The sequence below is a fragment of the Streptomyces sp. NPDC015345 genome (genome assembly GCF_043078805.1).
Taxonomy (GTDB): Bacteria; Actinomycetota; Actinomycetes; order Streptomycetales; family Streptomycetaceae; genus Streptomyces.
Genome location: NZ_JBIBTX010000001.1, coordinates 929,444 through 1,016,334, shown reverse-complemented (window position 1 = coordinate 1,016,334; position 86,891 = coordinate 929,444). Strand labels below are relative to the sequence as shown.

At 71.1% G+C, this 86,891-nt stretch carries 72 protein-coding genes and 4 tRNA genes (1 of these 76 cut by a window edge); 56 read left to right on the top strand and 20 right to left on the bottom strand.

Translation table 11 applies throughout. From position 1 onward, the window contains the following. Positions 1 to 203: 203 nt before the first annotated feature. A complete protein-coding gene (locus tag ACF062_RS04615; RefSeq protein WP_392135575.1) occupies positions 204 to 1,037 on the top strand; it encodes an Fpg/Nei family DNA glycosylase in 834 nt (277 codons plus the stop codon). Between the two features lie 67 nt (positions 1,038 to 1,104). Continuing rightward, a complete protein-coding gene (locus tag ACF062_RS04610) occupies positions 1,105 to 1,353 on the top strand; it encodes a superinfection immunity protein (RefSeq protein WP_392135572.1) in 249 nt (82 codons plus the stop codon). Between the two features lie 197 nt (positions 1,354 to 1,550). Here ACF062_RS04610 and ACF062_RS04605 read toward each other — a convergent pair whose 3' ends face one another. Next, a complete protein-coding gene (locus ACF062_RS04605; RefSeq protein ID WP_392135569.1) occupies positions 1,551 to 2,780 on the bottom strand; it encodes a GNAT family N-acetyltransferase in 1,230 nt (409 codons plus the stop codon). Positions 2,781 to 2,931: 151 nt separating this feature from the next. Here ACF062_RS04605 and ACF062_RS04600 point away from each other — a divergent pair, with 151 nt between their 5' ends. Further along, positions 2,932 to 4,116, top strand: a complete 1,185-nt coding sequence (locus ACF062_RS04600) for a PP2C family protein-serine/threonine phosphatase (protein ID WP_392135566.1) — start codon at positions 2,932 to 2,934, stop codon at positions 4,114 to 4,116. Here the strand turns inward: ACF062_RS04600 and ACF062_RS04595 are convergent. Continuing rightward, entirely contained in the window at positions 4,097 to 5,287 is a 1,191-nt protein-coding gene (locus ACF062_RS04595; protein WP_392135563.1) for a cation:proton antiporter, read from the bottom strand. The two genes, ACF062_RS04600 and ACF062_RS04595, sit on opposite strands and share 20 nt — an antisense overlap. Positions 5,288 to 5,536: 249 nt before the next feature. Between ACF062_RS04595 and ACF062_RS04590 the strand changes: the two genes are divergently transcribed. Genes ACF062_RS04590 through ACF062_RS04580 form a run of 3 tightly spaced genes read left to right on the top strand, consistent with a single transcriptional unit; the run spans position 5,537 to position 9,266 of the window. Next, a complete protein-coding gene (locus ACF062_RS04590) occupies positions 5,537 to 6,352 on the top strand; it encodes an ABC transporter ATP-binding protein (protein ID WP_392135560.1) in 816 nt (271 codons plus the stop codon). Beyond that, the gene (locus tag ACF062_RS04585) at positions 6,352 to 8,808 is read left to right on the top strand and encodes an ABC transporter permease (RefSeq protein ID WP_392135557.1); all 2,457 of its coding nucleotides are present in this window, start codon (positions 6,352 to 6,354) and stop codon (positions 8,806 to 8,808) included. Before ACF062_RS04590 ends, ACF062_RS04585 begins: the two co-directional genes overlap by 1 nt. Then, complete coding sequence (locus tag ACF062_RS04580) at positions 8,805 to 9,266, top strand: HD domain-containing protein (RefSeq protein WP_392135554.1); 462 nt, start codon at positions 8,805 to 8,807, stop codon at positions 9,264 to 9,266. The genes ACF062_RS04585 and ACF062_RS04580 overlap by 4 nt, the downstream gene beginning before the upstream one ends. A 5-nt stretch (positions 9,267 to 9,271) precedes the next feature. On the opposite strand, the gene ACF062_RS04575 is transcribed toward ACF062_RS04580, so the two are convergent. Further along, complete coding sequence (locus ACF062_RS04575) at positions 9,272 to 10,477, bottom strand: acyltransferase family protein (protein WP_392135551.1); 1,206 nt, start codon at positions 10,475 to 10,477, stop codon at positions 9,272 to 9,274. A 631-nt stretch (positions 10,478 to 11,108) separates the two neighbouring features. Between ACF062_RS04575 and ACF062_RS04570 the strand changes: the two genes are divergently transcribed. Then, on the top strand, positions 11,109 to 11,303 hold the full coding sequence (locus tag ACF062_RS04570) for a hypothetical protein (RefSeq protein ID WP_125512773.1): 195 nt from the start codon (positions 11,109 to 11,111) through the stop codon (positions 11,301 to 11,303). 111 nt (positions 11,304 to 11,414) lie between these two features. Here ACF062_RS04570 and ACF062_RS04565 read toward each other — a convergent pair. Then, positions 11,415 to 11,485, bottom strand: a tRNA-Gly gene (locus ACF062_RS04565). 140 nt (positions 11,486 to 11,625) lie between these two features. On the opposite strand from ACF062_RS04565, the gene ACF062_RS04560 reads away from it, so the two are divergent. The 5 genes from ACF062_RS04560 to clpX all read left to right on the top strand — a co-directional run bounded on the left by ACF062_RS04560 (position 11,626) and on the right by clpX (position 16,491). Further along, a tRNA-Pro gene (locus tag ACF062_RS04560) sits at positions 11,626 to 11,702 on the top strand. Between the two features lie 157 nt (positions 11,703 to 11,859). Then, a complete protein-coding gene (tig, locus tag ACF062_RS04555) occupies positions 11,860 to 13,248 on the top strand; it encodes a trigger factor (protein ID WP_392135548.1) in 1,389 nt (462 codons plus the stop codon). Positions 13,249 to 13,663: 415 nt separating this feature from the next. Further along, entirely contained in the window at positions 13,664 to 14,269 is a 606-nt protein-coding gene (locus ACF062_RS04550; RefSeq protein ID WP_062774006.1) for an ATP-dependent Clp protease proteolytic subunit, read from the top strand. Between the two features lie 63 nt (positions 14,270 to 14,332). Then, a complete protein-coding gene (locus ACF062_RS04545) occupies positions 14,333 to 15,037 on the top strand; it encodes an ATP-dependent Clp protease proteolytic subunit (protein ID WP_392135545.1) in 705 nt (234 codons plus the stop codon). Between the two features lie 167 nt (positions 15,038 to 15,204). Continuing rightward, complete coding sequence (gene clpX / locus ACF062_RS04540; protein WP_392135542.1) at positions 15,205 to 16,491, top strand: ATP-dependent Clp protease ATP-binding subunit ClpX; 1,287 nt, start codon at positions 15,205 to 15,207, stop codon at positions 16,489 to 16,491. Positions 16,492 to 16,556: 65 nt separating this feature from the next. On the opposite strand, the gene ACF062_RS04535 is transcribed toward clpX, so the two are convergent. The 5 genes from ACF062_RS04535 to ACF062_RS04515 all read right to left on the bottom strand — a co-directional run bounded on the left by ACF062_RS04535 (position 16,557) and on the right by ACF062_RS04515 (position 21,441). Beyond that, the gene (locus tag ACF062_RS04535; protein ID WP_392135539.1) at positions 16,557 to 17,414 is read right to left on the bottom strand and encodes a hypothetical protein; all 858 of its coding nucleotides are present in this window, start codon (positions 17,412 to 17,414) and stop codon (positions 16,557 to 16,559) included. 54 nt (positions 17,415 to 17,468) lie between these two features. Beyond that, positions 17,469 to 18,440 (bottom strand): hypothetical protein, encoded by a 972-nt coding sequence (locus ACF062_RS04530; protein WP_392135536.1) that lies wholly within the window; start codon positions 18,438 to 18,440, stop codon positions 17,469 to 17,471. A 116-nt stretch (positions 18,441 to 18,556) separates the two neighbouring features. After that, positions 18,557 to 19,567: a hypothetical protein gene (locus tag ACF062_RS04525; RefSeq protein ID WP_392135534.1), complete on the bottom strand. Its 1,011-nt coding sequence runs from the start codon at positions 19,565 to 19,567 to the stop codon at positions 18,557 to 18,559. Between the two features lie 155 nt (positions 19,568 to 19,722). Then, positions 19,723 to 20,346, bottom strand: coding sequence for a Uma2 family endonuclease (locus ACF062_RS04520; protein WP_392135531.1), 624 nt, complete (start codon positions 20,344 to 20,346; stop codon positions 19,723 to 19,725). 111 nt (positions 20,347 to 20,457) lie between these two features. Beyond that, the gene (locus tag ACF062_RS04515; RefSeq protein WP_392135528.1) at positions 20,458 to 21,441 is read right to left on the bottom strand and encodes a hypothetical protein; all 984 of its coding nucleotides are present in this window, start codon (positions 21,439 to 21,441) and stop codon (positions 20,458 to 20,460) included. Between the two features lie 136 nt (positions 21,442 to 21,577). On the opposite strand from ACF062_RS04515, the gene ACF062_RS04510 reads away from it, so the two are divergent. Continuing rightward, complete coding sequence (locus tag ACF062_RS04510) at positions 21,578 to 24,202, top strand: valine--tRNA ligase (RefSeq protein ID WP_392135526.1); 2,625 nt, start codon at positions 21,578 to 21,580, stop codon at positions 24,200 to 24,202. A 63-nt stretch (positions 24,203 to 24,265) separates the two neighbouring features. On the opposite strand, the gene ACF062_RS04505 is transcribed toward ACF062_RS04510, so the two are convergent. After that, positions 24,266 to 24,955 (bottom strand): hypothetical protein, encoded by a 690-nt coding sequence (locus tag ACF062_RS04505; protein ID WP_392135523.1) that lies wholly within the window; start codon positions 24,953 to 24,955, stop codon positions 24,266 to 24,268. Between the two features lie 125 nt (positions 24,956 to 25,080). On the opposite strand from ACF062_RS04505, the gene ACF062_RS04500 reads away from it, so the two are divergent. Continuing rightward, positions 25,081 to 26,241, top strand: a complete 1,161-nt coding sequence (locus ACF062_RS04500; protein ID WP_392135520.1) for a sensor histidine kinase — start codon at positions 25,081 to 25,083, stop codon at positions 26,239 to 26,241. Positions 26,242 to 26,267: 26 nt separating this feature from the next. Here the strand turns inward: ACF062_RS04500 and ACF062_RS04495 are convergent, their stop codons facing one another. Then, the gene (locus tag ACF062_RS04495) at positions 26,268 to 27,284 is read right to left on the bottom strand and encodes a rod shape-determining protein (RefSeq protein WP_392135518.1); all 1,017 of its coding nucleotides are present in this window, start codon (positions 27,282 to 27,284) and stop codon (positions 26,268 to 26,270) included. Positions 27,285 to 27,427: 143 nt separating this feature from the next. Between ACF062_RS04495 and ACF062_RS04490 the strand changes: the two genes are divergently transcribed. The 18 genes from ACF062_RS04490 to obgE all read left to right on the top strand — a co-directional run bounded on the left by ACF062_RS04490 (position 27,428) and on the right by obgE (position 51,293). Then, positions 27,428 to 28,960: a folylpolyglutamate synthase/dihydrofolate synthase family protein gene (locus ACF062_RS04490; RefSeq protein WP_223774638.1), complete on the top strand. Its 1,533-nt coding sequence runs from the start codon at positions 27,428 to 27,430 to the stop codon at positions 28,958 to 28,960. A gap of 5 nt (positions 28,961 to 28,965) precedes the next feature. Beyond that, entirely contained in the window at positions 28,966 to 29,334 is a 369-nt protein-coding gene (locus ACF062_RS04485) for a DUF4233 domain-containing protein (RefSeq protein ID WP_392135515.1), read from the top strand. A gap of 98 nt (positions 29,335 to 29,432) precedes the next feature. Then, positions 29,433 to 29,846, top strand: coding sequence for a nucleoside-diphosphate kinase (gene ndk / locus ACF062_RS04480; protein WP_127911807.1), 414 nt, complete (start codon positions 29,433 to 29,435; stop codon positions 29,844 to 29,846). A 303-nt stretch (positions 29,847 to 30,149) separates the two neighbouring features. Next, a complete protein-coding gene (locus ACF062_RS04475; protein WP_030362602.1) occupies positions 30,150 to 31,169 on the top strand; it encodes a rod shape-determining protein in 1,020 nt (339 codons plus the stop codon). 162 nt (positions 31,170 to 31,331) lie between these two features. Beyond that, positions 31,332 to 32,330 (top strand): rod shape-determining protein MreC, encoded by a 999-nt coding sequence (gene mreC / locus ACF062_RS04470; RefSeq protein ID WP_392135511.1) that lies wholly within the window; start codon positions 31,332 to 31,334, stop codon positions 32,328 to 32,330. A gap of 12 nt (positions 32,331 to 32,342) precedes the next feature. Continuing rightward, entirely contained in the window at positions 32,343 to 33,014 is a 672-nt protein-coding gene (mreD, locus tag ACF062_RS04465; RefSeq protein ID WP_392135508.1) for a rod shape-determining protein MreD, read from the top strand. A 52-nt stretch (positions 33,015 to 33,066) separates the two neighbouring features. Continuing rightward, positions 33,067 to 35,244, top strand: a complete 2,178-nt coding sequence (gene mrdA / locus ACF062_RS04460) for a penicillin-binding protein 2 (RefSeq protein WP_392135505.1) — start codon at positions 33,067 to 33,069, stop codon at positions 35,242 to 35,244. Continuing rightward, positions 35,244 to 36,440: a rod shape-determining protein RodA gene (gene rodA / locus ACF062_RS04455; RefSeq protein WP_223774633.1), complete on the top strand. Its 1,197-nt coding sequence runs from the start codon at positions 35,244 to 35,246 to the stop codon at positions 36,438 to 36,440. The genes mrdA and rodA overlap by 1 nt, the downstream gene beginning before the upstream one ends. Positions 36,441 to 36,488: 48 nt before the next feature. Then, positions 36,489 to 38,102 (top strand): CHAD domain-containing protein, encoded by a 1,614-nt coding sequence (locus ACF062_RS04450; protein WP_392135502.1) that lies wholly within the window; start codon positions 36,489 to 36,491, stop codon positions 38,100 to 38,102. Positions 38,103 to 38,152: 50 nt separating this feature from the next. Continuing rightward, the gene (locus ACF062_RS04445) at positions 38,153 to 40,078 is read left to right on the top strand and encodes a TIGR03960 family B12-binding radical SAM protein (RefSeq protein ID WP_392135500.1); all 1,926 of its coding nucleotides are present in this window, start codon (positions 38,153 to 38,155) and stop codon (positions 40,076 to 40,078) included. Between the two features lie 11 nt (positions 40,079 to 40,089). Then, positions 40,090 to 40,638: a GNAT family N-acetyltransferase gene (locus ACF062_RS04440; protein ID WP_392135497.1), complete on the top strand. Its 549-nt coding sequence runs from the start codon at positions 40,090 to 40,092 to the stop codon at positions 40,636 to 40,638. A 6-nt stretch (positions 40,639 to 40,644) separates the two neighbouring features. After that, positions 40,645 to 42,018, top strand: coding sequence for a hypothetical protein (locus ACF062_RS04435; protein ID WP_392135494.1), 1,374 nt, complete (start codon positions 40,645 to 40,647; stop codon positions 42,016 to 42,018). Positions 42,019 to 42,066: 48 nt separating this feature from the next. Then, complete coding sequence (locus tag ACF062_RS04430; protein ID WP_392135491.1) at positions 42,067 to 42,867, top strand: TIGR03936 family radical SAM-associated protein; 801 nt, start codon at positions 42,067 to 42,069, stop codon at positions 42,865 to 42,867. 235 nt (positions 42,868 to 43,102) lie between these two features. Beyond that, the gene (locus ACF062_RS04425) at positions 43,103 to 47,374 is read left to right on the top strand and encodes a ribonuclease E/G (RefSeq protein WP_392135488.1); all 4,272 of its coding nucleotides are present in this window, start codon (positions 43,103 to 43,105) and stop codon (positions 47,372 to 47,374) included. Between the two features lie 223 nt (positions 47,375 to 47,597). Continuing rightward, entirely contained in the window at positions 47,598 to 48,956 is a 1,359-nt protein-coding gene (locus ACF062_RS04420; RefSeq protein ID WP_392135485.1) for a phospholipase D-like domain-containing protein, read from the top strand. A 198-nt stretch (positions 48,957 to 49,154) separates the two neighbouring features. Continuing rightward, a complete protein-coding gene (gene rplU / locus ACF062_RS04415) occupies positions 49,155 to 49,475 on the top strand; it encodes a 50S ribosomal protein L21 (protein ID WP_223774625.1) in 321 nt (106 codons plus the stop codon). A 14-nt stretch (positions 49,476 to 49,489) separates the two neighbouring features. Beyond that, positions 49,490 to 49,744 carry a 50S ribosomal protein L27 gene (gene rpmA, locus ACF062_RS04410; protein WP_010986870.1) on the top strand — a complete coding sequence of 85 codons (255 nt, stop codon included), beginning with the start codon at positions 49,490 to 49,492 and terminating at the stop codon, positions 49,742 to 49,744. 109 nt (positions 49,745 to 49,853) lie between these two features. Continuing rightward, the gene (obgE, locus tag ACF062_RS04405; protein WP_392135482.1) at positions 49,854 to 51,293 is read left to right on the top strand and encodes a GTPase ObgE; all 1,440 of its coding nucleotides are present in this window, start codon (positions 49,854 to 49,856) and stop codon (positions 51,291 to 51,293) included. 98 nt (positions 51,294 to 51,391) lie between these two features. On the opposite strand, the gene ACF062_RS04400 is transcribed toward obgE, so the two are convergent. Continuing rightward, on the bottom strand, positions 51,392 to 53,482 hold the full coding sequence (locus ACF062_RS04400; RefSeq protein ID WP_392135480.1) for a hypothetical protein: 2,091 nt from the start codon (positions 53,480 to 53,482) through the stop codon (positions 51,392 to 51,394). A 297-nt stretch (positions 53,483 to 53,779) separates the two neighbouring features. Between ACF062_RS04400 and proB the strand changes: the two genes are divergently transcribed. The 5 genes from proB (at position 53,780) to ACF062_RS04375 (ending at position 58,812) form a co-directional block, all read left to right on the top strand. Beyond that, positions 53,780 to 54,907, top strand: coding sequence for a glutamate 5-kinase (gene proB, locus ACF062_RS04395; RefSeq protein ID WP_223774622.1), 1,128 nt, complete (start codon positions 53,780 to 53,782; stop codon positions 54,905 to 54,907). Between the two features lie 191 nt (positions 54,908 to 55,098). Beyond that, complete coding sequence (locus ACF062_RS04390; protein WP_392136523.1) at positions 55,099 to 55,578, top strand: hypothetical protein; 480 nt, start codon at positions 55,099 to 55,101, stop codon at positions 55,576 to 55,578. A gap of 102 nt (positions 55,579 to 55,680) precedes the next feature. Further along, positions 55,681 to 56,973 carry a glutamate-5-semialdehyde dehydrogenase gene (locus tag ACF062_RS04385; protein ID WP_392135478.1) on the top strand — a complete coding sequence of 431 codons (1,293 nt, stop codon included), beginning with the start codon at positions 55,681 to 55,683 and terminating at the stop codon, positions 56,971 to 56,973. 93 nt (positions 56,974 to 57,066) lie between these two features. After that, positions 57,067 to 57,675, top strand: coding sequence for a hypothetical protein (locus ACF062_RS04380; RefSeq protein ID WP_392135475.1), 609 nt, complete (start codon positions 57,067 to 57,069; stop codon positions 57,673 to 57,675). Between the two features lie 66 nt (positions 57,676 to 57,741). Beyond that, on the top strand, positions 57,742 to 58,812 hold the full coding sequence (locus ACF062_RS04375) for a hypothetical protein (protein WP_392135472.1): 1,071 nt from the start codon (positions 57,742 to 57,744) through the stop codon (positions 58,810 to 58,812). A gap of 22 nt (positions 58,813 to 58,834) precedes the next feature. Here the strand turns inward: ACF062_RS04375 and ACF062_RS04370 are convergent, their stop codons facing one another. After that, entirely contained in the window at positions 58,835 to 59,917 is a 1,083-nt protein-coding gene (locus ACF062_RS04370; protein ID WP_392135469.1) for a M48 family metallopeptidase, read from the bottom strand. Positions 59,918 to 60,016: 99 nt separating this feature from the next. On the opposite strand from ACF062_RS04370, the gene ACF062_RS04365 reads away from it, so the two are divergent. From ACF062_RS04365 to ACF062_RS04325, 9 genes are all read left to right on the top strand, one after another. Then, a complete protein-coding gene (locus ACF062_RS04365) occupies positions 60,017 to 60,241 on the top strand; it encodes a hypothetical protein (protein ID WP_223779376.1) in 225 nt (74 codons plus the stop codon). An 86-nt stretch (positions 60,242 to 60,327) separates the two neighbouring features. Then, entirely contained in the window at positions 60,328 to 60,492 is a 165-nt protein-coding gene (locus ACF062_RS04360) for a hypothetical protein (RefSeq protein ID WP_392135466.1), read from the top strand. A 54-nt stretch (positions 60,493 to 60,546) separates the two neighbouring features. Then, on the top strand, positions 60,547 to 61,197 hold the full coding sequence (gene nadD, locus ACF062_RS04355) for a nicotinate-nucleotide adenylyltransferase (RefSeq protein ID WP_223774615.1): 651 nt from the start codon (positions 60,547 to 60,549) through the stop codon (positions 61,195 to 61,197). 16 nt (positions 61,198 to 61,213) lie between these two features. Continuing rightward, positions 61,214 to 62,851 (top strand): LCP family protein, encoded by a 1,638-nt coding sequence (locus tag ACF062_RS04350; protein WP_392135463.1) that lies wholly within the window; start codon positions 61,214 to 61,216, stop codon positions 62,849 to 62,851. Positions 62,852 to 62,950: 99 nt separating this feature from the next. Next, positions 62,951 to 63,394: a ribosome silencing factor gene (rsfS, locus tag ACF062_RS04345; protein WP_223774614.1), complete on the top strand. Its 444-nt coding sequence runs from the start codon at positions 62,951 to 62,953 to the stop codon at positions 63,392 to 63,394. Continuing rightward, positions 63,391 to 64,032, top strand: coding sequence for a histidine phosphatase family protein (locus ACF062_RS04340; RefSeq protein ID WP_356573305.1), 642 nt, complete (start codon positions 63,391 to 63,393; stop codon positions 64,030 to 64,032). Before rsfS ends, ACF062_RS04340 begins: the two co-directional genes overlap by 4 nt. A gap of 104 nt (positions 64,033 to 64,136) precedes the next feature. After that, positions 64,137 to 64,209 (top strand) — tRNA-Ala (locus ACF062_RS04335). Positions 64,210 to 64,399: 190 nt separating this feature from the next. Beyond that, positions 64,400 to 64,582: a hypothetical protein gene (locus tag ACF062_RS04330; RefSeq protein WP_392135459.1), complete on the top strand. Its 183-nt coding sequence runs from the start codon at positions 64,400 to 64,402 to the stop codon at positions 64,580 to 64,582. A gap of 3 nt (positions 64,583 to 64,585) precedes the next feature. Continuing rightward, positions 64,586 to 64,819, top strand: a complete 234-nt coding sequence (locus ACF062_RS04325) for a hypothetical protein (RefSeq protein ID WP_223774611.1) — start codon at positions 64,586 to 64,588, stop codon at positions 64,817 to 64,819. Here the strand turns inward: ACF062_RS04325 and ACF062_RS04320 are convergent. Then, positions 64,788 to 66,002 carry a glycosyltransferase 87 family protein gene (locus ACF062_RS04320; protein WP_392135456.1) on the bottom strand — a complete coding sequence of 405 codons (1,215 nt, stop codon included), beginning with the start codon at positions 66,000 to 66,002 and terminating at the stop codon, positions 64,788 to 64,790. The genes ACF062_RS04325 and ACF062_RS04320 overlap by 32 nt on opposite strands. A gap of 123 nt (positions 66,003 to 66,125) precedes the next feature. Between ACF062_RS04320 and ACF062_RS04315 the strand changes: the two genes are divergently transcribed. Next, positions 66,126 to 66,198, top strand: a tRNA-Ala gene (locus tag ACF062_RS04315). Between the two features lie 60 nt (positions 66,199 to 66,258). Here ACF062_RS04315 and ACF062_RS04310 read toward each other — a convergent pair. After that, the gene (locus ACF062_RS04310) at positions 66,259 to 67,851 is read right to left on the bottom strand and encodes an NADH-ubiquinone oxidoreductase-F iron-sulfur binding region domain-containing protein (RefSeq protein WP_392135453.1); all 1,593 of its coding nucleotides are present in this window, start codon (positions 67,849 to 67,851) and stop codon (positions 66,259 to 66,261) included. Then, positions 67,848 to 68,993, bottom strand: coding sequence for a cytochrome b/b6 domain-containing protein (locus ACF062_RS04305; RefSeq protein ID WP_392135450.1), 1,146 nt, complete (start codon positions 68,991 to 68,993; stop codon positions 67,848 to 67,850). Before ACF062_RS04305 ends, ACF062_RS04310 begins: the two co-directional genes overlap by 4 nt. Positions 68,994 to 69,411: 418 nt before the next feature. Between ACF062_RS04305 and leuS the strand changes: the two genes are divergently transcribed. From leuS to ACF062_RS04275, 6 genes are all read left to right on the top strand, one after another. Further along, positions 69,412 to 72,312, top strand: coding sequence for a leucine--tRNA ligase (gene leuS / locus ACF062_RS04300; RefSeq protein WP_392135448.1), 2,901 nt, complete (start codon positions 69,412 to 69,414; stop codon positions 72,310 to 72,312). Between the two features lie 198 nt (positions 72,313 to 72,510). Beyond that, entirely contained in the window at positions 72,511 to 73,245 is a 735-nt protein-coding gene (locus ACF062_RS04295) for an SPOR domain-containing protein (protein ID WP_392135446.1), read from the top strand. Between the two features lie 126 nt (positions 73,246 to 73,371). Next, on the top strand, positions 73,372 to 74,217 hold the full coding sequence (locus tag ACF062_RS04290) for a DegV family protein (protein WP_392135444.1): 846 nt from the start codon (positions 73,372 to 73,374) through the stop codon (positions 74,215 to 74,217). A gap of 395 nt (positions 74,218 to 74,612) precedes the next feature. Then, complete coding sequence (locus ACF062_RS04285; RefSeq protein WP_392135442.1) at positions 74,613 to 75,698, top strand: helix-hairpin-helix domain-containing protein; 1,086 nt, start codon at positions 74,613 to 74,615, stop codon at positions 75,696 to 75,698. Then, positions 75,695 to 78,352, top strand: coding sequence for a ComEC/Rec2 family competence protein (locus ACF062_RS04280; RefSeq protein ID WP_392135439.1), 2,658 nt, complete (start codon positions 75,695 to 75,697; stop codon positions 78,350 to 78,352). The genes ACF062_RS04285 and ACF062_RS04280 overlap by 4 nt, the downstream gene beginning before the upstream one ends. Positions 78,353 to 78,534: 182 nt before the next feature. Continuing rightward, complete coding sequence (locus tag ACF062_RS04275; RefSeq protein WP_392135436.1) at positions 78,535 to 79,416, top strand: YceI family protein; 882 nt, start codon at positions 78,535 to 78,537, stop codon at positions 79,414 to 79,416. Between the two features lie 400 nt (positions 79,417 to 79,816). Here the strand turns inward: ACF062_RS04275 and ACF062_RS04270 are convergent, their stop codons facing one another. Next, positions 79,817 to 80,062, bottom strand: a complete 246-nt coding sequence (locus tag ACF062_RS04270) for a hypothetical protein (RefSeq protein WP_223774602.1) — start codon at positions 80,060 to 80,062, stop codon at positions 79,817 to 79,819. A gap of 97 nt (positions 80,063 to 80,159) precedes the next feature. Between ACF062_RS04270 and holA the strand changes: the two genes are divergently transcribed. Next, positions 80,160 to 81,155, top strand: coding sequence for a DNA polymerase III subunit delta (gene holA, locus ACF062_RS04265; protein ID WP_392135433.1), 996 nt, complete (start codon positions 80,160 to 80,162; stop codon positions 81,153 to 81,155). A gap of 309 nt (positions 81,156 to 81,464) precedes the next feature. On the opposite strand, the gene rpsT is transcribed toward holA, so the two are convergent. Continuing rightward, entirely contained in the window at positions 81,465 to 81,731 is a 267-nt protein-coding gene (rpsT, locus tag ACF062_RS04260; protein ID WP_055564969.1) for a 30S ribosomal protein S20, read from the bottom strand. A gap of 217 nt (positions 81,732 to 81,948) precedes the next feature. On the opposite strand from rpsT, the gene lepA reads away from it, so the two are divergent. Next, positions 81,949 to 83,820 (top strand): translation elongation factor 4, encoded by a 1,872-nt coding sequence (lepA, locus tag ACF062_RS04255; protein WP_223774600.1) that lies wholly within the window; start codon positions 81,949 to 81,951, stop codon positions 83,818 to 83,820. Positions 83,821 to 84,140: 320 nt separating this feature from the next. Continuing rightward, entirely contained in the window at positions 84,141 to 86,030 is a 1,890-nt protein-coding gene (locus ACF062_RS04250) for an AMP-dependent synthetase/ligase (RefSeq protein WP_392136520.1), read from the top strand. A 15-nt stretch (positions 86,031 to 86,045) separates the two neighbouring features. On the opposite strand, the gene ACF062_RS04245 is transcribed toward ACF062_RS04250, so the two are convergent. Further along, positions 86,046 to 86,630: a two-component system response regulator gene (locus ACF062_RS04245; protein WP_392135429.1), complete on the bottom strand. Its 585-nt coding sequence runs from the start codon at positions 86,628 to 86,630 to the stop codon at positions 86,046 to 86,048. Continuing rightward, positions 86,627 to 86,891, bottom strand: partial view of a HAMP domain-containing protein gene (locus tag ACF062_RS04240; protein WP_392136517.1) — the 3' portion only. 3,827 nt of this gene lie beyond the right edge of the window; 265 of the gene's 4,092 nt are visible here — the last part of the coding sequence; the start codon falls outside the window, past its right edge; the stop codon is at positions 86,627 to 86,629. Before ACF062_RS04240 ends, ACF062_RS04245 begins: the two co-directional genes overlap by 4 nt.

Here is an 86,891-nt window from a genome sequence, read left to right as displayed (position 1 = left end):
TCTTCGACCGGCCCGGAACTCCTCGCCCCGGCCCGCGCCGGAGTCTTCAGCCCGTCCGGCGTTTGAGGACGAGCCGTCAAGGCGATTCTTCGACCGGCCCGGAACTCCTCGCCCCGGCCCGCGCCGGAGTCTTCAGCCCGTCCGGCGTTTGAGGACGAGCCGTCAAGGCGATTCTTCGACCCGCACAACCCCCGGAGGGACCCGTGCCGGAGGGGCACACCATTCACCGCCTCGCGGCCGATCACCGGGAACGGTTCCAAGGCCGCCCCGTCCGGGCGACCAGCCCGCAGGGCAAGTTCGGCGACAGTGCCGAGCTGATCACCGGCCGGGTGCTGGAGACCGCCGAAGCCCACGGCAAACATCTCTTCCTCGGCTTCGGCGAAGGCGACTGGGTCCACATCCACCTCGGCCTCTTCGGCAAGTACACCCTCGGCGGGACGCCCGCCCCGCCCCCGACGGACACCGTCCGCCTCCGCCTGGCGAACGACACGCACTTCTCCGACCTGCGCGGCCCGACCGCCTGCGCGCTCATCACGGACGGCGAGAAGCAGGCGATACACGACCGCCTCGGCCCCGACCCGCTGCGCGACGGCGACGACCCGGCCAAGGCGTACCGCAGGATCTCGCGCAGCCGCACGACCGTCGCCGCGCTCCTCATGGACCAGAAGGTCGTCTCGGGCGTCGGCAACGTCTACCGTGCCGAGGTCCTCTTCCGGCACGGCATCGACCCTTACACCCCGGGCAAGGACCTCACCGAGGAGCTGTGGGACGCGATCTGGGCGGACCTCGTGGAGCTGATGCGCGAGGGTGTACGCCTCAACCGCATCGACACCGTCCGGCCCGAGCACACCCCCGAAGCCATGGGCCGCCCGCCGCGCGTCGACGACCACGGCGGTGAGGTGTACGTCTACCGCAGGGCGAACCAGCCGTGCCACATCTGCGGCGGCGAGATCCGCACCGCCGACCTCGCCGCCCGCAACCTCTTCTGGTGCCCGGCCTGCCAGCGGCCCGGCCGGGACGGGGAGCGGCACGGTTAGGATTGGATCTCCAGTTCCAATCGCCTGACCAGCGATTGTTCGACCAGCTCAACGGGGGGTTCTCTTCATGTTCGGCTTCGACATGCCCGGCTTCGACTTCGGCTTCGAACTCGGTTCCATCGGCGGCCTCACTCTCGCGCTGCTCACCGTCGTCCTCTACGTGCTGCCGTCCCTGATCGCCTTCAACCGAGGGATCGAACTGCGCTGGGTGGTCCTCGTCCTCAACGTCGCCGTCGGCGCCTCGCTGATCGGCTGGCTGGTCGCCCTCTACCTCGCCACGCGCAAGCCGCAGATACCGCTGGCCCCCTCCGCCTGACCCCTCGGCCCGAAGCCCCCGGCTAGGGCCTGTCTGACAATTCCCGCCTGCCTCGCGACGCCATGCACGCACTCTCGCCGCACCGGGCGCAGAGCCAAGTACATCCAGTACGAGGCCCTACGCCCGGCACGCCTAGAGCACGCACCTGACGCCGCGAGGCCGCCCTCCGGGCGACGACGCGAATTGTCAGACAGGCCCTAGAACCCGTGCGGCAGCCACGGCGCCACGTCCGACCCGAAGGCCACCGACGCCTCGGCCAGCGCCCCCTGCCGCAGCTCCCGCACCCGCCCCGCGCCCGCCAGTGACGCGAGGGACACGCCCCCGAGATACGCGGCACCCAACTCCCGCACCGACAGGGCGAGGTCGGCCGCGTCCTCCGTACGCGCGCACGACGCGCCCTTGGTGTCGCCGGTGAGCCGCCAACGCCCCGCGTTCCAGGGGCAGAAGGCGTCCGCCACCTCGAACACCACGTCCACGGGCGCCTGGTACGTACGCGCCTCCAGTGCCGCGCCCACCTCGACGAGCCGCACATGCAGCGAGTCGCGCACCGTGATGTCGCACCGCCGGATGTCCGAGACGAGCTGGAGCAGCGGGTCGTCCACCGGTCGGCTGCGCGCGACGAGCGACGACGTCAGGTCGATGTCGAAGAGGAACCGCCACAGCGCCGCGTACGCCGCCGGGTCCGGCGCCTCGATGTCGCGCACGTGCACCGCGCCCTTGGGGCCCTGCCAGTTCCAGTCCGGCTTGACGGCGAACCGCACATATCCGACGAGTTCCCCCGCGCGCTCCGCGACGACGCACTGCAACGGTGACGCCCCGGCGCGGTCGCTCTCCGGGTCGAGCAGTCCGTGCCGCTCCCAGCCCGGCCGCCGGGCGAGCATCCCGGGCCGCCCGGCGACCCTGCGGGCGTACAACTCCTCGCACGCGGCGTGGACATCGGCGGGCGCGGCGTAGCGCAGACGTACGTCATCCGTACCGGCCGGGACGGACAGCCGCACCCGGGTCGTGTCGATGTCGGCCTTCATCTGCAAGGTGGCCGCGCCGTACCCGAACCGGCCGTAGATGACCGGCTCGGAGGCGGTCAGCACGGCCAGCGGTTCACCGAGGGCGCGCACGTCGTCGAGCTGGCGCCGCATCATCGACGTCAGGACCCCGCGCCGCCGGTGCGTGGCCGCGACGCTCACCATCGTCACGCCCGCCGCGTCCACCAGCGCGCCGCCCGGCACCGAGAGCCGGAAGGAGAACGCTGACGTCGTCCCTATGCACGCGTCCCCGTCCCACACCCCCAACGACCGGTCGAGCTCGACGAGGTCGCGCCACAGCTCCTGCTCCTGCGGCGCCTCCGGCACACCCCCGAACGCCAGGTCCAACGCCCCGTACCAGCACGCCCATTCGCTCTCCGCGAGCACCCGCAAGTCAGTCGTCATATGCCATGCCTACCAGGGTGATACGCCCGGAGCGACTGGATTTAGGCGGCCGGAACCGGCTGTCGCGAGCCGTCGCGGAGCTGCCTCTGACGGGGGACAACCGGGACCTCCCGTGCGAAGTACGCGGCCCGCTGGATAGGGTCCACGAGCAATGGTGGTACGACGAGAAGGGCGCGCGCGGCGCGAGCGTGGCGAGCGGCGGGCGGAAGCCGAGACGTTCACGGCCCGGATGAAGAAGCGGCTGCACCGGGCCCGCATCGTGCTGCGCAAATCCGGGGTCGACTACTTCCGCGGCGACGGCTCCGACTGGGTCGCCCTGACCGGGCTGCTCCTCACCGTCCCGCTGATCACCGCCGCCACCATCCTCAACAGCGTGTGGTGCGCGCCCGCCGCCCTCGTCCTGCCCATCGTCGCGGGCGGCCTGCTCCTGCGCCCCGCCAGCCTCCTCGCGCTGTACGCGGCGTCCGCCGTCGCCCTGATCGTGGAGTCCATCCAGCTCGGCCCGTACACCGACGGGCCCTCGCGGGTCACGCCGGGCGTGGTCCTCGTGGTGGCCGCCTGCGGTTTCTTCGGGCTGGTCATCGCCCAGTTCCGCAGCCGGGTCGGCGTGCCCTGGCGCGGCGGCAGCACGATGCTGTTCGACCTGCGCGAGCGCATCCGCGTCCAGAGCAAGCTGCCGAAACTGCCGCGCGGCTGGCACCGCGAGATGGCGCTGCGCCCGGCCGGCGGGCAGTCCTTCTCCGGCGACTTCGTCGTCGCGGCCCGCACCAACGGCGGCCGCACCCTGGAGGTCGTCCTGACCGACGTCTCCGGCAAGGGCATGGACGCCGGGTCGCGCGCCCTGCTCCTTTCGGGGGCGTTCGGCGGGCTGCTCGGTTCGTTGCCCCCGCACTCCTTCCTGCCGGCCGCCAACGGCTATCTGCTGCGCCAGGACTGGGACGAGGGCTTCGCGACCTCCATCCACCTGGTCCTCGACCTGGAGACCGGCGACTACGAACTCTTCTCCGCGGGCCATCCGCCGGGCCTTCAGCTCAGCGCGGGCAGCGGCCGCTGGGAGGAGAAGACCGGCCACGGCCCGCTCCTCGGCGTCTACGACGGGGCGCAGTTCGACCCGGTCAAGGGCATGCTGCGCCCCGGCGACGTGCTGATGCTCTTCACCGACGGCCTCGTGGAGACCTCGGAGCGGGACATCGCCGAGGGCATCGACCGCCTCACGGGCGAGGCCGACCGGTATGTGGCCGGGGGCTTCCACGGTGCGGCCTGGCACCTCATCGAGGCGGTCGCGAAGGACGTCAACGACGACCGGGCACTGCTGCTCATCTGCCGGGAGGCGTAAGCGCCTTGGGCTCCGGTGCCGCCACCGCGTGGTCACGTCCGCCGGGCAGCACCCGCGCCAGCCACTGCGAGCGCCCCGCTGCCAACGGGCCGAGGACGGCGAGCAGCAGGACGTACCCCGCGATGAAGGGGGAGAGCCGTTCGTCGAGGCCCGCGCCCGCCGCCATCGTGGCGAGGATCAGCGCGAACTCGCCGCGGGCCAGCAGCGTCGTGGAGATGTTCGCCGCGGGGCCCGGCCCGAACCCGTACACGCGTGCCGCGCCGAGTCCCGCGAGGACGTTCATCAACAGCGTCACGGCGACCGCCGCGAGCACCGGCCAGAGGACGACCGGCAGGTCACCGGGGTCGATGGAGAGCCCGAACGCGAAGAAGAAGATCGCGCCGAACGCGTCCCGCAGCGGATGCACCAGCGTGCGGATGCGTTCGCCCGAGGCGGTGCTGCCCAGCATCAGGCCGACCATGAACGCGCCGATCGCGTCGGCGACGCCGAACCACTCCGAGACGCCCGCGACGAAGACGGCCGCGCCGAGGAAGGAGATGACGAGCAGCTCGTCGTCCCTGGTGGCGAAGAGGCGGCTGACGACGCGGGTGCCGAAGCGGGCCGCGAGCGCGAGCAGGAGCAGGAAGCCGAAGGCCTTGCCGCCGTCGAGCACGGCCGCGGCGAGGCTGTCCGCGCCGGACAGGACCGGCTGGAGCGCCGCGAGGTAGAGGGCCAGGAAGATGTCCTCGACGACGATGATGCCGAGGATCGGCTTCGTCTCCGCGTTGCCGAGGCGGCCGGTGTCGACGAGGACCTTCGTGACGATCGCCGAGGACGAGATGCCGAGCACCCCGGCGAGGACCAGCGCCTCGGAGGTGCCCCAGCCGAGCGCGAACCCGAAGCCGAGGCCCGCGCCGACGTTCAGCGCCAGATACGTCCCTCCGGCGAGGGCCATCTTGCGGCCGCCCGTCTTGAGGTCGTCCAGGTGGAATTCCAGGCCCAGATAGAACAGCAGCAGCACCAGGCCGAGCGCCGAGAGCATCTCCAGGTCGTGGGGGTCGGAGACCAGCACCACGCCGGGGGTGTGGGGGCCGAGGAGGATCCCGGCCAGGATGAAGAGGGGAATGGTGGGCAGTCCGATGCGGCCGCCGAGGCGGGCGAGCACGGCGGCGGCGAGAAAGGCACCGCCCATGGCTATCAGGGTGTCCGCGTGTCCGATGGGCCCGCTCCTTCGAGAGTTTCGAGAGATTCGAGTGGCAAGGTCAAGGGGTAGTAAAGAAAGCGTCAATAGTTAGCTTACCAAAAGGGTTTGTGGGGCCGGCCCGAGCCGGGAGGTGGGGTTTGCCCTACCCGGCATCGGCCGGGAGCCGTCATGGTCCCCAACACCCCCCGCTCCGTAGGTTCGAGACGTCGAATTCGGTACGGAGAGGTGGACGGGAACATGGGGCTGCGGCGGAAGAAGAACCGGGTCGTCGAGGAGGACGTACGCGTCCTCGGAGCGACGCACGGCGACTGGGCCGTCGAACTGCGTGGTGTCCGCCGTCAGTACGGCCGCGGGGCCGGCGCAGTGCACGCCCTCGCCGGCATCGACCTCGCCCTGCCGCGCGGCAGCTTCACCGCCGTCATGGGGCCCTCCGGATCCGGCAAGTCCACCTTCCTCCAGTGCGCGGCGGGCCTGGACCGGCCGAGCGCGGGCACCGTCCGCCTCGGCGGCACCGAGATCACCGGCATGAGCGAGAACAGGCTCACCGCGCTGCGCCGCACCCGCCTCGGCTTCGTCTTCCAGGCGTTCAACCTGCTGCCCTCGCTGACCGTCGAGCAGAACGTCGTCCTGCCGATGCGCCTCGCGGGGCACCGCCCGGACCGGCGCAAGGCCGCCGAGATGCTCGCCCGCGTCGGCCTCGGCGGCAAGGGAGGCCGCCGCCCCGGCCAGCTCTCCGGCGGCCAGCAGCAGCGCGTCGCCATCGCCCGCGCCCTGGTCACCGAGCCGGACGTGATCTTCGCCGACGAGCCGACCGGCGCCCTCGACACCACCACCGCCACCGAGATCCTCGGCCTGCTGCGCTCCGCGGTCGACGGCATGAACGCCACCGTCGTCATGGTCACCCACGACCCCGCCGCCGCGGCCTGGGCGGACCGCGTCCTCTTCCTCGCCGACGGCTCCGTCGTCGACCGCCTGGAGCGCGCCTCCGCGCAGCAGATCGCCGCCCGCATGACCGCGCTGACGGCTCCCGCCCGCACGGGGGTGGCCGCGTAATGGCGTACGTGCCCAACGGCCTGGCCCGCGCGGCCGTCCGCTTCAAACCCGCCGCCTTCGCCGGCACCTTCGTGGCGCTGATGATGGCCTCGCTGATCGTGACCGCCTGCGGCATCCTCCTGGAGACGGGCCTGCGCGCCTCCGTGCCGCCCGTCCGCTACGCGAACGCCCCCGTGGTGGCAGCCGCCGACCAGGAGGCGCACTTCGTCACCGGAAGCGGCGAGGACCGCACCGAGGAGAGCATCCCGCTGCCCGACCGCGCCCGGCTCGACGACGCCCTGGTCACAAAGGCCGCCGCCGTCCCCGGCGCGCGCACCGCCGTCGCGGACGTCACCTTCCCCGTGCGGTCCGGCGACCGCACCGTCACCGCGCACGGCTGGGGCTCCACCGCCTTCACCGGCGAGAAGCTGACCGAGGGCCGCGCGCCGCGCTCCGGTGAGGTGGCCCTCGCCACGCCCGGCGCCCGCGTCGGCGACCGCGTCACGCTCACCACGGCCGACGGCCCGCGCGCCTTCCGCGTCTCCGGCACGGTCGAGGCCGGGCAGGCCGCTCCCACCGCCTGGTTCGCCGACGCCGAGGCCCTCCGTCTCTCCGGGCACCCCGGACGCGTCGACGCCATCGCCGTCCTGCCCGAGCCGGACGTCTCGGCCGACACCCTCAAGTCCCGGGTGGCACAGGCTCTCGGCGACAAGGCCGAGGTCCACACCGGCGACGACCGCGGCGGAGTCGAGGACTCCGGGCTCGCCTACGCCAAGGAGATGCTGACCGGCCTCGGCGGCTCCTTCGGCGGCATCGCCGCCCTGGTCGCCGTCTTCACCGCCGCGGGCACCGTCGCGCTCTCCGTGGGACAGCGCGCCCGGGAGTACGCCCTGCTCCGCGCCATCGGCACCACCCCGCGCCAGATCCGTCGCACCATCGCCACCGAGGCACTGCTCGTCGCCCCCCTCGCCGGCGCGGCCGGACTGCTGCCCGGCATCGTCCTGGCCCGCTGGTGGTTCGGGCAGTTGAAGGAGAAGGGCGCGATCCCGGAGGCCGTCGGCCTCACGGTGTCCGGCCTCCCGTTCGCCGCCGCCGTCGGCACCGCGGTCGTCACCGCCCTGCTCGCGGGCTACCTGGCGGCGCGCCGCCCCTCCCGCGTCAAGCCCGGCCAGGCGCTCGCCGAGGCCTCCGTGGAGCGGCTGCGGCCCGGCAAGATCCGCACCCCGATCGGCGTCGCGGCGCTCGGCGGCGGCGTGGCCTTCGCGGGGATCGCCTCGCAGACCACCGGTGAGGACGCGGCGAACGCGGCGCTCGGCGTCGTCATGCTCTTCATGCTCGCCATGGCCCTGCTCGGCCCGCTGGTCGCCCGCGGCTGCGCGGCGCTCTTCGGCCTCCCGCTGCGCAAGGCGGGCGCCCCCGGTGCGCTGGCGGCCGCCAACTCCCGTACGAACGCCCGCCGCCTGGCCTCCGCGATCACCCCGATCGTGCTCGCCATGGCCTTCTCGTCCGTGCTCGTCTTCCTGCACACCAGCACCGACAAGGCCACCGCCGACCAGCAGCGCGCGGGCATCACCGCCGACCACATCGTCTCCTCCGACGCGGGCCTCGCGCCCGGCGCGGTCGCGAAGGCCGCCCGCGCCGACGGGGTCACCTCCGCCGTCGGACGGCTCAAGACGTCCGTCATCGTCCCGCAGTACTCGGTCGGCGACCGCCTGCTCGCCTCGGCGTCGGCGCAGGGCATCACGGGCTCGGCCACCGACCTGGCCAAGGTCCAGGACCTCTCGGTGGAGACCGGCGCCCTGCGGCTCGGCAAGGGCGACATCGCCGTCGACGCCGCGCTCGCCCACGCCGCGCGCGTCCAGGTCGGCGACCGCCTCGACATCCTCCTGCCCGACGGTACGAAGGCCTCCCCGAAGGTCGTGGCCACGTACGGCAGGGGCCTCGGCCTCTCCCAGGTCACCCTGCCCGCCGCCGGCCTGAAGCACCACGTCACGTCGTCCTTCACCCACGAGATCTGGACCAAGGGCGGCTCCGCCGAGGCACTCTCCGGCCTCGGCACCCTCCACGACCGCGACGGCTACACCACGGCCCAGTCCATGGACGCCGAACTCAACGCCTGGGCCAACACCACGATGGCGGCCGTCCTCGGCGGCTTCGCGGCCGTCGCCGCGGTCAACACCCTGGTGATGACGGTCCTGGACCGCCGCCGCGAACTCGGCACCCTGCGCCTGATCGGCTCCACGCGCCGCCAGGTGATGCGGATGATCCGCTGGGAGGCGCTGATCGTCGCCGTCGCGGGCATCGCCATCGGCTCGGCGATCGCCCTCGCCACGCTCGTCCCGATGATGAACGGCCTGACGGGCGAGGCCCCTTACATCCCGCCGCTGGTGTACGGCTCCTTCGTCGGCGCGGTCCTCGTCCTCGGCCTGGCGGCGGCGACGATCCCGGCCCGGGCGGCGCTAAGGTCGGCGGCATGACACGCCCCGCCCTGGACCGCGAGCCGCTTTCGCTCACAGAAGTCGAAGCCCTCGCCCGCGAGGCCCACGCCACCCAGACCGACAAGGCCGGCCGCCCCTACGCCGAGCACCTCCAGGCCGTGGCCGACGGGGTGCGGGCCAGGGGCGGCGACGACGAACAGATCGCGGCGGCCTGGCTGCACGACTCCGTCGAGGACGACGCGCTCACGGAGGACTGGCTGCGGGACGCCCCGCTGTCCCCTCGTACGAAGGCCATCGTGCGGGCGCTCACCAAGATCCCGGGGGAGTCCCCGCAGGCGTACGCGGAACGCGTCCTCGCGACGCCCGGCGCCCGCCTCGTCAAGGAGGCGGACCTGGCCCACAACGCCGACGCGGCCCGCCTCGCGGTCCTGGACGAAACGACAAGGGCGCGCCTGACGGCGAAGTACGCCGCCATGCGCGCCCTGCTGGGACTCTGAGGAGGTCAGGCCGACCTGGTCCGCTCCCGCGCCAGTTCCGCCGCGTCCCGCTTGAAGGCCCACTCCATCTTGGGCTCCATCGCGAAACGGAACATCCGCTGCACCGGGGGAGTGCACAGCAGCGTCACCACGGTCGCCGCGACGGCCGTCACGAAGATCTCGCCGAGCGGCTTGTGCAGCCACTCGTAGTCCTCGAACCAGCCCCAGAAACGGGAGCCCTTGGCGAGGAAGCCGTGCAGCAGATAGCCGTACAGCGTGCCCGCGCCGAGGATCGTGAACCACATCTTGCGGCGCGGCACCCAGGCGAAGAAGCACGCGGTGAGCACCACGGAGCAGCCGAAGAGCGCCAGCGTCATCACGATGCCGACCCACCACGGCACGCCCAACTCCTGGGCGCTGTCCCGGCGGTAGAACCACACGGACGTCATGCGCGGCGCCGCCCAGTAGGCGAGCAGCACCGCGGCGGCGAAGACCGGGACGGACAGGATCCGCACCTCGCGGCGGCGCACCAGCTGGAAGTGCTCGGGCTTCAGGAAGAGGCCGAGCACGAAGAACGGCATGAACTGCAGGACGCGCTGGAGGTCGAGGTCGTCACCGATGTCCGGGGAGATCACGGCGAGCATGGCGATGGCCAGGGCGAGCGGCACCGGCCAGCGCACGATCTTCCACAGCGGCACGGTGAGCCGCCACACGAAGAGCGCCACCAGGAACCAGGTGAGGTACCAGGGGTCGAGCAGGCTGATCGGCTGGGACGGGTCGTCGTCCGCCCAGCGCTTGAACAGGGTGTACGCGACCTCGAAGAGGACGTACGGCACGGCGACGCCGGTGACCAGCCGCCTCAGGCGGTCGGGCCGCATGTCGAAGCTGCGCGAGAAGTAGCCGGAGATCAGGATGAACGCCGGCATGTGGAAGGTGTAGACGGTCATGTACAGCGCCTCGGCGGCGCGGCTGTGATCCGTCAGGGGTTCCCATGCGTGGGCCATCGCCACGAGGACGATCGCCAGGTACTTGGCGTTGTCGAAGAACGCGTCGCGCTGTTTGGCGGGCTTCGCCGCGCGGCCGGCGGCGCGGTGGCCGGACGGGGTGGGGGGAGCGGTGGCGGCCTGCGGGGTCGGATGGTGGGTGCGCGGGGGCGGGGGTCCGGCCGCGGGCACCTGGACCGGGGGAAGCGGCGCCCGGTGGCGTCCGTGCGGGTGCACCGAGTTGGTCACAGGCCCTCCCACCAAGAGCTCGGTGAGACGATCCGGGACCGCACTGCGCCTACGGGGGTGGTGGCAGCGTGGAACATCTGACGCACCCTAGCGTTGCCGCGCTGTCTTCGTAAAACCCTCGTCACTTTCGTCAACTCAACCCCTGTCAATCCCTGAGTCGATTACCGCTTATCGGCTCCACGTACCCGCGAATCGCGCGGGTAGACAGATAGATGCAGTTGCCTGACGTCCTATACGTCACAATTCATCCGGTTTAAATGGTGCATAACGCCCGCAGGCGACTCCAGTGGAATGTCCGGTTGGTCGGGGCGCCGTGAACGCGCGGTGCGCCTCCAATGTGCCCCCGGCAACAATTCGAATTTCCTGCGAACGCCGTGTGTGGTGATGGAAACGATCAAGCTGAATTCCCGGTGTGCGCGGGCCATCGAATTAGCGTGCGCGGTACGCCGCTCACGCGCCCCCGGAGGGCGCCCCCGTACGCCGGGCCCGGGAAGCGTTGGCCGACGATGTCCCGACGATGTGTCAGCGGCGGCATACAGCGGGCGGGTTGGTGGCACGATGGTCGGTGGCGGGGGTGTGCGGGGCCGTACCCCCCGGGCCGGGAGAGCGACCGACCTAGGGTGTGATCAGTGTGGCCATCTCGCTGTCAGTGGTACTGCTGTTGGCGATCATCCTTGTGGTGCTGATCCGCGGGGGATCGCTCAAGACGGGGCCCGCGATCGTCGCGGTGCTCTTCGGTTTCTTCCTCGCCTCGACCGGTATGGCGCCCTCCATAAACCGGTTCCTGAACGAACTGGCGGAGACCATCAACTCGATCAGCTTCTAGCCGGCCGGCGATTCAGCTTCTGGCCGGCGATCGGCTGCCGGCCGGCACGGCGGCCCGGGAACGCCGCCGACCCGGCCGCTGGAATCAGCGGACCGGGCCGGAGGACTGCGGAGCGGGCGACGGGAATCGAACCCGCGTAGCTAGTTTGGAAGACTAGGGCTCTACCATTGAGCTACGCCCGCAAATGCGCGCCAGGGCCGGAAGGCCGCGGCACGAAAGGCATCGTAGCGGGTCGGCGGGGGTCGCCGCACGCCCCCTGCCGCGGTCCCGGTTCAGCGGGGGCCGCATGGCCTGCGGGCATGTACCCTACGTGTCGCACCGACGGGGTGTGGCGCAGCTTGGTAGCGCGTCCGCTTTGGGAGCGGAAGGCCGTGGGTTCAAATCCCGCCACCCCGACCACCTCATTCCTCGCCACCCCTCTTCGCGGCTTCGCGCCCCCCCTCCGCAAGATCGCATTGTGGGTCGGCTCCCGCTTGCCGTTACTATGCAAGCTGTGTGCCCGTGTGTCTCTGATCCGGGCAGAAACCAGCAGTCAGCCCACCAAGGAGACCGAACCGTGAAGAGCGCCGTGGAGACCCTGAACCCGACTCGGGTTCGGCTCACTGTCGAGGTGCCCTTCGAGGAGCTCAAGGACAGCCTCGACGCGGCGTACAAGAAGATCAACCAGCAGGTCACGGTGAAGGGCTTCCGCAAGGGCAAGATCCCGGCCCGCGTCATCGACCAGCGGTTCGGCCGCGGGGCCGTGCTGGAGGAGGCCGTCAACGACGCGCTTCCGAAGTTCTACACCGAGGCGGTCAACGAGGCCGAGCTCAACGTCCTGGGTCAGCCCGAGGTGGACATCACCGAGCTGAAGGACAACGAGACCCTCAACTTCACCGCCGAGGTCGACGTCCGCCCGACCATCGAGATCCCGGACTACTCCGGCATCGAGGTCGAGGTCGACGCGGTCGAGGTCAGCGACGAGGACGTCGACAAGGCCGTCGAGGAGCTGCGCGAGCGCTTCGCCTCCACGTCCCCGGTCGAGCGTGCCGCCGAGGACGGCGACGTCGTGACGATCGACCTTCAGGCGAAGGTCGACGGCGAGGTCCTGGAGGACGGCGTCGCGTCCGGCGTCTCCTACACGATCGGCTCCGGCGAGCTCCTCGAGGGCATCGACGACGCCGTGAAGGGCCTGGAGGCCGGGGCTGAGGCCACCTTCACCTCCGAGCTCAAGGGCGGCTCGGCCGCCGGCAAGGAGTCCGAGGTCACCGTCAAGGTCACCCAGGTCGCCAAGCGTGAACTGCCGGAGCTGGACGACGACTTCGCGCAGCTTGCCTCCGAGTTCGACACCCTCGACGAGCTCAAGGCCGACAGCCGCAAGCGCCTCGAGAACATGAAGCAGTACGACCAGGCGACGCAGGCCCAGGAGCGTGTCCTGGAGAAGCTGCTCGAGCTGGTCGAGGTCCCCGTCCCCGAGAAGCTCCTCGCGGACGAGATCCAGACCCGCAAGCACAACCTGGTGAACCACCAGCTCGGCCAGATGGGCCTCGACCTCGCGAAGTACCTGGAGATCCAGGGCAAGACCGAGGAAGAGTTCGACGCCGAGACCAAGGAGCAGGCCGAGAAGGGCATCAAGACGCAGTTCGTCCTCGACGAGCTCGTCAACAAGGAGAAGCTGAACGTGAACCAGGAGGAGCTCACCGAGCACCTCATGCGTCGCGCGCAGTCCTCCGGCATGTCCCCCGACCAGTTCGCCCAGGCCGTCGTCGAAGGCGGCCAGGTCCCGATGCTGGTCGGCGAGGTCGCCCGCGGCAAGGCCCTCGCGGTCGTCGTCGAGGCCGCGACGGTCAAGGACACGAAGGGTGAGGTCGTCGACCTCGGCGACGAGGACGAGGCGGACGAGTCCGCCGAGGCCTCCGCCGACGCCGACGCCTCCGCCTCCGGCGAGGAGAAGGCCGAGGCCTGAGCCGCCTCGCTCTGACGCACGCACCATGGGCCCCCGGGATCTCGATCCCGGGGGCCCATGCCGTGCCCCGCCCCGTAAGGGGCGCGGGGAACTGCGCGCTCAGCCCCCGCCGGGGCGCGGCCGCGTCTGCCCCGTCAGGCTCCACGGCGAGTGCGGCTCGTACCCGGCTGGCCGCGCAGTTCCCCGCGCCCCTGGCGGGGCCCCTGGCCGGGGCCCGCGACCTGCGCTCACAGCGAACAGTTCCGTCTGCGGGATTCCCGGAGGGACCCCGCGCGTTAGGGTCCATGAATACGAGGGCAGGGGAGTCCCCGGAGCCGCCCCGGAGCGGCTGGCACGCGGGGTCCCAGCCCCAGCTGAAGACGTGAGACGGCCCGGCGCCGTCGTAAGACGAGCAGGTGGATACGTGACGAATCTGATGCCCTCCGCCGCCGGCGACCCCTCCATCGGTGGTGGCCTCGGCGACCAGGTCTACAACCGACTGCTCGGCGAGCGGATCATCTTCCTCGGCCAGGCCGTGGACGACGACATTGCCAACAAGATCACCGCCCAGTTGCTGCTCCTTGCCGCAGAGCCGGACAAGGACATCTTCCTCTACATCAACAGCCCAGGCGGCTCGATCACGGCTGGCATGGCGGTCTACGACACCATGCAGTACATCAAGAACGACGTGGTCACGATCGCGATGGGCATGGCGGCCTCCATGGGCCAGTTCCTGCTCAGCGCCGGTACGCCCGGCAAGCGCTTCGCCCTGCCGAACGCCGAGATCCTGATCCACCAGCCCTCCGCGGGCCTGGCGGGTTCCGCGTCGGACATCAAGATCCACGCCGAGCGTCTGCTGCACACCAAGCGCCGCATGGCGGAGCTCACCGCTCACCACACCGGCCAGACCGTCGAGCAGATCACCCGCGACTCGGACCGCGACCGCTGGTTCGACCCGCAGGAGGCCAAGGAGTACGGCCTCATCGACGACATCATGCCCACCGCCGCCGGCATGCCGGGCGGGGGCGGCACGGGAGCCTGAGGCACCCCTCAGCGCCCTGTAAGCCGAAACCTCAGCCCCCGCTCCCTCAGGAGACCAAGAGAGATGAACAACCACCCCGGCAGCGGCCTCTACGCCCGCACCCAGGCCGAGCTCGGCCCGGCCGCGCAGGCCGAGTTCACCGGCGCCCGCGCCGAGTCCCGCTACGTCATCCCGCGCTTCGTCGAGCGCACCTCGCAGGGCGTGCGCGAGTACGACCCGTACGCGAAGCTCTTCGAGGAGCGCGTGATCTTCCTCGGCGTGCAGATCGACGACGCCTCCGCCAACGACGTCATGGCGCAGCTCCTGTGCCTGGAGTCGATGGACCCGGACCGCGACATCTCGATCTACATCAACAGCCCCGGCGGTTCGTTCACGGCCCTCACGGCCATCTACGACACGATGCAGTTCGTGAAGCCGGACGTACAGACCGTCTGCATGGGCCAGGCCGCCTCGGCCGCCGCGGTCCTGCTCGCGGCCGGCACGCCGGGCAAGCGCATGGCGCTCCCGAACGCCCGGATCCTGATCCACCAGCCCTACAGCGAGACGGGCCGCGGTCAGGTCTCCGACCTGGAGATCGCCGCCAACGAGATCCTCCGGATGCGCGCGCAGCTGGAGGAGATGCTGGCCAAGCACTCCACGACGCCGATCGAGAAGATCCGCGACGACATCGAGCGCGACAAGATCCTCACGGCCGAGGACGCGCTCGCGTACGGCCTGGTCGACCAGATCATCTCCACCCGGAAGATGAACAACGCCTCGGTCGTCTGACGCGGCGCTGTAGCATCTGCCGCTCCTTGGCATGGTTCGCGTACGACTCGCGTCGAAGCGAACCGTGCCAAGGGGGGCCCGAACGGGGGGCCCGGCAAGGTACCGTCGGATATGAGGCACCAGGAGCCGCTGAACGTGGCGTCTCCCAGGCGAAGGGGAAGCACCTCGTGGCACGCATCGGTGACGGCGGCGATCTGCTCAAGTGCTCGTTCTGCGGAAAGAGTCAGAAGCAGGTCAAGAAGCTCATCGCAGGCCCCGGTGTGTACATCTGCGACGAGTGCATCGACCTCTGTAACGAGATCATCGAGGAAGAGCTCGCGGAGACGAGCGAGGTCCGTTGGGAGGAACTCCCGAAGCCTCGCGAGATCTACGAATTCCTTGAGGGTTACGTCGTGGGCCAGGAGCCCGCGAAGAAGGCCCTCTCGGTAGCGGTGTACAACCACTACAAGCGGGTCCAGGCAGGGGAGAACGGCGGCGCGCAGGGCCGTGACGACGCGATCGAACTCGCGAAGTCCAACATCCTGCTGCTCGGCCCGACCGGTTCCGGAAAGACGCTCCTGGCGCAGACGCTCGCCCGGATGCTGAACGTCCCGTTCGCCATCGCGGACGCGACGGCGCTGACGGAGGCGGGCTATGTCGGCGAGGACGTCGAGAACATCCTGCTCAAGCTGATCCAGGCGGCCGACTACGACGTCAAGAAGGCCGAGACCGGGATCATCTACATCGACGAGATCGACAAGGTGGCCCGCAAGAGCGAGAACCCCTCGATCACGCGCGATGTCTCGGGCGAGGGCGTCCAGCAGGCTCTGCTGAAGATCCTGGAGGGCACCACGGCTTCGGTCCCGCCGCAGGGCGGCCGCAAGCACCCGCACCAGGAGTTCATCCAGATCGACACGACGAACGTGCTCTTCATCGTGGGCGGTGCCTTCTCCGGCCTCGAAAAGATCATCGAGTCGCGGGCGGGCGCCAAGGGCATCGGCTTCGGCGCCACCATCCGCTCCAAGCGCGAGATGGAGGAGAAGGACCAGTTCGAGGACATCATGCCGGAGGACCTGGTGAAGTTCGGGATGATCCCCGAGTTCATCGGCCGCCTCCCCGTGATCACCTCGGTCCACAACCTCGACCGCGAGGCCCTGCTCCAGATCCTGGTCGAGCCGCGCAACGCGCTGGTGAAGCAGTACCAGCGCCTGTTCGAACTCGACGGCGTGGAGCTGGACTTCGAGCGTGGGGCCCTGGAGGCCATCGCGGACCAGGCGATCCTGCGCCAGACCGGCGCGCGCGGCCTGCGCGCCATCATGGAGGAGGTCCTCCAGTCGGTGATGTACGAGGTGCCGTCCCGCAAGGACGTCGCCCGCGTCGTCATCACGGCGGACGTCGTCCGGTCGAACGTGAACCCGACGCTGGTGCCGCGCGAGGTGCGGGGTCCGGGCGCCGGGGAGCAGAAGTCCGCGTAGGTACCGAGCCAGAAAGGGGCGCCCGGCGATTCGATCGCCGGGCGCCCCTCTGCGCGTGGTGAGGGTTACTTGACCTCGACGCGGACGTCGTCACGGAGGTTGGCGACCTGGGTGGCGACGTCGTCCAGGGCGATCTTCTCGCCGCTGCCGGTCGTGGCGACATCGGCGTACGTGGCGTACGCGGCCGTGCTGTGGTCACCCCAGACGCATACCGGCGTCTGGAAGCTGCTGGGCACGCCCTCGTCGTCCGCGCCGGCCCCGCCCATCCTGAACTCGGCCTTCTGGCACTTCATGACGCCGTTCTCGAAGCCGTCCGGCGTGAACTCCTCGGGGTCACCGATGAGCTTCATGCCCTCGTCGGAGCCCTTCGCCTGGTCCTTCACCATCGCGGCGAGCATGGCGTCGACGACCTTCTCCGGGTCGTCTATCTCGCCGTACACACCGGAGTAGTTGAGGGACTTCATCGTCGCGCCCTTGCCGTGGTTGTACGCGGCGTAGACGTTCTTGGGCTTGGTGACGCCCTGATTCTCCAGCTCCTCGAGGTCGTCGGACGTCATTCCACCGCGGCCCGCGGCGGACTCGTCCTTCTTGTAGCTGCCGAGGACGGTCGCGGGAGCCGTCAGCTTGTACGTCTTGCCGTCGTCGGCGACGGAGGAGCCGTCGCTCTTGGCGAGGAGGAAGTACCCGCCGACGGCAGCGGCGGCCACGACCACCACGGCACCGATGATGAGCCCGGTCTTCTTGCCTCCGCCGCCCTGCTGGGGTGCGGGGTACTGCCCGTAAGGGGCGGGCTGTTGGGGGTACTGCCCGTAGGGGGCGGGCTGCTGGGGCTGGCCGTAACCGCCCGGCTGGGCGTAGGGCTGCTGCTGCGGGACGCCCTGGGGCGGCTGGCCGCCGTACGGGCCGGGCTGGTTGTAGCTCACTGCTTCGGGGTTCCCCTCGTTGGTGGTGCTGCGGTGCGGTGCTGCGTACGGGCGTCAGAGCTTGACGCGGACTTCCTTGCGGACCTTGAGCGTGGTGGCCGAGGCGTCGTCGAGCGACACCTTGCCCGCGAGGGCGTCGGCGATCTCGACGGGGACGACGACGGCGACGGTGCTGTGGTCGCCCCAGATGCAGACCGGCATGCGGACCTCCTTGGGGGCGGAGGACGAGCCGGTGCTCGGACCGTCGTTCTTGATCAGGGATTCCTGGCACTTGAGGACGACGTCGTCGGTGCTGAAGTCCTTGGGGCTGCCGACCAGCTTGCCCGTGTTCGAGCCGCCGGGCTCCATGGAGTCCTTCTTGACCTTGGCGAACATGCCGTCGACGACCTTGCCCGGGTCGCCGACCTCGCCGTAGACACCCATGAACTGGATGGCCTTCTGCGCGAGGGGGTTGTCGCCGGCCTCCGTCTTGTAGCCGGCGTCGACGTCCTCGGGGTTCTTCACACCGGCCTTCTCGGCGGCCTCGATGTCGCTGGAGTTGAAGCCGCCGGTCTGCGTGTCGTCCTTCTCGTACTCGCTCAGCAGCGTCTCGGGCGTGACCAGCTTGTGGGCGCCGTCGTCCGCCACGGAGGAGGAACCGCCCCCGCTCCCGCTGCCACTGCCGCCGAAGGCGAAGTACGCGCCGACGCCGAGGGCGGCGACCACCGCGACGGCGCCGATGATCAGGCCGGTCTTCTTCTTGCCGCCGCCACCGGGAGGCGGGGGCGGGACCTGCCCGTAGGGGGCCTGCTGCGGGAACTGCCCGTAGGGGCCGGGCTGCTGGGGCTGGCCGTAGCCGCCGGGGGCCTGCTGCGGGTAGCCGTACCCGGGCTGCGGCTGCTGCGGGGCCTGCGGGGGGTAGCCGTAGCCGGGCTGCGGGGCCTGCGGCGGCTGGCCGTAGGGGCCAGGCTGCTGGGGCTGCTGGCCGTACGGCCCGGGCTGCTGGGGCTGCTGCCCGCCGTACGGGCCCGGCTGGTTGTAGCTCATGGGGTTCCCCTCCGAAATGCTTATGTGTTCCCGACATCCTGACGCAAGAGGGCCCGGCGGAATCACCGGGCCCTCTCTGCCGGCGCCGAGGGGCCGCACGCGGCCCGCGGCGGACGTCAGCGCTTGACGCGCACCTCGCCACGGAACTTGGCCGTGGTCGTCGCGGCCTCGTCGAGGTCGGCGCTCTGGCCGGAGAGCGCGCTCGCCACGTCGGTGGTGACGACGTAGCCGATGGTGCTGTGGTCGCCCCAGATGCAGGTCGCGGCGGACATCTCGCTGGGCCCGGAGGAACCGGCCGTCGTGCCGGCCGTGCCCGCGGCGCCGCCCAGATCGACCTTCATCTCCTGGCACTTGAGGACGGCGCCGTCCAGCTCGCTCGGCGTGTACGCCTTCGGGCTGCCGACCAGGGTGACCTTCTGACCACCGCTGCTCGCGCCGTCCTTCGCCTCCTTCTCGGCGTTCGTGAACATGTGGTCGACGACGCCCTCGGGGTCCTCGATGTCGCCGTAGACACCGCCGAAGCTCAGGACCTTCTGCGCCATCGGGTTGTCCTTGCCGCCCGACTGGTACTGGGCCCGCACGTCCTTGGGGTTCTTCACCCCCGCCGCCTCGGCCTTGTCGAGGTCGACGCTGTCGAGCCCGCTGGAGCGTGCCGGGTCCTTCTTGTAGTCGGTCAGGACCGTCTCCGGCGTCGTCAGCTTGTGCGGGCCGTCGTCCTTGGTGCCGGAGTCGCCGCCGCCGTCCGCGACGTTCGACGAACCGCCGTTCTTGCCGCCGCCCTTGTCGTCGTCACCGCCCGCGAAGAGGAAGTAGCCGCCGACCGCCGCGGCGGCCACCACGGCCACCGCGCCGATGATCAGGCCGGTCTTCTTCTTGCCGCCGCCGGGGGGCGGGGGCGGCGGGACCTGGCCGTACGGGGCCTGCTGCGGGAACTGCCCGTAGGGGCCGGGCTGCTGGGGCTGGCTGTAGCCGCCCTGGTGGGGGGCCTGCTGCGGGGCCTGCGGGGGGTAGCCGTAGCCGGGCTGCGGGGCCTGCGGCGGCTGGCCGTAGGGGCCCGGCTGCTGGCCGTACGGCCCGGGCTGCTGGGGCTGCTGCCCGCCGTACGGGCCCGGCTGGTTGTAGCTCATTGCTGGGGTTCCCTCCCGATGCTTATGTGTTCCGAACATCCTGTCGGATGAGCGCGGGAGGTCGGGGCGACGGGAGCGGATCGATGCGCAGTTGTTGAACGGCTGTTCCAGAGCGCGGACGTGGTGTCCGTCGCGTGAAGGCCCGGAGCGGGCCCTCACTTCTCGCGGGCCGCGCCGTCCGTGGATTCCGTCGGCGCCTGGAACCCGCTGGTGTCGAGGTCGCAGTCGAAGGGGGCCGGGATGCGGACCGTCTTGCCGAACGGGGCGGTGAGGTGGGACTCGTATCCCTTGGCGGTCGGTGACCAGTAGACGGTGGCGAGTTCCTCCTGCATGTCGAGGAGGAGATAGATCGGTACGCCCGCCTTTCCGTACCGCTCGACCTTGTCGGTGAGGTCGTCGTCCCGGGTGGAGGGGGAGGTCAGCTCGGCGACGAAGGAGAGCCCGTCGCCGTCCAGCTGGTTGCTCGTGGTCAGGCGGGTCCGCCGGTGGGCCGCGTGAATGTCCGGGCCGTACGCCCGCTCGACCCCGGGGAACACGTACAGCGCGAGGGCCGAGCTGATCCGGTGTTCCTCGGGGAGGTGAGCACGCAGTCGGTCGCAGACGAGGTCCATGACATCGAGGTAGTACGCCTTCGACCACGGTGACACGACGATGTTCCCCCTGATGATCTCGGCGTTGAAGCCGGCGGGCACGCTCAGCTCTCCGAGGGCCCTGCGCAGCTCCTCGAAGCGGTGGGGGTCGGTGCCGTCTGTCGTCGGTCGTTCCAGCATCACAGTCATGATGCGTCTCCCTCGCCGTGTGAGCCAGTCAGTACGGAGCGTGTCCCCGCAGGGTCACATCGGTGACTGGACGAGGAGAATGCGTACATACACGTGGTTTCGGTTACGGGATCACGCCTTCACACGCGCCGCCTTGCGGAGATCGGCCGCGAAGGAGGCGACGTCGTCGGTGGTCATGCCGCCGCCGCCCTTCATCATCGCCGCGAGGTCGATGCCGAAGACGATGCCGTACGTGCTGTGATCGGCCCAGATGCAGATCGGCAGCTTGACCAGCTTGCCGTCATCGCTGAAATTGGCGGTCTGGCACTTCATGACGGCGTTGTCGAGGCCGTCGGGCTCAACGGTCTCGGGGCTCCCGACCAGCTCGACCTTCTCGCCGTCGCCCGCGTTGTCGTCCGACTCCTTCTCGGCGTTCTCGCCGGCCTTGGCGAAGCCGTCGTCGACGGCCTTCTCCGGGTCGTCGATCTCGCCGTACATCCCCTGGAAGCTGATCTGCTTCCCCTTGAGCGCCTCGCCCAACTCGTACGAGGCCGCGACGTTCTCGGGGTTCTTGATGCCGATCTCCTCGGCGTTCTTCTTGTCGCCGGAGCCGAGCGGGCCGTCGTCGGACGAGTCGGAGTCGCTCCCCTTCTTGTACTCGCCCACTGAGGCCGGCGGCACCAGCTTGTGCGCCCCGTCGTCCTCGATCGATGCCGAGCCGCCGCCCCCGCCGAAGAGGAAGTACGCGCCGACGCCGAGCGCGGCGACCACGGCGATGGCGCCGATGATCAGGCCGGTCTTCTTCTTGCCGCCGCCGGGGGGCGGGGGCGGGACCTGCCCGTAGGGGGCCTGCTGCGGGGCCTGCCCGTAGGGGCCGGGCTGTTGGGGCTGGCTGTAGCCGCCCTGCTGGGGCGCCTGCTGCGGGGGCTGCGGGAAGCCGTACCCCGGCTGGGGCTGCTGCGGCGGGGCCCCCTGCGGCTGCTGCTGCCCATACGGACCGGGCTGCTGCGGCTGCTGCTGGCCATACGGACCGGGCTGCTGGCCATACGGACCGGGCTGCTGCCCGTACGGGCCCGGCTGTTGACCGTCGTACGGGCCTGGCTGGTTGTGGCTCATTGCGGGGGTCCCCCTCCGGACTCTGATGTGTCCCGGACATCCTGAACGACGTACGGCCGCCGTGGAGCCCTGGAACGCAAGCGATATCGAACATTCCGGTTTCGGGACCGCTCCGTCACCCCTCTAAACTGACCGCGTGACCGAGAACGCTCAGCAGCAGCCCCCAGCGACCACTCCCGAACTGCCGACCCAGTACGCGCCGGCCGAGGTAGAGGGGCCGCTGTACGAGCGCTGGGTGGAACGGGGCTACTTCTCCGCCGACGAGAAGAGCGAGAAGCCGCCGTACACCGTCGTCATCCCCCCGCCGAACGTCACCGGCGCCCTCCACCTCGGCCACGCCTTCGAGCACACGCTGATCGACGCCCTCACCCGCCGCAAGCGCATGCAGGGCTTCGAGACGCTCTGGCAGCCCGGCATGGACCACGCCGGCATCGCCACGCAGAACGTGGTCGAGCGCGAGCTCGGCAAGGAGGGCAAGTCCCGCCACGACCTCGGGCGCGAGGCGTTCATCGAGCGCGTCTGGAAGTGGAAGGGCGAGTCCGGCGGCCAGATCTCCGGCCAGATGCGCCGCCTCGGCGACGGCGTCGACTGGGAGCGCGAGCGCTTCACCATGGACGAGGGCCTCTCGCAGGCCGTCCAGACCATCTTCAAGAAGCTCTACGACGACGAGCTGATCTACCGCGCCGAGCGCATCATCAACTGGTGCCCGCGCTGCCTGACGGCGATCTCGGACATCGAGGTCGAGTACCAGGACGACGACGGCGAGCTGGTGTCGATCAAGTACGGCGAGGGGGACGAGACGCTCGTCGTCGCCACCACCCGCGCCGAGACGATGCTCGGTGACACCGCCGTCGCGGTCCACCCGGAGGACGAGCGCTACAAGCACCTGGTCGGCAAGCAGATCAAGCTGCCGCTGACCGACCGCACGATCCCGGTCGTCGCCGACGAGCACGTCGACCCCGAGTTCGGCACCGGCGCCGTCAAGGTGACTCCGGCCCACGACCCGAACGACTTCGAGATCGGCCAGCGCCACTCGCTGCCGAACATCGCGGTCATGGACGAGCACGCCGTGATCACCGCGCACGGCCCCTTCCAGGGTCTGGACCGCCTGGAGGCCCGCTCCGCCATCGTCGGCGCGCTCCGCGCCGAGGGCCGCATCGTCGCCGAGAAGCGCCCGTACACGCACTCGGTCGGCCACTGCTCGCGCTGCAAGACCACCATCGAGCCGCGCCTGTCGATGCAGTGGTGGGTCAAGGTCGCCCCGCTCGCCAAGGCCGCCGGTGACGCGGTCCGCGACGGCAAGGTCAAGATCCACCCGCAGGAGATGGAGAAGCGGTACTTCGACTGGGTCGACAACCTCCACGACTGGTGCATCTCGCGCCAGCTCTGGTGGGGCCACCGCATCCCCGTCTGGTACGGGCCGAACGGTGAAGTCGTCTGCGTCGGACCCGACGACGAGGCTCCCACCGGCGAGGGCTGGACGCAGGACAACGACGTGCTCGACACGTGGTTCTCCTCCGGCCTGTGGCCGTTCTCCACGCTCGGCTGGCCCGACCAGACCGAGTCGCTCGCGAAGTTCTACCCGAACTCCGTGCTTGTCACCGGCTACGACATCCTCTTCTTCTGGGTCGCCCGGATGATGATGTTCGGCCTGTACGCGATGGACGGCACCCCGCCGTTCCACACGATCGTGCTGCACGGCATGGTCCGCGACCAGTTCGGCAAGAAGATGTCGAAGTCCTTCGGCAACGCCGTCAACCCCATCGACTGGATGGACAAGTACGGCTCGGACGCCCTGCGCTTCACGCTCGCCCGCGGCGCCAACCCGGGCACGGACGTGCCGATCGGCGAGGACTGGGTCCAGGGCTCGCGCAACTTCGCCAACAAGATCTGGAACGCCACGCGCTTCGCGATGATGAACGGCGCCACGATCGAGGGCGACCTGCCGCCGGTCGAGCAGCTGTCCGCCACCGACCGCTGGGTCCTCTCCCGGCTCAACGCGACGGTCGCCGAAGTCGACGCGCTCTACGACGACTTCCAGTTCGCCAAGCTCTCCGACGCCCTCTTCCACTTCGCGTGGGACGAGGTCTTCGACTGGTACGTCGAGCTGTCCAAGACGACGTTCATGGCGGGCGGCGAGGGCGCCAAGGTCTCGGCCCGCGTCCTGGGCGAAGTCCTCGACGTGACGCTGCGGCTGCTCCACCCGATCGTCCCGTTCGTGACCGAGACGCTGTGGACCGCGCTGACCGGCGGCGAATCCCTCGTCATCGCCGACTGGCCCGCCGACAGCGGCTTCCGGGACGCCGGTGCCGAGCGGGAGATCGAGACGCTTCAGCAGGTCATCACCGAGGTGCGCCGCTTCCGCGCCGATCAGGGGCTCCAGCCCGGCCAGAAGGTGCCGGCCCGCCTGACCCTGGACGGCACGGCGCTCGCCCCGCACGAGGCCGCCATCCGCCAGCTCCTTCGCCTCCAGCCGGAGGGCGACGCCTTCACGGCGACGGCGACGCTGCCGGTCTCCGGCGCCACGGTCGCGCTCGACCTGTCCGGCACGATCGACGTCGAGGCCGAGCGCAAGCGCCTGGCCAAGGACCTCGCCGCCGCCGAGAAGGAGAAGGCGCAGGCACAGGCGAAGCTCGGCAACGAAGCGTTCCTGGCCAAGGCTCCCGACCAGGTCGTGGACAAGATCCGCGGCCGCCTCACGAAGGCGGAGGCCGACATCGCCCGCCTGACGGCGCAGCTGGAGGCGCTGCCGGCCGCGTAACGGCACGTCGTGGTCGAAGGCTCCCGGGACCGGCTCATGGCCAATCCCGGGAGCCTTGGCCGTTCAGCCCACCGGCCGGGCGTTTGCCGACGGTTCGTCCACCGGGCCCGCCGGGCCGATCAGCTCCACCTGGTGCTCGCGAACCTGTTGCTCGTAAACCTGTTGCTCGAAGACCTCGACGGGGCCGTCGTCCCGCGGTGGGGCTTCGAGCCCGAGCCGCTCCAGTTCCGCGCCGGCCAGGGCGTCGAGCATCTCCGGGTCGCCGTGCCGCCAGCCCCAGGCGAGGCTGCCCGGCGTCGCGTCCGGGATCTGCGCGGCGGTGGCGGCCACCTCGTCCAGCGGCCTGAGCAGCGAACGCAGGGCCAGCAGGTCGCGGCCGTCGTCGGTGGCGGCGAGGTCCCGCGCCGCGCCCGCCTGACGGATCCAGCGCACCCGGCGCGGCAGCCAGAGGACGAGGACCAGGCCTACGGGTACGACGAAGAGGGCGACGGCGCCCACGGCCACGGCCGTGCGCACCGCCACCGGGTCCATGGCGTCGACGGCGTCCGCCACGCGCCGCAGCGCCGTGTCGACGCGTCCGCCGACCAGGGGGAGGGGCGCCCTGCGCTCCTGGAGGGCGCGGGGCAGGGCGAGCAGACAGGCCAGCCGGTACGCCGTGACGGCGGCGGCGGCCCACAGCGCGGTCCACAGCAGGATCCCGGCGTCACCGGCGAGCTGATGGGTCCTGCGGGCCGAATTCTGGGCATACCACATGGTCAGATCTGACCCCCGGGACCGGCCGCGGCCCGTCAGCCGCGCCGTGGGCCAGTGCCGCACATCACCAAATCAGGGTCATTAGTCAGATGAATCGGGTCGAAAGACCTTGGATGATGGAGGGCATGCACGACCGTCCCGCCGTCCAGGCGCTACGCCGGGCGGCGGCCACCGGCCGTCGCCTCGCCGGGCGCTGGGCCCAGGCGGCCAGGACCGTGGACCTGCTCACGGCGCTGAGCGCGCTGGCGCTGATGAGCCTGGACGTGCCGGGCCTCGCGGCGGCGGACAACCCCCTCAACGGCCCCTTGGCCGCCCTCGTCCTGACGGCGGGCGCCGCCTCGCTGATGCTGCGCCGCTCGGCGCCCTGGCTGACGTACGCCGTCGCACTGTTCCTGCTCGGCTGGCTGTTCGAGCTGACGCTGGTGCAGTTCGCGCTGTACTCCCTTGGCCGGTACCGCGGCCGCCGGGCCGGGACGCTCGGCGTCATCGGCTACGTCACGTTCGCCTACGCGCTGTTCCAGCTGCCCGGCTGGCCGCCCCACCGGGGCGAGACGCTCGCCGAGTTCCTGAGCCTCGTCGTGCCGGTCGGCGTGCTCGCGGCGGGCGTCGGCGTGGCCGCGAACCGGCAGGACCTGGTGCGCGCCCTGGAGGCGCAGCGCGTGGAGACGGAGACGCTGCACGCCGTCCAGCAGGAGCGCGCCCGCATCGCGCGCGACGTGCACGACTTCGTCGGCCGCGAGCTGACGCTGCTGAGCGTCCGCTCCCAGGTGCTCGCGCGCCGGGCCGAGGGCGGGCCCTTCGCGGACGGCTTCGAGGAACTCTCGGAGACGGCGCGCAGCGCGCACCGCATGCTGAACGAGATCATCGTCCAGCGCGGCACGGACGGCGCCCCCACCCCCGGCCTCGACGCCCTGCCCGAACTCGCCGAGCGCAGCGGCCACGCGGGCAGCCCCGTGGAGCTCCGGATCGACCCGGTGGCCCACCGCCTCTCCCCGCTGCGGCAGGCGGCGGTCCACCGCGTGGTCCAGGAATGCCTGACGAACGCGGCGAAACACGCGCCGGGGGAGCGGGTCACCGTCCGGGTGGACGTGGCGGGCGAACGCCTCGGCATCACGGTGCGCAACGCCCTGCCGGCCACGCGCCCCGCCACGGCCCCGATCTCGGCGGGCATCGGCACGACCGGCATGGCGGAGCGCATCCGCGCGGTGGGCGGCGAGTTCTCGGCGGGACCGGCGGACGGGACGTACGAGGTCCGTGCCTGCCTTCCGGCGGGCGAACTGGCCTGAGCCGCGCGCGCCGCGAGGACAGACACCTACGCCGCCGACATCATCCGCTCAAGACCGTCGAAGTCCTCCACGCACTTCCCGCAGCCCAGCGCGACGCTGTCCAGCGGGTTCTCGGCCACGAACACCGGGATGCCGGTGGCCGACGCGATGCGCAGATCGAGGCCGGGCAGGAGGGCGCCGCCGCCGGTGAGCACGATGCCGTGCTCCATGATGTCGCCGGACAGCTCGGGCGGGCACTCCTCCAGGGTCGTCTTCACCGCCGCGATGATGTGCTCCACGGGCTCGTCGACAGCGCCCCGTACCTCCCGCACCGTCAGGTCGACGGTCTTGGGCAGCCCGCCGACCTTCTCGCGGCCCCGCACGGTGAACGTCCGCCCCTCGAACTCCTCCTCGCCGGGCACCGGCCACGCCGACCCGATCGCGACCTTGATGTCCTCGGCGGTGCGCTCGCCCACGAGCAGCGAGTGCTCCTTGCGTACGTAGTCGGTGATCGCCTGGTCGAGCCGGTCGCCGCCCACCCGCAGCGACTGCGCCGTGACGACCCCGCCCAGGGAGACGACGGCGACCTCGGTCGTGCCGCCGCCGATGTCGACGACCATCGACCCCTGCGGCTCGGCGACCGGCAGCCCCGCCCCGATCGCGGCGGCCATCGGCTCCTCCACGAGGTGCACGGCCCGCGCCCCGGCCCGCTGCGACGCGTGCACGATGGCGCGCCGCTCGACGGGTGTGACCCCGCTCGGCACGCACACGACCATGCGGATACGGGTGCGCCGCCCCGGCACGGCCTTGCGCACGAAGTGCCGGATCATCTCCTCGGCGGCCTCGTAGTCACTGATCACGCCGTCCCGCAGCGGGCGGATGGCGGTGATGGACCCGGGCGTGCGCCCGATCGTCTCCTTGGCCTCCATGCCGACGGCGAGCACCTTGCCCTTGCCGCCCCGGTCCGACCGGACGGCGACCACGGACGGCTCGTTGAGCACGATCCCCTTGCCGCGGACGTAGAGAAGGGTGTTCGCAGTGCCGAGATCGATACCTATGTCCATGATCGCAAGTCTGCCGGGCGACCTCCCGAAGCGGAGGGACCAAGGTCCCGAATCGGACGGGCCGAAAGTCCCGACGACGTGGAGCGGCGCCCTCCGCCCGGTCCGGACGCCGAGTGTCGGTGGCGCTCCGTAGACTGGCGTACGTGAGTGACCTCCCGCCGCACGACGACGACCGCCCGACCGACCCCGCCGACCCCACCGACGCCGCCTTCGAGGACATCGTCGGCGCCGAGACGGACCGCGACCCCGACCTCGCGGTCATCGAGGCTGGCAGCCGCACCCTGCGCGCCCAGGCGGGTCCGCCGCAGGGCGACATCCCCGCCCGCCCCACCGACCCGGAGGTGGACAAGGCGCTGCGCGAGGTCGAGACGGAGCTCGCGAGCCGCTGGGGCGAGACGAAGCTGGAGCCCTCCGTCAGCCGCATCGCCGCGCTGATGGACGTCCTCGGCGAGCCCCAGCGCGCGTACCCCTCGGTCCACATCACGGGGACGAACGGCAAGACGTCCACGGCCCGCATGATCGAGGCCCTGCTCTCCGCCTTCGAGCTGCGCACCGGGCGGTACACCTCGCCCCACGTCCAGTCGATCACCGAGCGGATCAGCCTGGACGGCGCCCCCATCGAGGCCGAGCGCTTCGTGGAGACGTACAACGACATCAAGCCCTACGTGGAGATGGTCGACTCCCGCCAGGAGTACCGCCTGTCCTTCTTCGAGGTCCTCACCGGCATGGCGTACGCGTCCTTCGCGGACGCCCCGGTGGACGTGGCCGTCGTCGAGGTCGGCATGGGCGGCAGCTGGGACGCCACGAACGTGATCGACGGCTCGGTCGCCGTCATCACCCCCATCGACCTGGACCACACGGACCGCCTGGGCTCCACGCCCGGCGAGATCGCCGCGGAGAAGTCCGGCATCATCAAGCCGGGCGCGACGGTGATCATGGCCCAGCAGCCGGTGGACGCGGCCCAGGTGCTCCTGAAGAAGGCCGTCGAGGTCGACGCGACGGTCGCTCGCGAGGGCCTGGAGTTCGGCGTCGTCGCCCGCCGGATGGCGGTCGGCGGCCAGCTCCTGACGCTGCGCGGCCTCGGCGGGGAGTACGAGGAGATCTTCCTGCCCCTGCACGGCGAGTACCAGGCGCACAACGCCTCGGTGGCGCTCGCCGCCGTGGAGGCGTTCTTCGGCATCGGCTCGCAGCACGCGCGCCCGCTGGACATCGACACCATCCGCAAGGCCTTCGCCTCGGTCGCCTCGCCGGGCCGCCTGGAGGTCGTGCGGCGCTCGCCCACCGTCGTCCTGGACGCCGCGCACAACCCCGCGGGCGCCCGCGCCACCGCCGCCGCGATCAGCGAGGTCTTCGACTTCAGCAACCTCATCGGCGTGGTCGGCGCGAGTGACGGCAAGGACATGCGGGGGCTGCTCGAAGCCTTCGAACCGATCTTCGCCGAGGTCGTCATCACGCAGAACACCAGCCACCGCGCGATGGACGCGGACGAGCTGGCCGCGATCGCCGTCGAGGTCTTCGGCGACGAGCGCGTCCAGGTCGAGCCGCGCCTGCCGGACGCGCTGGAGGCCGCGATCACCCTCGCCGAGGAAGAGGGCGAGTTCGCGGGCGGCGGCGTCCTCGTCACCGGTTCCGTCATCACGGTCGGCGAGGCCCGACTGCTCCTCGGGAGAGGCTGACACCTGTGCGTACGCTCTGCGCTTCGACGCTGATCGGCGAGTTCTTCGTCATCGGCTTCGCCGGCCTCGTCGCCATGAAGGACCCGGACCTGTCCATGGGCACGGTCTGGGCGGTCAGCGGCATCGCGATGCTGCTGTGCCTGCTGCTGTGCGGCGTGATCACCAGGCCGGGCGGGGTGCCGCTGGGCTGGGCCCTCCAGATCGCCCTGATCGCGAGCGGCTTCGTGGTGCCGACGATGTTCTTCATGGGCGCCCTCTTCGCCGCCCTGTGGTGGGCGTCGGTCCACTTCGGGCGCAAGATCGACGAGGCGAAGGCCAGGTTCGCGGCCATGGCCGAGGGGCAGCAGGCGGAGGCCGGAGGTAACACCGCGTAGCCGCCCCCGGTATCGTGCGGCCCAATCCCACGCGATCGCGGAGATCAGCAGATCGACAGGTCGTGAGAACACCTTTGGTGAACACCTTGGAGCCGCACATGAGCCAGCGCACCCTCGTCCTGCTGAAGCCCGACGCCGTCCGTCGTGGCCTGATCGGGGAGATCATCGGCCGCATCGAGCGCAAGGCGGGCTGGACGATCTCCGCGCTGGAGCTGCGCTCGCTGGACCAGGAGACCCTGGAGCAGCACTACGGCGAGCACAAGGGCAAGCCGTTCTACGAGCCGCTGGTCGCGTTCATGTCGTCCGGTCCGGTCGTCGCGCTCGTCGTCGAGGGCGAGCGGGTCATCGAGGGCGTGCGCGCGCTGGCCGGGCCCACCGACCCCATCGCCGCCGCCCCGGGCTCCATCCGCGGCGACTTCGGCACGATCGTGCGGGAGAACCTGATCCACGCCTCGGACTCCGAGGAGTCCGCCGAGCGCGAGCTGAAGATCTTCTTCCCGGGCGTGGCGTAACGCCCCTCGCGCCCCTCGCTGACGACGTGTCAGCCGGGCGCCACGCTGACCTGGACGGCCGGAGGGATTCGGCCGTCCATTGGCATATGCGCCCCAATTGGGGGAACCCGTGCCCCCGATGGCACGTCTCCAAGAGCGGGGCGGTACATCATCTGCTGACAATGGCGCAGACCCTCGCGCCGTCTTCGCGCGGCCGAGACTACGATGGAAGCCTCCACTGCCACTCAGCACCCACCTCGCCTACCTAAAAAGCCATCACAAGCTCCAATAGGGAAGGCCAGACGCATCCTCATGGGGAACAACATGTCGTTCATCGGCCGTGACATGGCTGTCGACCTCGGGACCGCCAACACGCTGGTGTACGTCAGGGGTCGGGGGATCGTACTCAACGAACCGTCCGTCGTCGCGATCAACACCAACACCGGTGGCATCCTCGCGGTCGGCGCGGAAGCGAAGAAGATGATCGGGCGCACGCCCGGCAACATCGTGGCGGTCCGCCCGCTGAAGGACGGTGTCATCGCCGACTTCGAGATCACCGAGCGGATGCTCCGCTACTTCATCCTCAAGATCCACAAGCGGCGCTACCTCGCCCGTCCCCGCGTGGTCGTCTGCGTGCCCTCCGGCATCACCGGAGTGGAGCGCCGCGCCGTCATCGAGGCCTCCTCGCAGGCCGGCGCCCGCCAGGTGCACATCATCGAGGAGCCCATGGCGGCCGCCATCGGCTCCGGCCTGCCGGTCCACGAGGCCACGGGCAACATGGTGGTCGACATCGGCGGCGGCACCACCGAGGTCGCCGTCATCTCCCTCGGCGGAATCGTCACGGCACAGTCGATCCGCGTCGCGGGCGACGAGCTGGACAACGCGATCATCCAGCACATCAAGAAGGAGTACTCCCTCCTCCTCGGTGAGCGCACGGCCGAGCAGATCAAGATCACCATCGGTTCGGCGTACGACATGGACGCCGACGAGCACACCGAGATCCGAGGCCGTGACCTGGTCTCCGGGCTGCCCAAGACGGTGGTCATCTCGGCCGCCGAGGTCCGCAAGGCCATCGAGGAGCCGGTCAACGCCATCGTCGACGCGGTCAAGACGACCCTCGACAAGTGCCCGCCCGAGCTCTCGGGTGACGTCATGGACCGCGGCATCGTCCTGACCGGCGGCGGCGCCCTGCTGCGCGGCCTCGACGAGCGGCTGCGCCGCGAGACCGGCATGCCGATCCACATCGCCGAGGACCCGCTGGACAGCGTGGCGCTCGGCTCCGGAAAGTGCGTCGAGGAGTTCGAGGCGTTGCAGCAGGTGCTGGACGCCCAGCCCCGCAGATGATCTGAACGGAAAACATCCGCCGTACGAGTGCCTGCCACCTCGTGCGGCGGATCGTTGATATAGAGGCAAGAACAGAATTCAGGCAAGGCAGAACAATTCCCCAGAACCCCGTGGAACGCGCAGTGTCCACGGAATCCGATTGAGGAAGGCACGCCGCCGCACGTGAGGGACACACGAGAGAGCCGGCTGCTCCTGGTGCTGCTGATCGCCATCGCGTTCGCTTTGATCACGGTGGACATCCGCGGCGGTGAGGACTCACCGGTCGACGGTGCCCGCCGGGCCGCCGCCCGCGTCTTCGGTCCGGTCGAGGAGGGGATGTCCTCCGCCGTCGACCCGATCGGCAACGCCATCGGCGCGGTCCGTGACTCCGGTGAGCGTCACGACCGCATCGCCGAACTGGAGCGCCAGAACGCCGCGTTGAAGGCGAAGCTCGGCAGCGACGACCGCAACCGCAGCCGACTGCGGCAGCTCGACGGCATGCTGAAGAAGGCCGGCGCCGGACAGTACGGCATCAAGGGCGCCGAGGTCATCGGCATAGGAGCGGCCCAGGGCTTCTCCTGGACCGTCACCATCGACGCCGGCGCCCACGACGGCATCAAGCGGGACATGACCGTCCTGAACGCCGACGGCCTGGTCGGCCGCGTCACCACCGTCGGACCCGGCACCGCGACCGTCCTGCTCGCCAACGACCCCGACTTCACCGTCGGCACCCGCATGGAGAAGACCGACGAACTCGGCTTCGCCACCGGCCAGGGCGACCGCCCGCTCTCCGTCCAGCTGCTCAACGGCAAGGCCAAGGTCAAGAAGGGCGACCGCCTCGTCACCTTCGGCTCGCAGCAGGACAGGCCGTTCGTGCCCGGCGTACCGGTCGGCGAGGTCGTCCGCGTCGACCCCTCCGGCGGCGACCTCACCCGCAACGTCTACGTGAAGCCGTACGTCGGGTTCACCAAGCTCGACATCGTCGGCGTCGTCGTCGAGGCGCCCCGCGAGGACCCGCGCGACACGGTCCTGCCGAAGAAGCCCGAGAAGCCCAAGCCGATCCCGACGGTGACCGTCACGGCCACCCCGTCGGGCAAGCCGGAGGAAGGCGCGGCCGAGGGCACAGCACAGGGTGCGGCCGAGGACACAGCCGACGGCGCCGCCGACAACGACGAGCAGTAGGAGACCGGACCCATGCGCTTCAACCGAATCCTGCTCTCCACCACCCTCGTCGTCGTCGCCCTGGTCATCCAGGTCAGCGTCCTCGCCCGGCTCCAGCTGCCGGGCGCCGTGCCGGACCTGGTGCTGCTCACCGTCCTCGGCCTCGCCCTGGTCTACGGCCACGTCGGCGGAGCCCTCATCGGCTTCGGCGCGGGCCTGCTGTCCGACCTGGCCCCGCCCGCCGACCACGCGGCCGGGCGGTACGCGCTGGTGCTGTGCGTCGTCGGCTACCTCGCGGGCCTCGCCAAGCCCGAGAGCGGGCGGCTGCGCTCGGCCACCGGCCCGCTCGTCGTGGTCGTCGGGGCCGCCCTCGGGTCGACGCTGCTGTACGCGGGCGTCGGCGCCCTCGTCGGGGACACCGCCGCCCGCCATGTGGGCCTGACCGGGCTGCTGTTCACCGCCGCGCTCTACGACCTGCTGCTCGCGCCCTTCACGGTGCCGCTGATCATCGCGCTCGCCCGGCGGGCCGAGAACGACCCGCTGGGGGAGGGCTCGCACGCCAACTCGGCCACCGACGTCTCCGGCGGCTGGCTCTCGTCCGGCACCGGGCTGCGCATCGGCGGCCAGCGCGGCGGTCTGCGGGCGAAGGCGGCCAGGGCCCGCGTCGCACGCGCCGGACGCATCAAGGGGGTCAAGCGCCTGTGAGGGCGAAGCACCGCGCCGACCGCACCGAAGGACGTATCAGGGGAGGGGAGCAGTGACGAACATCCCGGAGACCGGACGGACCCCCCGCGTCCAGATCCGTCTCATCGTCATCCAGATCCTCGTGGTCTCCCTCCTGCTCACCCTCGGCGGCCGCCTCTGGTACCTCCAGATCCGCAACGGCGAGGAGTACGCCAAGGAGGCCTCGGGCAACCACGTCCAGCAGGTCGTCCAGCCCGCCGTGCGCGGCTCGATCCTGGACGCCCGCGGCGTGCCGATCGCCGACAACCACACCCGCCTCGTCGTCTCCGCGTCCCGCACGGATCTGATGAAGATGAAGGACGACGGCAAGGCGGTCCTCGCCAAGCTCGCCGACGTCCTCGCCATGGACCCCAAGGACGTCGCCGACAAGGTCCGCCTGTGCGACTCCAAGACCCCGCAGCCCTGCTGGAACGGCTCGCCCTACCAGCCGATCCCGATCACCGACGAGGCCACGCCCAAGCAGGCCCTCCAGATCCGTGAGCGCTCCGAGGACTTCCCGGGCATCACCGCCGAACCCACGGCCGTGCGCCGCTACCCCGCGCCCGGCAAGTCCAACACCGCGCAGGTCCTCGGCTACCTCTCGCCCGTCACCGACGAAGAGATCAACAAGGCCAAGGACACCGACTCCCCGTTCCTCCGCTCCGACCAGGTCGGCCGCTCCGGTCTTGAACGGACGTATGACAAGCAGCTGCGCGGCAAGGCGGGCGTCACCCGCTACGAGGTCGACAACCTCGGCCGCGTCATCGGCAAGGCCGAGTCCGACGAGGCGAAGCCGGGGGCGAACGTCGTCACCAGCATCGACGCGCGCGTCCAGGCCGTCTCCGAGTACTGGCTGGACGACGCGATGAAGAAGGCCCGCAAGGAGTTCGACAAGAACACCGGCGAGAACTACAAGGCCGACGCGGGCGCCGTCGTCGTCATGGAGAACAAGACCGGCCGCGTCGTCGCCATGGCCTCCAACCCGACGTACGACCCGAACGCCTGGGTCGGCGGCATCTCCGGCAAGGACTACGCCGAGCTCACCGGCAAGAAGTCCAACTACCCGCTGCTGAACCGCGCCATCCAGGGCCAGGCGGCCCCCGGCTCGATCTTCAAGGTCATCCCGACGGCCGCCGCCGTCAACGCGGGCTACGACTTCAACGCCCGCTACCCCTGCCCCAGTTCGTACTCCATCGGTGGCCAGACCTTCAAGAACTTCGAGTCCAAGGGCCACGGCTCCATCACCCTCGGCCAGGCCCTCGAAGTCTCCTGCGACACCGTCTTCTACAAGCTCGCGCACGACCAGTGGGCCAAGGACGGCGGCAACAAGCCGAGGCCCGACGCCAAGGACTGGTTCTACAAGACCGCCCATCAGTTCGGCCTCGGCAAGGAGACCGGCATCGACCTGCCCAACGAGGTCACCGGCCGCGTCCCCGACCGCCAGTGGAAGAAGGACTACTGGAAGGCCAACAAGGACGCCTGGTGCAAGCAGGGCAAGAAGAGCGGCGACGACTATGCCGCGCGCATCGCGTACGAGAACTGCCTCGAAGGCATGAAGATGCGCGCCGGTGACTCCGTCAACTACTCCATCGGCCAGGGCGACACCCTCGTCACGCCGATCCAGATGGCCACGATCTACTCCGCGATCGCCAACGGCGGCACGATGTACGACCCCACCGTCGGCAAGGCGATCATCAGCGCCGACGGCAGGCACATCGAGGAGATCAAGCCCAAGGCCCACGGCAGGCTGCCGATGGACGCCGCGCTGCGCAAGGACATAGACGGTGCCCTCGCGGACGTCGCGACGCGCGGTACCGCGGCGTGGCGGTTCGGCGGCTGGCCGCAGGACAAGATCCCGATGCACGCCAAGACGGGTACCGCCGAGGTCTACGGCAAGCAGACCACCTCGTGGTTCGCGACCTACACCAAGGACTACTCGATCGTCATGACGATCTCCCAGGGCGGTACGGGCTCCGGCGCCTCAGGACCCGCCGTCCGCAAGATCTACGACGCGATCTACGGCCTCGACGACAGCGGCAAGCAGGACCTGAAGAAGGCGCTCCTGCCCGAGCCGCAGAAGACCCTGCCGAAGATCCAGCCCGACGGCTCCATCGACGCCCCGAAGGTCAAGCCGTATAAGCCCGAGGCGCCCAAGCCCAAGGACGAACAGCAGGAACTGGCCGGCGCCCCGGCCAACTGGAGGCGCGACTGATGACCGGCAGCGGCTTCTCCGTCTCCGGGTACGGCCCCGAGCGCTCGAACATGTCCCGGCTCCTCGCCCGCGACTCGATAGTGCGCCGGCTCGACTGGCCGATGCTCCTCGCGGCGATCGCGCTCTCCGGCATCGGCGCCGCGCTCGTCTACTCGGCGACCCGCAACCGCACCGAGCTGGTCGGCGACGACCCGTACTCGTTCATGCTCAAGCATGTCCTGAACACCGGCATCGGCTTCGCCCTGATGATCGGCACGGTCTGGCTCGGCCACCGCACCCTGCGCACGGCCGTGCCGATCCTCTACGGCATCTCCGTCTTCCTGGTCCTGCTCGTGCTCACTCCGCTCGGCGCGACCATCAACGGCGCCCACGCGTGGATCGTGCTCGGCGGCGGCTTCTCGCTCCAGCCCTCCGAGTTCGTGAAGATCACGATCATCCTCGGCATGGCGATGCTGCTCGCCGCCCGCGTCGACGCGGGCGACCGGGAGCATCCCGACCACCGCACGGTCGTGCAGGCCCTCGGCCTCGCGGCCGTCCCGATCGCGATCGTCATGCTGATGCCCGACCTCGGTTCGGTCATGGTCATGGTGATGATCGTGCTCGGCGTCCTGCTCGCCTCCGGCGCCTCCAACCGCTGGGTCTTCGGACTGCTCGGCACGGGCGCCCTCGGCGGCGTCGCCATATGGCAGCTCGGCGTCCTCGACGACTACCAGATCGCCCGGTTCGCGGCCTTCGCCAACCCCGCACTCGACCCGGCGGGCGTCGGCTACAACACCAACCAGGCACGCATCGCCATCGGCTCCGGCGGTCTCACCGGCACCGGCCTGACGAAGGGCTCCCAGACCACCGGCCAGTTCGTCCCCGAGCAGCAGACCGACTTCGTCTTCACGGTCGCGGGCGAGGAGCTCGGCTTCATCGGCGCGGGCGCGATCCTCCTCCTGCTCGGCGTCGTCCTGTGGCGCGCCTGCCGCATCGCACGCGAGACGACCGAGCTGTACGGCACGATCGTCGCCGCCGGCATCATCGCCTGGTTCGCCTTCCAGTCCTTCGAGAACGTCGGGATGACGCTGGGCATCATGCCCGTCGCGGGCCTTCCGCTGCCCTTCGTCAGCTACGGCGGCTCGTCGATGTTCGCCGTCTGGGTGGCCGTCGGACTGCTCCAGTCGATCAAGGTGCAGCGCCCCATGTCCGCATAGCCCCGCAGAACCCTGTTTGGCTTTCCCTTCTGCGTCTAGATTCAATTCATGGCGGATACGAAGCGCGAGATCGAGCGGAAGTACGACGTCGGGGCGGACGCGGAGCTGCCCGACCTGACCGAAGTGCCCGGGGTCGGGGAGGTACTGGACAAGGGCGTCGTCGAACTGGACGCCGTCTACTGGGACACCCCCGACCAACGCCTGGCCGCCGCCTCCATCACGCTGCGCCGCCGCACCGGCGGCACGGACGCGGGCTGGCACCTGAAGCTGCCGGTATCGCTCGCCGAAGGCGTACGGGACGAGATCCACGCGCCGCTCTCCGACACCGTTCCGGGCGACCTGCTCGCCCTCGTGCGCTCCCGCGTCCGCGAGGCCGAACTCGTCCCCCTCGTGCGCCTGCTGTCCGCACGCGACCTGCGCCACCTCGTCGACTCCCGGGGCGAGCTGCTCGCCGAGGTCAGCATCGACGCGGTGCGGGCGGAGCGGCTCACCAAGGGCGGCGGCACGGCCGCGTGGTCCGAGATCGAGGTGGAACTGGCGGACGGCGGCGACCCCGCGCTCCTCGACAAGGTCGAGAAGAAGCTGAAGAAGGCGGGCGTACGGCGCTCCACCTCGTCCTCCAAGCTCGGCCGGGCCCTGGCACAGACCGCGCCGAAGGGCCGCAAGGCCGAGAAGGCGGGGCTCAAGCCCGCCGAGGGAGCGGTCCGCCTCGGCAAGAAGGCCGGCAAGAGCGAGGCCGTCGCCGAGGCCGTGCGGGAGAGTGTCGGCGACGGCCGCGGCACCGCGGGCGACCACCTCGTCGCCTACCTCCGCGCCCAGCGCGACGCGATCGTCTCGCTCGACCCCGCCGTCCGCCGCGACCTGCCGGACGCCGTGCACCAGATGCGGGTCGCCACCCGCCGGATGCGCAGCGCCTTCAAGTCGTACCGGAAGATCCTCGACCGCGCCGTCACCGACCCGGTGGGCGACGAACTCAAATGGCTCGCGGCGGAGCTGGGCGTCGACCGCGACCAGGAAGTCCTCGCCGCGCGGTTCGCCGGCCGCGTCGACGCCCTGCCGAAGACACTCCTCCTCGGCCCGGTCGACGCACGGCTGCGCATCTGGTCCACCGCGCGGGGCGCCGACGCGCGGCGCGGCACCCTGGCCGTACTGGAGAGCGCGCGCTACCTCGCGCTCCTGGACGCCGTCGACACCCTCCTCGCCGCGCCCCCGCTGCGCCCGGCCGCCTCCGCACCGCCCGGCAAGGCGCTCCCCAAGGCGCTCCTCAAGGACTACGCCCGCCTCGCCACCCGCGTCGAGCACGCCCTCGCGCTGGCCCCCGGTCAGGAACGCGACCGTGCCATGCACGAGGCCCGCAAGGCCGCCAAGCGTGCCCGGTACGCGGGCGAGGCGGCGGTCCCCGCGCTCGGGACGCCCGCCAAGCGCTTCGCGAAGCGGATGAAGGCCGTGCAGAGCGTGCTCGGCGACCACCAGGACAGCGTGGTCGCCCGCGAGGCCGTACGGGCCCTCGGCACCCAGGCCCATCTGGCCGGGGAGAGCGCCTTCACCTGGGGGCTGCTGTACGGCCGGGAGGAGGCCGTCGCCGACGACCGGGAGCGGGAGCTGCCGGAGGTCTGGGCGAAGGCGTCGGGGGCGAAAATCCGGGCGGCTCTGGGCAGCTGAACGCCGGGGTACGCTTGATGGTCACCCCTGCCGGCTCATGAAGGTTCGCGATGTCTGTCGAATCGGTCTTCCCACAGCTCGAAGCTCTGCTCCCGCATGTGCAGAAGCCAATCCAGTACGTCGGCGGTGAGCTGAACTCCACCGTCAAGCCGTGGGACAGCTGCGACGTCCGCTGGGCGCTCATGTACCCCGACGCCTACGAGGTCGGGCTGCCCAACCAGGGCGTCATGATCCTCTACGAGGTGCTCAACGAACGCGACGGCGTCCTCGCCGAGCGCACCTACAGCGTGTGGCCGGACCTGGAGGCGCTCATGCGTGAGCACCAGGTCCCGCAGTTCACGGTGGACAGCCACCGCCCGGTGAAGGCGTTCGACGTCTTCGGGCTCAGCTTCTCCACCGAGCTGGGGTACACGAACATGCTGACCGCCCTGGACCTCGCGGGCATCCCGCTGGAGTCCAAGGACCGCACGCTGGACGACCCGATCGTCCTCGCCGGCGGCCACGCGGCCTTCAACCCCGAGCCGATCGCCGACTTCATCGACGCGGTGATCATCGGCGACGGCGAGCAGGCCGTGCTCGACATGACGGAGATCATCCGCGCCTGGAAGGCGGAGGGCCGCCCCGGCGGCCGCGAGGAGGTCCTCCTGCGCCTCGCGAAGACCGGCAGCGTGTACATCCCGGCCTTCTACGACGTCGAGTACCTCCCGGACGGGCGGATCGCACGCGTCGTACCGAACCGCTCGGGCGTGCCGTGGCGCGTCTCCAAGCACACCGTCATGGACCTCGACGAGTGGCCCTACCCCAAGCAGCCCCTCGTCCCGCTCGCGGAGACCGTCCACGAGCGCATGTCCGTCGAGATCTTCCGCGGCTGCACCCGCGGCTGCCGTTTCTGCCAGGCCGGCATGATCACGCGCCCCGTGCGGGAGCGAAGCATCACCGGCATCGGCGACATGGTCGAGAAGGGCCTGAAGGCGACCGGCTTCGAAGAGGTCGGCCTGCTCTCGCTCTCCTCCGCGGACCACAGCGAGATCGCCGACGTCGCCAAGGGCCTCGCCGACCGGTACGAGGAGGACAAGATCGGCCTGTCCCTCCCCTCGACCCGCGTCGACGCCTTCAACGTCGACCTCGCCAACGAGCTGACCAGGAACGGCCGCAGGTCGGGCCTGACCTTCGCCCCCGAGGGCGGCTCGGAGCGCATGCGCAAGGTCATCAACAAGATGGTGTCCGAGGAAGACCTCATCCGCACCGTCTCCACCGCGTACGGCAACGGATGGCGCCAGGTGAAGCTGTACTTCATGTGCGGCCTGCCCACCGAGACCGACGACGACGTCCTCCAGATCGCCGACATGGCGACGAAGGTCATCCAGAAGGGCCGCGAGGTCTCCGGCTCGAACGACATCCGCTGCACGGTGTCGATCGGCGGCTTCGTGCCCAAGCCGCACACCCCCTTCCAGTGGGCCCCGCAGCTCTCCGCCGAGGAGACCGACGCCCGCCTGACCAAGCTCCGCGACAAGATCCGCGGCGACAAGAAGTACGGCCGCTCCATCGGCTTCCGCTACCACGACGGCAAGCCCGGCATCGTCGAGGGCCTGCTCTCGCGCGGAGACCGCCGCATCGGCGCCGTCATCCGCGCCGTCTACGAGGACGGCGGCCGCTTCGACGGCTGGCGCGAGCACTTCAGCTACGAGCGCTGGATGCGCTGCGCCGACAAGACGCTGCCCGAGATGGGCGTCGACGTCGACTGGTACACGACGCGTGAGCGCACGTACGAAGAGGTCCTGCCCTGGGACCACCTGGACTCCGGTCTCGACAAGGACTGGCTCTGGGAGGACTGGCAGGACTCGCTCGACGAGACCGAGGTCGAGGACTGCCGCTGGACGCCGTGCTTCGACTGCGGTGTCTGCCCCGCCATGCAGACGGAGATCCAGATCGGCCCCACCGGCAAGAAGCTGCTGCCGCTCACGGTAGTGAAGTAGCGGCGGCGCACGTGCCCGAACTCGCCCCGCCCTCCGGCCTGGTGCACCGCTCCTACATCACCGCGATGGAGGAGTTCCGGGCCGAGGGGCGCGGCGGGCCCGCCGATGACACGACGCTCGGCGCCACCCTGCGCGAGTACGGCGACAAGTGGCACGACCCCGCCGTCTTCGAGCGGTACGTCGCCGAAGTGCTCGCCGCCGCCGAGCGCCCCGCCGGGCAGCTCGGCGTCCCCGTCACCACCCTCTGGTACGTCGACGGCGCCGACTACCTCGGCCGCATCGCCATCCGGCACACCATCGCCACCCGCTTCCTGCGCGAGTACGGCGGCCACATCGGCTACGAGGTACGCCCCACCGCCCGCCGCCGCGGCCACGCCACCGAGATGCTGCGCGCCTGCCTGCCGTACGCCGCCCGGCTCGGCCTGGAATCCGTGCTGGTGACCTGCGATACCGACAACACCGGTTCGCGCAAGGTCATCGAGGCGTCCGGCGGCGTCTTCGAGGACGAGCGGCGCGGAAAACTGCGGTACTGGATCCGAACCGGACTCCCACGCGTCTAGAACGACATGGACCTGGAGAAACGACCTGCCCGCGAGGCTGCACCGCAGCCGCTCTCGCCGGGGCAGGCCGAACGGCACCCTGAGCACCCTCCGCAGCCCCCGCAGGCCGAAGGCTGCCTCGCCGTAGCGATCCGACTGCCGGTACGGATCGTGGTGCTCGTGCTCGTCGTACCGGTGCGCCTCGTGTGGGACGCGCTCGCGGTGTGCGGCCGCTTCCTGTACTTCAGGGGACTGCGACCGGTCGGGCGTGGCATCGGTGCCGTCCTGACGTGGCTGTTCAAGGCCGTGTTCGTGTGGCCGTGGATGGGTCTTTGGCGGTACGTGGTGGTGCCGGTCGGGACGGCGCTGGCCTGGCTTGGGCGGGTGCTGTTCTTGGTGCCCTCGGTGTGGCTCTACCGGTCGCTCCTCACCCCGATCGGCCATGGCATCGCCTGGCTGGCCCGGGGCATCGCCCGAGGCATCGCGATCACCGCGCTCGGCATCGGCGCGGGCTGCGCCTGGCTGTGGCGTCACCTCGTCGCGATCCCGGCCGCCTGGCTCTACGCACGCGTGCTCACCCCCATCGGCCACGGCATCGCCTGGCTGGCCCGCGCCCTGGGCGCCGGGGCCGCCGCGGCCGGGCGTGGCATCGGTGCCGTCCTGACGTGGCTGTTCAAGGCCGTGTTCGTGTGGCCGTGGGTGGGTCTTTGGCGGTACGTGGTGGTGCCGGCCGGGATCGCGCTGGCCTGGCTTGGGCGGGTGCTGATCGTGGTGCCCTCGGTGTGGCTCTACCGGTCGGTCCTCACGCCGGTCGGGCACGGCATCGCGTGGCTGGCGCGGGGAATCGGCGCCGGCGCCGCATGGCTCGGACGCGGCATCTGGGCCGTCGTCTCGACACTGTGCCGCTGGATCTTCGTGGTGCCCCTGGTGGCCGTGTGGCGCTGGGTGCTCGCACCCCTCGGGCGGGCCGTCGCCGTCGTCGCGCGGGAGATCGGCGACGCGCTCGGACACGCCTGGCGTATCGCGGGGCACATCTCCCTCGTCGTCGGCCGCTTCCTCGCCAAGCTCCTCCGGTGGATCTTCGTCGAGCCGGTGCGGTGGGCCTACCGCACGGTCCTCACCCCCGTCGGCCACGTGGTACGCGACGCCGTGTGGCGCCCTGCCGCCAGGGCCATCAAGGAGGTCCGCCGCGCCACCCGCCAGGCCCTGACCTCCGCGCGGGAGAGTGTGCGACAGGCGCGGGCCGACGTGCGCCGCATGCTGTTCGGGGCACCGAAGCGGGCGGTGCCGGTGGGGGCGGTGCCGGGGGAGCCGGTCCCGGTACCGGCGGCCCGGCGGGAACCTGACGCGCCCGGGGCACGTACTCTAGGTAGCAGTACGACCGCTCTCACGAAGGACTGAACGACACTGGGCAAGCGACAGCCCGAAGGCCCGCCGCCCGCACCCGCGGTGCAGCGCATCCGCCTGCGCTACACCAAGCGCGGCCGCCTCCGGTTCACCAGCCACCGTGACTTCCAGCGCGCCTTCGAGCGTGCGCTGCGCCGCGCCGAGGTGCCCATGGCGTACTCGGCGGGGTTCACCCCGCACCCGAAGGTGTCGTACGCCAATGCCGCACCCACCGGCACGGGCAGTGAGGCCGAGTACCTGGAGATCGCGCTCACCGCGCCGCGCGACCCCGACCAGCTCCGCGAGCTGCTCAACGAGTCGCTGCCGGACGGCCTGGACATCACCGACGCCGTCGAGTCCCGCACCTCGGGCCTCGCCGACCGGCTGACCGCCTCCGTCTGGGAGCTGCGCCTCGACGGCGTGGAGCCGGCAGAGGCGCGGCGCGCGGCCGACCTGTTCCGCGCCGCGGACAAGGTCGAGGTGCAGCGCCGCACGAAGAACGGCATGCGCACCTTCGACGCGCGCGAGGCCGTCGTGAGCCTGGAAGCGATCACTGATGGTGACGTGATCACGCACGACACCGATAGGCCGACCGACAAGCCCTGTGCGATACTGCGGCTGGTTGTTCGGCACGTGACACCTGCCGTACGACCTGACGACGTCCTGTCCGGTCTCCGAGCTGTGGCCGACCTGGCGCCGCCGGTCCCCGCAGCGGTGACCAGGCTGGCGCAGGGGCTTTTCGATGAAGAGACCGGCACGGTGACCGACCCGCTCGCGCCCGACCGCGAGGCAGTCACGGCCGCATCACCCACGGCCGCCGTACCTGCCGCCGCGACGGCGCCGGTGCCGGAAGGTCCCCGGTAAGGACGTATGTCACAGCGCAGCCCTGGTACTCGGGAGCCACCTGGGTCGGGCAGCGCACTGACCGAGACTTTCGCCAGGCCGTCCGCAGTTGGGCGTACGGAACCGGCGAGACAAGACATAGAGAGCTCCCGTGCGGCGCCCACGCCCCCGGATGGCGGCCCCGCGCATCTAGCGCGAGCCGCGGACATCACCGGACAGGCGCGGCGCCCGGGAGCGTGACGGGAGAACCGCCCGCATGCTTGAGCCGAACGACCCCACTGAGGGATCGCAGAACAACAGCCCCAGCGACACCCTGCCGCCGCGCCGTCGGCGCCGCGCCGCGTCGCGTCCCGCGGGCCCGCCCGCGGGTGCCGCCGAAGCCGCGGCTCCGGCCATACCGGCCACCCCCGCCGCCGAAGATGATGTGACCGCTGACCAGGTGGACCAGGTCGACGAGGTCGCGGAGAGCGAAGAGGTGGCCGAGGAGGCCGCTCCCGCGCCGCGTACGCGCCGTCGTGCCACCCGCCGCGCTTCCGCGCCGGCCGGTGCGCCGCAGGCCGCCGAGGTGACGGAGCCCGCCGCGGACGACGCTGAGGAGGCTGCTCCGGCGCCGCGTGCGCGTCGTCGTGCGAGCCGTCGTGCTTCTGCTCCGGCTGGTGCGCCGCAGGCTGCGGAGGTTGCCGAGGCTGTGACGGTCGCTGCTGAGGCTGTCGCGCCTGCTGAGGTTCCTGCCGCTGTCGAGGAGGAGGCTGAGGAGGCTGCTCCGGCGCCGCGTGCGCGTCGTCGTGCGAGCCGTCGTGCTTCTGCTCCTGCTGGTGCGCCGCAGGCTGCGGAGGTTGCCGAGGCGGTGACGGTTGCCGCTGAGGCCGTTGCGCCTGCCGAGCCCTCCGTGCCGGTTGCGGAGGAGGCTGCTCCGGCGCCGCGTACGCGTCGTCGTGCGAGCCGTCGCGCCTCCGCTCCCGCCGGTGCGCCGCAGGCCGCCGTCGAGGAGACGCCCGACGTTGAGGAAGCGCCCGCCGCCGCCGAGCCCGAGCCGGCCGCCGTCGAGGACGCCGCCCCGCGCCGTGCGCGCCGCCGCGCCACCCGTGGCACCGCCGCGCCCGTCGCGGAGGCGCAGGCCGAGAAGGCGGCCGAGGAGCGCATCGACGCGCCTGCCGAGCCCGCCGCGCCGGTCGAGGAGGCCCCCGCCGAGGCCGACGACGACGCCCCCCGCGGCCGTCGCCGCCGCGCCACCCGCAAGACCGCGGCCGCCGGGTTCTCCGCGCCGGCCGGGCACAAGGCCCGCAAGGCCCAGGTCGCCGACGACTCCGAGGAGGGTGGCCGCAAGCCCGCCCGCCCCGCCGTGGCCGTCTTCCAGGCGCCCGTGTTCGCCGAGCCGATGTTCCAGACCCCGGAGCGCGCCGCCGCGGCGGCCGCCGCCGAGGCCGCGCAGGAGCCCGCCGAGGAGCCCGCAGCCCCCGTGGTGGAGGAGGAGGCGGCCCCGCGCCGTCGCCGCCGCCGTCGGGCCGCCGACGAGCAGCCCGCCGCCGTCGAGGAGCAGGAGCCCGTCAAGGCCGCCGAGGAGGTCGGCACCGTCGCCGCCGAGCAGGCCGATTCCGCCGAATCCGCCGACAGCGATGACTCTGCCGACTCCGCCGACTCCGCCGACGACACGGAGGAGTCCGGTGAGCGCCACGGCCGCCGTCGCCGCCGTGGTGGCCGTCGCCGTCGCCGCGGTGACCTGGCCGACCAGGACGACGCCTCGGCCGAGTCCGACGACGACACCGACACCGCCGAGCAGGCGGAGCGCGGCACCGAGGACGCCGAGGAGAGCGCCGAGCAGGCCGCCGAGGACTCCGAGGAGGCGGAAGAGGCCGCTTCGGAGAACGGCGGGACCGGCTCCAGCAGCAGCCGTCGCCGTCGTCGTCGCCGCCGTCGTGCCGGTGACTCCGCCGAGGGCGAGCCGGGCGACAGCGACCCGGAGCGTACGGTCGTCAAGGTCCGCGAGCCGCGGGAGCGGCGCGCGAAGGACCCGGAGCGCGAGCTCGGCACCGGCGCCGACGAGGTCCAGTCCATCAAGGGCTCGACCCGCCTGGAGGCCAAGAAGCAGCGCCGCCGCGAGGGCCGCGAGCAGGGCCGCCGCCGGGTGCCGATCATCACCGAGGCCGAGTTCCTGGCGCGCCGCGAGGCCGTCGAGCGCGTCATGGTCGTACGCCAGAACGGCGAGCGCACCCAGATCGGCGTCCTTGAGGACAACGTGCTCGTCGAGCACTACGTCAACAAGGAGCAGGCGACCTCGTACGTCGGGAACGTCTACCTCGGCAAGGTGCAGAACGTCCTGCCGTCGATGGAGGCCGCCTTCATCGACATCGGCAAGGGCCGCAACGCCGTGCTGTACGCCGGTGAGGTCAACTTCGAGGCGCTCGGCATGGCCAACGGCCCCCGGCGCATCGAGTCCGCCCTGAAGTCCGGCCAGTCGGTCCTCGTGCAGGTCACGAAGGACCCGATCGGCCACAAGGGCGCCCGCCTGACCAGCCAGGTCTCGCTCCCCGGCCGTTACTTGGTCTACGTCCCCGAGGGGTCGATGACCGGCATCAGCCGCAAGCTGCCCGACACCGAGCGCGCGCGTCTGAAGACCATCCTCAAGAAGATCGTCCCCGAGGACGCGGGCGTCATCGTGCGCACCGCCGCCGAGGGCGCGAGCGAGGACGAGCTGCGCCGCGACGTCGAGCGTCTCCAGGAGCAGTGGGAGGACATCCAGAAGAAGGCGAAGGCGGCCTCCACCAGCTCGCCGAGCCTGCTGTACGGCGAGCCGGACATGACCGTCCGCGTGGTCCGCGACATCTTCAACGAGGACTTCTCCAAGGTCATCGTCAGCGGTGACGACGCGTGGCAGACCATCCACGGTTACGTCTCCCACGTCGCGCCCGACCTGGCCGACCGCCTCTCGAGGTGGACCTCCGAGGTCGACGTCTTCGCGACGTACCGCATCGACGAGCAGCTGGCGAAGGCGCTGGACCGCAAGGTCTGGCTGCCGAGCGGCGGCTCGCTGGTGATCGACAAGACCGAGGCGATGATCGTCGTCGACGTCAACACCGGTAAGTTCACCGGGCAGGGCGGCAACCTCGAAGAGACCGTGACGAGGAACAACCTCGAGGCGGCCGAGGAGATCGTGCGCCAGCTGCGCCTGCGTGACCTGGGCGGCATCGTCGTCATCGACTTCATCGACATGGTCCTTGAGTCCAACCGGGACCTGGTCCTGCGCCGCCTGCTCGAATGCCTCGGGCGCGACCGTACGAAGCACCAGGTCGCCGAGGTGACCTCGCTCGGCCTGGTCCAGATGACCCGTAAGCGGGTGGGACAGGGGCTCCTGGAGTCCTTCTCCGAGACCTGCGTGCACTGCAACGGCCGCGGTGTCATCGTGCACATGGAGCAGCCGACCTCCGCCGGTGGCGGCGGCAAGCGCAAGAAGCGCGGGCGCGGTGCGGACCAGCAGGACCACGGTCACGAGCACACCACTCACGAGCACGAGCACGAGCACGAGGCCGACACCGAGGCCGTGGACGGTGCCGAGACGGAGGCCGAGGTCGCCGCGGAGGCCGCCGCTCCGGTGGCGCTGCCCGAGCCCGAGTTCGTCCCGGACGAGGAGCTCTACAGCAGCGCGGCCGAGGCCGAGGCAGCCGCCTCGCGCGGTGGCCGCTCCCGGCGCCGGGCGACGCGGCGGGCTTCGGCCCCGGCGGGCGCACCGCGTACCGAGGCCGCCCCCGAGGAGACCCCCCAGGCGGAGACGCCGAAGCGGTCGGGCAAGCGGGCCAAGGCGGCCGAGAGGGCCGCCGAGAGGGCAGCGAAGGCCGAGGCGGAGGCCGAGCGGGCCGAGATCCCGGTCGTCGAGTCCGACGTCGCGCGCACCGCGGCGCCGGCCGCCGAGGACCCGATGGTCGGCACCCCCGAGGCCGTCGAGGCGGCACACGAGGCGCATGCCGAGGCGCCCGCGCAGGACGACGCCGCCCCGAAGGGGCGTACGCGCCGTCGTGCCGTCCGCAAGGCGACGTCACCCGCCGGTTCGCCGAAGGCCGCGCAGAGCGCCGAGCCGGAGGCCGCCGAGGTGGTCATCGCCCCGGCGCCGAAGGCCGAGCCGGTCGCGGAGCCCGCCGCCGAGCCCGTGGCCGAGGCTCCCGCCGCCGAAGCCGCTCCGGTCCGTCCGCGCCGCCGTGCGGTGCGCAAGGCCACGGCGCCGACCGCGTCCGAGGAGGCGGCCGTGGTGGTCGTCCCGACGGCGGAGAAGCCCGAGCCGAAGAAGGCCGAGGCGGACAAGCCTGCGGCGGAGGCCGAGGCCCCCGCCGAGGAAACCGCTCCGGCGAAGAAGACGGCGCGTAAGACCGCCAAGAAGGCGACGGCGAAGAAGGCCGCCACCAAGAAGACCGCGGCCAAGAAGACGGCCGCCAAGAAGACGACGGCCAAGAAGGCGTCGAAGGCGACGGCGAAGAAGGCCGCGGCGGCGGAGCAGACGCCGTCCGGTATCTCCGCGAGCGCCTCCAGCGAGGGCTGACCGCTTCCGCGACCCGGTGCCCCCCTGTCCGCCCGTGAGGGCTGGGCAGGGGGGCACCGGGCTGTCCGGAAAACGAGGTCACCACAGCTCGAAAGCGTGAAGCGGGCCCCCTGACCTTTGAGTACGGCGCAACACCTGTAAAAATCAGGCGGTCTGACGATTCAACAGGGACGTGAGCGCGCGTGTGGGGAGCCCGCGCGCCCGTGTCAGGGAGGGATGACAGATGGCGCAGACGCGCCTGCGAGGCACGGGACGGCACCGTGCGGTGAAACCGGTCAAGGGCGGCCGACAGGCGGTGGCGCTGGCCACGGTGCTGTCGGCGGCGGGCATCCAGGCCGTGGGCACGGCGGGGACCGCATCGGCGGACGGGACGCCGGCGCCGACCTGGACCGAGGGCCCGATCTTCAACGACCCGAAAGGCGACGTCGACCAGCAGCACGCGATCCGGAGCCGGCTGATCGAGCTGACGAACTCCGCGGTGCCCGGCTCGACGATCAAGGTCGCGGTCTATCACGTCTGGGAGGGATCCGTCGTCGACGCGCTGGTCGCCGCCAAGAAGCGCGGCGTGCACGTCCAGGTGCTGCTGGACGAGACCAGCAAGAGCGACCGGCCGGCGAACGGCGCGTACGCCATGCTCGCCGCGGCGCTCGGCACGAGCACCGGCAAGCCGTCCTTCGTGAAGCTCTGCCCGACCGGGAAGTCGTGCCTCGGCGACCCGAAGTACGGCAAGTCGATCATGCACAACAAGTTCTGGCTGTTCTCGCAGGTCGAGGGCGCCAGGGACGTCGTCGTGCAGACCACGTCGAACTCGACGCCGTCCGCGCACACGAAGTTCTTCAACGACGCGCTGCTGCTGCCGAACAATCCGGCCATGTACGACGCCTACGCCGACTACTTCACGGACATGCTCGGCAAGAGCTGGCAGGGCTGGGACTACCGCACGGTCAGCAGCGGCCGCTACAAGGCCTACTTCTTCCCGCGCAACGGCACGGTCAACGAGACCGACACCATGTACTCGGTCATGAACAACATCCGCTGCACCTACAAGGACGCGGCCGGGGTGACGAAGCGCACGAAGGTCCGCGCCGCCATCTTCAAGATCACACGCAAGCAGATCGCCGACAAGCTGGTCTCACTGAAGAAGGCCGGCTGCGACGTCAGCATCCTGTACGCCGAGACCGACAGCGCCAAGAGCCAGGGCGGCACCCCCGGCACCTGGGAGCAGCTCCACGTCCCGGGCGGACCCTCCGTGCGCTGCTACAACGACGACAGGGACCCGCTGAACGCGGGCGCCAGGCTGACGACGCCCTACATCATCCACTCGAAGTACCTGCTCATCGACGGCATGTACGACGGCAGGCAGAACAAGGTCTCGTTCACCGGCTCGCAGAACTACACGGCGCCCGCGCTGCGCGAGAACGACGAGGCGATCGTGAAGGTCGACGACGACTCGGTGCACGACACCTACCGCGCGCACTTCGACCGCACGCGGGCCGTGGCCTGGCCGGGCACCGCCGACAAGACGGACCTGTGCAAGGGCGTCAAGCCGCTGCCGCCGGACGGTGAGAAGCCGACCACGTGAGCGGGGGTGCGGGGCCCGGTTTGACCCTTCCGGGTGGGCCCCGTAACCTTGACCGTCGGCGTGTTCCTATGCACGCCCGCCCCCTGTAAACCCTTTTCCTCCTGAACCGCGGGCACTGCTTCCGGGTCGGGAGAGGCCGCCTGCTTCCGCGGGTGGCTGGACTGCGGGGGTCCCGTTCCGAGCGAGAGAGAGATCCGCGTGTACGCCATCGTGCGCAGCGGTGGTCGCCAGCACAAGGTTGCTGTCGACGACATCGTTGAGGTTGACAAGATTCCCACGGCCAAGGTTGGCGACACGGTCGAGCTCTCGACCCTGCTCGTTGTCGACGGCGACGCCGTCACCAGCGACCCGTGGGTGCTGGCCGGCATCAAGGTCACGGCCGAGGTCGTGGACCACCACAAGGGTGCCAAGATCGACATCCTTCGGTACAAGAACAAGACCGGCTACCGCCGTCGCCAGGGTCACCGCCAGCAGTACACGGCGATCAAGGTCACCGGTATCCCCACGGCTGCGAAGTAAGGGACTGAGACAAGATGGCACACAAGAAGGGCGCATCGTCCACTCGGAACGGTCGCGACTCCAATGCTCAGCGGCTCGGCGTGAAGCGCTTCGGCGGTCAGGTCGTCAACGCCGGTGAGATCCTGGTCCGCCAGCGTGGCACCCACTTCCACCCGGGCTCGGGCGTCGGCCGCGGCAAGGACGACACCCTGTTCGCGCTGGACGCGGGCGCGGTCGAGTTCGGCACGCACCGTGGCCGCAAGGTCGTGAACATCGTTCCGGTCGCCTGATCGGTTCTTTTCGCGAGGCGGACCTCACTTCCCCGGCGGGGAAGCGGGTCCGCCTTTCGCGTGTTACGCAAGAGACATCCCCGCACGTTTCTTCTGGAGGCACCCCACCATGACCACCTTCGTGGACCGCGTCGAGCTGCACGTCGCCGCGGGTAGCGGAGGCCACGGCTGTGCCTCCGTTCACCGTGAGAAGTTCAAGCCGCTCGGCGGCCCGGACGGCGGCAACGGCGGCCGTGGCGGTGACGTGATCCTGGTCGTCGACCAGGACGTCACCACGCTGCTCGACTACCACCACAGCCCGCACCGCAAGGCCACCAACGGCCAGCCCGGCGCCGGTGACAACCGCTCCGGCAAGGACGGCCAGGACCTCGTCCTGCCCGTCCCCGACGGCACGGTCGTCATGGACCGCGACGGCAACGTCCTCGCGGACATGGTCGGCCAGGGCACCACCTTCGTCGCGGGCCAGGGCGGCCGCGGCGGTCTCGGCAACGCGGCGCTGGCCTCCGCCCGGCGCAAGGCCCCCGGCTTCGCGCTGCTCGGCGTGCCCGGTGAGGAGCGGGACCTCGTCCTGGAGCTCAAGACCGTCGCCGACGTCGCCCTGGTGGGCTACCCGAGCGCCGGCAAGTCCTCGCTGATCTCCGTCCTGAGCGCGGCGAAGCCGAAGATCGCCGACTACCCGTTCACGACGCTCGTCCCGAACCTCGGCGTCGTGACGGCGGGATCGACCGTCTACACCGTCGCCGACGTGCCCGGCCTCATCCCGGGCGCCAGCCAGGGCCGCGGCCTCGGCCTGGAGTTCCTGCGGCACGTCGAGCGGTGCAGCGTCCTCGTCCACGTACTGGACACGGCGACCCTGGAGTCCGACCGCGACCCCGTCTCCGACCTCGACGTCATCGAGGAGGAGCTGCGGCAGTACGGCGCGGGCCTGGAGAACCGTCCGCGCATCGTCGTCCTCAACAAGATCGACGTGCCCGACGGCCAGGACCTCGCCGAGATGGTCCGGCCCGACCTGGAGGCCCGCGGCTACCGCGTCTTCGAGGTGTCGGCCGTCGCGCACAAGGGACTCAAGGAGCTCTCCTTCGGCCTGGCCGAGCTGGTCGCCGCCGCGCGTGCCGCGAAGCCGAAGGAGGAGGCGACCCGCATCGTCATCCGTCCCAAGGCCGTCGACGACTCCGGCTTCACGGTCAAGCGCGAGGACGACGGCATCTTCCGCGTGCGCGGCGAGAAGCCCGAGCGCTGGATCCGGCAGACCGACTTCAACAACGACGAGGCCGTCGGCTACCTCGCCGACCGCCTCAGCCGTCTCGGCGTCGAGGACGAGCTGATGAAGGCCGGCGCCCGCGCCGGTGACGGCGTCGCCATCGGCCCGGAGGAGAACGCGGTCGTCTTCGACTGGGAGCCGACCATGATGGCGGGCGCCGAGATGCTCGGCCGCCGCGGCGAGGACCACCGCCTGGAGGCCCCCCGTCCGGCCGCCCAGCGGCGCAGGGACCGCGAGGCGGAGCGGGACGAGGCGCAGCGCGCGTACGACGACTTCGAGCCGTTCTAGGACCGGTACGCCGGTCCAGCGGCAAGCGGTACGAGAAAGGGCCCCGGAGCTTCAAGCTCCGGGGCCCTTCCTCGTACGAATGTGCCGTCAGGCGGGGGTCACGCGGTGACCGAGTCCTCCGCGCCGTTCGACTCCGTCGGGTCCTGCTCCATCTCCTCGGCCACCTCTTCCGCGACGCGCTGGCCGGGGATGTCCGCGTCGATGCGGGAGGCCATCCGGGCACGGCGGGCGTCGGACTTGGCGCACAGCGCGACAGCTGCCGCGTTGAAGCGGGCCAGGGACGGCGGGTCCGAGGGGCCCAGGAGGTGCTCCTTGAGCTCCGCGCGGGCCTCGGCGTGGGAATCCAGCTCCGGGGCGCGTACGGCCTTCAGGAGGGCCGCCACGCCGTCCGCCTCGGGGGTGAGGATCGTCGCCGCGGACACCGTCGGGAAGCTCGCGCGGAACTCGGCCTCGGACATGCCGGCCGTGTTGGCGACGGCGTACGGCTTCTCGCTGCTCAGCCAGTCGGAGACGACCGACGAGACGTCACTGATCAGCAGGTCGGCCTGGTTGAAGCAGGAGAAGATCGCCGGGCGCGGGCCCGTGATGATCTGGTGCTCCCACTCGGGGAAGGACGCCCAGAACGCGGCCTCCCACGCGGCGGTCGCCTCGGCCACGGCGGCCTGCGCGTCACCGTCCGGAGCGCCCTGGAGCATCATCCGCTCCTGTTCGTCCGCGCTCTTGCGGAACTTGCGGGCGGTCAGCTCGTCCAGGGCGGCGGCGCGGCGCACCAGTTCGGCCGCGGCCTCGGGGCCGGGGCGGGCGCCGGAGCGCTTGGTGTTGGCCGCGAGGATCATCGCCTTGATGCGTTCGTTGGCGGCGCCCGCGCGCGGGTCCTGCGAGCCGGTCATCGGGTGCGGCTTGTAGAGCAGGCGCACGCCCGGGTCGGCGAGCAGCTCGCGGACGATGTTCTCGCCGGCCAGGACCACCGAGGTGTTGCCGGGGTTGCCGTCCCAGCCCTCCCAGGTGGGGGCGTACAGAACGGTCGTGTACGGGCCCGTGGGCGCCCCCGAGAACGGCAGGATCGGGGAGAGCTGCGGGCGGCCCACCTCGACGACGTCCTTGTCCTCGACGCCGATGTCCGCGAGCTGGTAGCGGTCGCGGGCCGCGGGGCCCGCCACCCACACCTCGTCGTAGGCCTTGGCGTAGGGGTTGCAGGAGGAGAGCTTGTCGCTCTCGCCGTGGTTGATGAAGGCGTGCTTGATCGTGGGAATGCGCAGGACCTGCGAGGTCTTCGCGGCGTTCGCCGGGTGCAGCAGCATCTTCAGCGTCGACGTCTCCAGGGAGAACATCGTCGCGACCTTCGGGAAGCAGATGATCGGGACGTCCGTCGCGTCGATCTTCTGCACCATGAACCGCTCACGGAGCACGATCAGCGGCTTGCCGTCCAGCTTGGAGAGCGTGGAGAGCCACATGTTCGCCTGGTACGCGGAGGTGGAACCGCCCGAGAAGTACATGCCCACGGTCGGCTTGTACTCGGCCAGCCACTGGTCGAGCCACTCCATGACCCGCTCGTCGTTCTTCGCCCGCTTCTTGGGCAGCAGCCAGGTGGCGAGGTACAGCGCACCGCCGCCGATCAGCGCGAGCGAGACACAGAGACCGATGACGCCCCAGTACGCGTGGGTGGTGGCCGCCGTGAGGAGCAGGCCCGCCGTCCCGGGCACCGAGAACGTCAGCAGGCGGTGGGCCTGGCGACGGGAGAGGATCCGCGGGGGAGCGGCCGTCAGGTGCAGCGCGGAAGCGTCGATGTTGCGCGTGACGATCGGCAGCGCGCGGCTGCGGCGCACCATCACGGCGACGGCCTGGCAGCCGAAGTGCAGGGCGTAGAACGCGAGCAGCGTGATCGTCAGCGGCGACTGCTCGGCCAGCGGCTCTATGCCGTCGATGCGCAGCAGGCCGACCAGGACCAGCATGTCGCGCAGGAGCTGGCGGACCGTGACGTCGAAACGGATCTTGCCAAGGAGCGAGAGAAGGCCCGGCTGCTTGTACTGCAGATAGATGTCGAGCGCGAGATTCGCGGCGGCCGCGGCGACGAACACCGGGACGTAGGGGAGCAGCGCGCTCACGAGCTGGGCCGTGAAGAGCGCGAGCATCGCGAACAGCGCGGAAAGCTGCACGATGCGTCGGGGGACGAGTCCGGCAGAGGGCACGGGTGTGGGCTCCTGGCGGGAATGAAGAGGGATGAAGAAGGGGGAATGAAGAGGGATGACGACGGGTGACGAGACAGTGGGGGGAAGTCGACCACTGACCGTATGACGCGCGGCGCCTCCGTAGCAATCTTCCGTGACGGCAATCACCGGAAAAAGGGGCAAAGGAGACTGAACCCCGGAGGGCTTTTTCCCCTCGGGGGCCGGTCGGGTGCCCGCCCCTCGGAATGCGGGGGCGCTCCCCGGACGCCCTCACGTAGATTGCGGGTAAGGCACCATCGGGATCATTTGGGGAAGCGCGTGACAGCGGCAAGGCAGTCGGTGGCAGAGGCCCAGCGGGTCGTCGTCAAGGTCGGGTCCTCGTCCCTGACCACCGCCTCTGGGGGGCTGGACGCCGATCGCGTGGACGCCTTGGTGGACGTCCTGGCCAAGAGCCGCAGCGGGGGTGAGCGCGAGATCGTGTTGGTCTCCTCCGGCGCCATCGCCGCCGGCCTCGCCCCCCTCGGCCTCGTGCGGCGCCCCAAGGACCTCGCCCGCCAGCAGGCCGCCGCCAGCGTCGGGCAGGGGCTGCTCGTGGCCCGCTACACCGCCTCCTTCGCGCGGTACGGCGTACGCGTCGGGCAGGTGCTCCTCACCTCCGACGACATGGCCCGCCGCGCCCACCACCGCAACGCGTCCCGCACCCTGGACCAGCTGCTCGCGATGGGCGCGCTGCCCGTGGTCAACGAGAACGACACCGTGGCCACCGACGAGATCCGCTTCGGCGACAACGACCGCCTGGCCGCCCTCGTCGCCCACCTCGTCCACGCCGACCTGCTCGTCCTGCTCTCCGACGTGGACGGCCTGTACGACGGCGACCCGGCCAGGCCCGGCACCTCCAGGATCGACGAGGTGCGGGGTCCCGCCGACATAGCGCACGTCGAGATCGGCAGCGCGGGCAAGGCGGGCGTCGGCACCGGCGGCATGGTCACCAAGGTCGAGGCCGCGCGGATCGCCGCCGCCGCCGGGATCCCGGTCGTCCTGACCTCCGCCAGCCAGGCCGGTGACGCCCTCGCGGGCCGCGCCACGGGCACGTACTTCCACCGCACGGGACGCCGCTCCGCCGACCGGCTCCTGTGGCTCCAGCACGCCTCGGAGCCGCGCGGCGCGCTCACCCTGGACGACGGGGCGGTGCGCGCGGTCGTCGAGGGGCGCAAATCGCTGCTTCCCGCGGGGATCGCGGGGGTCGAGGGCGACTTCACCGCGGGCGACCCGGTCGAGCTGCGGGACGTCGCGGGGCGGGCCGTCGCGCGCGGTCTGGTGAACTTCGACGCGAAGGAGCTGCCGCAGCTCCTCGGCCGCTCCACGCGGGATCTCGCGCGGGAGCTCGGACCCGCGTACGAGCGGGAGGTCGTGCACCGGGACGACCTCGTCCTGCTCCACGGGTAGAGCCGACCGCTCGGCCGAAAACCGCCCAGGACGGCTTCGGCGGGGCGGTCCGCGGAAGGTGAAACTCCCCAAAACCGCCCCGCGGGACGGCTCGGGCTGGTCAACTTTGTTGAAGACAGTTCCGCACGACCGTTGCGTGTCCGCACCGACATCGCGTACGACATTGCGTAAAGGAGGCCGTCGTGAGACGAGTGCGCCCAGGGGCGGCGTCCCGCGGCTCGGCTGAGCGGGCGCTGACGAGCGTCGCCGCGGGGGAGGCGTACGAGAGCGAGGCGCACGCCGGGCACGGGAGCCAGGCGCGCGAGAGCGCCGAGGGCGAGACGCTACAGGCGCCCCGCCTGTGGCACGTCACCCTGAGCGTCTCGGGCGCGGAGGCCCCGCTGAAGGAGCTCAGGCGCGGCCTCGAACAGCTCGCCCACGACCATCCCTTTCTCCTCACCAGCCGGTACGCCCCCGACCACGCCGAGATCCGCTACTGGGAAGAGGCCCGCGATCTGCACGACGCCGCCGCGGTCGCGCTGCGGCTGTGGGGCGAGCACCGGCAGAGCGCGCAGCTGCCGCCGTGGGAGATCGTGGGGCTCGAAGTGATCGACCGCGACACGTATCACCAGCGGATCGCGGAGGGGTACGGTCCGCTTCCGGCCACGCCGGTGGGCGTACACCCGTTCTGATCCGGCGCTCGTTTTGAGCCGTCGTCTTACGGCCGCCGCCGCGTGGTCTCGGGGACTGGAACACAGGGCGGATGCCCCGGGCGCGGGGATTACCCTGCGAGCATGACGTCGCTCTCTCCCGTCTCGCCCTACGACAACCTCTCGCCGGTCGCCCAGGCCGCCTACCGCGCCCGCGGCGCCTCCGCCACGCTCGCGCCGCTGCCGCGCGCAGCCAAGGACGACGCGCTGCTCGCGATCGCCGACGCCCTGGAGGTGCGGACCGCCGAGATCGTCGAGGCCAACGCCAAGGACATCGAGCGCGCCCGGGAGGCCGGGACCAGCGAGGGGATCATCGACCGGCTCACCCTCACCCCCGAGCGGGTCCGCGCCATCGCCGGCGACGTGCGCGACGTGGCGGCCCTGCCCGACCCGGTGGGCGAGGTCGTCCGCGGCTCCACGCTCCCCAACGGCATCGACCTGCGCCAGGTCCGCGTCCCCCTCGGCGTCGTCGGGATCATCTACGAGGCCCGGCCGAACGTCACCGTGGACGCGGCCGCCCTCTGCCTGAAGTCCGGCAACGCCGTCCTGCTGCGGGGCTCGTCATCGGCGTACGAATCGAACACGGCGCTCGTGCGCGTCCTGCGCGACGCGGTGCACGGCGCCGGCCTGCCCGCGGACGCCGTGCAGCTCGTGCCGGGCGAGAGCCGGGACTCCGTACGCGAGCTGATGCGCGCCCGCGGCCTCGTCGACGTGCTCATCCCGCGCGGCGGCGCCTCGCTGATCAAGACCGTCGTCGAGGAGTCCACCGTCCCGGTCATCGAGACCGGCACCGGCAACTGCCACGTGTACGTCGACGCCGCCGCCGACATCGACATGGCCGTCGACATCCTGATCAACTCCAAGGCGCAGCGGCCCAGCGTCTGCAACGCCGCCGAGACGCTGCTCGTCCACCGGGACATCGCCGACGCGTTCCTGCCGCGCGCCCTGGACGCCCTCGCGGAGGCCGGGGTGACCGTGCACGCCGACGAGCGCGTGCTCACCTATGGGGACGGCTCCAAGGCCACCGTCGTGCCCGCGACGACCGAGGACTGGGAGACCGAGTACCTCAGTCACGACATCGCGGCCGCCGTCGTCGACACCCTGGAGCAGGCCGTCGAGCACATCCGGCTGTGGACCTCCGGGCACACGGAGGCCATCGTCACCACCTCGCAGCAGGCCGCGCGCCGCTTCACGCAGCTCGTGGACTCCACGACCGTCGCCGTGAACGCCTCGACGCGTTTCACCGACGGCGGGCAGTTCGGCTTCGGCGCGGAGATCGGCATCTCCACGCAGAAGCTGCACGCCCGGGGCCCGATGGGGCTGCCCGAACTGACGTCGACCAAGTACATCGTGACGGGCGACGGCCACGTGCGGTGACGTCCGGCCGGTGACATCCGGCCGGTGACACCCACGGTGTCTAATTCCCTTACGGTCTGCCCAAATTGCCCCTCCCAGGTCTACGCTGGGAGGGTGCCGGAGGACGTGGGGGGCACGCCGTCGTTCCCTGACGGCTGGGAGCCCGACGACGACCGCGACCGCGGAGGTGCGGACGAAGAGTTCGCCTCCGTGGTCTTCGACGAGGATTTCGTACGGGCCGCCGACATACACGAACCATCCGCCGTGGAGCGGCTGTTGGCCGCGGCGCAGGCGCGCGCGGAGGCCTCCGAGGCCGAGGCCCGCCGGGCCCGTACCCGCCGCGTCCGCGACGCGGGCGACGACGACTTCCCCGACGACGGCTTCGGCCCCGACGGCAGCGGCGAGTTCGGCCACGACGACTTCGACGACGCCTACGACCACGACGCCCCGGACGGGGGCTACGGCCGCCCCGGACGCCACCCCGGCCGCGCCCGCTGGCACCGCCCCGTGGCCTGGATGCTCGCCCTCCTGATGGGCATCGGCATGGTCGCCCTCGCCTTCACCGCCGTCTACCGCGGCGCCTCCTCCGGCCGCCAGGACCGCGTGCCCGCGCCCGCCTCCACGGAGGTGGACCAGGGCGCCGACAAGGAGGCCCCGGCCGGCCCCTCCGCCTCCGCCGAATTCGGCCGCCCCGCCGCTTCCGCGGTGCCGCGAACACCGTGAGGAGTTGGCGGAACTTGACATGTACCAGGGCGTTTACCCGACCGCCCGGAGACCTACTCTGAAGGTATGGGCGAGCCAGGAGACCCACCCCCGGGGACACCCGAGGGCGGCCCCAGCGGTGGTGAGGACGAGTACCGATCCGTTGTCTTCGACGAGTCGTTCGTGCGCGCTGCCCGCCTCCAGGAGTTCTCCGCACAGGAGCGCCTGAGCGACCACGCGCCGGCCGTGCGCCGCCGCCCCGCCCTGCACCGTGGCCTGTCCCGCCAGGCCCTGCTGCTCGTCGTACTGATCGCCCTGGCCTTCGGCACGGCGATCTACATGGGTGTACGGCACCCGTACCCCACCCCACAGGCCAAACGTCCCGAGCCGCTGCGGATGACGGTGATCCCGCTCGCCCCGCACGGCGCCGTGCCCGGCGCCGCGAAGGCCGCCGACCTGTACGCGCACAGCCCCGCCGCGCAGTTCCGGGTGGGCGCCGATGGCATCAATCTGCCGGCCGTGCGGCGCACCTCGCACTTCTCGGACACCCAGGTCATGGCCGCCGTGACCACAGCCAGGGACTACCTCGTCGAATCCTCGCTCGACCCGGACACGCTCACCGGCGGCTCGCCGGGCGCCGTGCGGCTGCTGCTCGATCCCGAGCAGTTCGACCAGTTCGACCGGAGCTTCGCGCACCCCGCCGCCGACGAGCGGCACGCTCCCATCGGCTGGCTGGTGCGGTTCGACCCGGCCAAGGCCGCGCTCGCCGATCAGCGGGCCAGGGTCGAGGGGACCCTGCGGGTCGCCGAGGCGGACCGGAACACCCTGGAGGTCACCTCGAACCACACGTTTGTGTACGCGCTGCGAGCGGCCCGCGAGGACGGCGGCAAGGTGTCCCTGTTCACCGTCCGCCGCGAGCTGCGGTTCCGCTTCGACCGCGACGACCTGCGGATGCACCGCGCCGAGCTGCTGGTCTCCGCGGCCCAGGCCGGGCCGCTCAGCTGCGGGGACGACACGGCCGACCATCTGCGGCCGCTGCTCGCGGGGCAGCGGGCGAAGGCGGGCGGCCCGGCCGGCACCGACCCCTACGAGACGGGGAGGGCGACGGCGCTCTGCGGCTCGCTGGCGGCTTCGGCCCAGCCTTCGCCGCCGCTCTGAGGGACGCCTTCGCGCTGGGGGGTCACTTGTCCCCGGAGGTGTCGCCGCCGCCCTGCCCCGTGAACTTCCCGCGCAGCTTGCCGCCCAGGTCGCCCGCGCCGCCCGCGATGTCGCTGACCAGCTTCATCAGCGGGTCCTTGCTGTTGCGTACGTCGTCCGCGTACGCCGAGGCCGACTGCCGGAAGGAGTCGGAGACCGAGGTGTCCTTGTCCTCGTCACGGCGCGGATAGTGGCCGTCCATGATCCGCTGGAAGTCGCGGGTCTGTGCCCACTTCTTCAGCTCGGCGGCGCGGACGGTGGCGAAGGGATGCGTGCGCGGCAGCACGTTCATGATCTTCAGGACCGAGTCGCGCAGGTCGCCCCCGGCCTCGTACTCCTCGGCCTGCTCCAGGAACGCGTCCACGTTCATCTCGTGCAGGTGGTTGCCGCCCGCGAGCTTCATCAGGCCCCGCATCGAGGCATTCAGGTCCTGGCCGACCAGCAGGCCGGCCCGGTCCGCCGACAGCTCCGACTTGCGGAACCACTCGCGCAGGGCCGTCACGATCGCCATGATCGCGACATTGCCCAGCGGGATCCACGCGACCTTCAGCGCGAGGTTCGTGAGGAACAGCAGGATCGTGCGGTAGACGGAGTGGCCGGAGAGGGCGTGCCCCACCTCGTGGCCGACGACCGCCCGCATCTCCTCCTCGTCGAGCAGCTCGACCAGGCCCGTGGTCACGACGATGATCGGCTCGTCGAGGCCGATGCACATCGCGTTCGGGTTCGGGTCCTGGTTGACGTACATCGGCGGGACCTTCTCCAGGTCCAGGATGTAGCAGGCGTCCCGCAGCATGGTGTTGAGGTGCGCGAACTGCACGTCGGAGACCCGCACGGAGTCCGACAGGAACAGCAGCCGCAGGCTGCGCTCGGGCAGCAGGCCGCTGAGCGCCTTGAAGACCGTGTCGAACCCGCTGAGCCTGCGCAGGGCCACCAGGGCCGAGCGGTCCGCCGGATGCTCGTAGGCCCGCGAGGAGATGCCGGGGAAGCGCCGGCGCTGCCGGCTCGGGACGCGCTCGTGCCCCGTCCCGTCCCCGCCGCCGCTGTCGTCGTGGTTGTCGTCGGTCATGCCGATTCCCCCATGTCTGGTCCTCTCGTGCCCCCGAGGTGGGGTCCAGCCTAGGCGGAGATACCGTGACAGGGCAGCACACAGAAGGAGTCGTCCGTCATGGAGCACAACGCTGGGGCCGTCTGGCTCACGGAGGCGGCCAAGGCCGCGGAGCGGCAGGGACCCGGCAATCTGCTGCGGGTCGTGCTGATCGTCATGGTCGTCGGGTGCGTCCTGGTGGGCTGGTTCCTGCTGCGCGGGTACCGCCGCGACGGTGACGAGGACCAGCGGGGCGGCGGCGCCGGCGACCACCGGGGCGGCGACGACGAGGGCCGCAAGGGCTGAGTCGGCGTGAGCCGGGGCCCGGGCCCCGCTTACGATGGCCCGGAAGTCTTTACGTCCATCCCACCCCCGGATAGGTCCTGCCTGAGATGAGCCTCCACAGCACCGCCGCCCAGCTGGTCACTCTCGCCTCCGAGGGCGGCGAGCACGGCGGCAACCACGAAAGCCTCAGCCCGCTCTTCATCGGTGGCGGCGCGTTCGTCGCCCTCATGCTGCTTCTGTGGATCACCACCCGCTTCAACCGGGATCGCTAGCAACCGTCGGGACCGGAGCAGGGCCCCTCGACCGGGCCGGTAGGGTCTGCACGCATGGGAGAGCAGGACATGCCTACCGGTCCGGAGATCTTTCCGGGGACCGGTCCGGTGAGCAACGGCAAGCGCCGCCTCGGCGTCATGGGCGGAACGTTTGATCCGATCCACCACGGACACCTCGTGGCGGCCAGTGAGGTCGCCGCGCAATTCCACCTCGACGAGGTGGTGTTCGTGCCGACCGGACAGCCGTGGCAGAAGAGCGACAAGCGGGTGTCCCCGGCCGAGGACCGCTATTTGATGACGGTCATCGCGACCGCCGAGAACCCGCAGTTCTCGGTGAGCCGCATCGACATCGACCGCGGCGGCGCGACGTACACCACGGACACGCTGCGCGACCTGCGTGCCCTCAACCCCGACACGGACCTCTTCTTCATCACGGGCGCCGACGCCCTCGGCCAGATCCTCACCTGGCGGGACACGGAAGAGCTGTTCTCCCTCGCGCACTTCATCGGGGTCACCCGGCCCGGCCACACGCTGGCCGACCCCGGACTCCCCAAGGGCGGTGTCTCCCTGGTGGAGGTCCCGGCCCTCGCCATCTCGTCCACGGACTGCCGCGCGCGGGTCGCCAAGGGCGATCCCGTCTGGTACCTGGTGCCGGACGGTGTGGTGCGTTATATCGACAAGCGCGAGCTGTACCGCGGCGAATGAGCCGAGAGGGGCACCGGTGAACGACCGACAGTACGACCCTTATGCGGGCAGTGACCCGTATGCGGGCGAGTACGTGGGTGAGTACGCGGCCGACCAGTACGCCGAGCAGTACCAGGTCGTCGGGTACGACGAGTACGGGCAGCCGGTGTATCAGTTGGTGCAGCAGCAGCCTCAGGTGCCTCAGCAGTACCAGGGGTACGGGTACGACCCGTATGCCGGTGGGCAGCCGCAGGCTTACGACACCGCCTGGATCCCTCAGCAGCAGCAACCGCAGCAGCCGCAGCCCCAGCAGCAACCGCAGCACGAGCAGCAGCCCCAGCCGCAGCGGGAGCCTGGGCGCCCTCAGCCCGGACCCGAGCCGGAGCGTGCGCCGCGTGCGCCGGAGCCCGAGTACAAGACCGAGCAGTTCTCGTTCATCGAGGAGCCGGACGAGGACTCCGAAGACGTCATCGACTGGCTGAAGTTCACCGAGAGCCGCACCGAGCGGCGCGAGGAGGCCAAGCGGCGCGGGCGCTCCCGCGTCGTCGCGCTCGTCGTGGTCCTCGCCCTGGTGATCGCGGGCGGCGTCGGCTACCTGTGGTTCGCGGGCAAGCTGCCCGGCCAGTCCGACGGCGCGGGCGGCGCGGCCGACGCGACGGGACCGCAGAAGCGCGACGTCATCGTCGTCCACCTGCACGACACCAAGGGCGGCGGCACCTCCACCGCCCTGCTGGTGAACAACGCCACCACCGGGCAGGGCACCACTGTCCTGCTGCCGAACTCCCTCGCCGTGTCGGACGACGAGGGCGGCGCGACGACGCTCGGCAAGTCCGTCGACGACGACGGCACGACCGGCACCCGCGAGTCGATCGACACCGCCCTCGGCACCGAGGTCGAGGGCACCTGGCGCCTTGACACCCCCTTCCTGGACAACCTCGTCGAGCTCGTCGGCAACATCGACGTCGACACGGACGCCGACGTGCCCGACCCGAAGGCGAAGAAGAAGGGTGAAGCGCCCCTGGTGAAGAAGGGCGAGCAGCAGACCCTCAGCGGCGAGATGGCCGTCGCGTACGCCACCTACCGCGCGCCCGGCGAGGACGAGAGCGCGCAGCTGGACCGCTTCGGCCAGGTCATGCAGGGCATCCTGCGCAAGTTCTCGTCCGACCCGCAGGGGGCCACGACCACCGTGGAGTCGCTCGCCCAGGTCCTCGACCCCTCGCTCCGGGAGAAGGACCTCGGCACCTTCCTCGCCAAGCTCGCCGACCGCGCGAAGAGCGGCGACTACAAGACGACGCTGCTGCCGGTGCGGCCGGACGGCACCCTGTCCGAGAAGGCCGGCGACACCGTGGTCAAGGAGGTCCTCGGCGGCGTTGTGAAGAGCCCGGAGAAGGGCGCGGCCCTGCGGGTCGGCGTCAAGAACGCCTCCGGTTCGAAGGAGGCGGCCCAGGAGGCCCGGGTCTCCCTGGTCAACGGCGGCTACGCCTTCGTCGACGGCGGCGCGGGCTCCGCGGCCCTTCCCACCTCGCGGATCACCTACGCCGACGAGGCCGACAAGGCACGGGCCACCGAGGTCGCCAAGACCCTCGGCCTGCCGACGAGCGTGGTCCGCAAGGGCGCCACGGCACCCAACGCGGACGTGTCCGTGGTCCTCGGCCAGGACTACACGGCGGGGTGAGGAAGGGGCCCGCGGAGGCGGTGACGTAATCGTCTGGGGCGGGGACGGCGGTCCGTGAGACCCTTGGGGTGTCTTGACCATCTGAAGGAAAGCTCACCAGTGACCGCCACGGACCGCTCCATCGAGCTCATCAACGTCGCCGCCCAGGCGGCTGCCGACAAGCTCGCGCACGACATCATCGCGTACGACGTCAGCGACGTGCTGTCGATCACGGACGCGTTCCTGCTCGCCTCCGCACCCAACGACCGCCAGGTCAAGTCCATCGTCGACGAGATCGAGGAGCAGCTGAACAAGCAGCTCGGCACCAAGCCGGTCCGTCGCGAGGGCGACCGCGACGCCCGCTGGATCCTCCTCGACTACGTCGACATCGTGGTCCACGTCCAGCACAGCGAGGAGCGGGTCTTCTACGCCCTCGAGCGCCTGTGGAAGGACTGCCCCGAGATCGACCTGCCGGAGGAGGCCAAGGCGACCCGCGGCAAGGGCGCCGAGCACGCCGAGCAGCTGGCCACCGAGGAGGCTGACCTGGACGGTGAGCTTCGGTGAGCAACCGCGGCTGCCGGATCATCCTGTGGCGCCACGGCCAGACGGCCTGGAATCTGGAGCGCCGCTTCCAGGGCTCCACGGACATCGAGCTGACCGAGACGGGCGTCGGCCAGGCCCGGCGCGCCGCCCGGCTGCTCGCCTCCCTGAAGCCGGACGCGATCGTCGCCTCCGACCTCAAGCGGGCGGCGGCCACGGCGGCCGAGCTGGCCGCCGTCACCGGCCTCCCCGTCACGTACGAGGAGGGGCTCAGGGAGACGTACGCCGGCCAATGGCAGGGCCTGACGCACGACGAGATCATCGCCCGCTTCGGTGAGCAGTACGCCGCGTGGAAGCGCGGCGAAGCGGTGCGCCGCGGCGGCGGTGAGCTGGAGACCGAGGTCGCCGACCGCGCCGCTCCCGTCGTGCTGCGGCACGCCGAGAAGCTGCCCGACGACGGCACGCTGGTGGTGGTCAGCCACGGCGGCACCATCCGCACCACGATCGGTCGCCTCCTCGGCCTGGACGCCCACCACTGGGAGGGGCTCGGCGGTCTCTCCAACTGCTGCTGGTCGGTCCTCGGCCAGGGCGCGCGCGGCTGGCGCCTGCTGGAGCACAACGCCGGTACGCTGCCGGAGCCGGTGCTCGGCGACGACGACTGAGCGCCCCGGAGCCGCTCCCGGGGGCGGCCGGACCCGGATTTCACATTCCGGCTGGTCGCAGGCTAAAGTTCTTCTTGTTCGCCCGCCGAGCGGGAAGAACGCAAGGGGCTATAGCTCAGTTGGTAGAGCGCCTGCATGGCATGCAGGAGGTCAGGAGTTCAATTCTCCTTAGCTCCACAGTCCCGGAAATCCCGTCCCCATCAGGGGGCGGGATTTTCTTTTGCCGGGGTGCGAGGGGGCGCGTGCGGGGGCGTGCGCCGGCCGTCGTGTCCGGACCGGAACGAATGCGTCGCTGACCGGGCCGCTCGGGCCGTGGCAGAATCGGACGGCCGGAAGGGGAACGCAGCCCGACGGGAGGGAGAGCGTGATGCCTGCGAGCATCCTCGGAGAGGTCGACCGCTTCTTCGACGCGGCGGCGACACGAGAACCACACGCTCTCCGTACGCTCCTCAACTGCCCTTCCTGCGGCTCCGTCCATGTCGCCCAAGTACTCGGCGACAACGGCGGAGTCAGTTATGTCTGCACCGCCTGCGGCCACAGCTGGAGCTGATCGATGGGGGCACACAGGCGGAAATGCGACTGGTGCGACAGTGGCACGCCGATCGTCCGCGACATGGAACCGGTCAACAACGAGTACCAGTACTGGTGCGAGGAATGCGCACGGGCGCTGATCATAAAAGGCGACCCCATCGAGACCTACCGCGAGCTCGAAGGGGAGCCGATCTACGGCCGGTTGCTCGACGAGCACTGCACCCTCAAGCGGTTCTACTCGTTCGCCACCGCCTGACACCGGCCAGCAGAAACGCCCAAGCGGTCACTACGTAGAGGGCGGACAGCGTCATCTGGCCATAGTTCTGGTCGAGTTCGAGCCGTCCCGCCCCATGGGGCACCCACCACAGGGCGTACGAGCAGAAGACCAGGGACGCGGCCCCGGCCACCGCCCACCGGACCCGGCCGCCCAGGCGGGCCGCCTCGGTCCCCAGGGCCAGCACCATCGGCACACACCACACCCAGTGGTGCGACCACGACACCGGGCTCACCAGAAGCGCCGTCGCCGCGCAGCAGAGCGCGGCCCGCGCCCGCTCCCCGCGCAGCGCGGCGGCCACCGCGGCGGCGAGACCGAGCGCGCAGGTCACCGCCGCCGACACCGCCCACCAGGCCCCGGGCTCCGCGGTGTGCAGAAGCCGGGCGAGAACGCCCCGCAGGGACTGGTTGGCGGTGTCCTCCACCAGCCCGACCCGGCCCGCCTCGAAGACCATCCGGGTCCAGAACCGCCACGAGTCGTAGGGCAGGACGGCGGCCGCGAGGAGCGTCGCGGCGGTGAACGAGACGGCGGCCACGCACGCGTGCCGCACGGCGGGCCGCCACACCCCGTGCCGCAGGGCCTCGGCGGCGCCGGTCAGCAGCAGGAACACCGCGAAGAGCGCGGGCGTGAGCTTGATCGCCGCGGCGACGCCGATGCCGAGGCCCGCCCAGCGGTGGCCGGGGTGCCGTGACAGGTCCCACAGGACGAGCACGGCGAGCAGCAGGTTGATCTGTCCGTAGCGCAGCGTCGTCCACACCGGCTCGCACCAGACGGCGAGCGCGGACACCCACAAGGCGCTCTCCACGCGCGCGTGCCGCGCTTCGCCGATGAGCCGCAGGGACAGCGCCACGAAGACGATCAGCAGGAGAAGGTTTCCCAGCGTCGCGAGCATGCGCATGTCCGGGGTCTCCAGCAGCGTCAGCGGGGTGAACAGGAGCGCGGCGAACGGTGGGTAGGTCGTCGGGAGATGGGCTTCGGTGGTGCGCAGTGCGTAGAGGTCGCCGCCCGCGCGCACGGTCTCGCCCTCGGCGCGGTAGACCATCAGGTCGATCATCGAGACGTCGGCGGCGCGCTGCGCGCACCAGAAGGCCGTGAAGGAGAGCAGGCAGGCCCCGGCGGCCAGGGGCACGCGGCGGCGGGCGGCGGCGAACGCGATCACGGTCACGGAGGCTGACAGTACCGGCCGAATCGGGCTGTATCGCCCCAGACCGGAAACGATTTGGTGGAGCACGGGGGTAACCGTGTAATGTTTGGGGAGTCGCCGGGGGAACCGGGCGGGCATAAGCAAGGGGCTATAGCTCAGTTGGTAGAGCGCCTGCATGGCATGCAGGAGGTCAGGAGTTCAATTCTCCTTAGCTCCACAGGAGATGAGCGGGCCACCCGGATCGGGTGGCCCGCTTTTCGCTGTCCCGCGTTGCTGCTTACTGTCGGCCGCTGCCGAGTGCCCTGCGGCCCCGGCCCGGTGGCAGCGCGGCGGGCAGCGCGGGACGGATCACGGACGCCGCCTTCGGGTCCTCCTCGATGCGCAGGGCGAGCGCCGGACAGCGGCGCACGGCACGAGAGGCACGCGCTTCGGAGTAGCGCGGTACGGAGGCCTCCGCAACGGAGGGAAAACCGTCCGGACCCAGCTGGATCAGCTCAGGGACGATGTCCGCGCACAGCCCGTGGCCCTGGCACAGGGTCCAGTCCACGGCCAGCCTGCGGCCGCTCGGCGCCTGCGCCGGGGGTGCCTCCGCCTGGAGGGGCAGGACCCCCTCGACAGGACGGCCGCAGCCGCCGCCTAGGACGTGCGCCGCGAGATCGTCCGTGAACGCCGAGATCGTGGACTCCAGGAAGGCCGCCGAGCCGTCCGGATGCTTGCAGGCGCCGCGCCGCTTCACGGCCCGCGTCACCTCGCGCAGCGCTTCGAGGGCGGTCGGGCCGCCGCCCTGGAGGACGTCCGCGAGGCCACGGGCCGCCGCGGGGAGGCCGAGATAGCAGGGGCCGCACTGCCCGGAGCTCTCCGCGGCCAGCCAGTGCGCGACGCGCAGCGACTCCCCGAGCGGGCAGGTGCCCTCACCGATCGGCAGGACCGCGCCCGCTCCGAGTGCGCCGCCGCAGGCCTCCAGGGCGGCACGGGAGATGACCGCGTCGTGCGCCGTCACGCCGTCGAGCCACTTGCCGTGGTAGCCGCCCGTCAGGACGCCCTGGGGGAGCGCGGGGGCGCCGGCGAGCTGGAGGACGTAGCGCAGGGGCACTCCGGTGGGGACCTCGACGACCATCGGCCGGGCGACGGCTCCGGAGAGGGTCAGCAGGACCGTGCCGGGCTCCTCGCGCAGCCCGGTGCGGCAGTAGCGGTCGGCGCCGATCCGCGCGGCGACGGCGAGCTGGGCGAAGGTCTCCGCGTTCGACAGCAGCGTGGGCGCGCCGCCCACCCCGTGGTCGGACGAGCGCGACTTGCGGCCCGGTGGCAGCGGGGGGCCGCCGTCCGCGGAGCGGACCAGGGCGGAGGACTCCCCGGTGACCATGCGCACCGGGTTGCGCTGCACGCGCGCGCGAAGGGCCGATCCGCGCCGGTTGCCGAGGCCCCGCTCGGCGAGGGCGGTGCGCATCGAGGCCTCGGTGGAGTCGCGCGTCACGCCGATGACGAGGGTGCGGGCGCCGAGCGCCTCGGCGGCGAGCAGGGCGCCGTCCAGGATGAGGTGCGGGGCGCGGTTGATCAGGACGGTGTCCTTGCGGCAGGCCGGTTCGTCCTCGCTGCCGTTGACGACCACCACGGGGCGTACCCCTCGGCGTATCGCCGCGTCGGCGACGGCCCGCAGCTTCCGGTCGAACGGGAAGCCCGCGCCGCCCCGGCCGCGCAGCGCGATCTGCTCGGCGAGGCGGGCGAGCGGCTCGCCCGCCATGGGTTCGAGCGGGCCGTGCACCTTCAGGTGCATGGCGAGATCGAGGCGTTCGACCAGGTCGAAGCCCGAGGTGAGCAGGGGGAGCCCGACGACGCGGACTTCGGGGACGTCGGGCAGTGACGCGTTCACGGGTGGCCTCCGGTGGCGGCGTTCCAGGGCTCGCCCGAGCTGGGGGCCTGGAAGGGCCGGGGCAGCGGTTCGGTGGCGTGGCCGCTGTCGTACGCGGGGTCGTGGGCGGGTTCGTAGGAGCGGTCGTGCGTGGACTCGTACACCGGGGTGTGGGCCGGTTCGTACGTCGGCATGGGGGCCGGTTCGTACGCCGGGGTGCAGAGGGGCTGTGAAGCGGTGTCGTACGTGGGTCGGGGTGCTACGTAGGGGGCTTCGGCGGGCGGGGGCGGGGAAGGGGTGGGCCAGCGGTCCGTGGGCTCGGCGCGGGGCGGAGGGCCTGTCGGGCGCGGGGGCTGGGGCGGCGTGGGGGTCAGTGCGCGGTAGGCCGCCCAGATGCCGGCGGTCGGGCCGGGGGCGGGCGCGGTGTCGGCCGCCGTACCGGGGAGCGGGGCGGAGGCGGTGTCCCGCGCGCGTGGGTGGCCACGGCGCGAGGTCCCAGGCTCCGGTTCGAGCAGGGCCAGGACGCGGGCGGCGACCTTCCGCTTGACTGGGGGCGGTGCCGCGCGCAGGGCGACGGCCCCGGCGACCCCGAGCAGGCACAGGGCGTACAGGGCGGTCACCCACGGCTTCGGCGGCCGGCCCGCGTACAGGCCGTGGATCAGCGCCGCGCACCAGGCGGGGTAGGCGAGCATGTGCAGCGCGCGCCAGCGGGAGGCGATCCGGGCGGGGGAGGCGAAGGCGCTGCGCAGGGCGCCGGTGACGCTCGTGGCGACCATGAGGAGGCCCGCGAGCGAGCCGAGGCCGATGAGCCCCGCGCTGCCGCTCACGCCGAGCCCAAAGGGCACGAGGGCGCCGAGGAGCGACACATGGTCGAGGGCGATCTTGACGGTGCCGTGCAGCAGCAGGAAGCCGACGGAGGCGACCGCCGTGGCGCGGTGCACGGCCTGGGCGAGCAGCCGCTGGCGCGAGCGCAGGAAGAGGCGGTCGGTGGCGACCAGGCCCCAGAGGACGGCGGCGGTGAGGGAGACCAGGCACAGGACACCGGTGGTGAAGTCCAGGGCGGCCCGGAAGCCGTCGCTGCCCGCGACGACGAGCAGGGGTATCAGGAGCAGAGCTCCGGCGCCGAGCAACCGGCTCTGGCGATGGGGGTGCAGAGGGTTCATGGGGCGGCTCCGAAATGGTTCGGTCCCGCCGCATGCTAAGTCGCTCCATACCGGTGAGTACGGGGTTTGAGTTATTGCGTTGTTATCAAAGTGCCATGTGCTCTTGGTGTTGCCCCGATAGTGGGCGGTACGCGGAGTAACCCTTGGCCAAGGGCCGTCGGCGGGAGTCCAGGAGCCGCGCATGGCACCCCGCACACAAGCTCGTCGCGGGCCACATGGGCGCTGCGGTACCCTGACGCCATGCGTGCCGTACGCCTTCTGCTTAGCGGGCCGCGCTGATCAGTCCCGACCGCCGGTGAAATGCGGTCGGAATCGGCGCGGCGTCCCCTCCTGTGCGAGGGGCATTTTTGTTTGACCGGGACTGCGACCAGAACGGTCAATTCCGCAGGCAGAGACGATCGATGGAGCTTTGAGGATCATGAGCGAGACGAATTCTGCTGCCGCCTCCGAGGTGGCCGCGCCGCACCGCTATACGGCCGCTCTGGCCGCTGACATCGAGGCACGCTGGCAGGACTTCTGGGACGCCGAGGGCACCTACGAGGCGCCGAACCCGAGCGGCGACATGGCGGCGCGGGACGAGGCCGAGGCGGCGCTGGCCGCCAAGCCCAAGAAGTTCATCATGGACATGTTCCCGTACCCCTCCGGAGCGGGCCTGCATGTCGGCCACCCCCTGGGCTACATCGCCACGGACGTCTTCGCGCGCTTCCAGCGCATGACCGGCCACAACGTCCTGCACACCCTGGGCTTCGACGCCTTCGGCCTGCCCGCCGAGCAGTACGCCGTGCAGACGGGCACCCACCCGCGGGTCTCCACCGAGGCCAACATCGAGAACATGAAGGCCCAGCTGCGCGCCCTGGGTCTGGGCCACGACAAGCGGCGTTCGTTCGCGACGATCGACCCCGAGTACTACAAGTGGACCCAGTGGATCTTCGTCCAGATCTTCAACTCCTGGTACGACGCCGACGCCGGGAAGGCCCGTCCCATCGCCGACCTGGTCGCGCAGTTCGCCAGCGGTGACCGTGCCGTACCGGGCTCCACGCGCGCGTGGAGCGAGCTGAACGCCGCCGAGCGCGCGGACGTCCTGAGCCAGTACCGCCTGGCGTACGCCTCGGACGCGCCGGTCAACTGGTGCCCCGGCCTGGGCACCGTCCTGGCCAACGAGGAGGTCACCGCCGACGGCCGCTCCGAGCGCGGCAACTTCCCCGTCTTCAAGGCCAAGCTGCGCCAGTGGAACATGCGCATCACCGCCTACGCCGACCGTCTGCTGGACGACCTGGACGCGCTGGACTGGCCCGAGGCCATCAAGCTGCAGCAGCGCAACTGGATCGGCCGCTCCGAAGGCGCCCGCGTGAACTTCCCCGTGGGCACCGAAGGCGACGCGATCACCGTCTTCACCACCCGCCAGGACACCTTGTTCGGCGCGACCTACATGGTTCTGGCGCCCGAGCACGAGCTGGTCGACAAGGTCGTCCCCGAGGCCTGGCCCGAGGGCACCCACGAGGTGTGGACCGGCGGCCACGCCACGCCCGCCGAGGCCGTCGCCAAGTACCGCGCCTTCGCCGCGTCGAAGTCCGACGTCGAGCGGCAGGCGGACGCCAAGGAGAAGACCGGCGTCTTCACCGGCGTCTACGCCACCAACCCGGTCAGCGGCGAGCAGGTCCCCGTCTTCATCGCCGACTACGTCCTGATGGGCTATGGCACCGGCGCGATCATGGCCGTCCCGGCGCACGACAGCCGCGACTTCGCCTTCGCGCGCGCCTTCCACCTGCCGATGCGCTGCGTCGTCGAGCCGTCGGACGACCGCGGCACCGACACCACCACCTGGGACGACGCCTTCTCCTCGTACGAGGCGAAGCTGATCAACTCCTCGAACGAGGAAGTCTCCCTGGACGGCCTGGACGTCGCCGGCGCCAAGGCCCGCATCACCGGCTGGCTGGCCACGCGCGGCATCGGCGAGGGGACCGTCAGCTTCCGCCTGCGCGACTGGCTGTTCAGCCGCCAGCGCTACTGGGGCGAGCCCTTCCCGATCGTCTACGACGAGGACGGCATCGCCCACTCGCTGCCCGAGTCGATGCTGCCCCTGGAGCTGCCGGAGGTCGACGACTACTCCCCGCGCACCTTCGACCCGGACGACGCGAACACCTCTCCGGAGACGCCGCTGTCCCGCAACGAGGACTGGGTCAACGTCACCCTGGACCTGGGCGACGGCCCCAAGAAGTACCGCCGCGAGACCAACACGATGCCCAACTGGGCCGGTTCCTGCTGGTACGAGCTGCGCTACCTGGACCCGCGCAACGACCAGCAGCTGGTCGACCCCGCCGTCGAGCAGTACTGGATGGGCCCGCGCGAGGGCCAGCCGACGGGCGGCGTCGACCTGTACGTGGGCGGCGCCGAGCACGCGGTGCTGCACCTGCTGTACGCGCGCTTCTGGTCGAAGATCCTGTTCGACCTGGGGCACATCTCGTCCGCCGAGCCGTTCCACAAGCTGTACAACCAGGGCATGATCCAGGCCTACGTCTACCGGGACAGCCGCGGCTTCCCGGTGCCGGCGGCCGAGGTCGAGGAGCGCGACGGGAAGTTCTTCTTCGAGGGCGAGCCGGTCAAGCGCGAGCTGGGCAAGATGGGCAAGTCCCTGAAGAACGCCGTCACGCCGGACGAGATCTGCGACGAGTACGGCGCGGACACCCTGCGCCTGTACGAGATGGCGATGGGCCCCCTGGACGTGTCGCGCCCCTGGGACACCCGCGCGGTCGTCGGCCAGTACCGCCTGTTGCAGCGGCTGTGGCGGCTGATCGTCGACGAGTCGACCGGTGAGGCCACCGTCACGGACGTCGCCGAGGCCGACATCGACGAGGCCACCCTGCGCGCCCTGCACAAGGCGATCGACGGCGTGCGCCAGGACCTGGACGGTATGCGGTTCAACACCGCCATCGCCAAGATCACCGAGCTGAACAACCACCTGACGAAGGCCGCCGGACCGGTGCCTCGCTCCGTCGCCGAGCGGCTGGTGCTGCTGATCGCGCCGCTGGCCCCGCACGTCGCCGAAGAGCTGTGGCGCAAGCTGGGCCACACCGACTCGGTCGTCCACCAGGACTTCCCGGTCGCCGATCCGGCATTCGTCGTGGACGAGTCCGTGACCTGCGTCGTGCAGATCAAGGGCAAGGTCAAGGCGCGCCTGGAGGTCTCGCCGGCCATCTCCGACGAGGAGCTGGAGAAGGTCGCCCTGGCCGACGAGAAGGTCGTGGCCGCGCTGGACGGCGCGGGCATCCGCAAGGTGATCGTGCGGGCGCCGAAGCTGGTGAACATCGTTCCGGCGTAGCGGCGCGCGGAGATGTAGCCGGGTATGGGCGAGGTATAGGGGTCTTCCCTTACGGGCAGGTTGGGGGTTCCGATGGAACCTCCGGCCTGCCTTCTCCGTTTACGGTGGAAGGGACGTCGCTGGAGCGGGCCGGGCCGGACCGGGCTGGGTGTACTGGGCCGGAACCGAATTTGCTGGGCTGGACTGGAGAGGAGCGTCATGGAAGCCATGGGCGCAATCGTGGCGCTGCTCGTCGTGCTGTTCCTGGTGCTGGGGGTGTATGCCACGGTGAAGGTCGTCCGGGCGGCCAAGCGAGGCGTGGACCGCACCATCTCGGAGGCCCGCCGCACGGTGGAGGACACCACCTTGCGAGCGAAGAGCTTCGCCCAGGTCGGCACCGCCGGTGAACTGGCCCAGCTGCGGCTCAAGTTGCGCACGTCGATGCGGAGCACACAGGACGTCCTCCAGGCCGGGGTCGTCGAGGACACCTCCCTGAAGGAGAGCCTCGGCCTCTTCGACCGGCTCAGCGCCCATGGGCATGAGCTGGACGATGAGCTGCGGCGTCTGGAGCGGGACCCGGACAAGGCGTCCGTGGCCGAGCGCCTCCCCGAGCTGAAGGAGCGCACGGAGCACATCACCCAGGCGGCGGACTCGCTGCGGTGGGGGGCGCGCGACCGGGCCAGCCGGTTCGCGGGCGACGACCTGGAATCGCTCCGCACGCAGATCGACATGGAGGCGGGAGCACTGCGGCACTGGACGACACAACCGCGGCCGGAGGAGACTCCCGCGGCCTGGCCCGAGCCCGCCGCGGAGCCCGCGAAGGACACCGGGCAGACCTGGCCGGAGCCGTCCGCGCAGGCCTCCCAGGAGCCTACGCGGCCCGCGATCACGCCGCCCTCGGCGGCCCCCACGTATCCGTGGGAGAAGAAGGCCAAGCCCGAGAGCACGACCTGAGCCGCCCCCGTGACGCGGGGAACGCCGCAGGGACAAGGTGAGCCGGGCCAGCGGGGCGAGCCGGGTGATCTGGGCGAACAGGGGCCGGGCTGCCGTCCGGCGGCCCAGACAGGTAATCTCCAGCCCATGTCCCGCCATGTCGCGATCGTCACGGATTCAACGGCCTACCTGCCGCAGCGGACGATGGAGCGGCACGGCATCACCGCGGTGCCCCTGACCGTGGTCCTGGGGGACGAGGCGCTGGAGGAAGGCACCGAGATCTCGGCGCGCTCCCTCGCCCTGGCCCTGCAGAAGCGGAAGTCGGTGACCACGTCCCGGCCCAGCCCAGAGGTCTTCGCCGAGACGTACCGGAAGGTCGCGGAGGCGGGCGCCACGGCGATCGTCTCGCTGCACCTGTCCGCCGAGTTCTCCGGTACGTACGACGCCGCCGTCCTCGCGGCGAAGGACGCGCCGGTGCCGGTGCGGGTGGTGGACACCGGCATGGTCGCGATGGCCCTCGGTTTCTGCGCCCTGGCGGCGGCGGAGGCCTCGGAGGCGGGTGATTCGGCGGAAGAGGTCGTGGCGGCCGCCGAGAAGCGTGCCGCGGGGACGTCCGCTTACTTCTACGTCGACACCCTCGACTATCTGCGCAGGGGCGGCCGCATCGGCGCCGCGCAGGCGCTGTTGGGCTCCGCGCTCGCCGTGAAGCCGCTCCTGAAGCTGGACGGCGGCCGCATCGACATGCTGGAGAAGGTACGGACGGCGTCGAAGGCCATCGCCCGCCTGGAGGAGATCGTCGCCGAGCGGGCGGGCGCGGGCCAGGTGGACATCGCGGTGCATCATCTCGCGGCGCCGGAGCGGGCGGCCGCCCTCGCGGACCGGCTCCGGGAGCGGCTGCCGGGCCTTGAGGAGCTGCATGTCAGCGAGGTGGGCGCGGTGATCGGGGCGCATACGGGGCCTGGGCTGCTGGGGGTCGTGGTCTCGCCTCGGTGAGGGGCGGGTTCCCGGGGTCCCGGGGCGGTGGGGCGCCGGCGCGCCGCGGCCGGGTGTGGCTGCCGGGGAATTCCCACGTGCGGGTGACGGAGTTATCCACAACTGTCGGGTAGCCCACGGGAATTGACCAAGATCAACACGATGTCGCGAAGGTGCCTACCGTCGTCGACATGACCTCACTGCGTTCACCATCCCGGACAGTTTCCCCGACGAGTGGCCCCGGTCGCGGCCCCGCTTCGGACGGGCGTGCGCAGCACCGTCACGCCCTGAGGCGGGTCCGGCGCGGCCATGCCTCGGCGGAGGCGGTGCGGTTGCGGGCGCGGGCGCGGGCGCGTTCGAAGAATCTCTTCGCCGAGCCGCAGCTTCCGTCGGCTTTGTCACCGCCGTCGCATCTCATGGATTCGCCTCAGCATTCGGCTTCTTCGCTGCGGTTGGACGTGGCGGGGCCTGATGAGGGGCTGCTGCCGGGCGGCGGGGACAGCGGGGGCGGGGTTGCGGCGCGGGGGGCTGCGGCTGCGTCTTCGCCTGGTTGGGCGTGGCGGGAGGGGGCGGATGAGACCGGGTGGGGGCCTGGAGTGGAGAGAGGCCGGGCGGAGACCGGTGGGGCGGAGACCACTGGGGCGGGGCTGAGGCCCCTGGCGGCGGATGCTGGGGAGGGGGTGAGGCCCTTGGCGGAGGCCGCTGAGGCGGAGTCTGTCGTGGAGGGGAAGGCGCAGGGCGGGCCCGCGCGGCGGGAGCGGATGGGGCTCGCCGTGCGGGAGCGGCTGCCGGTGTGGTTCCAGGCGCGGTGCGGGCTGGAGCGGCGTGGGGTGGTCGCGCTCGTCGTGGTCCTCGCTGTCGCCGCCGTCTTCGCGGCGCAGCACTTCTGGACGGGGCGGGCGCGGCCGGTGCAGGCCCCGGACATCGTGCGCGAGGCGGGCGCCGCAGGGGGACGCGGTGCGGAGCCGGCTCCCTCGGCGGGTCCTCCGGCAGGGGCGGGGGCGGGGCGCTCCGCGGCTGCCGGCCGGGGCGGGGCGGACGCGGAGGCCGGTCCGGGCGGCAGGATCGTCGTGGACGTCAGCGGGAAGGTCCGCCGGCCCGGTGTCCACAGGCTGCCCGCGGGCTCCCGGGTGGCCGACGCGCTGCGGGCCGCGGGAGGGGCCCGGCCAGGCACCGACATGGGCGGTCTCAATCGCGCGCGGTTCCTGGTGGACGGTGAGCAGGTGGTGGTCGGCGAGCCGGCTCCGCCCCCTGGACACGGCGATGCCGGTGCCGTGCCGGGTGCCGGCCCGGCGGGGGCGGCTGCCGCGGGCCCGGTCGGGTTGAACACGGCGACCGCCGCGCAGCTCGACGAACTGCCGGGCGTCGGCCCGGTGCTGGCGCAGCACATCATCGACTACCGCACCGAGCACGGCGGTTTCCGCTCCGTCGAAGAGCTCCGCGAGGTCAATGGCATCGGGGACCGGCGTTTCGCCGATCTCCAGGACCTCGTACGGCCATGACGTCCGGGCCTCGGACCGAGGCGACGACGCGTGCGGCGGTGCACGTCGCGTCGGGTCACCGCCTCGGCGCCTCGCACCCCCGACAGGAGGGGCCGATCGACCTCCGTCTCGTACCGCCCGCGTTGGCGGCGTGGGCGGCGGCCGCGCTGCTGCTGGACGCCCCGCCCAGGTGGGCGGTGGCTACGGTGGCGGTCTGCGTGGCGGCGGCCGGTGCGCTGCTGGTGATGTGGACGGCTCAGGGGCGGCGGACCGGTCCGTCGAGGCGGCGACGTTCGTGGGGGCGGCTGGCGGTGGCCGCCTCGCTGCTCTGTGCCGCTGCCTCGGGGGGCTCCGCGGCGTTGCACGGGGCGGATCTGCACCGGGGCCCGGTCCCCGCCCTGGCGCGGGAGTACGCCCAGGTGGACGCGGAGTTGGTGGTCACTTCCGATCCCCGGCGCTCCCGGCCCCGCGTCGCGGGCGCGCACACGATGCCGCCCGGCGTCCTGCTGAACGCCGACGTCGTCCGCGTCACGAAGGGGGGCGGCGCGGCGACCGTGACGCGGGCCCCGGTCCTGGTCATCGTGCGGGGTGGGACCGCCGACTCCGCGAGGCCCCCGCGCCTCCCGGGCGGCCGAGGTGCCCCCGGGGGTCAAGGCGCCCCGGAACTGGCGTCGTTGGAGCCGGGAGCCGGGGCAGCCGCCGGAGCCGCCCGCTTCCGTCCCAAAGACCCCTGGCTCGCGCTGCTGCCCTCCACGCGGCTGCGGGTGGCCGCGCGGTTGGCGCCGCCGTTGGCGCAGGGGGGCAAGGTCGCGGCGGTGCTCCGGGTCTCGGGGGAGCGGCCACCGCACGTGGTCGGGCCGCCGTCCGGGGCGCAACGGCTCGCCGGGCGGTTGCGAGGCGGGTTGCGGGAGGCCGGCGATGGGCTGTCGGCCGATGCCCGCGCGCTGCTGCCGGGCCTGGTGGTCGGGGACACCTCGCGGGTGCCGGTCGAGTTGGAGCAGGCGTTCCGGGCGACCGACCTGACGCATTTGCTTGCCGTAAGTGGGGCGAACCTCACCATCGTGCTCGTCCTGCTCATCGGACCGCCGGGCACCGCCCAGCGGGTGGAACGGCGTGGGCTGGCCCCCAGATTGGGCATCCCGCTGCGCACCACCGCGCTGCTGGGCGGGCTGCTCACGCTCGGCTTCGTCATCGTCTGCCGGCCGGATCCGAGCGTGCTGCGGGCCGCGGCCTGCGGGCTGATCGCACTCCTCGCCATCGCCACCGGGCGGCGCAGGTCGCTGATTCCGGCGCTCGCCGCGGCCGTGCTGCTGCTCGTCCTGTACGACCCGTGGCTGAGCCGTAGTTACGGCTTCCTGCTCTCCGTCCTCGCCACCGGGGCCCTGCTCACCCTCGCGCCGCGCTGGAGTGCGGCGCTGCGGGGGCGCGGGATGCCACCGCGGCTCGCCGACGCACTGGCCGCGGCGGCCGCCGCACAGGCGGTGTGCGCACCCGTCGTCGCCGTCCTGGCCGCCCGGGTGAGTCTGGTCGCGGTGCCGTGCAACCTCTTGGCGGAGTTCGCCGTGGCGCCCGCCACCGTGCTCGGTTTCGCGGCGCTGGCCTGCGCGCCGGTGGCGATGCCGGTGGCCGAGGCGCTGGCCTGGGGTGCGAGTTGGCCCACGGAGTGGATCGCGGAGATCGCCCGCGCCGGGGCGGCCATGCCTGGCAGCGGGGTCGACTGGCCGGGCGGATGGCGCGGCGGGCTGCTGCTCGCGCTCGTCACGGTGGCGCTCGTCCTGGCAGGCCGCAGGCTCGCGCGGCACCCATGGCTCGCCACGGCCTGCGTGCTGCTCCTCCTCCTGGTGATCGTCCAACCACCGCCCCTCACCAGGGTGATCGCCGGGTGGCCGCCGCCGGGGTGGCGCATGGTCATGTGTGACGTGGGGCAGGGCGATGCCACGGTGCTGGCGGCGGGCGACGGCGCGGGCGTGGTCGTCGACGCGGGGCCCGACCCGGTGGCAGTCGACCGTTGCCTTCGTTCGCTCGGGATCACGCGTGTGCCCCTGGTGCTCCTGACCCATTTCCACGCCGACCACGTCGCGGGGCTGCCGGGTGTGCTGCGGGGGAGGCAGGTGGGAGGCATCCAGACGACGGGGTTCCAGGAGCCGCCGGAGCAGGCGGAGTTCGTACGGGAGCAGGCGGCGGCCGAGCGGGTTCCGGTGAGCCGGGCCGTGGCGGGGGAGCGGCGGCGCGCGACGGGCCTGGACTGGCAGGTGCTCTGGCCCCCGGCCGGATCGGCGCCGTTACCCGAGGGGCCGAACGACGCGAGCGTCACGCTGCTCGTGCGGGCCGGAGGGCTGACCCTGCTGCTCCTGGGAGACCTCGAACCACCGGCCCAGCGCGCCCTGCTGCGCACCCCGGCCGCCGCCTCGATCACCTCCGTGGACGTGCTCAAGGTGGCCCATCACGGCTCGGCCCATCAAGATCCGGAGCTGCTGCGCAGGACGGCGCCGAGGCTGGCGTTGATCTCTTGCGGTGCGCAGAACACGTACGGCCACCCCGCGCCCGTCACCGTCGCCGCGCTGCGCGCCGAAGGGGCGCGGGTGCTGCGCACGGACGTGGACGGCTCGATCGCGGTGGTGGGCGCGGGGCCGAGATCGTCCCCACGGCTGGAAGCCACCACTCGGCCTCCCTAGGCCCGGCTGCCCAAGGAAGGGGGGGCGGTGGCCGATCAATTCGGGTGAGTCGCGACACTTGCAGCGCATCGTCAGTATTCCCGCGATGTATGGCCGTGTTGCATCGAATGCCGCAACGGTGATCGAATACCCATTCACTGTGTTTTGCAGGTGTTGTCAAGTAATGCGGGGGTGTGTCGCGCGTGTTCGGCCGTTGGCTGGGAAACCGTACGAATCGGGTGGGACGGACGGGACCCTTGTCGGCGATCAGGGTGCCGCCGGACGCGGGAGTGCTCAGCTGCCGGGTGCTCGACCCCGTCAACGAGCCGGTGCGGCACGCGGAGTTCGCCGTCACCGACGCCATGGGGCGCAAGGTGGTCGGGGGCGGGACGGATCCCTACGGGGCGTTCGTCACGACCGTTCCGGCCGGGGACTACCGCCTCGTGGTCTCGGCGGAAGGGTTCACTCCATACCGGGGGAGCGCCACGGTCGGCCAGGACACGCACGCCTCGCTCGGCGATGTCACGCTCCAGGTCGCGCAGCCGCCGGTGCTGCCCGAGGCCGGTGACTGGGAGATCGACCCCCTGCACTCCTCCGTCGGCTTCACCGCGCGGCACATCGGGCTGGCCCGTATCCACGGCCGGTTCAACAGCTTCGCCGGAGCCATCCGGATGGGCGAGCGCATGGAGGAATCCGCGATGCACGTCGTCATCGACGCGGCCTCCATCGACACCGGGGTCCAGATGCGCGACGACCATCTGCGCTCCGGTGACTTCCTCGATGTGGGGCGCTTCCCGACGATGGAGTTCTACAGCGACCGTTTCGTGCACAAGGGCGGCAGCCGCTGGGCCGTCTCGGGCGGTCTGACGCTGCACGGCGTGACGCGGACGGTCACGCTGGACACCGAGTACCTCGGGGTCGGCCGAGGGCTGGAGGGCGAGACCCGCGCGGCCTGCCGCGCCACCACCGAACTGCACCGCGACGACTTCACGATCACCTGGCAGACGATGCTGGCGCGCGGCATAGCGGCCGTCGGGCACAGCATCACGATCGACCTCGACATCCAGGCCGTCCCCAAGAGCTGACCGCCGACGCGCGCGGCGCCCGGAGCGGCGGGGCTGCTGTCCGTTGCGGAGTGCCGCCGTGCCCGGCCCCGGGCCGCTGTCCGCTGTGGCGTGCCGGCTGGTGCTGTGTCTCGCCAGGCTGGTGCCGGCTACAGCAGAGCCCGCCGTGCCGCGCCAGCCGCTGCGGAGGGCCTGCGGGTGCCTGCGGTGTCCCGCCAGGCTGGTGCCGACTATGGGGTGCACCGTGATCCGCCAGGCCGGTGCGCTCCGTAGAGCCGCCATGCCCGGGCCAGGCCAGTGCCACTACAGAGCGTCCGCCCCGTCCCGCCGCGCGGCGCCGGGCTGCTGTTCGGTACGGAGCGCCGCCGGGCCGCGGCTCGCGACGAGGCGTCCGCCGCCTCGCCCCGCCAGACCGCCGGGCCTACGGAGCCTCCAGCCAGCCCTCGTAAGTGGCGGCCAGTTCGTCGAGTGCTGTTTGGTCCAGGCGGGACTCGGGGTCTTCGATCACGACCAGCCACTGGGCGTCCTCGGCGTCGTCCTCGCCGGCCAGCGCGTCCCGGACGAGCTGGGGTTCCTCGGCGACGCCGAAACGGTCGGGGAGTTCTGCGGCGACTTCCTCCGCGGCATCGCGGTCGGGCAGCACCAGGACATGTCGTACGTCGGTCACCCGCCCATTCTCCGGTATCGCGGTATCGGAGAGGGAGCCCGCCCGGGACCAGCCGCGCGGGAGGCGTTGTCAGTGGCGCGTGGGATGCTTGACCGCGATGGCCAGGAAGACAGATACCGCCGATTCGTCAGATCCGCTCGCTCCCCTCACGCTCGCCGTGGGGCAGGAGGATCTGCTCCTCGACCGCGCCGTGCAGCAGGTGGTCGCGGCCGCCCGCGCCGCCGACGCGGACACGGATGTGCGTGACCTCACCTCCGACCAGTTGCAGCCCGGCACGCTCGCCGAGCTCACCAGCCCCTCGCTCTTCGCCGAGCGCAAGGTCGTGATCGTGCGGAACGCGCAGGATCTGTCGGCGGACACGATCAAGGACGTGAAGGCGTATCTCGGGGCGCCCGCCGAGGAGATCACCCTCGTCCTGCTGCACGCGGGCGGCGCCAAGGGCAAGGCTCTGCTGGACGCGGCCCGCAAGGCCGGGGCGCGCGAGGTCGCCTGCCCCAAGATGACGAAGCCCGCCGACCGGCTCTCGTTCGTAAGGAGCGAGTTCCGTACGCTCGGCCGCTCGGCGACGTCCGAGGCGTGCCAGGCCCTGGTCGACTCGATCGGCAGCGATCTGCGTGAGCTCGCCTCCGCGGTGTCCCAGCTCGCGGCGGACGTCGAGGGCAAGATCGATGAGGTCGTCGTCGGGCGGTACTACACGGGCCGGGCGGAGGCCTCCAGCTTCAATGTCGCCGACCGGGCCGTGGAGGGGCGGGCCGCGGAGGCGCTCGAAGCGCTGCGGTGGTCTCTGTCGACCGGGGTTGCTCCCGTCATGATCACCAGTGCGCTCGCGCAGGGGGTTCGTGCCATCGGGAAGCTTTCGTCCGCGCGGGGGGGACGGCCTGCCGATCTTGCGCGGGAGCTGGGTATGCCGCCGTGGAAGATCGATCGTGTGCGGCAGCAGATGCGGGGGTGGACGCCGGATGGGGTTGCCGCGGCGTTGACCGCTGTTGCGGCGGCCGATGCGGGGGTCAAGGGTGGGGGCGATGATCCGGAGTATGCGTTGGAGAAGGCCGTGGTTGCCGTTTCGCGTGCGGCTCGGTCCGGGCGTCGCTGAGCGGCTCCGCCTCGGTTGGGTGGCCTGATATCCCTGCGGGTGGTTTGTGGCTGGGCGCGCAGTTCCTCGCGCTCCTGAAAGGCGCTTCCGCGCCCCTGAAAGGCTGCCCCGCACCCCTGAAAGGCGCTTCCGCGCCCCCAAAGGGCCCCCGTACCGCCCCCACACACAGCAATGCCCCCGGAGTGGGTCCGGGGGCACTGGCGCAGCGTGGCGTACTGCGTGGTCTGTCCGCGATTCGAGGTAGAGGGCTCGAATTACCCTCGCGGAAGGATTGATCAGCTCCCCGGCACGCTAGCCGGGGCAGAGGCTTCAGCCCTTGAGGGACGCGGCCTTCGTCGCAAGCGCCGACTTCTTGTTGGCGGCCTGGTTCTTGTGGATGACGCCCTTGGAGACGGCCTTGTCCAGCTGACGCGTGGCCTCACGCGTGAGCTCGGCGGCCTTCTGGGTGTCACCGGCGGCAACGGCCTCGCGGGCCTTGCGGATCGCGGTCTTCAGGGAAGACTTGACCGCCTTGTTGCGCTGACGCGCCTTCTCGTTGGTCTTGATCCGCTTGATCTGGGACTTGATGTTCGCCACGAAAGAGCCTTTTCAGGTTCAGGTACTGCAGAGGTACTGCAGATGAGTGTTATGACACGCGCCTCGACGCTTGAGAGGGCTACGAGACACAGCTGCCCACGGTACCAGCCGCCGTCCGACCGGCCCAAACCGAGCGCAGTGCGCCACCCATGGGACGATGGAAGCTACGTATAGATCCGACCCGAGGCTACAGGCGCCTCAAGAGACAGGACCCTGCGTGCCCGCGACCCCTAACAATGTGCCCGAGCCGAGCCGTACCGACCCGGCTCTGATCCGCAATTTCTGCATCATCGCGCACATCGACCACGGCAAGTCCACGCTCGCCGACCGCATGCTCCAGCTCACCGGGGTGGTGGAGCAGCGGCAGATGCGTGCTCAGTACCTCGACCGCATGGACATCGAGCGCGAGCGCGGCATCACGATCAAGTCCCAGGCGGTGCGTCTGCCCTGGGCCCCGAACGAGGGCCCGGACCAGGGCAGTACCCACATCCTCAACATGATCGACACCCCGGGCCACGTCGACTTCACGTACGAGGTCTCGCGTTCGCTCGCGGCCTGCGAGGGCACGATCCTCCTGGTCGACGCGGCCCAGGGCATCGAGGCGCAGACTCTCGCCAACCTCTACCTGGCGATGGAGAACGACCTCAAGATCATCCCCGTACTGAACAAGATCGATCTGCCGGCCGCTCAGCCGGAGAAGTTCTCCGAGGAGCTCGCCAACCTCATCGGCTGCGACCCCGCGGACGTCCTGAAGGTCTCCGCGAAGACCGGCATGGGCGTCGAGGCGCTGCTCGACAAGGTCGTCGCCGAGATCCCGCCGCCGGTCGGCGTCGCGGACGCCCCCGCCCGCGCGATGATCTTCGACTCGGTCTACGACTCCTACCGCGGCGTCGTGACGTACGTACGAGTCGTCGACGGTCAGCTCAACAAGCGTGAGCGGATCCGGATGATGTCCACCGGCGCCACGCACGAGCTGCTCGAGATCGGTGTGTCGTCCCCCGAGATGACCCCGGCCGACGGCATCGGCGTCGGCGAGGTGGGTTACATCATCACCGGCGTGAAGGACGTCCGTCAGTCCAAGGTCGGTGACACGATCACCTCCCTGCACAAGGGCGCCACCGAGGCCCTCGGCGGCTACAAGGACCCCAAGCCGATGGTGTTCTCGGGTCTGTATCCGCTGGACGGCTCGGAGTACCCGGACCTGCGCGAGGCCCTCGACAAGCTCCAGCTCAACGACGCCGCGCTGGTGTATGAGCCGGAGACCTCGGCCGCGCTCGGCTTCGGCTTCCGCGTCGGTTTCCTCGGGCTGCTCCACCTCGACGTCATCCGCGAGCGCCTCGAACGGGAATTCGGGCTCGACCTCATCGCCACCGCCCCCAACGTGGTCTACCGCGTGATCATGGAGGACGGCGCCGAGCACACGGTCACCAACCCGAGTGAATTCCCCGAGGGCAAGATCGACCAGGTCTTCGAGCCGGTCGTGCGCGCCACGATCCTCGCGCCCAGCGAGTTCATCGGCTCGATCATGGAGCTGTGCCAGAACCGGCGCGGCGTCATGCTCGGCATGGACTACCTCTCCGAGGACCGCGTCGAGATCCGCTACACCCTGCCGCTCGCGGAGATCGTCTTCGACTTCTTCGACCAGCTGAAGTCCAAGACGCGTGGTTACGCCTCGCTGGACTACGAGCCCACGGGCGAGCAGTCGGCCCAGCTCGTCAAGGTCGACATCCTGCTGCACGGCGACAAGGTCGACGCCTTCTCCGCCGTGACGCACAAGGACCAGGCGTACGCGTACGGCGTACGGCTCGTCGCCAAGCTGCGCGAGCTGATCCCGCGGCAGGCCTTCGAGGTGCCCGTGCAGGCCGCGATCGGCTCCCGGGTGATCGCCCGTGAGACCATCCGCGCCATCCGCAAGGACGTCCTCGCCAAGTGCTACGGCGGTGACATCTCCCGTAAGCGGAAGCTGCTGGAGAAGCAGAAGGAAGGCAAGAAGCGGATGAAGATGGTCGGCTCCGTGGAGGTCCCCCAGGAGGCCTTCATCGCGGTGCTGTCCAGCGACGACAGCGGCCCTGGCAAGGCCAAGAAGTAGTCATCCCGGCCGCGCTGGAGCGGCCGCCACGCGGGCCCGGCGCACAGACGCGCCGGGCCCGCGGCGTTGTGGCAGCGAAGGCCGATTCCGTTTGGGCGCGAGGCCCGATTCCGTTTGGGTGTCTGGAGGAAGTGACAGGCAGTTGCCCCTTACGCCCCGGGCGTCGGCGCTCTACTCTGATCACCACTCGTAGGTTACTCGCAAGTTAAACAAGTGGCCGGCAGAGATGTAAGAAGCAGCAAGAAGCAGAAGGCAGAAGCAGCCACCAGCAAGTTCGCCGCACCGTCGTGGGCCCGGAGGATGTCGTGAGCGACACAAAGATGAGCGACACACAGACCTTGATCGAGAACCGTCCGCCCTCCGTGGCGCATCTCTTCCTGGAGCGCGTGGCGGCCACGCCGGATGCCGAGGCCTACCGCTACCCCGTCCCGGCGGCCTCCGGTGAGGGCTCCGACGAGTGGAAGGCCCTCAGCTGGTCGCAGGCGGCCGACCGGGTCTACGCCATCGCCGCCGGGCTGATCGAGCTCGGGCTCCAGCCCGAGGACCGGGTCGCCCTCGCCTCCGCCACGCGGGTCGAGTGGATCCTCGCCGACCTCGGCATCATGTGCGCGGGCGCGGCCACCACGACCGTCTACCCGCAGACCAACGCCGAGGAGTCGGCGTACATCATGGCCGACTCCGGCAGCCGGGTGCTGATCGCCGAGGACGCCGCGCAGCTCGCCAAGGCGCGTGCGAAGCGCGCTGAGCTGCCCGAGCTGCGGCATGTCGTGGTCATCGACGCCGAGGGCGCATCCGCCGCCGAGGGCGACCCGGAGGGCTGGGTGCTCACGCTCGCCGAGCTGGAGGCCCGGGGCGCCGCGTACCTGGAGAAGAGCCCCGCGCTCGTCAAGGACCGGATCGCGGCGATCACCGCCGACCAGCTCGCGACGCTGATCTACACCTCCGGCACCACCGGCAAGCCCAAGGGCGTGCGGCTCCCGCACGACAACTGGTCGTACATGGCGAAGGCCATCGCGGCGACCGGCCTGCTCGGCCCCGACGACGTGCAGTATCTCTGGCTGCCGCTCGCGCACGTGTTCGGCAAGGTGCTTACCTCCGGGCAGATCGAGGTCGGCCACGTCACCGCCGTCGACGGCCGCGTCGACAAGATCATCGAGAATCTGCCGGTCGTGCAGCCGACGTACATGGCCGCCGTGCCGCGCATCTTCGAGAAGGTCTACAACGGCGTCGCGGCCAAGGCCCGGGCCGGTGGCGGCGCCAAGTACAAGATCTTCCTGTGGGCGGCCGAGGTCTCCCGCGAGTACGCGAAGGTCAGCCAGGACAACTTCCGCAGGACCGGCAACGCCTCGGTCCCCTTCGGCCTGCGCGCCAAGCACAAGGCCGCCGACACGCTGGTCTTCTCCAAGCTGCGCGAGGCTTTCGGCGGGCGGCTGCGCGCCGCCGTCTCCGGGTCGGCGGCCCTCGCGCCCGACATCGGGTACTTCTTCGCGGGCGCAGGCATCCACATCCTGGAGGGCTACGGCCTGACCGAGTCCTCCGCCGCCTCCTTCGTGAACCCCGGCGAGGCCTACCGCACCGGCACCGTCGGCAAGCCGCTGCCCGGCACCGAGGTGCGCATCGCGGACGACGGCGAGATCCTGCTGCGCGGCCCCGGCATCATGGAGGGCTACCACGGCCTGCCGGAGAAGACGGCCGAGGTCCTCGAGTCCGACGGGTGGTTCCACACCGGGGACATCGGCGAGCTGTCCGTCGACGGCTATCTGCGGATCACCGACCGCAAGAAGGACCTGATCAAAACCTCCGGCGGCAAGTACATCGCGCCCGCCGAGGTCGAGGGTCAGTTCAAGGCCGTGTGCCCGTACGTCTCCAACATCCTGGTGCACGGCGCCGACAAGAACTACTGCACCGCGCTGATCTCCCTCGACGAGCCCGCGATCCTCGCCTGGGCCGAGGAGAACGGCCTGGGCGGCAAGTCCTACACCGAGGTCTGCGCCGCGCCCGCCACGGTCGAGCTGATCGAGGGCTATGTGCAGCAGCTCAACGAAGGCCTCCAGCGCTGGCAGACCATCAAGAAGTTCCGGCTCCTGCCGCGCGACCTGGACGTCGAACACGGCGAGCTGACGCCCAGCCTGAAGCTGAAGCGCCCGGTCGTCGAGCGGGAGTACAAGCACCTGATCGACGAGATGTACGCGGGCTCGCGCGAGGCATAGCCGGCCGGGACGCGTCTAGCGGCTCCGTCCGTGACGCATCTCCCGCACCAGTTCCTCCATGTGCTTCACATGGTGGCGCAGCTCCAGGACGTCGTTCAGGCTGCTCGCCGCCATGTGGGCCTCGATCGCGGACAGGCGCGCGGCAAGCTCGTCGAACTGGAGCTGCTCGCGGGCGAGTACCCGCTCCAACTGCCGGGTCTTCCTGTGCAGTTCGAGGAAGACGCTGACCTTGGCGCGCAGGACCCACGGGTCGAACGGTTTGGTGAGGAAGTCGGCCGCGCCCGTCGCGTACCCCCGGAAGGCGTAGCCGGCGTCGTGGTCGGTGCCCGTCAGGAAGATGATGGGCACGTCCTTCGTCTGGTCGAGGCGTTTGATGTTCGACGCCGTCTCGAAACCGTCCATGCCCGGCATCCGGACGTCGAGGAGGATCACGGCGAACCGCTGCCGCAGGATCGCCTTCATCGCCTCCTCTCCCGAACGGGCGCGTACCAGCGGCTCGTTCAGAGACGTCAGGATCGCTTCGAGTGCCATCAGATTGTCCTCCATGTCGTCGACGAGGAGGATGCTCGCGTGGTGGTCGCTGCGGGGCTCTGCGCTCATGGTCGGGGGCCTCGATCGGTGGCCGGTGTGACGGGGCTGTCGCCTGGTACGGCCGGGTCGTCGGCGGGGGTGCCCCCGGGGCCTTCGGCGGGTGCGCCCTCCGGATCGAGGAGGGCGCAGATGACGCCGAGGAGCTGATCCACGTCCACGGGCTTGGGCACGTAGTCGGTGGCGCCCTGGGCGATGGCCTTCTCGCGGTCCCCCGGCATGGCCTTCGCGGTGAGGGCGACGATGGGCAGGCCCTGCCAGCGGGGGCTGCGG

Bases quoted from the DNA above. Each gene is read 5' to 3' on its own strand.
- obgE (WP_392135482.1), top strand. From the start codon at position 49,854: ATGACCACCTTCGTGGACCGCGTCGAGCTGCACGTCGCCGCGGGTAGC.
- nadD (WP_223774615.1), top strand. From the start codon at position 60,547: ATGGGAGAGCAGGACATGCCTACCGGTCCGGAGATCTTTCCGGGGACC.
- ACF062_RS04520 (WP_392135531.1), bottom strand. From the start codon at position 20,346: ATGACTGTGATGCTGGAACGACCGACGACAGACGGCACCGACCCCCAC.
- ACF062_RS04305 (WP_392135450.1), bottom strand. From the start codon at position 68,993: ATGAACCCTCTGCACCCCCATCGCCAGAGCCGGTTGCTCGGCGCCGGA.
- ACF062_RS04505 (WP_392135523.1), bottom strand. From the start codon at position 24,955: ATGTGGTATGCCCAGAATTCGGCCCGCAGGACCCATCAGCTCGCCGGT.
- leuS (WP_392135448.1), top strand. From the start codon at position 69,412: ATGAGCGAGACGAATTCTGCTGCCGCCTCCGAGGTGGCCGCGCCGCAC.
- ACF062_RS04605 (WP_392135569.1), bottom strand. From the start codon at position 2,780: ATGACGACTGACTTGCGGGTGCTCGCGGAGAGCGAATGGGCGTGCTGG.
- ACF062_RS04295 (WP_392135446.1), top strand. From the start codon at position 72,511: ATGGAAGCCATGGGCGCAATCGTGGCGCTGCTCGTCGTGCTGTTCCTG.
- ACF062_RS04245 (WP_392135429.1), bottom strand. From the start codon at position 86,630: ATGAGCGCAGAGCCCCGCAGCGACCACCACGCGAGCATCCTCCTCGTC.
- ACF062_RS04445 (WP_392135500.1), top strand. From the start codon at position 38,153: ATGTCTGTCGAATCGGTCTTCCCACAGCTCGAAGCTCTGCTCCCGCAT.
- ACF062_RS04595 (WP_392135563.1), bottom strand. From the start codon at position 5,287: ATGGGCGGTGCCTTTCTCGCCGCCGCCGTGCTCGCCCGCCTCGGCGGC.
- ACF062_RS04370 (WP_392135469.1), bottom strand. From the start codon at position 59,917: ATGACCGACGACAACCACGACGACAGCGGCGGCGGGGACGGGACGGGG.
- ACF062_RS04550 (WP_062774006.1), top strand. From the start codon at position 13,664: ATGCCCTCCGCCGCCGGCGACCCCTCCATCGGTGGTGGCCTCGGCGAC.
- ACF062_RS04280 (WP_392135439.1), top strand. From the start codon at position 75,695: ATGACGTCCGGGCCTCGGACCGAGGCGACGACGCGTGCGGCGGTGCAC.
- ACF062_RS04360 (WP_392135466.1), top strand. From the start codon at position 60,328: ATGAGCCTCCACAGCACCGCCGCCCAGCTGGTCACTCTCGCCTCCGAG.
- ACF062_RS04435 (WP_392135494.1), top strand. From the start codon at position 40,645: ATGGACCTGGAGAAACGACCTGCCCGCGAGGCTGCACCGCAGCCGCTC.
- mreD (WP_392135508.1), top strand. From the start codon at position 32,343: ATGCGCTTCAACCGAATCCTGCTCTCCACCACCCTCGTCGTCGTCGCC.
- ACF062_RS04500 (WP_392135520.1), top strand. From the start codon at position 25,081: ATGCACGACCGTCCCGCCGTCCAGGCGCTACGCCGGGCGGCGGCCACC.
- ACF062_RS04285 (WP_392135442.1), top strand. From the start codon at position 74,613: ATGGATTCGCCTCAGCATTCGGCTTCTTCGCTGCGGTTGGACGTGGCG.
- ACF062_RS04610 (WP_392135572.1), top strand. From the start codon at position 1,105: ATGTTCGGCTTCGACATGCCCGGCTTCGACTTCGGCTTCGAACTCGGT.
- rodA (WP_223774633.1), top strand. From the start codon at position 35,244: ATGACCGGCAGCGGCTTCTCCGTCTCCGGGTACGGCCCCGAGCGCTCG.
- ACF062_RS04585 (WP_392135557.1), top strand. From the start codon at position 6,352: ATGGCGTACGTGCCCAACGGCCTGGCCCGCGCGGCCGTCCGCTTCAAA.
- holA (WP_392135433.1), top strand. From the start codon at position 80,160: ATGGCCAGGAAGACAGATACCGCCGATTCGTCAGATCCGCTCGCTCCC.
- ACF062_RS04325 (WP_223774611.1), top strand. From the start codon at position 64,586: ATGGGGGCACACAGGCGGAAATGCGACTGGTGCGACAGTGGCACGCCG.
- ACF062_RS04290 (WP_392135444.1), top strand. From the start codon at position 73,372: ATGTCCCGCCATGTCGCGATCGTCACGGATTCAACGGCCTACCTGCCG.
- rpmA (WP_010986870.1), top strand. From the start codon at position 49,490: ATGGCACACAAGAAGGGCGCATCGTCCACTCGGAACGGTCGCGACTCC.
- ndk (WP_127911807.1), top strand. From the start codon at position 29,433: ATGAGCCAGCGCACCCTCGTCCTGCTGAAGCCCGACGCCGTCCGTCGT.
- ACF062_RS04250 (WP_392136520.1), top strand. From the start codon at position 84,141: ATGAGCGACACACAGACCTTGATCGAGAACCGTCCGCCCTCCGTGGCG.
- ACF062_RS04375 (WP_392135472.1), top strand. From the start codon at position 57,742: ATGGGCGAGCCAGGAGACCCACCCCCGGGGACACCCGAGGGCGGCCCC.
- ACF062_RS04590 (WP_392135560.1), top strand. From the start codon at position 5,537: ATGGGGCTGCGGCGGAAGAAGAACCGGGTCGTCGAGGAGGACGTACGC.
- ACF062_RS04385 (WP_392135478.1), top strand. From the start codon at position 55,681: ATGACGTCGCTCTCTCCCGTCTCGCCCTACGACAACCTCTCGCCGGTC.
- ACF062_RS04495 (WP_392135518.1), bottom strand. From the start codon at position 27,284: ATGGACATAGGTATCGATCTCGGCACTGCGAACACCCTTCTCTACGTC.
- ACF062_RS04530 (WP_392135536.1), bottom strand. From the start codon at position 18,440: ATGAGCTACAACCAGCCGGGCCCGTACGGCGGGCAGCAGCCCCAGCAG.
- ACF062_RS04365 (WP_223779376.1), top strand. From the start codon at position 60,017: ATGGAGCACAACGCTGGGGCCGTCTGGCTCACGGAGGCGGCCAAGGCC.
- ACF062_RS04330 (WP_392135459.1), top strand. From the start codon at position 64,400: ATGCCTGCGAGCATCCTCGGAGAGGTCGACCGCTTCTTCGACGCGGCG.
- ACF062_RS04515 (WP_392135528.1), bottom strand. From the start codon at position 21,441: ATGAGCCACAACCAGCCAGGCCCGTACGACGGTCAACAGCCGGGCCCG.
- ACF062_RS04600 (WP_392135566.1), top strand. From the start codon at position 2,932: ATGGTGGTACGACGAGAAGGGCGCGCGCGGCGCGAGCGTGGCGAGCGG.
- ACF062_RS04545 (WP_392135545.1), top strand. From the start codon at position 14,333: ATGAACAACCACCCCGGCAGCGGCCTCTACGCCCGCACCCAGGCCGAG.
- ACF062_RS04420 (WP_392135485.1), top strand. From the start codon at position 47,598: ATGGCGCAGACGCGCCTGCGAGGCACGGGACGGCACCGTGCGGTGAAA.
- ACF062_RS04580 (WP_392135554.1), top strand. From the start codon at position 8,805: ATGACACGCCCCGCCCTGGACCGCGAGCCGCTTTCGCTCACAGAAGTC.
- ACF062_RS04450 (WP_392135502.1), top strand. From the start codon at position 36,489: ATGGCGGATACGAAGCGCGAGATCGAGCGGAAGTACGACGTCGGGGCG.
- ACF062_RS04425 (WP_392135488.1), top strand. From the start codon at position 43,103: ATGCTTGAGCCGAACGACCCCACTGAGGGATCGCAGAACAACAGCCCC.
- ACF062_RS04525 (WP_392135534.1), bottom strand. From the start codon at position 19,567: ATGAGCTACAACCAGCCGGGCCCGTACGGCGGGCAGCAGCCCCAGCAG.
- ACF062_RS04475 (WP_030362602.1), top strand. From the start codon at position 30,150: ATGTCGTTCATCGGCCGTGACATGGCTGTCGACCTCGGGACCGCCAAC.